The sequence below is a fragment of the Pseudomonas sp. BP6 genome, assembly GCF_017875935.1.
In the GTDB taxonomy this organism is placed as follows: domain Bacteria; phylum Pseudomonadota; class Gammaproteobacteria; order Pseudomonadales; family Pseudomonadaceae; genus Aquipseudomonas; species Aquipseudomonas putida_Y.
In genome coordinates, this window is the sequence record NZ_JAGINI010000001.1 from 4,827,501 (window position 1) to 4,941,762 (window position 114,262).

General features: G+C 61.5%; 108 protein-coding genes, 1 tRNA gene and 1 rRNA gene (2 of these 110 only partly in view). 72 read left to right on the top strand and 38 right to left on the bottom strand.

All coding sequences use genetic code 11. From position 1 onward, the window contains the following. Both J3A98_RS21960 and tyrS read right to left on the bottom strand, forming a co-directional pair. Positions 1-765 (bottom strand): 16S ribosomal RNA (locus J3A98_RS21960) (it extends 772 nt beyond the left edge of the window). 763 nt (positions 766-1,528) lie between these two features. Continuing rightward, positions 1,529-2,728: a tyrosine--tRNA ligase gene (tyrS, locus tag J3A98_RS21965; protein WP_209968322.1), complete on the bottom strand. Its 1,200-nt coding sequence runs from the start codon at positions 2,726-2,728 to the stop codon at positions 1,529-1,531. A gap of 212 nt (positions 2,729-2,940) precedes the next feature. Here tyrS and J3A98_RS21970 point away from each other — a divergent pair, with 212 nt between their 5' ends. Together J3A98_RS21970 and J3A98_RS21975 are read left to right on the top strand one after the other, a co-directional pair. Continuing rightward, entirely contained in the window at positions 2,941-4,350 is a 1,410-nt protein-coding gene (locus tag J3A98_RS21970) for a peptidoglycan DD-metalloendopeptidase family protein (protein WP_209968324.1), read from the top strand. A 3-nt stretch (positions 4,351-4,353) separates the two neighbouring features. Further along, on the top strand, positions 4,354-5,445 hold the full coding sequence (locus J3A98_RS21975) for an anhydro-N-acetylmuramic acid kinase (RefSeq protein ID WP_209968327.1): 1,092 nt from the start codon (positions 4,354-4,356) through the stop codon (positions 5,443-5,445). 61 nt (positions 5,446-5,506) lie between these two features. On the opposite strand, the gene erpA is transcribed toward J3A98_RS21975, so the two are convergent. Together erpA and argC are read right to left on the bottom strand one after the other, a co-directional pair. After that, the gene (erpA, locus tag J3A98_RS21980; protein WP_003255511.1) at positions 5,507-5,857 is read right to left on the bottom strand and encodes an iron-sulfur cluster insertion protein ErpA; all 351 of its coding nucleotides are present in this window, start codon (positions 5,855-5,857) and stop codon (positions 5,507-5,509) included. A gap of 146 nt (positions 5,858-6,003) precedes the next feature. Further along, positions 6,004-7,038, bottom strand: a complete 1,035-nt coding sequence (argC, locus tag J3A98_RS21985) for an N-acetyl-gamma-glutamyl-phosphate reductase (RefSeq protein ID WP_209968330.1) — start codon at positions 7,036-7,038, stop codon at positions 6,004-6,006. Between the two features lie 142 nt (positions 7,039-7,180). On the opposite strand from argC, the gene hemJ reads away from it, so the two are divergent. The 6 genes from hemJ to J3A98_RS22015 all read left to right on the top strand — a co-directional run bounded on the left by hemJ (position 7,181) and on the right by J3A98_RS22015 (position 11,607). Next, positions 7,181-7,606: a protoporphyrinogen oxidase HemJ gene (hemJ, locus tag J3A98_RS21990; RefSeq protein WP_176683479.1), complete on the top strand. Its 426-nt coding sequence runs from the start codon at positions 7,181-7,183 to the stop codon at positions 7,604-7,606. A gap of 28 nt (positions 7,607-7,634) precedes the next feature. Next, positions 7,635-8,591, top strand: coding sequence for a nitronate monooxygenase family protein (locus tag J3A98_RS21995; RefSeq protein WP_209968333.1), 957 nt, complete (start codon positions 7,635-7,637; stop codon positions 8,589-8,591). Positions 8,592-8,658: 67 nt separating this feature from the next. Beyond that, positions 8,659-9,441: an SDR family oxidoreductase gene (locus J3A98_RS22000; protein ID WP_176683481.1), complete on the top strand. Its 783-nt coding sequence runs from the start codon at positions 8,659-8,661 to the stop codon at positions 9,439-9,441. 63 nt (positions 9,442-9,504) lie between these two features. After that, on the top strand, positions 9,505-9,843 hold the full coding sequence (locus J3A98_RS22005; protein ID WP_003255518.1) for a histidine triad nucleotide-binding protein: 339 nt from the start codon (positions 9,505-9,507) through the stop codon (positions 9,841-9,843). Positions 9,844-9,908: 65 nt separating this feature from the next. Then, on the top strand, positions 9,909-10,556 hold the full coding sequence (coq7, locus tag J3A98_RS22010) for a 2-polyprenyl-3-methyl-6-methoxy-1,4-benzoquinone monooxygenase (protein WP_209968337.1): 648 nt from the start codon (positions 9,909-9,911) through the stop codon (positions 10,554-10,556). Between the two features lie 10 nt (positions 10,557-10,566). After that, positions 10,567-11,607, top strand: coding sequence for a DUF2157 domain-containing protein (locus J3A98_RS22015; RefSeq protein WP_209968342.1), 1,041 nt, complete (start codon positions 10,567-10,569; stop codon positions 11,605-11,607). Between the two features lie 77 nt (positions 11,608-11,684). Here the strand turns inward: J3A98_RS22015 and J3A98_RS22020 are convergent, their stop codons facing one another. Beyond that, positions 11,685-12,107, bottom strand: coding sequence for an OsmC family protein (locus tag J3A98_RS22020; RefSeq protein ID WP_039602515.1), 423 nt, complete (start codon positions 12,105-12,107; stop codon positions 11,685-11,687). Between the two features lie 191 nt (positions 12,108-12,298). On the opposite strand from J3A98_RS22020, the gene crp reads away from it, so the two are divergent. Beyond that, on the top strand, positions 12,299-12,943 hold the full coding sequence (gene crp / locus J3A98_RS22025; protein WP_176683485.1) for a cAMP-activated global transcriptional regulator CRP: 645 nt from the start codon (positions 12,299-12,301) through the stop codon (positions 12,941-12,943). Here crp and J3A98_RS22030 read toward each other — a convergent pair. The 4 genes from J3A98_RS22030 to J3A98_RS22045 all read right to left on the bottom strand — a co-directional run bounded on the left by J3A98_RS22030 (position 12,940) and on the right by J3A98_RS22045 (position 16,263). Then, positions 12,940-13,644: a lipoate--protein ligase family protein gene (locus tag J3A98_RS22030; protein ID WP_209968346.1), complete on the bottom strand. Its 705-nt coding sequence runs from the start codon at positions 13,642-13,644 to the stop codon at positions 12,940-12,942. The genes crp and J3A98_RS22030 overlap by 4 nt on opposite strands. 136 nt (positions 13,645-13,780) lie before the next feature. Beyond that, positions 13,781-14,614, bottom strand: a complete 834-nt coding sequence (trpC, locus tag J3A98_RS22035) for an indole-3-glycerol phosphate synthase TrpC (RefSeq protein WP_176683487.1) — start codon at positions 14,612-14,614, stop codon at positions 13,781-13,783. Beyond that, entirely contained in the window at positions 14,611-15,660 is a 1,050-nt protein-coding gene (gene trpD, locus J3A98_RS22040) for an anthranilate phosphoribosyltransferase (protein WP_176683488.1), read from the bottom strand. The genes trpC and trpD overlap by 4 nt, the downstream gene beginning before the upstream one ends. Positions 15,661-15,669: 9 nt before the next feature. Next, positions 15,670-16,263, bottom strand: coding sequence for an aminodeoxychorismate/anthranilate synthase component II (locus J3A98_RS22045; protein ID WP_209968350.1), 594 nt, complete (start codon positions 16,261-16,263; stop codon positions 15,670-15,672). A gap of 367 nt (positions 16,264-16,630) precedes the next feature. Between J3A98_RS22045 and estP the strand changes: the two genes are divergently transcribed. Further along, positions 16,631-18,520, top strand: coding sequence for an esterase EstP (estP, locus tag J3A98_RS22050; protein WP_209968353.1), 1,890 nt, complete (start codon positions 16,631-16,633; stop codon positions 18,518-18,520). A gap of 688 nt (positions 18,521-19,208) precedes the next feature. Here estP and trpE read toward each other — a convergent pair. The 9 genes from trpE to J3A98_RS22095 form a co-directional block, all read right to left on the bottom strand. Beyond that, a complete protein-coding gene (trpE, locus tag J3A98_RS22055) occupies positions 19,209-20,690 on the bottom strand; it encodes an anthranilate synthase component I (RefSeq protein ID WP_176683490.1) in 1,482 nt (493 codons plus the stop codon). Positions 20,691-20,759: 69 nt separating this feature from the next. Further along, entirely contained in the window at positions 20,760-21,578 is an 819-nt protein-coding gene (locus J3A98_RS22060) for a phosphoglycolate phosphatase (RefSeq protein ID WP_021782724.1), read from the bottom strand. After that, entirely contained in the window at positions 21,575-22,249 is a 675-nt protein-coding gene (gene rpe, locus J3A98_RS22065; protein ID WP_209968358.1) for a ribulose-phosphate 3-epimerase, read from the bottom strand. The genes J3A98_RS22060 and rpe overlap by 4 nt, the downstream gene beginning before the upstream one ends. Before the next feature lie 195 nt (positions 22,250-22,444). Then, complete coding sequence (locus J3A98_RS22070) at positions 22,445-23,272, bottom strand: ABC transporter permease (protein WP_209968361.1); 828 nt, start codon at positions 23,270-23,272, stop codon at positions 22,445-22,447. A gap of 10 nt (positions 23,273-23,282) precedes the next feature. Further along, positions 23,283-24,530, bottom strand: coding sequence for an ABC transporter permease (locus J3A98_RS22075; RefSeq protein ID WP_209968364.1), 1,248 nt, complete (start codon positions 24,528-24,530; stop codon positions 23,283-23,285). A gap of 60 nt (positions 24,531-24,590) precedes the next feature. Next, on the bottom strand, positions 24,591-25,625 hold the full coding sequence (locus J3A98_RS22080; RefSeq protein ID WP_176683495.1) for an ABC transporter substrate-binding protein: 1,035 nt from the start codon (positions 25,623-25,625) through the stop codon (positions 24,591-24,593). Between the two features lie 40 nt (positions 25,626-25,665). Next, positions 25,666-26,790, bottom strand: a complete 1,125-nt coding sequence (locus tag J3A98_RS22085) for an ABC transporter ATP-binding protein (RefSeq protein WP_003255547.1) — start codon at positions 26,788-26,790, stop codon at positions 25,666-25,668. 295 nt (positions 26,791-27,085) lie between these two features. Next, entirely contained in the window at positions 27,086-27,718 is a 633-nt protein-coding gene (locus J3A98_RS22090) for a response regulator transcription factor (protein ID WP_176683647.1), read from the bottom strand. A gap of 7 nt (positions 27,719-27,725) precedes the next feature. Further along, positions 27,726-30,113, bottom strand: coding sequence for a sensor histidine kinase (locus J3A98_RS22095; RefSeq protein ID WP_209968367.1), 2,388 nt, complete (start codon positions 30,111-30,113; stop codon positions 27,726-27,728). Between the two features lie 95 nt (positions 30,114-30,208). Between J3A98_RS22095 and J3A98_RS22100 the strand changes: the two genes are divergently transcribed. Next, complete coding sequence (locus J3A98_RS22100; protein ID WP_176683497.1) at positions 30,209-31,207, top strand: alpha/beta hydrolase family protein; 999 nt, start codon at positions 30,209-30,211, stop codon at positions 31,205-31,207. Positions 31,208-31,235: 28 nt separating this feature from the next. Here the strand turns inward: J3A98_RS22100 and J3A98_RS22105 are convergent, their stop codons facing one another. From J3A98_RS22105 to J3A98_RS22115, 3 genes are read right to left on the bottom strand one after another with little or no spacing between them, the layout of a single operon-like run. Next, positions 31,236-32,003: a TerB family tellurite resistance protein gene (locus J3A98_RS22105; protein ID WP_209969927.1), complete on the bottom strand. Its 768-nt coding sequence runs from the start codon at positions 32,001-32,003 to the stop codon at positions 31,236-31,238. A 1-nt stretch (position 32,004) separates the two neighbouring features. After that, on the bottom strand, positions 32,005-32,676 hold the full coding sequence (gene murU, locus J3A98_RS22110) for an N-acetylmuramate alpha-1-phosphate uridylyltransferase MurU (RefSeq protein WP_209968370.1): 672 nt from the start codon (positions 32,674-32,676) through the stop codon (positions 32,005-32,007). Next, the gene (locus J3A98_RS22115) at positions 32,673-33,692 is read right to left on the bottom strand and encodes a phosphotransferase (protein WP_209968373.1); all 1,020 of its coding nucleotides are present in this window, start codon (positions 33,690-33,692) and stop codon (positions 32,673-32,675) included. The genes murU and J3A98_RS22115 overlap by 4 nt, the downstream gene beginning before the upstream one ends. Before the next feature lie 130 nt (positions 33,693-33,822). Between J3A98_RS22115 and J3A98_RS22120 the strand changes: the two genes are divergently transcribed. The 11 genes from J3A98_RS22120 (at position 33,823) to J3A98_RS22170 (ending at position 47,860) form a co-directional block, all read left to right on the top strand. Continuing rightward, the gene (locus tag J3A98_RS22120; RefSeq protein WP_209968376.1) at positions 33,823-36,630 is read left to right on the top strand and encodes an LPS-assembly protein LptD; all 2,808 of its coding nucleotides are present in this window, start codon (positions 33,823-33,825) and stop codon (positions 36,628-36,630) included. After that, positions 36,605-37,930 (top strand): peptidylprolyl isomerase SurA, encoded by a 1,326-nt coding sequence (gene surA / locus J3A98_RS22125; protein ID WP_209968379.1) that lies wholly within the window; start codon positions 36,605-36,607, stop codon positions 37,928-37,930. The genes J3A98_RS22120 and surA overlap by 26 nt, the downstream gene beginning before the upstream one ends. Next, entirely contained in the window at positions 37,927-38,916 is a 990-nt protein-coding gene (gene pdxA / locus J3A98_RS22130) for a 4-hydroxythreonine-4-phosphate dehydrogenase PdxA (RefSeq protein WP_176683502.1), read from the top strand. Before surA ends, pdxA begins: the two co-directional genes overlap by 4 nt. After that, complete coding sequence (gene rsmA / locus J3A98_RS22135) at positions 38,913-39,716, top strand: 16S rRNA (adenine(1518)-N(6)/adenine(1519)-N(6))-dimethyltransferase RsmA (RefSeq protein WP_209968383.1); 804 nt, start codon at positions 38,913-38,915, stop codon at positions 39,714-39,716. Before pdxA ends, rsmA begins: the two co-directional genes overlap by 4 nt. A gap of 191 nt (positions 39,717-39,907) precedes the next feature. Next, a complete protein-coding gene (gene apaG / locus J3A98_RS22140; protein ID WP_021782712.1) occupies positions 39,908-40,288 on the top strand; it encodes a Co2+/Mg2+ efflux protein ApaG in 381 nt (126 codons plus the stop codon). Further along, entirely contained in the window at positions 40,288-41,154 is an 867-nt protein-coding gene (locus J3A98_RS22145; RefSeq protein ID WP_209968386.1) for a symmetrical bis(5'-nucleosyl)-tetraphosphatase, read from the top strand. Before apaG ends, J3A98_RS22145 begins: the two co-directional genes overlap by 1 nt. Positions 41,155-41,168: 14 nt before the next feature. Beyond that, entirely contained in the window at positions 41,169-41,501 is a 333-nt protein-coding gene (gene glpE / locus J3A98_RS22150) for a thiosulfate sulfurtransferase GlpE (protein WP_103443390.1), read from the top strand. 282 nt (positions 41,502-41,783) lie between these two features. Continuing rightward, on the top strand, positions 41,784-43,706 hold the full coding sequence (locus tag J3A98_RS22155) for a PrkA family serine protein kinase (RefSeq protein WP_021782710.1): 1,923 nt from the start codon (positions 41,784-41,786) through the stop codon (positions 43,704-43,706). A 155-nt stretch (positions 43,707-43,861) separates the two neighbouring features. After that, on the top strand, positions 43,862-45,133 hold the full coding sequence (locus J3A98_RS22160) for a YeaH/YhbH family protein (protein WP_176683504.1): 1,272 nt from the start codon (positions 43,862-43,864) through the stop codon (positions 45,131-45,133). Next, on the top strand, positions 45,130-46,698 hold the full coding sequence (locus J3A98_RS22165) for a SpoVR family protein (RefSeq protein ID WP_209968390.1): 1,569 nt from the start codon (positions 45,130-45,132) through the stop codon (positions 46,696-46,698). Before J3A98_RS22160 ends, J3A98_RS22165 begins: the two co-directional genes overlap by 4 nt. Before the next feature lie 55 nt (positions 46,699-46,753). Next, positions 46,754-47,860 (top strand): multifunctional CCA addition/repair protein, encoded by a 1,107-nt coding sequence (locus tag J3A98_RS22170; RefSeq protein WP_209968395.1) that lies wholly within the window; start codon positions 46,754-46,756, stop codon positions 47,858-47,860. A 487-nt stretch (positions 47,861-48,347) separates the two neighbouring features. Here the strand turns inward: J3A98_RS22170 and folK are convergent, their stop codons facing one another. Together folK and folB are read right to left on the bottom strand one after the other, a co-directional pair. Then, a complete protein-coding gene (gene folK / locus J3A98_RS22175) occupies positions 48,348-48,857 on the bottom strand; it encodes a 2-amino-4-hydroxy-6-hydroxymethyldihydropteridine diphosphokinase (protein WP_209968398.1) in 510 nt (169 codons plus the stop codon). After that, positions 48,848-49,204 (bottom strand): dihydroneopterin aldolase, encoded by a 357-nt coding sequence (gene folB / locus J3A98_RS22180; RefSeq protein ID WP_176683508.1) that lies wholly within the window; start codon positions 49,202-49,204, stop codon positions 48,848-48,850. Before folB ends, folK begins: the two co-directional genes overlap by 10 nt. A 74-nt stretch (positions 49,205-49,278) precedes the next feature. Here folB and plsY point away from each other — a divergent pair, with 74 nt between their 5' ends. Continuing rightward, positions 49,279-49,848, top strand: coding sequence for a glycerol-3-phosphate 1-O-acyltransferase PlsY (gene plsY / locus J3A98_RS22185; RefSeq protein WP_014589441.1), 570 nt, complete (start codon positions 49,279-49,281; stop codon positions 49,846-49,848). A 17-nt stretch (positions 49,849-49,865) separates the two neighbouring features. Here the strand turns inward: plsY and tsaD are convergent, their stop codons facing one another. Then, positions 49,866-50,891, bottom strand: a complete 1,026-nt coding sequence (gene tsaD / locus J3A98_RS22190) for a tRNA (adenosine(37)-N6)-threonylcarbamoyltransferase complex transferase subunit TsaD (RefSeq protein ID WP_209968401.1) — start codon at positions 50,889-50,891, stop codon at positions 49,866-49,868. 204 nt (positions 50,892-51,095) lie between these two features. On the opposite strand from tsaD, the gene rpsU reads away from it, so the two are divergent. The 5 genes from rpsU to J3A98_RS22215 all read left to right on the top strand — a co-directional run bounded on the left by rpsU (position 51,096) and on the right by J3A98_RS22215 (position 59,477). Next, the gene (gene rpsU, locus J3A98_RS22195; RefSeq protein ID WP_003255575.1) at positions 51,096-51,311 is read left to right on the top strand and encodes a 30S ribosomal protein S21; all 216 of its coding nucleotides are present in this window, start codon (positions 51,096-51,098) and stop codon (positions 51,309-51,311) included. A 301-nt stretch (positions 51,312-51,612) separates the two neighbouring features. After that, on the top strand, positions 51,613-53,595 hold the full coding sequence (dnaG, locus tag J3A98_RS22200; protein WP_209968404.1) for a DNA primase: 1,983 nt from the start codon (positions 51,613-51,615) through the stop codon (positions 53,593-53,595). Positions 53,596-53,662: 67 nt separating this feature from the next. Beyond that, entirely contained in the window at positions 53,663-55,513 is a 1,851-nt protein-coding gene (gene rpoD / locus J3A98_RS22205; RefSeq protein WP_021782703.1) for an RNA polymerase sigma factor RpoD, read from the top strand. A gap of 127 nt (positions 55,514-55,640) precedes the next feature. After that, a complete protein-coding gene (locus J3A98_RS22210) occupies positions 55,641-59,384 on the top strand; it encodes a bifunctional diguanylate cyclase/phosphodiesterase (protein ID WP_209968407.1) in 3,744 nt (1,247 codons plus the stop codon). 16 nt (positions 59,385-59,400) lie between these two features. Further along, a tRNA-Ile gene (locus tag J3A98_RS22215) sits at positions 59,401-59,477 on the top strand. Positions 59,478-59,567: 90 nt separating this feature from the next. Here the strand turns inward: J3A98_RS22215 and J3A98_RS22220 are convergent. From J3A98_RS22220 to J3A98_RS22235, 4 genes are read right to left on the bottom strand one after another with little or no spacing between them, the layout of a single operon-like run. Next, positions 59,568-59,771: a hypothetical protein gene (locus J3A98_RS22220; RefSeq protein WP_209968411.1), complete on the bottom strand. Its 204-nt coding sequence runs from the start codon at positions 59,769-59,771 to the stop codon at positions 59,568-59,570. Then, a complete protein-coding gene (locus J3A98_RS22225; RefSeq protein ID WP_209968414.1) occupies positions 59,768-60,820 on the bottom strand; it encodes a tyrosine-type recombinase/integrase in 1,053 nt (350 codons plus the stop codon). Before J3A98_RS22225 ends, J3A98_RS22220 begins: the two co-directional genes overlap by 4 nt. Positions 60,821-60,825: 5 nt before the next feature. Beyond that, the gene (locus J3A98_RS22230; protein ID WP_209968417.1) at positions 60,826-61,344 is read right to left on the bottom strand and encodes a WYL domain-containing protein; all 519 of its coding nucleotides are present in this window, start codon (positions 61,342-61,344) and stop codon (positions 60,826-60,828) included. 21 nt (positions 61,345-61,365) lie between these two features. Next, a complete protein-coding gene (locus J3A98_RS22235) occupies positions 61,366-61,602 on the bottom strand; it encodes a helix-turn-helix transcriptional regulator (protein ID WP_209968419.1) in 237 nt (78 codons plus the stop codon). Between the two features lie 88 nt (positions 61,603-61,690). On the opposite strand from J3A98_RS22235, the gene J3A98_RS22240 reads away from it, so the two are divergent. The 6 genes from J3A98_RS22240 (at position 61,691) to J3A98_RS22265 (ending at position 66,241) form a co-directional block, all read left to right on the top strand. Beyond that, complete coding sequence (locus J3A98_RS22240; RefSeq protein WP_209968424.1) at positions 61,691-61,909, top strand: hypothetical protein; 219 nt, start codon at positions 61,691-61,693, stop codon at positions 61,907-61,909. A gap of 9 nt (positions 61,910-61,918) precedes the next feature. After that, the gene (locus tag J3A98_RS22245; RefSeq protein ID WP_209968427.1) at positions 61,919-64,612 is read left to right on the top strand and encodes a toprim domain-containing protein; all 2,694 of its coding nucleotides are present in this window, start codon (positions 61,919-61,921) and stop codon (positions 64,610-64,612) included. A gap of 453 nt (positions 64,613-65,065) precedes the next feature. Continuing rightward, positions 65,066-65,431, top strand: a complete 366-nt coding sequence (locus J3A98_RS22250; protein ID WP_245354975.1) for a hypothetical protein — start codon at positions 65,066-65,068, stop codon at positions 65,429-65,431. Continuing rightward, entirely contained in the window at positions 65,428-65,667 is a 240-nt protein-coding gene (locus tag J3A98_RS22255; protein ID WP_054830754.1) for a hypothetical protein, read from the top strand. Before J3A98_RS22250 ends, J3A98_RS22255 begins: the two co-directional genes overlap by 4 nt. 66 nt (positions 65,668-65,733) lie before the next feature. Continuing rightward, positions 65,734-65,973 (top strand): hypothetical protein, encoded by a 240-nt coding sequence (locus tag J3A98_RS22260; protein ID WP_209968432.1) that lies wholly within the window; start codon positions 65,734-65,736, stop codon positions 65,971-65,973. 10 nt (positions 65,974-65,983) lie between these two features. After that, positions 65,984-66,241, top strand: coding sequence for an Arc family DNA-binding protein (locus J3A98_RS22265; protein ID WP_209968436.1), 258 nt, complete (start codon positions 65,984-65,986; stop codon positions 66,239-66,241). Between the two features lie 618 nt (positions 66,242-66,859). Here the strand turns inward: J3A98_RS22265 and J3A98_RS22270 are convergent. The 3 genes from J3A98_RS22270 to J3A98_RS22280 all read right to left on the bottom strand — a co-directional run bounded on the left by J3A98_RS22270 (position 66,860) and on the right by J3A98_RS22280 (position 70,002). Further along, positions 66,860-67,114, bottom strand: a complete 255-nt coding sequence (locus J3A98_RS22270; protein ID WP_209968440.1) for an ogr/Delta-like zinc finger family protein — start codon at positions 67,112-67,114, stop codon at positions 66,860-66,862. Between the two features lie 73 nt (positions 67,115-67,187). Continuing rightward, entirely contained in the window at positions 67,188-68,048 is an 861-nt protein-coding gene (locus tag J3A98_RS22275; RefSeq protein WP_348635639.1) for a phage portal protein, read from the bottom strand. Then, the gene (locus J3A98_RS22280; RefSeq protein ID WP_245354974.1) at positions 67,960-70,002 is read right to left on the bottom strand and encodes a terminase family protein; all 2,043 of its coding nucleotides are present in this window, start codon (positions 70,000-70,002) and stop codon (positions 67,960-67,962) included. The genes J3A98_RS22275 and J3A98_RS22280 overlap by 89 nt, the downstream gene beginning before the upstream one ends. Before the next feature lie 160 nt (positions 70,003-70,162). Between J3A98_RS22280 and J3A98_RS22285 the strand changes: the two genes are divergently transcribed. From J3A98_RS22285 to J3A98_RS22410, 26 genes are all read left to right on the top strand, one after another. Then, the gene (locus J3A98_RS22285) at positions 70,163-71,137 is read left to right on the top strand and encodes a GPO family capsid scaffolding protein (RefSeq protein ID WP_209968448.1); all 975 of its coding nucleotides are present in this window, start codon (positions 70,163-70,165) and stop codon (positions 71,135-71,137) included. After that, complete coding sequence (locus tag J3A98_RS22290; RefSeq protein ID WP_209968451.1) at positions 71,137-72,156, top strand: phage major capsid protein, P2 family; 1,020 nt, start codon at positions 71,137-71,139, stop codon at positions 72,154-72,156. The genes J3A98_RS22285 and J3A98_RS22290 overlap by 1 nt, the downstream gene beginning before the upstream one ends. Further along, positions 72,153-72,878, top strand: a complete 726-nt coding sequence (gpM, locus tag J3A98_RS22295; RefSeq protein WP_209968453.1) for a phage terminase small subunit — start codon at positions 72,153-72,155, stop codon at positions 72,876-72,878. Before J3A98_RS22290 ends, gpM begins: the two co-directional genes overlap by 4 nt. 98 nt (positions 72,879-72,976) lie before the next feature. Further along, positions 72,977-73,438, top strand: a complete 462-nt coding sequence (locus J3A98_RS22300) for a head completion/stabilization protein (RefSeq protein ID WP_209968457.1) — start codon at positions 72,977-72,979, stop codon at positions 73,436-73,438. After that, complete coding sequence (locus tag J3A98_RS22305; RefSeq protein WP_209968460.1) at positions 73,435-73,881, top strand: phage tail protein; 447 nt, start codon at positions 73,435-73,437, stop codon at positions 73,879-73,881. Before J3A98_RS22300 ends, J3A98_RS22305 begins: the two co-directional genes overlap by 4 nt. Continuing rightward, positions 73,874-74,554 (top strand): phage virion morphogenesis protein, encoded by a 681-nt coding sequence (locus J3A98_RS22310; RefSeq protein ID WP_209968462.1) that lies wholly within the window; start codon positions 73,874-73,876, stop codon positions 74,552-74,554. Before J3A98_RS22305 ends, J3A98_RS22310 begins: the two co-directional genes overlap by 8 nt. Positions 74,555-74,564: 10 nt before the next feature. After that, the gene (locus J3A98_RS22315) at positions 74,565-75,674 is read left to right on the top strand and encodes a DUF2586 domain-containing protein (RefSeq protein WP_209968466.1); all 1,110 of its coding nucleotides are present in this window, start codon (positions 74,565-74,567) and stop codon (positions 75,672-75,674) included. Between the two features lie 4 nt (positions 75,675-75,678). Continuing rightward, entirely contained in the window at positions 75,679-76,128 is a 450-nt protein-coding gene (locus J3A98_RS22320) for a DUF2597 family protein (protein WP_027617319.1), read from the top strand. Beyond that, positions 76,128-76,340 (top strand): TraR/DksA C4-type zinc finger protein, encoded by a 213-nt coding sequence (locus tag J3A98_RS22325; RefSeq protein WP_209968470.1) that lies wholly within the window; start codon positions 76,128-76,130, stop codon positions 76,338-76,340. Before J3A98_RS22320 ends, J3A98_RS22325 begins: the two co-directional genes overlap by 1 nt. Next, positions 76,337-76,540, top strand: coding sequence for a hypothetical protein (locus J3A98_RS22330; RefSeq protein ID WP_209968474.1), 204 nt, complete (start codon positions 76,337-76,339; stop codon positions 76,538-76,540). The genes J3A98_RS22325 and J3A98_RS22330 overlap by 4 nt, the downstream gene beginning before the upstream one ends. Then, positions 76,540-77,070 carry a lysozyme gene (locus tag J3A98_RS22335; RefSeq protein WP_209968477.1) on the top strand — a complete coding sequence of 177 codons (531 nt, stop codon included), beginning with the start codon at positions 76,540-76,542 and terminating at the stop codon, positions 77,068-77,070. The genes J3A98_RS22330 and J3A98_RS22335 overlap by 1 nt, the downstream gene beginning before the upstream one ends. Continuing rightward, positions 77,058-77,552 (top strand): lysis system i-spanin subunit Rz, encoded by a 495-nt coding sequence (locus J3A98_RS22340; RefSeq protein WP_209968480.1) that lies wholly within the window; start codon positions 77,058-77,060, stop codon positions 77,550-77,552. The genes J3A98_RS22335 and J3A98_RS22340 overlap by 13 nt, the downstream gene beginning before the upstream one ends. Continuing rightward, a complete protein-coding gene (locus J3A98_RS22345) occupies positions 77,549-77,836 on the top strand; it encodes a putative phage tail assembly chaperone (protein ID WP_209968483.1) in 288 nt (95 codons plus the stop codon). The genes J3A98_RS22340 and J3A98_RS22345 overlap by 4 nt, the downstream gene beginning before the upstream one ends. Positions 77,837-78,007: 171 nt before the next feature. Then, a complete protein-coding gene (locus J3A98_RS22350; protein ID WP_209968487.1) occupies positions 78,008-79,945 on the top strand; it encodes a phage tail tape measure protein in 1,938 nt (645 codons plus the stop codon). Next, positions 79,945-80,262: a DUF2590 family protein gene (locus tag J3A98_RS22355; RefSeq protein ID WP_209968490.1), complete on the top strand. Its 318-nt coding sequence runs from the start codon at positions 79,945-79,947 to the stop codon at positions 80,260-80,262. The genes J3A98_RS22350 and J3A98_RS22355 overlap by 1 nt, the downstream gene beginning before the upstream one ends. Further along, positions 80,259-81,434 carry a baseplate J/gp47 family protein gene (locus J3A98_RS22360; protein ID WP_209968493.1) on the top strand — a complete coding sequence of 392 codons (1,176 nt, stop codon included), beginning with the start codon at positions 80,259-80,261 and terminating at the stop codon, positions 81,432-81,434. The genes J3A98_RS22355 and J3A98_RS22360 overlap by 4 nt, the downstream gene beginning before the upstream one ends. Next, positions 81,427-82,014, top strand: coding sequence for a phage tail protein (locus J3A98_RS22365; RefSeq protein ID WP_209968497.1), 588 nt, complete (start codon positions 81,427-81,429; stop codon positions 82,012-82,014). The genes J3A98_RS22360 and J3A98_RS22365 overlap by 8 nt, the downstream gene beginning before the upstream one ends. Before the next feature lie 9 nt (positions 82,015-82,023). Then, positions 82,024-83,628 (top strand): phage tail protein, encoded by a 1,605-nt coding sequence (locus J3A98_RS22370; protein ID WP_209968500.1) that lies wholly within the window; start codon positions 82,024-82,026, stop codon positions 83,626-83,628. A gap of 9 nt (positions 83,629-83,637) precedes the next feature. Further along, positions 83,638-84,348, top strand: coding sequence for a phage tail protein (locus tag J3A98_RS22375; protein WP_209968503.1), 711 nt, complete (start codon positions 83,638-83,640; stop codon positions 84,346-84,348). Beyond that, the gene (locus tag J3A98_RS22380; protein WP_209968508.1) at positions 84,345-85,265 is read left to right on the top strand and encodes a hypothetical protein; all 921 of its coding nucleotides are present in this window, start codon (positions 84,345-84,347) and stop codon (positions 85,263-85,265) included. The genes J3A98_RS22375 and J3A98_RS22380 overlap by 4 nt, the downstream gene beginning before the upstream one ends. Beyond that, complete coding sequence (locus J3A98_RS22385; RefSeq protein WP_209968512.1) at positions 85,262-85,819, top strand: DNA-binding protein; 558 nt, start codon at positions 85,262-85,264, stop codon at positions 85,817-85,819. Before J3A98_RS22380 ends, J3A98_RS22385 begins: the two co-directional genes overlap by 4 nt. Continuing rightward, on the top strand, positions 85,816-86,520 hold the full coding sequence (locus J3A98_RS22390) for a hypothetical protein (RefSeq protein WP_209968515.1): 705 nt from the start codon (positions 85,816-85,818) through the stop codon (positions 86,518-86,520). The genes J3A98_RS22385 and J3A98_RS22390 overlap by 4 nt, the downstream gene beginning before the upstream one ends. Further along, a complete protein-coding gene (locus J3A98_RS22395) occupies positions 86,493-87,446 on the top strand; it encodes a phage baseplate assembly protein V (RefSeq protein ID WP_209968518.1) in 954 nt (317 codons plus the stop codon). The genes J3A98_RS22390 and J3A98_RS22395 overlap by 28 nt, the downstream gene beginning before the upstream one ends. A 9-nt stretch (positions 87,447-87,455) precedes the next feature. Beyond that, positions 87,456-89,387, top strand: a complete 1,932-nt coding sequence (locus J3A98_RS22400) for a hypothetical protein (RefSeq protein ID WP_209968521.1) — start codon at positions 87,456-87,458, stop codon at positions 89,385-89,387. A gap of 16 nt (positions 89,388-89,403) precedes the next feature. Then, on the top strand, positions 89,404-90,168 hold the full coding sequence (locus J3A98_RS22405; RefSeq protein WP_209968524.1) for a hypothetical protein: 765 nt from the start codon (positions 89,404-89,406) through the stop codon (positions 90,166-90,168). 90 nt (positions 90,169-90,258) lie between these two features. After that, the gene (locus J3A98_RS22410) at positions 90,259-90,999 is read left to right on the top strand and encodes a hypothetical protein (RefSeq protein WP_209968528.1); all 741 of its coding nucleotides are present in this window, start codon (positions 90,259-90,261) and stop codon (positions 90,997-90,999) included. 37 nt (positions 91,000-91,036) lie between these two features. On the opposite strand, the gene J3A98_RS22415 is transcribed toward J3A98_RS22410, so the two are convergent. Further along, positions 91,037-92,413 carry a hypothetical protein gene (locus J3A98_RS22415; protein ID WP_209968531.1) on the bottom strand — a complete coding sequence of 459 codons (1,377 nt, stop codon included), beginning with the start codon at positions 92,411-92,413 and terminating at the stop codon, positions 91,037-91,039. 833 nt (positions 92,414-93,246) lie between these two features. Between J3A98_RS22415 and J3A98_RS22420 the strand changes: the two genes are divergently transcribed. Next, the gene (locus J3A98_RS22420) at positions 93,247-94,407 is read left to right on the top strand and encodes a Fic family protein (protein ID WP_209968534.1); all 1,161 of its coding nucleotides are present in this window, start codon (positions 93,247-93,249) and stop codon (positions 94,405-94,407) included. A gap of 85 nt (positions 94,408-94,492) precedes the next feature. On the opposite strand, the gene J3A98_RS22425 is transcribed toward J3A98_RS22420, so the two are convergent. Beyond that, positions 94,493-95,047, bottom strand: a complete 555-nt coding sequence (locus J3A98_RS22425) for a serine acetyltransferase (protein WP_209968537.1) — start codon at positions 95,045-95,047, stop codon at positions 94,493-94,495. A 187-nt stretch (positions 95,048-95,234) separates the two neighbouring features. Here J3A98_RS22425 and J3A98_RS22430 point away from each other — a divergent pair, with 187 nt between their 5' ends. From J3A98_RS22430 to J3A98_RS22475, 10 genes are all read left to right on the top strand, one after another. Further along, the gene (locus J3A98_RS22430) at positions 95,235-95,696 is read left to right on the top strand and encodes an Lrp/AsnC family transcriptional regulator (RefSeq protein WP_003255583.1); all 462 of its coding nucleotides are present in this window, start codon (positions 95,235-95,237) and stop codon (positions 95,694-95,696) included. Between the two features lie 312 nt (positions 95,697-96,008). Next, a complete protein-coding gene (locus J3A98_RS22435; protein WP_209968540.1) occupies positions 96,009-97,691 on the top strand; it encodes an NAD(P)/FAD-dependent oxidoreductase in 1,683 nt (560 codons plus the stop codon). Between the two features lie 14 nt (positions 97,692-97,705). After that, the gene (locus J3A98_RS22440; RefSeq protein ID WP_176683518.1) at positions 97,706-98,500 is read left to right on the top strand and encodes a carbon-nitrogen hydrolase family protein; all 795 of its coding nucleotides are present in this window, start codon (positions 97,706-97,708) and stop codon (positions 98,498-98,500) included. Positions 98,501-98,641: 141 nt separating this feature from the next. After that, complete coding sequence (pqqF, locus tag J3A98_RS22445) at positions 98,642-100,942, top strand: pyrroloquinoline quinone biosynthesis protein PqqF (protein ID WP_209968544.1); 2,301 nt, start codon at positions 98,642-98,644, stop codon at positions 100,940-100,942. Positions 100,943-101,101: 159 nt separating this feature from the next. Next, the gene (gene pqqA, locus J3A98_RS22450) at positions 101,102-101,173 is read left to right on the top strand and encodes a pyrroloquinoline quinone precursor peptide PqqA (protein ID WP_003243383.1); all 72 of its coding nucleotides are present in this window, start codon (positions 101,102-101,104) and stop codon (positions 101,171-101,173) included. 79 nt (positions 101,174-101,252) lie between these two features. Continuing rightward, on the top strand, positions 101,253-102,164 hold the full coding sequence (gene pqqB / locus J3A98_RS22455) for a pyrroloquinoline quinone biosynthesis protein PqqB (RefSeq protein WP_209968548.1): 912 nt from the start codon (positions 101,253-101,255) through the stop codon (positions 102,162-102,164). 159 nt (positions 102,165-102,323) lie between these two features. Next, entirely contained in the window at positions 102,324-103,079 is a 756-nt protein-coding gene (pqqC, locus tag J3A98_RS22460) for a pyrroloquinoline-quinone synthase PqqC (protein ID WP_003255592.1), read from the top strand. Next, positions 103,076-103,351 carry a pyrroloquinoline quinone biosynthesis peptide chaperone PqqD gene (gene pqqD / locus J3A98_RS22465; RefSeq protein ID WP_176683521.1) on the top strand — a complete coding sequence of 92 codons (276 nt, stop codon included), beginning with the start codon at positions 103,076-103,078 and terminating at the stop codon, positions 103,349-103,351. Before pqqC ends, pqqD begins: the two co-directional genes overlap by 4 nt. A 1-nt stretch (position 103,352) precedes the next feature. Beyond that, positions 103,353-104,483 carry a pyrroloquinoline quinone biosynthesis protein PqqE gene (pqqE, locus tag J3A98_RS22470; protein WP_209969932.1) on the top strand — a complete coding sequence of 377 codons (1,131 nt, stop codon included), beginning with the start codon at positions 103,353-103,355 and terminating at the stop codon, positions 104,481-104,483. After that, on the top strand, positions 104,449-106,272 hold the full coding sequence (locus tag J3A98_RS22475; RefSeq protein WP_209968551.1) for a S9 family peptidase: 1,824 nt from the start codon (positions 104,449-104,451) through the stop codon (positions 106,270-106,272). Before pqqE ends, J3A98_RS22475 begins: the two co-directional genes overlap by 35 nt. A gap of 63 nt (positions 106,273-106,335) precedes the next feature. Here J3A98_RS22475 and J3A98_RS22480 read toward each other — a convergent pair whose 3' ends face one another. Both J3A98_RS22480 and J3A98_RS22485 read right to left on the bottom strand, forming a co-directional pair. Beyond that, positions 106,336-106,494 carry a YqaE/Pmp3 family membrane protein gene (locus tag J3A98_RS22480; protein WP_003177654.1) on the bottom strand — a complete coding sequence of 53 codons (159 nt, stop codon included), beginning with the start codon at positions 106,492-106,494 and terminating at the stop codon, positions 106,336-106,338. A 147-nt stretch (positions 106,495-106,641) separates the two neighbouring features. Beyond that, entirely contained in the window at positions 106,642-107,922 is a 1,281-nt protein-coding gene (locus J3A98_RS22485; RefSeq protein ID WP_176683523.1) for an aminotransferase class III-fold pyridoxal phosphate-dependent enzyme, read from the bottom strand. A gap of 210 nt (positions 107,923-108,132) precedes the next feature. On the opposite strand from J3A98_RS22485, the gene J3A98_RS22490 reads away from it, so the two are divergent. Beyond that, the gene (locus tag J3A98_RS22490) at positions 108,133-109,056 is read left to right on the top strand and encodes a LysR family transcriptional regulator (protein WP_176683524.1); all 924 of its coding nucleotides are present in this window, start codon (positions 108,133-108,135) and stop codon (positions 109,054-109,056) included. Between the two features lie 278 nt (positions 109,057-109,334). On the opposite strand, the gene J3A98_RS22495 is transcribed toward J3A98_RS22490, so the two are convergent. The 3 genes from J3A98_RS22495 to J3A98_RS22505 form a co-directional block, all read right to left on the bottom strand. After that, positions 109,335-111,113 carry an acyl-CoA dehydrogenase C-terminal domain-containing protein gene (locus tag J3A98_RS22495; protein ID WP_209968555.1) on the bottom strand — a complete coding sequence of 593 codons (1,779 nt, stop codon included), beginning with the start codon at positions 111,111-111,113 and terminating at the stop codon, positions 109,335-109,337. Between the two features lie 124 nt (positions 111,114-111,237). Further along, the gene (locus J3A98_RS22500) at positions 111,238-112,521 is read right to left on the bottom strand and encodes a GGDEF domain-containing protein (protein WP_021782689.1); all 1,284 of its coding nucleotides are present in this window, start codon (positions 112,519-112,521) and stop codon (positions 111,238-111,240) included. Positions 112,522-113,943: 1,422 nt separating this feature from the next. Beyond that, positions 113,944-114,262 carry the end of an acyl-CoA dehydrogenase C-terminal domain-containing protein gene (locus J3A98_RS22505; protein WP_209968558.1) on the bottom strand. The gene runs 1,487 nt beyond the window's last position, so the window shows 319 of its 1,806 coding nt (coding positions 1,488-1,806); the start codon falls outside the window, past its right edge — the gene reads right to left on this strand; it ends in the stop codon at positions 113,944-113,946.

Consider the following 114,262-nt stretch of genomic DNA (forward strand, 5'->3'; position numbering starts at 1 on the left):
CGCTTTCGCACCTCAGTGTCAGTATCAGTCCAGGTGGTCGCCTTCGCCACTGGTGTTCCTTCCTATATCTACGCATTTCACCGCTACACAGGAAATTCCACCACCCTCTACCGTACTCTAGCTTGCCAGTTTTGGATGCAGTTCCCAGGTTGAGCCCGGGGCTTTCACATCCAACTTAACAAACCACCTACGCGCGCTTTACGCCCAGTAATTCCGATTAACGCTTGCACCCTCTGTATTACCGCGGCTGCTGGCACAGAGTTAGCCGGTGCTTATTCTGTCGGTAACGTCAAAACAGCAAGGTATTAACTTACTGCCCTTCCTCCCAACTTAAAGTGCTTTACAATCCGAAGACCTTCTTCACACACGCGGCATGGCTGGATCAGGCTTTCGCCCATTGTCCAATATTCCCCACTGCTGCCTCCCGTAGGAGTCTGGACCGTGTCTCAGTTCCAGTGTGACTGATCATCCTCTCAGACCAGTTACGGATCGTCGCCTTGGTGAGCCATTACCCCACCAACTAGCTAATCCGACCTAGGCTCATCTGATAGCGCAAGGCCCGAAGGTCCCCTGCTTTCTCCCGTAGGACGTATGCGGTATTAGCGTTCCTTTCGAAACGTTGTCCCCCACTACCAGGCAGATTCCTAGGCATTACTCACCCGTCCGCCGCTGAATCAAGGAGCAAGCTCCCGTCATCCGCTCGACTTGCATGTGTTAGGCCTGCCGCCAGCGTTCAATCTGAGCCATGATCAAACTCTTCAGTTCAATACTGCTTGGGTTTTTAAGAAACCCTAAACTTGGCTCAGCAATCTCAAATGACTATGTGATTTCTCGCATGGCCACTTGTGATGCTGATAATCTTTTTGACTATCAGTCCGTACTCACAAGCACCCACACGAATTGCTTGATTCGATTTGTTAAAGAGCGTTTGGTTAAGAGCTTTTCGTCTCAACCGAGGCGCGCATTCTACGCTTTCCTCAGAGCCTGTCAAGCGTTTATTTTGAAGTTTTTTGCGAGAAACTCGTTTAGCTTCAAACACTTGGCTCGCTGCGATCTCTCGTAGCGGGAGGCGAATCATACAGCACTTGGAAGCACTGTCAACCACCTTTTCAACCGCTTTCGATCATTTGATCGTAGCCCTTACAGCACCTTCAGAATTGTCTAACTCATTGAATCTCAAGGAGTTTGTCGTTCCGTTGTCGCTGGAAGTGGGGCGCATTATAAGGGGATTCGCGAGGGCGTCAACCTTTAATTTCAAGAAAGTGAAATATAAGGGGAAAGACCGTATCGGGGCTGCCAAGTGTTCGCCACAACAGTTTCAGCGCCTGTGAGACCGAGCGCCGCGCGGGCGGCGCTCGATCTCACAGGCGCTGCAGGGGTTATGGCAGACACATCTCACCGCCAAAACCACCTCAAGACATACCCCCCCTACAACAACAACAACAACAACAACAACAACCAAACCCCAAAAACAAAACGGGGAGGCCTACCGGCCTCCCCGCTTCTATATAGCTACACCACCAGCCAATCACTCAGCCTTGAGGGTAACCCGGCCAAACGACTTCTTACCCGCCTGGCATACATGAGTAGCGCCAAGGACAAACATGAAGTCCTTGTCGACCACGGCACCATCAACCTTCACCGCGCCGCCACTAAGCAAATCACGAGCCTGTGCCGAGTTCTTCACCAACCCGGCCCGGTTCAGCACGGCAGCGATCGGCAGGTCCTCTGTCGCAGCCACTTCGATCTCCGGCAAGTCCTCCGGCAGCTCGCCTTCCTTCATACGGTTACCGGCAGCACGGTGAGCACTGGCCGCAGCCTCCTCACCATGGAAGCGCGCCACAATTTCTTCCGCCAACTTGATCTTGATGTCACGCGGGTTGGCGCCGTTGGCGACGTCGGTACGGAACTGCTCGATTTCTTCCATCGAACGGAAGCTCAGCAGCTCGAAGTAACGCCACATCAGGGTATCCGGGATAGACACAAGCTTGCTGTACATCACCCCCGGCGCTTCCTGGATGCCGACATAGTTACCCAGCGACTTGGACATCTTCTTCACGCCGTCGAGCCCTTCGAGCAGTGGCATGGTCACGATGTTCTGCGCTTCCTGACCATAGGCGCGCTGCAGCTCGCGCCCCATCAGCAGGTTGAACTTCTGATCGGTACCACCCAGCTCTACATCCGCCTTCAGCGCCACCGAGTCGTAGCCTTGCACCAGCGGGTAGAGGAACTCGTGGATGGCAATCGGCTGATTGGTGGTGTAGCGCTTGTCGAAGTCATCACGCTCCAGCATGCGCGCCACAGTGTACTGCGACGCCAGACGAATGAAGTCGGCGGGGGTCAGCTTGTCCATCCAGGTGGAGTTGAACGCGACTTCGGTCTTGGCAGGATCGAGGATCTTGAACACCTGCTGCTTGTAAGTCTCGGCGTTATCCAGCACCTGCTCACGCGTCAGCGGCGGGCGGGTGGCACTTTTGCCACTGGGGTCGCCGATCATGCCGGTGAAATCACCGATAAGGAAGATGACCTGATGACCCAGCTCCTGGAACTGACGCAGCTTGTTGATCAGCACCGTGTGACCAAGGTGCAGGTCAGGTGCAGTCGGGTCGAAGCCAGCCTTGATGCGCAGAGGCTGGCCGCGCTTGAGCTTCTCCACCAGTTCCGACTCGACCAGTACTTCTTCCGCACCGCGCTTGATAAGCGCCAGCTGCTCTTCAACCGACTTCATAGACAAACCCGCAAGGCTCAGATTCAGGGGGAGCCAACCATACAAGATCGGCTGTCAAATACAAGTTTCGCAAAGGAATGTGACCCGGGGACAGGCTTGCGGCGTCTACGCGCCCTTGCGTGAAAATGGATTTGGTTATATTTTATACAGTTATTTCATCTTCATCATGTCATTCATCTTTTCCATTTCACTTTTTCAAAGTCACCTTGCCTATGACCAACGAACCGCCTAAAGCGCCCCCGCTTTATCCGAAAAGCCATCTGTTGGCCGCCAGCGGCATTGCCGCCCTGCTCAGCTTGGCTCTACTGGTATTTCCATCCAGCGAAGTGGAAGCCAAGAAAACCACCCTCAACCTCGAGCTGGAAAGCCCTGCCGAGCAGTTGAAAGACGAGACCCGTGCTGCGCCACTGGTGCAGGCAGAACGCGGGCAAACCTCGCCTTTCGTCCAGATCGAAGACGCAGCCCCCGAGACTCAGAAGGCCGAACAGAAAGCCCCGGCCGCCGAAGCTACCAAAGAACCAGGCCACCGCGAGATCACCGTGGCCCGTGGCGATACACTGTCAACCCTGTTCGCCAAGGTTGGCCTGCCGGCCAATGCAGTGCATGACCTGCTGGCAAGTAACAAGCAGGCCAAGCAATTCAGCCAGCTCAAGCACGGCCAAGTGCTGCAGTTCGAACTCGACAAGGATGGCCAACTGGTCAGCCTGCACAGCAAGGTCAGTAACCTCGAAACCATTCACCTGACCAAGACCGCCAAGGGCTACACCTTCAATCGTGAAATCAGCAAACCAGTGGTGCGTACCGCCTATGCCCGCGGTGTGATCAAGAGTTCGCTGTCGGCATCGGCCCAGCGCGCAGGCCTGCCCCACAGCATGACCATGAGCCTGGCCCGCGTGCTGGGTTACGACATCGACTTCGCTCAGGATATTCGCCCGGGCGACGAATTCGACGTGGTCTATGAGCAGAAAGTGATAGACGGCAAGGTTGTCGGTACCGGCAATATCCTGTCCGCCCGCTTCACCAACCGCGGCAAGACCTATACCGCCGTGCGCTATACCAACAAGCAGGGCAACACTAGCTACTACACCGCCGACGGCAACAGCCTGCGCAAGGCCTTCATCCGTACCCCGGTCGACTTCGCCCGCATCAGCTCGCGCTTTTCCGCCGGCCGCAAGCACCCGATCCTGAACAAGATCCGCGCCCACAAGGGCGTCGACTACGCAGCTCCCCGCGGCACACCGATCAAGGCAGCTGGTGACGGCCGTATCGAACTGGCCGGTCGCCGAGGCGGCTACGGCAATACCGTGATTATCCAGCACGGTAACCGTTACAAGACGCTGTATGGCCATATGCAAGGCTTCGCCAAGGGCATCAAGACCGGCAGCACGGTCAAGCAGGGCCAGATCATTGGCTATATTGGCACCACTGGCCTGTCTACCGGCCCACACCTGCACTACGAGTTTCAGGTCAACGGCGTGCACGTCGATCCGCTGAGTCAGAAAGTGCCGATGGCCGACCCGATCGCCAGAAACGAGCGCCAGCGCTTCTTGCAGCAGAGCCAACCACTGATTGCCCGTATGGACCAGGAAAAGGCAACTCTGCTCGCAGCGAACAAGCGCTAAGCCATGGCGCTCTATCTGGGGGTGATGTCCGGCACCAGCCTTGATGGCCTGGACATTGCCCTGATCGAACAAGGCGAGCAGCTTGAGCTGCTCGCCACCCATTACCTGCCAATGCCCAACGACTTGCGTCAGGAGCTGCTTGCCCTGTGCAGCAGCGGCCCTGACGAGATCGCACGTGCGGCGCTGGCAGAAAACCGCTGGGCTAGCCTGGCAGGCGAAGGTATCCACCAATTGCTGGCTCGCCAAGGCCTGAAGGCGGAAGCCATCCGCGCCATTGGCAGCCACGGCCAGACCATCCGCCACGAGCCGGCACGTGGTTTTACCGTGCAGATCGGCAACCCGGCGCTGCTCGCCGAGCTTACTGGCATCAGTGTGGTCGCCGACTTCCGCCGCCGCGATGTGGCAGCCGGCGGCCAAGGCGCGCCGCTGGTGCCTGCCTTCCACGAAACCCTGTTCAGCCACCTTGGCCAGCGACTGGCAATCCTGAACGTGGGCGGCTTCAGCAACCTGAGCCTGATCGAACACGATAAACCGGTCCACGGCTTCGACTGTGGCCCGGGTAATGTGCTGCTGGACGCCTGGATCGAGCGAAAACTTGGCCAGGCCTACGATACCGATGGTGCCTGGGCTGCCTCAGGGGTTGTGCAAGCCAGCTTGCTCAACGCGTTGCTCAGCGACCCGTTCTTCGCCGACAGCGGCCCGAAGAGCACCGGCCGCGAGGTATTCAACCTGCCTTGGCTGGATGCTCACCTGGCCCGCCTACCCGTTTACCGCGACGAAGACGTACAGGCAACACTGCTGGAGCTGACCGCTCGCAGCATCATCGAGTCGTTGAGCAACGCCCAGCAAGCCACCGAAGCGCTTCTTGTATGTGGTGGTGGCGCACGTAACGGTGCGCTGATGGCCCGCCTCGGTCAGTTGTTACCCGAAGCCCATGTCGCCAGCACTGACGCCCATGGTGTGGACCCGGATTGGGTCGAGGCCATGGCCTTTGCCTGGCTGGCCCATTGCTGCCTGGAAGGCATCGCTGCCAACCGCCCCACCGTTACTGCCGCCAAAGGGTTGCGCATACTGGGCGCGATCTACCCGGCATGACCGCTTCGCCAGAAAGCAAAACGCCGCGCAATTGCGCGGCGTTTTGCTTTCTGGCGAAGTCTCAGATCGAGAACGACGAGCCGCAACCACAGGTGGTGGCGGCATTCGGATTCTTGATAACGAAACGCGAACCTTCCAGGCCTTCCTGGTAGTCCACTTCGGCGCCGGCCAGGTACTGGAAGCTCATCGGGTCGACCACCAGGGAAACGCCCTCGCGCTCGACGATGGTGTCATCTTCGGCCACATCTTCATCAAACGTAAAGCCATACTGGAAGCCCGAGCAACCACCACCGGTCACGAACACCCGCAGTTTCAGACGTTCATTGCCTTCCTCATTGACCAGGTTTTTCACCTTCTGGGCTGCCCCATGGGTGAACTCCAGGCCGGTAGGGGTGAAGGTTTCGACACTCATGTTGATTCTCCCGGCGCGGTAGCCGCCATAAAACTCGATGACGCGCATTATCCGCTTTCCCGAGAAAATCGGTCAAGAATTGTGCGGCTTTAGTCGCGACATACAAAAAGGCCCGCACGACGCGGGCCTTTTCGAACGCTGGCTGCTTACGGCAGCAAGCCGGCATGGGCCAGGCCCATGCGCTCATCCAGGCCGAACAGAATGTTGAGGTTCTGTACCGCCTGGCCGGAGGCGCCCTTGACCAGGTTGTCGATCACCGACAGCACCACCACCAGGTCACCACCCTGCGGACGATGAACCGCAATGCGACAAACGTTGGCGCCGCGCACGCTGCGGGTTTCCGGATGGCTGCCAGCTGGCATCACGTCGACGAACGGTTCGTCGGCGTAGCGCTTCTCGTACAGCGCCTGCAGGTCGACCGAGGTATCGACCACATTCGCGTACAGGGTGGCATGGATGCCGCGGATCATCGGCGTCAGATGCGGCACGAAAGTCAGCCCGATGTCCTTGCCCGCGGCCAGGCGCAAGCCTTGGCTGATCTCCGGCAGGTGGCGATGGCCCTTTACCGCGTATGCCTTCATGCTTTCGCCGGCTTCGCAGAACAGCGAGCCCACTGCCGCACCACGGCCTGCACCGCTGACGCCCGACTTGCAGTCGGCGATCAGGCGCGACGGGTCAGCCAGCCCTGCTTCCAGCAGCGGCAGGAAGCCCAGCTGGGTGGCGGTCGGATAGCAACCCGGCACAGCGATCAGGCGAGCCTGGCGGATCTTCTCGCGGTTGACTTCAGGCAGGCCATACACAGCGTCCTTGAGCAACTCTGGCGCGCCATGGGGCTGACCGTACCACTTGCCCCACTCGGCCGCATCCTGCAGGCGGAAGTCGGCCGACAGGTCGATCACCTTGGTGCCGGCCACCAGCAACTCACCAGCCAGGGCGTGGGCAACACCATGCGGCGTGGCGAAGAACACCACATCGCAGGCAGCCAAAGCCTTGCTGTCCGGTACGCTGAACGCCAGCCCGTCATAGTGGCCGCGCAGGTTCGGGTACATGTCCGCCACCGCCACGCCCGCCTCGGAGCGCGAAGTGATGACCGCCACTTCGGCCTGTGGATGCTGTGCCAGCAGACGCAACAGTTCGACGCCGGTGTAACCCGTGCCGCCGACGATACCGACCTTGATCATAACGCTTGCCCCTTATCAACGAGCCGTCTGGAAAGCGCACGATAATAGGGGCGCGGGGCGCCTGTAACAACTCTTCGGGTGACCCTTCGGGCGCTTGACCACTACTATCTGACGACCGTGATTACCTGAAGGAACTCCCTCCATGCTTTACCTATGGATCAAAGCGCTGCATATCGTCAGCGTGGTCTGCTGGTTCGCCGGCCTGTTCTACCTGCCCAGGCTGTTCGTCTACCACGCCCAGAGCCAGGACAGCATCAGCCAGGATCGCTTCGTGACCATGGAGCGCAAGCTGTACCGCGGCATCATGAACCCGGCGATGATCGCCACCTACGTTTTTGGCATCTGGATGCTGTACCTCACCCCCGGCTGGCTGAGCCAGGGATGGCTGCATGCCAAGCTCACCCTGGTCATCCTGCTGACCGGCTACCATCACGTGTGCGGTGCCCAGCGCAAACGCTTCGCCAACGGCACCAACACCCGCAGCCATGTCTACTATCGCTGGTTCAACGAAGTGCCCGTGCTGATCCTGCTGGCTATCGTAATTCTGGTGGTGGTGAAACCGTTCTGACATAGCCACCCGCTCAAGGAGCCTTGCCATGTCGCTACCTGCCTCGCTCGAACAACGCCTGCGGCTGCCCGTGGTTGCTGCGCCGATGTTCCTCATCTCCAACCCCCAACTGGTGCTGGCCTGCTGCGCCAACGGCGTGGTTGGCAGTTTCCCGGCCCTGAACCAACGCGACAGCGCTGGCTTCAAGGCCTGGCTGGAAGAGATCGAGGCTGGCCTGGCTCAACTGCAGGCGCCAGCGCCCTACGCCGTCAACCTGATCGTCCACCCGACCAACCCGCGCCTGCAGGCCGACCTAGCCTTGTGCGTGGAGCACCGGGTGCCGATCGTCATCACCAGCCTGGGCGCGGTGAAGGAAGTGGTCGATGCCGTACACAGCTACGGCGGCCTGGTGTTTCATGATGTCACCACCCGCCGGCATGCCGAAAAGGCCGCCGAAGCTGGTGTCGATGGCCTTATCGCCGTCGCCGCAGGCGCGGGCGGCCATGCCGGCACCTGGAGCCCGTTCGCCCTGGCCGCAGAAATTCGCCAGTTCTTCGACAAGACCCTGCTGCTGGCTGGCTGCATCAACCACGGCCACGAAATCCTGGCCGCACAACTGCTGGGGGCGGACCTGGCGTACATGGGCACGCGCTTCATCACCACCACAGAAAGCCAGGCTCAGGGCGCCTACAAACAGATGCTGCTGGATGCCCATGCCGCCGACATCATCCACACACCCGTGGTGTCCGGTATCCCCGCCAGCTTCCTGCGTCAGAGCCTGGAGCAGGCCGGCTACGACATGAACGCCCTCAAGGGGGGGCACGTGCAAGGCAAGCTCAAGCCGATCGATGACGAAGCCAAGGCCTGGAAGACCGTATGGTCAGCGGGCCAGGGCGTCGGAGCCATCCATGACCTGCCCAGCGCCAGCGCATTGATCGAGCGCCTGCATGGCGAGTACCGACAAGCCCTGGAACGCTGCCAGGTTTTGCGGGACCGCGCCCTGTAGCAAAAGGCAACACCTTGCACGGGCAAGTTGTACACTAGGCGCCCTCTTCCGCCCCCAGGAGCCTTGCATGACCCGTTACGCCATGATCACTGGTGCTTCCAGCGGCCTGGGCCTGGCCTTGGCGGAAGCGCTGGCACGGCGCGGGCGCAACCTGATCCTGGTGGCACGCCAACGAGAAACGCTGGAGCCTGTCGCCATGGAGCTGACCCAGCGTTTCGGTGTCGAGGTGCTGTTCCGCGCCTGCGACCTCAGCCAGCCGTTGCGCCTTTCAGGCTTCGTGCTAGAGCTGGAAGAAGGTGAGCGGCGTATCGATTTGCTGGTCAACTGCGCGGGCTTGCGCACCTATGGGCCGTTCCTGGCCCATGAATGGGCCGACGAACAAGACCTGCTGGAGGTCAACGTGCTGGCCCTGAGCCGCCTGTGCCACGCCATCGGTAACCTGATGGCTGTGCAGGGTGGCGGGCAGATTCTCAACGTCGCCGGCCTGGCCGGGGTGGCGCCTGGCCCATGGATGGCCGCCTATGCCGCTAGCAAGGCCTACGTGTTGAGCTTTTCCCAGGCCCTGCGCGAAGAACTCAAGCGCACCGGCATCAAGGTCTCTGTACTGTGCCCTGGCCCAGTACGTTCCGCACGCCGGCGCATTGCGCGGCTAGATGGCAAGCCGCGCTGTCTCAGCGCCGAGGAAGTGGCGCTGTACACCGTGCGGGCGCTGGACAAGAACCGCGCACTGATCATGCCCGGCCGGCGCAACCGCTGGCTGGCGTTCGCCCCGCGTTTGCTGCCGCGCTGGCTGGTGCGCAAGCTGGCTGGGGCCATCCACCGCCGCTATTGCCCCATCGGTATGGAATAGCCACTGGGCGAGCGGCGCCCGGCTGAGTACACTCGGCCCGACCCTCACCATGGAGCAAGTGCTGTGGACGATCTATTCCTCAAAATCATCAACCGGGAAATCCCGGCAGATATCATCTATGAAGACGACCAGATCCTGGCCTTCAAGGACATTGCACCCGCGGCACCGGTACATTTTCTGGTCATCCCGAAAAAGCACATTCGCACCCTCAATGACCTGACCGAAGAAGACAAGGCCCTGGCTGGCCACATCTTGTTCACCGCCCAACGCCTGGCTGTCGAACAAGGCTGCGAGGAAGGTTTCCGCGTGGTCATGAACTGCAACCCCAAAGGCGGCCAGACCGTCTACCACATCCATATGCACGTGCTTGGCCAGCGCCAGATGAACTGGCCGCCGGGCTGACCCACGGCAAGCGACCCCGCCGCTATTGCGGTAAACTGTCGGGCACATTCTTGCGGAGGTGCCCGATGGCTACCGAACGTCACTACTCGCCGCTCGACCGCTTGTTGCTGCAGGCCGATACTGCCATGCGCACCTTGCTGCCATTCAGCGGCCAACCCGCCCGGCCATCGCCGGCCATCGTCCAGCCAGATGCCGACATGGACGAGCAACAGGCCCGTCATATTGCCGGGCTGATGCGCATCAACCATACCGGTGAAGTCTGCGCCCAGGCGCTGTACCAAGGCCAGGCCCTGACCGCCAAGCTCCCGGAAGTGCGCAAGGCCATGGAGCATGCCGCCGAGGAAGAAGTGGATCACCTGGCCTGGTGCGAACAGCGCATTCGCCAGTTGAACAGCCACCCGAGCGTGCTCAACCCGCTGTTCTACGGCATGTCGTTCGGCATCGGCGCACTCGCCGGGCTGGTCAGCGACAAGGTCAGCCTGGGCTTCGTCGCCGCTACCGAACATCAGGTGTGCAAGCACCTCGACGAGCACCTGGAGCAGTTGCCGCACGAAGATGAAAAATCCCGGGCCATTCTCGAGCAAATGCGCATTGACGAAGAGCAACACGCCGAGTCTGCACTGGAAGCCGGTGGTTATCGCTTTCCGGCCCCCGTCCGCTTTGGCATGAGCTTGCTGGCCAAGGTCATGACCAAGAGCACATACCGCATCTGAAGGTATCACCATGACGGATCGATTCGACGCCAAGGACCTGGCGCGCGCCGTGCAAGCAGGCATTCTCCAGCCGGGTCAGGATCAAAGCCTGCTGGCATTCCTGCGCCAGCAACCCGCACCTCGTGGCAGCTTCCAGCTGGCCCATGTTGCCTTCTACTTTGGCGCCATGCTGATCATGGCGGCCATGGGCTGGTTGCTCACCGAGGCCTGGATGAGCCTCGGTGACGGCGCGCTGTTGATCATCGCCAGCCTCTACATCCTGCTGATCACCTTGCTCGCCCTCAATCTGCAGCGCCGCGCCCAACCCGTCGCTGCTGGCGTACTGGCTGCCGTTGCAGTCAGCATCGTGCCGCTGGCGGTATTCGCTATCGAACGCATGTTTGGCTGGTGGCCACTGGACGATGCGCAGGCCGACTACCACCAGTACTACACCTACGTGCAGGGCGGCTGGCTGGCGATGGAAGCAGCCACGGTGCTTGCCGGCCTGCTAATGCTGCGGTTGATCCCCTACCCGTTCGTCGTCATGCCTGTAGCCGTGGCCTTGTGGTTCATGTCGATGGACCTTAGCGAGTGGTTCTTCGGCTCCCCGTTCAGCTGGGAGCAGCGCCGCCACGTATCACTGTGGTTTGGGTTGGGCTTGCTGGTGGTTTTCGTCGTGATAGACGGCCGCACGCGTGAAGACTACGCCCGTTGGGGTTATCTGGCCGGGCTGGCAGCATTCTGGGGCGGGTTGACGCTGCTGGACAGCGGCAGTGAGTTGGGCAAGGCCCTGTACTGCCTGATCAACATTGCGCTGATGGGCATGGCGGTGCTGCTGCGCCGGCCGGTGTTCATGGTGTTTGGTGCGCTGGGAGTGGCCGCTTACCTGGGGTACCTAGCGTATGAGGTGTTTGCCCAGTCGCTACTGTTCCCAGTGGTGGTGACCTTTATCGGGCTGGGGGTTATCTGGCTTGGGCTGATTTACCAGAAGCACCGGGAGCGGATGAGCCAGGCGCTAAGAAGCAGTCTTCCGCAATGGCTGCGGATGGCCCTTCCGGCCCTGCGCAACTGAAGGCCGCCCTGGGCCAGATGTGGGAGCGGGTTCACCCGCTCCCACAAGGGCTGCAAAGCGGCGCCGGAATCTCAGCCTTAACCCAGCTCCACGATTTCATACCCATGGGTAATCTCAACCCCGGCACGCTCAAGCATGATCGAAGCCGAGCAGTACTTTTCCGCTGACAGCTCCACCGCCCGCTTGACCTGCGCTTCTTTCAGCCCACGCCCCTTCACCACGAAGTTCATGTGAATCTTGGTGAACACCTTCGGGTCTTCGCTGGCGCGCTCCGCGTCCAGAAACGCCTCGCAGCTTTCCACTGCCTGGCGCGACTTCTTCAGAATGCTCACCACGTCAAAGCTGCTGCAGCCACCCAGGCCCAGCAACAGCATTTCCATCGGTCGCACGCCCAGGTTGCGGCCACCGGCCTCGGGCGGGCCGTCCATTACGACGACATGGCCGCTCCCCGATTCGCCGAGGAACATTGCCTCACCGGCCCACTGGATACGTGCCTTCATCTACCCGGACTCCTGATTTTCGGAAAAGGGTGTCAGCTTAGACCTTGTGCGGCTGTGGGAAAAGCACGAGATGTGTCGGTTTAGTACCGAAACATCCTGTAGTGTCTGATAAGCTGGCGCCAAATGACTGGCGCTTTCCGTCAGCCAACCTCTATAAAAAGCCTATGCGTCGTATCGAACAGGATTTCGTGATGGTTGCCTCCGCCCTACCCGCCAAGATAAAGAACATCGACAAGCTGCTGGTACACTGCCAGCGCCGCCGCTACACCGCCAAAAGCAACATCATCTGCGCCGGCGACCGGGCCGAGACACTGTCGTTCATCATCAAGGGTTCGGTCACCATCCTCATCGAGGACGACGACGGCCATGAAATGATCATTGCCTACCTCAACAATGGCGATTTCTTTGGCGAGCTAGGCCTGTTCGAGCCCATTGATGGCGAACAGCAGCGCAGTGCCTGGGTACGCGCCAAGACCGAATGCGAAGTGGCCGAAATCAGCTACGAGAAGTTTCGCGAACTGGCGCGCCAGGACCCTGAAATCCTCTACGCCCTGGGTAGCCAGATGGCCCAGCGCCTGCGCAACACTACCCGCAAGGTTGGCGACTTGGCATTTTTCGACGTGACCGGGCGAGTTGCCCGTTGCCTGCTGGAACTGTGCAAGCAGCCGGACGCCATGACCCATCCCGATGGCATGCAAATCAAGATCACCCGTCAGGAAATAGGCCGAATCGTCGGTTGCTCTCGGGAAATGGTCGGCCGCGTTCTAAAGGACTTGGAGGAACGCAGCCTGGTGCAGGTCAAGGGCAAGACCATGGTGGTCTACGGTACCCGCTAGTCCTTGGGCAACTCGGCCAGCACCTTGGCGTAGGCCTGCGAAAGGCGCTCGAACCAGGGTGCTGCCGGCGCGACTTCGTGCAAGGCGATGTGCGCATCAGCGCGACAGCGTTGCTCCAGCTCGCAGCACTCGTTGAAGCGGTTGACCGCCGCCACCATCGACTCACGCTCGTTGTCCAGCAACAGCGCACCGTGTACCAGCACCACCGGGCGCTTGCCACCCAGGCCCTGACGCCAGCGCTGGGCAGTACCCACCAGTTTGCGGCCATTGAGGTTGACGTTGTAGCGGCCATCGCAGAAGGCCCCGTCGATTTCCCCGACGGACGCTACCCCGCCCCACTCGCGCAGCACATCGCACAGCGGCAGACACAGGCGCTCGTAGGCATTTTCGATACGGCCGTGGTCACCTTCACTGCGCGGCGCGGCGTAGACCAGTGCAACGTTCACCGTCGAATGCGACTGAGGTACCGGCTCACCGCCGGTTTCTCGCAGCAGCACCGGCCAGCCAGCAATAGCCAATTCCGCGCAGGCGACTTCAAAGTTGCCCAGCCGGCTCATGCGCCGAGGCATGACCAGAGCGTGGTCGGTCGGACGCCAGAACAGCACACCACTCTCGCGTTCGCCGCGGCAGACGGCGGCCAGCAGTTCCTGCTCCGCGTGCAGGCCCTGTTCGACAGTCAGGGCCAGGGGTTGATCGGTCATTGATCCACCTATGATGTTGATTTAACCGGTCTCTTCGCGGGTAAACCCGCTCCTACAACAGCGCGTGTAGCGGGCTTGCCCGCGAAGAGGCCATTACAGGTACAAAAAAGCCGGCAAAAACGCCGGCTTCATTTGATCAGTCCAGGTGCTGAACAGTCTTCTTCACCTGCTCGGGGAAGAACAGCCGCTGTAATTCCAGGCCAGGGTGCTCGGCGCGCATGAACGCCTCCCCCACCAGGAACGAGTAAACTTCGTTGATTGCCATCAGCTCCACATCGGCCCGGTTGAGAATACCGCTTTCGGTAATCGCCAGACGGTCACGCGGAATGCGCGGCAGCAGATCAAGGGTGGTTTCCAGGCTGACCTCGAAGGTGTGCAGATTGCGGTTGTTCACCCCCACCAGCGGCGTATCCAGGGTTTTCAGCGCGCGCTCCAGTTCATCGCCATCGTGCACTTCCACCAGCACGTCGAGGCCGACGTCCTTGGCAGTGGCGGCCAGTTCAGCCATCTTCACGTCGTCCAGCGCCGACACGATCAGCAGTACGCAATCTGCCCCCAGGGCCCGGGCTTCGACGATCTGGTAAGGGTCGACCATGAAGTCCTTGCGGATCACCGGCAGCGAAACCGCTGCGCGGGCCTGCTGCAAGTACTCATCGGCACCCTGGAAATAATCGACATCGGTCAGCACCGACAGGCAGGTGGCCCCGCCCTTCTCGTAGCTGACCGCGATTTCCGCCGGCACGAAATGCTCACGGATCACGCCCTTGCTTGGCGAAGCCTTCTTGATTTCGGCAATCACCGCTGGCTGCTTGCGCTTGGCCTGCTCGATCAGCGCGTTGGCGAAGCCACGCGGGGCGTCGGCGGCCTTGGCCAGGCTCTCCAGCTCGGCGAAGCTGACGCGTGCACTGCGCTCGGCCACTTCCTGAAATTTGCGGGCAATGATCCTTTCCAGCACCGTCGGCACACTCATGCTTCGTTCTCCACCTTGAATACTGCAGTAAAGGCGCCCAATTCCTGCAACTTCTCCCAGGCCAGGCCGGTGTGCAGTACATCATGGGCCAGTTCTACACCGGCTTTCAGGCTCATGGCATGGTCAGCGGCATACAGTGCCGCGCCAGCATTAAGCACGATCATCTCGGCGGCCTTCTGGCCGTTCTCGGTCTTGCGCCGACCCAGCGCATCGCGAATCAGCTCCAGCGAAGCCTGCGGGCTCTCGACTGCCAAGCCATGAAGGCTCTGACTCTTAATGCCGAGGTCTTCCGGCTCGACCCAATATTCAGTGATCTCGTCGTTTTTCAGTTCGGCGACGAAGGTGGGTGCCGCCAGGCTGAACTCGTCCAGTCCATCCTTCGAGTGCACTACCAGCACATGCTTGCTACCCAGGCGCTGCAGCACCTCAGCCAGCGGGCGGCAAAGGGTTTGCGCGAACACACCGACCACCTGGTGCTTCACTCCGGCCGGATTCGTAAGCGGGCCGAGCATATTGAACAGGGTGCGCAACCCCAGTTCTCGACGCGGGCCTGCGGCGTGTTTCATGGCCGAGTGGTGACTTTGCGCGAACATGAAGCCGATGCCCAGGCTGTCGATGCAGCGCGCCACTTGAGTTGGCGTCAGGTTCAGGTAGATGCCGGCAGCTTCCAGCAGGTCGGCACTGCCGCTCTTGCCCGATACTGCGCGGTTACCATGCTTGGCCACCGGGCAGCCCGCCGCCGCCAGGACGAAGGACGAAGCGGTGGATACGTTGAAGATGTTAGCGCCGTCACCGCCGGTACCGACAATGTCGACGACACCATCAAGGCTTTGCAGCTCGACCTTTTCGGCCAGTTCACGCATCACCGACACCGCACCGACGATTTCGTCGATGCTTTCGCTTTTCATGCGCATGCCCATCAGGAAGGCACCTATCTGCGCCTCGCTGCACTGACCGGTCATGATCTGGCGCATGACCTGGCGCATTTCTTCGGTAGTAAGGTCCAGTTGGCCGACGATACGGCTCAACGCACTCTTGATATCCATGTTCGATCCTTAACGGCGGCCGCCGGTCTGCTTGAGGAAATTGGCGAACAGTTCGTGGCCCTGCTCGGTCAGGATCGACTCAGGGTGGAATTGCACCCCTTCGATATTCAGCGTCTTGTGGCGCAGGCCCATGATCTCATCGACCGAACCGTCAGCATGGGAGGTCCAGGCGGTAACTTCCAGGCAGTCGGGCAAGGTTTCACGCTTTACCACCAGCGAGTGGTAACGGGTCACGGTCAGCGGGTTGTTAAGGCTGGCGAACACGCCCAGGTCGCGGTGATATACCGGGCTGGTCTTGCCATGCATGACCTGGCGTGCACGAACAACGTCGCCGCCAAAGGCCTGCCCGATTGACTGCTGGCCCAGGCATACGCCAAGGATTGGCAACTTCCCGGCGAAATGCAGGATGGCCTCGATAGACACGCCTGCCTCACTTGGAGTGCACGGCCCCGGGGATACGACGATGCGCTCAGGGTTGAGGGCCTCGATCTGGGCGATTGTCATTTCGTCATTGCGAATGACCTTCACCTCGGCACCCAGCTCGCCAAGGTACTGAACGACGTTGTAAGTGAATGAGTCGTAATTGTCGATCATCAGTAACATGGTGTTAAACCTCTTGAATCTACTGACTTCATGATTCGAACCTTCCAGCACCAGCCACAGGCGCGGCTTTGCCACAACGGGCGGTAAACGAGAAGGCAAACGGGGACGGGCCGGGCGGGCCGGCAGGAGATAAAGTCAGGCGCGCCAACGCCAACGGGCGTGGGCCTTGATTACGCGCATCAAGAGTTTGCTGACGATCAACACAGGATAGGTCTCGCTCATACGTCCCGGCACAGTAGCCTACCGGGACGACGGGCGCAATATGCCTGTAAACACGGGGAAACGAATGGACTTGGGAGGGAAGCACGACGATTTGCTAAGGTCGATGGGGTTGTCCTGATAAAAACAAAGAAAAGGATGTTCCCTGATGCGAAAAGCCCCGTTATTGCGCTTTACCCTCGCTTCACTGGCCCTGGCCTGTAGCCAGGCGTTGGCCGGCCCTTCGCCCTATTCAACCCTCATCGTGTTTGGCGACAGCCTCGCCGATGCAGGGCAGTTTCCCGACCTGAGCGGCGGTACCCCAGGCGCGCGTTTCACCAACCGCGATGCCAACGGTAACTTCGCTCCGGTGTCACCGATGATCCTCGGTGGCCGCCTGGGCGTCGCGCCAGACGACCTTAACCCGTCGACATCCATAGGCATCCAGCCCGATGGTAATAACTGGGCAGTTGGTGGGTACACCACCCAACAGATCCTGGACTCGATCACGACAACGTCCGAGACCGTCATCCCACCAGGAAACCCCAATGCCGGGTTGGTGCTGCGCGAGCGCCCCGGCTACCTGGCCAACGGCCTGCGCGCCGACCCAAATGCCTTGTATTACCTGACAGGTGGCGGTAACGACTTCCTGCAGGGCCTGGTGAATAGCCCGGCCGACGCCGTAGTCGCCGGCGCCCGCCTGGCTGCCAGCGCCCAAGCCCTTCAGCAAGGAGGCGCGCGCTACATCATGGTCTGGCTGCTACCTGACCTCGGCCAAACGCCCAATTTCAGCGGCACGCCACAGCAAAACCCACTGTCACTGCTCTCCGCTGCGTTCAACCAGTCACTGATCAGCCAGCTAGGGCAGATCGATGCCCAGATCATTCCACTGAACATTCCTACGCTGTTGAGCGAGGCGCTGGCCAGCCCCAGTCAGTTCGGCCTGGCCAGCGACCAGAACCTGGTCGGCACCTGCTACAGCGGCGATAGCTGCGTGGAAAACCCGGTGTACGGGATCAACGGCACAACGCCAGACCCGACCAAACTGCTGTTCAACGACTCGGTCCACCCGACCATCGCGGGTCAGCAGCTGATTGCCGATTACGCCTACTCGATCCTCGCGGCACCCTGGGAACTGACCCTGCTACCGGAAATGGCCCACGCCAGCCTGCGGGCTCACCAGGATGAGTTGCGTAATCAGTGGCAGACGCCTTGGCAAGCAGTTGGCCAATGGCAAGCCTTTGTCGCCAGCGGCGCTCAGGACCTGGACTTCGACGGCCAGCACAGCGCGGCCAGCGGTGACGGCCGCGGCTACAACCTGACCGTGGGCGGCAGCTATCGCCTGAACGACGCCTGGCGCCTGGGCCTGGCCGGCGGTGCGTACCGGCAGAAGCTGGAAGCCGGTGAACAGGACTCGGACTACAAGCTGAACAGCTATATGGCCAGTGCCTTTGCCCAGTACCGCCAGGACCGCTGGTGGGCCGACGCGGCGCTAACCGCCGGGCACCTGGACTACAGCGACCTCAAGCGTACGTTCGCCCTGGGCGTGAATGACCGCAGTGAAAAAGGCGACACCGACGGCGAGGCCTGGGCATTGTCCGGGCGGCTGGGCTACAACCTGGCGGCCGACACCAGCAACTGGCAGTTGGCACCGTTCATCAGTGCCGACTATGCGCGGGTGAAGGTGGATGGCTACGACGAGAAGAGCGGGCGCTCGACGGCGCTTGGCTTCGATGACCAGGAGCGCACGTCACGCCGCCTGGGCGTGGGGCTGCTGGGCAGTGTGCAGGTACTGCCAGGTACCCGGCTTTTCGCCGAGGTGGCTCAGGAGCATGAGTTCGAGGACGACGAGCAGGATGTGACGATGCACCTGACCAGCTTGCCGGCAAATGACTTCACCCTGACCGGGTATACACCGCACAGCGACCTGACCCGGGCGAGCCTGGGCGTAACCCATGAACTGGTGGCGGGGGTGCATTTGCGCGGGAACTACAACTGGCGCAAGAGTGATGAGTTGACGCAGCAGGGCATTAGCGTGGGGGTTAGCGTGGACTTCTAAATTGCTGGGGGCCGCTTTGCGGCCCATTCGCGGGTAAACCCGCTCCTACGCCAGCCTCGTATGCCTGAGGCTTGCGCAACCCTTGTAGGAGCGGGTTTACCCGCGAATACGGTGGCGGCGGCAACGGTGAACGGCCGGTAGAAATTGGCCAGCAGGCCCGGCCCATTCGCGGGTGAACCCGCTCCTACGCCAGCCTCGTATGCCTGAGGCTTGCGCACCCTTGTAGGAGCGGGTTTACCCGCGAATACGGTGGCGGCGGCAACGGTGAACGGCAGGTAGAAATTGGCCAGCAGGCCCGGCCCATTCGCGGGTGAACCCGCTCCTACGACGGCCTCGTATGCCTGAGGCTTGCGCACCCTTGTAGGAGCGGGTTTACCCGCGAATACGGTGGCGGCGGCAACGGTGAACGGCCGGTAGAAATTGGCCAGCAGGGCCGGCCCTTTCGCGGGTAAACCCGCTCCTACGCCAGCCTCGTATGCCTGAGGCTTGCGCAACCCTTGTAGGAGCGGGTTTACCCGCGAATACGCTGGCGGCGACAACGGTGAACGGCCGGTAGAAATTGGCCAGCAGGGCCGGCCCTTTCGCGGGTAAACCCGCTCCTACGACGGCCTGGTATGCCTGAGGCTTGCGCAACCCTTGTAGGAGCGGGGTTGAACCGCGAATGGGCTGCGCAGCAGCCCCAATAAATTTATCTGGCAGAAGTCTGCTCGGCCAACGCCACCGCACGGAACATCGCCCGGCGCTTGTTGATGGTTTCTTCCCATTCCAGCGCCGGCACCGAGTCGGCAACGATGCCGCCACCGGCCTGCACATGCAACTCGCCGTCCTTGATCACTGCAGTACGAATGGCAATTGCGGTATCCATATTGCCGTTCCAGGCAAAATAGCCGACGGCGCCGCCGTAAACACCACGCTTGACCGGCTCCAGCTCGTCGATGATTTCCATCGCGCGGATCTTCGGCGCACCCGACAAGGTGCCAGCCGGCAGAATCGCCCGCAGTGCATCCATCGCCGTGAGGCCTTCACGCAACTGGCCAGTAACGTTGGAGACAATGTGCATCACGTTGGAGTAACGCTCGATCACCATCTTCTCGGTCAGGCGCACACTGCCGGTCGAAGACACACGGCCCACATCGTTGCGACCCAGATCGATCAGCATCAGGTGCTCGGCAATTTCCTTGTCGTCCGACAGCAGGTCGTCTTCCAGCGCCCGGTCCGCCTCCTCGGTCGCACCACGCGGGCGGGTACCGGCAATCGGGCGCACGGTGACCAGGTTGTCCTCGACACGTACCAACACCTCGGGCGAGCTGCCGACCACATGGAAGTCACCGAAGTTGAAGAAGTACATGTACGGCGTCGGGTTGAAACAGCGTAGCGCGCGGTACAGGTCGATAGGCGCAGCCTTGAAGTCGATCGACATGCGCTGCGACGGCACCACCTGCATACAGTCCCCGGCCAGGATGTATTCCTTGATACGACCGACGGCGTTTTCGTAATCCTCGCGGGTGTAGCTGGAGCGGAACTCCGGCTCGGTTGCCTGCGGGCCGCTAAGGTCCAGACCGCGGCGCGGGGTGATTGGCTGGCGCAAGGTTTCCAGCAAGCCTTGCAGGCGTGCCTGGCCCTGTTCGAAAGCCTGATCTTCAGCTGGGTCGACCAACACGATGGCGTGCATCTTGCCCGCCAGGTTGTCGAACACCACCACCGCGTCGGACACCATCAGCAGGATATCCGGTACGCCCAGCGGGTCCGGATTGGGACTGGCACCCAGGCGCTTTTCTACATAGCGCACACAGTCGTAGCCAAAGTAGCCGACCAGGCCGCCATTGAAGCGCGGCAGGCCGGGGATATCGGCAACTTTGTAGCGGTCCTTGAAGGTTTCAACGAATGCCAGCGGGTCTTCGACCTCACAGCTTTCCACCTCGACGCCATCCTGCAGGATGCTGACATGGTAGCCATGCACACGCATCACCGTGCGCGATGGTAAGCCGATCATCGAGTAACGGCCCCACTTCTCGCCGCCCTGCACCGATTCGAGCAGGTACGAGTTGGGCTGGTCAGCCAGTTTCAGGTAGATCGACAGCGGCGTGTCGAAGTCGGCCAAGGTTTCACAGGCCAAGGGAATACGGTTGTAGCCGGCAGCAGCCAGGCGCAGGAATTCTTCGCGGTTCATGAGTAGTCTCGTGGCAAGCAGCAATAGGTCAGGCAAACGGACGGGCCGGCACACGCCGGCAGGCTGAAGTCAGGCGCGCCAACGCCAACGGGCCAAGGCCTTGATGACTTTCATCCAGAATTTGCCAGTAACCGCCACGGTGGACTCTCTGTCTTGTGAGGCTTGAAGGTCCGCCAACGTTATCCCAGTGGCCGGGTCTGCGCAACCGGGCAGCAATGCGCGCAAGTCGTCGATTACCAGGCTGGGGGATTCATCGTCGATCGGCCTGCCATGGTTATAGCCGTAGGTCAGGCCCACGCATTGCACGCCAGCCGCCTTGGCCGCCTGCACGTCACTGCGCGAATCACCCACGAACAGGGATTGCTGCGGGGTAACACCGGCCATCTGCATGACGAACAGCAACGCCGCCGGGTCGGGCTTTTTCTGCGGCAAGGTGTCGCCACCAATGATCCAGCGGAAGAAATTGCCGATCTTCATCTGGTCCAGCAGCGGGCCAACGAAACGCTCAGGCTTGTTGGTAATCAGCGCCATTTCCACGCCCTGCTTGCGCAGCCAGCGCAGGGTGTCCCGTACGCCGGGGTAGACCACGGTCAGATCATGGCTTTCGGCATAAGCGTCCATGAACAACGCCAGCGCCTGTTCTGCCAGCGCATCGTCCACTTCGGCATGGTCGATGCCACCCGCCAACGCGCGGCGCACCAGCACCTGGGCGCCATTGCCAACCCAGTGGCGCACTGCCTCAAGGCCAGCAGGCGGGCGCCCCAGTTCGAGCAGCATACGGTCCACAGCCGCGGCCAGGTCAGGCACGGAATCGATCAGGGTACCGTCCAGATCGAACATTACCAACCTGGGCAGCGTCCCCGGGAACAGCTGCTCGAAGCCACTCATGAGCGGGCCAGGGCCAGTTCGGCACGCATCTTGGCGATGACTTCCCGGTAGTCCGGGGCGTTGAAGATCGCCGAGCCGGCCACGAAAGTGTCGGCGCCAGCGGCAGCGATCTCGCGGATGTTGTTGACGTTCACGCCACCATCGATCTCCAGACGGATATCACGGCCACTGGCGTCGATCAGCGCACGCGCTTCGCGCAGCTTGTCGAGAGTGCCGGGAATGAACTTCTGCCCGCCAAAGCCTGGGTTGACGCTCATCAGCAGCACCATGTCGATCTTGTCCATCACGTACTTCAGGGCGTCCAGGCTGGTGGCCGGGTTGAACACCAGGCCGGCCTTGCAGCCACCATCCTTGATCAGCTGAAGCGAACGGTCGATGTGCTGTGTGGCTTCAGGATGGAAGGTGATGTAGGTAGCACCCGCTTCGATAAAGTCGCCAATGATGCGGTCAACCGGGCTGACCATCAGGTGTACGTCGATCGGCGCAGTGACGCCGTACTTGCGCAGAGCGGTACAGACCATCGGACCGATGGTCAGGTTGGGGACATAATGATTGTCCATGACATCGAAGTGGACGATGTCTGCACCCGCAGCCAATACCTTGTCGACGTCCTCACCCAGGCGGGCAAAATCGGCAGAGAGAATGGAGGGGGCAATAGCGTAGGGCTGCATGGCGCACCTGTTGGCAGAGTCACGGTGGCGCGCATTGTAACTCAGGGAAAGCGATGAAGGCTGATTGGTATCAATTGGTGTCGACCAGCGCAACCTGTACCGGCCTCTTCGCGGCTTGAAGCCGGTCCTACCGGGCCCCCAGTACCCTGTAGGAGCGGCTCTAGCCGCGAAGAGGCCGGCACAGGCAACCCATCATCAAGCCGGCTGTTGAGTCCTCAACTTCTCACTACGCCCACGCAACCATTCCAGGGTGAGCAGCAACACCACCGAGAACGCAATCAGCAAGGTCGCCGCTGCGGCAATGGTTGGGCTCAGGTTCTCGCGGATACCGCTGAACATCTGCCGCGGCAGGGTTGCCTGCTCCGGCCCGGCGAGGAACAGCGTCACCACCACCTCGTCAAACGAGGTAGCGAAGGCAAACAGCGCTCCCGAGATGACACCGGGCGCGATCAGCGGCAGGGTCACCCGGCGGAAAGCCAGCAAAGGCGAGGCTCCCAGGCTGGCCGCTGCGCGCACCAGATTGTAGTTGAAGCCCTGCAGCGTCGCCGACACGGTAATGATGACGAACGGCACACCCAGTACCGCATGCACAAGAATCAGCGAGATGAAGCTGTTGCCCATGCCCAAAGGGGCGAAGAACAGGTAACTGGCCACCCCGATGATCACTACCGGCACCACCATCGGCGAGATCACCAACGCCATCACCAGCGACTTGCCGGGGAAATCGCCACGGGTCAGGCCGATGGCCGCCAAGGTGCCGAACACCATGGCCAGTACCGTGGCCGCCGGGGCAACGATGATGCTGTTCTTCAACGCCCGCATCCACTCGGCCGAGCCGAAGAAATCCTGATACCACTGCAGCGAGAAGCCCTGCAGCGGGTACACCAGGAAGCTGCCACTGTTGAACGACAGCGGCACGATCACCAGCACCGGCAAGATCAGGAACAGCAGGATCAAGCCACAGAGAATGCGCAGGCTGTAGTACCAGACCCGCTCCACGGGCGACATGTATGGGCTCAGCATGACAGGCTCCTCAGCTCAGGCGCAGGCGGCTGGCGCCGACCAGCCAGCTATAGATCAGGTACAACAGCACGGTCGCCAGCAGCAACAGCCCGCCCAGTGCGGTGGCCATGCCCCAGTTGATGCTGGTGTTGGTGTAGAAGGCGACGAAGTAGCTGACCATCTGGTCGTTGGGGCTACCCAGCAGCGCCGGGGTGATGTAGTAACCGATGGCCAGGATGAACACCAGCAGGCAACCGGCGCCAACACCGGCGTAGGTCTGCGGGAAATACACCCGCCAGAAACTGGCGAACGGGTGGCAGCCCAGCGAGATCGCCGCACGCATGTAGCTCGGGGAAATACCCTTCATCACGCTGTACAGCGGCAGGATCATGAACGGCAGCAGGATGTGCACCATCGAGATGTAAACGCCTGTGCGGTTGAACACCAGCTCCAGCGGCTGGTCGATGATGCCCATGGCCATCAGCGCGCCGTTGATCAGGCCGCCCGACTGCAGTAGCACGATCCAGGCCGCCACCCGCACCAGGATCGATGTCCAGAATGGCAACAGCACCAGAATCATCAGCAGGTTACTCTGCCGGGTCGGCAGGTTGGCCAGCAAGTAGGCCAGTGGGTAGGCCAGTACCAGGCAGATAGTGGTAATCACCACCCCCATCCACAGGGTACGTACAAAGATGTCCAGGTAAATGGCCTGGTCCGGAGTGGCCTTGGCCAGTTCTCCAAGGTCATCGATGCGGTGGTCCACCGAGGCCAGCAGGTAGAAAGAAGTCACCGAACTGGTATTGCGGCGTATCGCCTGCCAATAAGCCGGGTCGCCCCAACGCTCGTCGACAGCCTGCAACGCGTCTTTATAAGAGGCAGGCTCAGCCTTGAATGGCAGTGCACGGGCGGTCTTGGTCAACAAGCTGCGGTAGCCGGCCAGTTCCATGTTCAAGCGTTTGGAAAGGTCACCAAGGGTATGGTTCTTGCGCGCCACAGCCAAATCCTGGCTGAGCGCCTTGTAAACGTCCTCGCCAGGCAGGCTCTTGCCATCCCACTGGCTGACGACTTCCACCGTGCGCGGCAGGCCGCCGACCACTTCCGGGTTGCCGACGCTCTTGTACAGCAGCGCCGCAATCGGCACCAGAAACACCAGCAAAAGAAACAGCGCCAGCGGCGCGATCAACGCCTGCGCCTTCCAGCGGTTAACCCGCTCGGCGTGTTTGAGGCGCTGCTTGAGACTTGGATCTGCGCCTTCTTTGAGGGGCACTGCAATGGCCATGGCGAACTCCGCAATACAGGCTGAAATGGGGGCCGCTTTGCGGCCCCACACACTGGACGTTTACTTCTTCGCCGCCCAGGCGTTGAAGCGTTGCTCCAGCTGTTCGCTGTTGTCGGCCCAGAACGCCACGTCGATCTGCACCTGGTTGGCAATGTTCTCAGGCGTGGTCGGCATGTCTTTCTTCACTTCGTCCGACAGCAGGCTCACGGCCTTGGAGTTGGCCGGGCCATAGGCGATGTTCTCGGAGTAGATCTTCTGCTGCTCAGGCTTGACGCTGTAGGCGATGAACTTCTTCGCCTCTTCGACGTTCTTGGCACCCTTAGGGATCGCCCATGCATCAAAGTCGTAGATGCCGCCGTTCCACACCACCTTAAGGTTGCTCTCTTTCTGCACAGCGGCAATACGCCCGTTGTAGGCAGAACTCATGACCACGTCGCCAGAGGCCAGGAACTGTGGCGGCTGTGCACCCGCTTCCCACCACTGGATGCTGGGCTTGAGTTCGTCGAGTTTCTTGAAGGCGCGGTCCACACCCTCTTTGGTGCTTAGCACCTGATACACGTCCTTCGGTGCCACACCGTCGGCCATCAGGGCGAACTCCAGGGTGTACTTGGCGCCCTTGCGCAGGCCGCGCTTGCCAGGGAATTTCTTGGTGTCCCAGAAATCCGCCCAGCTGGTGGGTGCGGCCTTCAGCTTGTCAGCGTTGTAGGCCATGACCGTGGACCAAACGAAGAAACCTACGCCGCACGGCTGGATGGCGCCCTTCACATAATCAGACTCGTTACCGAACAGGGCCGGGTCAAGCTCTTCGAACATGCCCTCGTCGCAACCGCGCGCCAGCTCTGGCGACTCAACCTCGACCAGGTTCCACGACACACTCTTGGTGTCGACCATCGCCTTGACCTTGGCCATTTCGCCGTTGTATTCACCAGCGATAATCTTGCCATTACCCGCTTTTTCCCAGGGTTCGTAGAAGGCTTTGACCTGGGCAGCCTTGTTGGCGCCCCCGAACGAGATCACGGTGAGGTCTGCGGCCATGGCCTGGCCAGCGGTGAACAGCCCCAAAGCCAGGGCGGTCAGTTTCAACGGCTTGCGCATTATTATTCTCTCCACAGTACAGGGTTGGTGAAGCAATCCATCAATGGGCTTCGGCAATCGGATCGAGCGCGCGGGCGTGCTCCACCTCCCAGCCCAGCGGTACCACATCGCCCACGGCCAACGCCGGGTCGAGCTCGGCAATAGGCTGCTTCACGAAGAAGTCGCCTTTGCCGCAAACCTCCAGACGCACCCGCACGTGGTCGCCCAGGTAAATGAATTCGGCCACCCGGCCAGAGAACCGGTTGACGCAGCTTTCACTGTGGCCGTTCAGCCGCACGCGCTCCGGGCGTATCGACAGGGTCACCGGCTCGCCGGCCTGGCCGACATTCACCGCCAGCGCCTCGACCCGCTCGCCGCGAGGCAACTGCACCTGGCAACGTTTGCCATCGCTGGCCAGCAGCGTGCCGCTAATGCGGTTGTTCTCGCCGATGAAGTTGGCGACGAAGGTGTTGCAGGGCTCTTCGTACAGCGTGCGCGGGTCGGCGATCTGCTGGATTTCGCCCTGGTGGAACACCGCCACGCGGTCGGACATGGTCAGCGCTTCGCCCTGGTCGTGGGTCACGTACACCACGGTCACACCGAGGCGTTGGTGAATGTGCTTGATCTCCATCTGCATGTGTTCGCGCAGTTGCTTGTCCAGCGCGCCGAGTGGCTCGTCCATCAGCACCAGCTGCGGCTCGAACACCAGTGCCCGGGCCAGCGCCACACGCTGCTGCTGGCCGCCGGACAGCTGGCCCGGGTAGCGCTTGGCGAAAGCGTCGAGCTGGACCATGTTCAGCACACGCTTGACCCGCTCACTGATGTCGGTCTTGCTCAGGTTGCGCACGGTCAGCGGAAAAGCCAGGTTCTCGGCCACGGTCATGTGCGGAAATAGCGCGTAGTTCTGGAACACCATGCCGATATCACGCTTGTGCGGCGGCACGTTGTTGATCGAGCGCCCGCCAAGCTGGATTTCACCAGCGGTGGGGGTTTCGAAGCCCGCCAGCATCATCAGGCTGGTGGTTTTGCCGGAACCGGACGGGCCAAGCAGGGTGAGGAACTCGCCCTTGCGAATATCCAGGTTGAGGTCTTTGACGATCAGCGACTCGCCGTCGTAGCTCTTCTGCACACCACGGAAGCTGACCAGCGTTTCGCCGGTTGCAGCGTTCGACTTCGCCTCGCTCATGCCTGCACCTTCTTGTTGGATGACTGCGTAGGCAGAAGAGTAGAAGAGACGCAAGCGCCCGAAAATCGGGGGTACTGAGAGAATGCCATCATCCGGGTGGAAGATTTGTTGTAGGGATCGCCCTACAACGATGGCGGGATTGGAATGCCCTCCAAAGCAGTCCACCGAACCTGTGGGAGCGGGCATGCCCGCGAAGAGGCCGGTGCAACCATAGAAATCAACCGGCAAGGCCCTTTCGCGGGCACGCCCGCCCCCACAAGGGCCTCGACAGGTTCACCGATTGCGTATGTCGCAATCAGATCAGCTTGTGCTCCATGGCGTACTTCACCAGCTCCGCCAGCGAGTTCACTTTCAACTTCTGCATCAGGCGCGCCTTGTGAGTGCTGATGGTCTTGCTCGACAGCGCCAACTGCTGGGCAATGTCGTTGACGTTGGCGCCCTGGGCCAGGCGCTCGAACACCGAAAACTCCCGCTCCGAGAGCAGTGTGTGCAACGGCCGGGATTCGGTCAGGCCCACTTCGAACACCATGCGGTCGGCCAGCGACGGGTCGATATAACGCCCACCACCCGCCACCCGCCGAATCGCCGTCAGTAACAGCGCCGGATCACTGTCTTTGGTGGCATAGCCTGCCGCTCCGGCCTTCAGCGCCCGCGCCGCCATCTGTGCCTCATCGTGCATCGACAACATCAGGATCGCCGGCGCATCCTGCAACGCCCGGATACGCGGGATCGCCTCCAGACCGTTGACACCTGGCATCGAGATGTCCAGCAGTACCACCTCGCACGGTGTGTGGCGCAGGGTTTCGAGCAACTGCTCGCCGTTACCGGCCTCCCCCGCCACTTGCATGTCCTTGGCCAGGCCAATCAACTGTTTGATGCCTTCACGGACAATGGTGTGGTCTTCGGCCACCAGTACTCGAATCACGATTGCTCTCCTACTCCAACGGAATGGCCACGCTCAGGCTGGTGCCTTCACCCGGCTCACTGTCCAGCGCCATGTTCCCCCCCAGCATCAGCACCCGCTCGCGCACACCCACCAGGCCAAACGAGGTGGGCCGGGTCTGCTCGCGGCAAAAGCCTTGACCATCATCACTGACCGTCATGCGCAACTGTCCGCCCTCACGTACCAGTTCAATCTCCACGCTGTGCGCCTGGGCGTGACGCATCACATTGGTCAGCGCCTCCTGGAGGATACGAAACAGCCCGGTGGCCTTGGCATCACTCAATGCTGGCAGATTGTCGGGTACTTGCACCAGACAGGGGATTTGCGTACGTGCCTCGAAGCGCCGCGCCTGCCATTCGATGGCCGAGGCAATGCCGGCATCGAGGATCGGCGGACGCAAGGCAGTGGCGACATCGCGCACCAGCTGGAACAACTGGGCGATCAGGCGTTTCATGCTCGCCAGGCGTTCATTCAGTCCCGGGTCCAGTTCGGCATAGGCCAGCTCGCACATCGACACTTCCAGCTTGAGCACGGTCAGCATCTGCCCCAATTCATCATGCACTTCCCGGGCGATACGGGCTTTTTCTTCTTCACGCACGCTCTCCAGGTGGGCCGAGAGTTCGCGCAGCTGCTCCTGGGACTTCGCCAGCGCCAGCTCGGCCCGCTTGCCCTGTGTGATGTCCCAGACTACACCGTCCCACACCACCTGGCCGTTGCCCAGGCGCCGGGCGCTGGCCTTGATGTCGGCCCAGCGCTGTTCGCCCTGCCGGGTGAGAATGCGCCCCTGCCAGGACCAGTCCTGGTCGCTGACCAAAGCCAGGTCCTGCACCCGGTGGTAATCCGCACGGTCCTCGGGGTGTACCAGGTTGCGCAGCCCCATCTGTGGGTGCTGGATCTCGCTGGGTGCATAACCCACCAACGCCTCGCTACCCTCGCTGATATAGGGGAACTCCAGATCGCCCTCGGCCGGGTCACGCTCCAGGCGAAACACCAAACCAGGTACGTTGCCAGCAATGCCCTTCAACCGCGCCTCGCTTTCGCGCAGGGCCGCCAGGGCGCGGTGCCGTTCGGTGACATCGGCGAGGTAGACCACCAGATATTCGGAATCACGAAAGCGCAGAAAGCTCAGCGACAGCTCCACGGGTAGCAAGCTCTCATCAGCCCGCCGGCACTGCGTCTCAAACTGACCGACACCGCCCGCCCCCGTACGCGCGCCCTTCCACAGCTCTAGCCAGCGGTCCATGTTCAGGCTTGGCTCGAAGTCGCTCAGCGGCCGCTCCAGCAGTTCACCCTCGGTGTAGCCCAACATGCGCTCGGCGGCATGGTTGGCGTAACGCACATGGCTGTCCCAATTGACCCAGAGGATACCCACGGTGCTCTGATCGATGGCGAACTGGCTCAGGCGCAACGCCTCTTCACGCACCTGGCGCTCCACAAGGCTTTCCCGCGCGGCCAGCAGGCTGCGCTCCAGCTGGCGCTGCTGCCGGCGTTGCCACACCAGCGTGGCCAAGGCACACAGCAGCAACATACCGAACAGCAAGGCGATGTTCTGCCAGAAGCCAGGCGACTCGCTCAGGCGAGGGGTTTTCGGCTGCAACCAACGCTGATGCAGTTGTTCCAGCTCCTTGGCCGGCAGTGCCTGCAGGCCGCGTTCAAGTACATCGGCCAGCAGCGGCCAGTCGCGCCGCGAACCGATACGCAACAGCTGCGGCAGGCCAATATCGCCAACCACAGCCAGCTCACCGAACTCGCTCTCGCGCGACAGGCGGCTGAGCTGCGCTTCATCCAGCACGGCGAAGCTGGCCTGGCCACCGACCACCAGTTGCAAGGCCTCGCGCTCGTCGGGCACCCCCTGCAGGTTGAGGTTGCCGTAGTTGCCGCGCAGGTAATCCGCCAGGGGGCTGGGCATGCGCACCGCCACGCGTTGCTCGGCGTCAAGCTTTTCCAGCTCCACGGCCATGGCCCCGGTGCGCGGCCCCACCAGCAGTTGTGGCACGCGCATGTACGGGTCGCTGAATAGCCACAGGCGCAGACTGGCCGGCGTCTGGGTAAGGCCAGGGGCGAAGTCGATTTCGCCGCTCTGCAGGGCATGTTCCAAACCGGCCTGGTCACTGAAGTTACGCCAGGTGAGGTCCAGCCGCAGCGCCTGTGCCAGGCTGTTCACCAGTTCCACATTGGCCCCGTACAGTTGCTGCAGACGCCGGTCGAACTGGGCGTAGGGCGCCTGCAACACCAGGCCGACACGCAGGCTGCGGTGGGTGTCCAGCCACTGCTGCTGGTCAGGCTCCAGCGCCACAGAGGGCTGCGCCTCAGGCCTGGCCCAGACAATCAAGGGCAGCCACAAGCAGCCGATAACCAACAGGCGACGCACTCGCTTCATCTATACGCTCGACTTGGCAAAGACGGCCATGCAGCATGGCCGTCACGGGCAAATACTATTAGGCTGCCGGTTTCATTCTGGCCCTGGGTTGACTCATGTCCACACTTTATCGCACGACGCTGGCAGTGTGCTGCCTGGCCTCGGTCCTTCCACTCGGTGCCCTGGCCGCCGATGCCGAAAAATCACCTGCAAATACCGTGGCACCGGCGGCCGAGGCCCCACGGCCACCCTTGCTGGAACGCAGCCAGGAGGATGCCCTGGCGCTGGAACGGCTGCTGCCCAAGGCTGAGCAGCAGACCCTGCAGGCCGGTGCCGACAGCTTCCTGGCCCTGTGGAAGCCGGCCAACGACAACGATCCGCAAGGGGCAGTGATCATCGTCCCCGGTGCTGGCGAAACGGCCGACTGGCCAAATGCAGTCGGCCCACTGCGGCAAAAATTCCCTGATATCGGCTGGCACAGCCTGAGCGTCAGCCTGCCCGACCTGCTCGCAGACAGCCCGCAAGCGCGGGTCGAAGCCACACCACCTGTAGCGCCTGCACAAGACAAAGGCGAAAGCGCACCGGTCAAGGACGTACCGGCCGACGCCAACGCCAACGTGGCCCAAGCCACGGCAGCAGATGCCGACACGGCAGAAAGCACCGATGCCGAACAAGCCAGCGAGCAGTCCGACCCGGCAGATGCCGAACGCATCTTCGCCCGCCTGGATGCCGCCGTGGCGTTCGCCCAGCAACACAACGCCCGCAGCATCGTACTGATCGGCCATGGTAGCGGTGCATATTGGGCGGCGCGCTACCTGAGCGAGAAGCAGCCACCGCAGGTACAAAAACTGGTGATGGTCGCTGCTCAGACACCTGCACGGGTGGAGCATGACCTGGAAAGCCTGGCCCCAACCTTGAAGGTACCGACAGCCGATATCTACTACGCCACCCGCAGCGCTGACCGCAATGCAGCCCAGCAACGCCTGCAGGCCAGCAAGCGGCAGAAGGATAGCCAGTACCGCCAGTTGTCATTGATCGCCATGCCGGGAAACAAAGCGGCGGCACAAGAGCAATTGTTCCGCCGGGTGCGGGGGTGGATGAGCCCTCAGGGTTGAGCCCGGCTTGATCCTGGTGGGGGGGCCATCAAAGACCGCGCCGCTTGCGGATCATGGCATAGGCCTGGTGCAACTCACGGGTACGCGCGGTCGCTTCACGCACCTGTGCCTCGCTGGCACCGGTACCCGCCAGCTTGTCCGGGTGATGCCGGCTGACAAGCCGACGATAGGCCTGCTTGACCTTATCAGTGTCGGTATCTGTCTCCACCGCCAGCAAGCGCAACGCTGCCGCATAGGTCATGGGCGCGCTTTCTGCTCCCGTGGCCTTGCGCGGCTCGTACTCCAGCGACATGGCCTGCACCTGGCGTCGGCTCATGCCCAGCTTCTGCCCCCAGTCCAGCAGCAGCTCACGCTCCTTGTTGCCCATCTTGCCGTCAGCCCAGACCATGCGCCAACAGGCCCGCAAGGTGCCTTCCGCCGCGTGGGGCTGCTGACTGATGCGCCGCAGGTGCCCGCCAAGCCGGTCCTTGCCCGCCTTGCCGCGGTTGAACGCTTTGATGGCGCGCAGCCGAGCTGCCTCGGCCAAGTCCAGGCGCATCATCTCCTGACGCGCCTGCTGGATGTGCTGCTCAGCTACCCGGCCATCGCACTTGGCCAGGCGCCCGAGCATCACGAACAACAACTCGTCGTCACGTAATGCAGGGCGCCCACCCAGGCGCTCACGCATGTCTTCCCAGCCTTGCAAGCGCAGCCGGCGGTCAACGGCCTGCCCAAGCAACGCACCGAGCAAGGCACCCGGTATGCTCGCAACGGCAAAGCCGGCACCCACACCAATCACTGTGCCTGGCCACCACATGTCAGACACGCTCGCCAATCAGAGACTCAGCCTCGGCCAGGCGCTCAAGCGTGCCAACATCCACCCAGTGCCCACGGTAGTGTTCGCCAGATACCCTGCCGGCCGCCATCGCCTGGCGCAGCAACGGTGCCAGCTTGAAGGCGCCCGCCTGGCAACCTTCGAACAGCGCCGGGTGCAGCACCGAAATGCCGCTGAAGGTCAGCGTGCCTGGCGCGTCATCGCCGTCAACGACCTGCTCGCCCACCAGGCGGAAGTCACCGCGGCCGTGATGGCCAGGGTTGTCGACCAGCACCAGGTGAGCCAGGCCTTGCAGGGGAGCCTGCAGACGCGCGAAGTCGTAGTCGGTCCAGACATCGCCATTCACCAGCAGGAACGGCGCATCACCCAGCAAAGGCAGGGCCTTGAAGATGCCGCCACCGGTTTCCAGCGGTTCACCTTCAGGTGAATAGCGGATGCTCAGGCCAAAGCGGCTACCGTCCCCCAAGTGCTCTTCGATCTGCTGGCCAAGCCACGCATGGTTGATCACCACTTCGGTCACGCCCGCTGCCGCCAGGGCGCGCAGGTGGTACTCGATCAGCGGCTGGCCGGCGACCGGGACCAACGGTTTTGGGGTGTGCAGGGTCAGCGGGCGCATACGCTCGCCCTTCCCCGCAGCCAGGATCATGGCCTTCATGCACGCGCTCCGGCCTGCAACTCGGCAATCAGCTCACCCAGCTCCGCCAATTCGGGCCGACGACCGATCACTTCATTTATATAGGCGAAGAAACGCGGCACGTCGCCCAGGTAACGCGGCTTGCCGTCGCGGTGGCAGATACGGGCGAAGATGCCGATCACCTTCAGGTGGCGCTGCACGCCCATCAGGTCACTGGCGCGGTGGAAGGCTTCGAACTCAGCGTGCACCGGGATGCCGGCCGCCTGCGCCTGCTGCCAGTAATCGCTCAGCCAGCCTTCGACCCGCGCCTGCGGCCAGCTGACAAAGGCGTCCTTGAACAGGCAGGTAATGTCGTAGGTGACCGGGCCGTATACCGCATCCTGAAAGTCCAGCACACCAGGGTTGGGGGTGCTCTGCATCAGGTTGCGCGGCATGTAGTCACGGTGTACCAGCACCTTGGGTTGCGCCAGGGCGCTGTCGATCAGCAACTGGCTGACGCGCTGCCAGATGGCCTTCTGTGCATCGGTGAGGGTCAGGCCCAGCTCACGCCCCACGTACCATTCGGGGAACAGTTCCACTTCACGGCGCAGCAGGGCGTCGTCGTAGCTGGGTAGCGGCGCGTCCATCGGCAAACGCTGGAACTTCAGAAGGGCATCGATGGCGTCGGCGAACAGGCCATCGGCGTTGTCGGCACTGATGATGTCAAGGTATGTCCGAGTGCCCAGATCCCCAAGCAGCAGAAAGCCGCGTTCCAGGTCCTGGGCGTGGATCAGCGGCACATGCACGTCAGCGCTGGCCAGCAGGTGGTCGATGGCGACGAACGGTCGGCAGTTCTCCTGCGGGGGGGGCGCATCCATGATCACGAAACTGTGGCCAGCGCCCTGCCAGCGGAAATAACGGCGGAAGCTGGCGTCGCTGCTGGCAGCGGTCAAGCTGCCTGCAGGCACCTCGCCCCAGGCGTTGTCACGGAAAAGATCATTGAGCTGCTCATCGAGCCAGACCGTCAGTTGTTGCAGGCGTACATCGTGTTCAGGCATTGCAAGGGTCTCCGACGGCCCTAGCCGTCAAGCGGGTCATGCTTTATTATCCAGCATCTTTTTCAGACCATCGAGAGGCGTGCGGCCCCACACGCGGGCAGATGGCACGCAGGAAGCCCGGACTAATAAGATGGCATTGAAATCCCCCGCGTTTCGTAGAAAGTTTCCGTTGCTGGTAACCGGCGGTCTGCTGGCCCTGCAACCTCTGGCCACCTCATACGTAGTGGCAGCCGAACAATTCGACTGCCAAGTGTCCGCCGCCGGTGGTTGGGACTGCAAGCCCAAAACCCCAGTCAACAACTTGCCACCGCGCCCGGTGCACGAAGGTGCAGCCGTCAGCTCCGGTACCGAAGCTGCGGGCGAAGCCGAAACTGCGGACCGGCCCATGCTGGTCACCGAGGCCAAGGGCCGTGGCCTGAAGTCGCGCAGCGAAGACTACAGCCACCTGGACTGGGTTCCGCGTGAAAAGCTCACCGCCGCACAGCTGGCTGAAACCGGCCCCTACTGCGGTGGCGCGTATATCGAGCCAACCCGCCCGGGCATGGCCGACACCACGCCGAAGGACGAGTCGCCGACCTACATCAATGCCAAGGTATCCAAGTACCAGCAGGAGCAGCAGATCGCCACCCTCGCCGGTGACGTGGTGATGCGCCAGGGCAGCATGCAGGCCGAAGCCGACGAGGCCAACCTCTACCAGGCCGAAAACCGTGGCGAGCTCAAGGGCAACGTCAAGATCCGTGACAACGGTTCGCTGGTGGTCGGTGACGAGGCTCAGATCCAGCTCGATACTGGCGAAGCCCAGGTCGACAACGCCGAATACGTGATGCACAAGTCGCACATCCGCGGCAATGCCCTGTACGCCAAGCGCAGCGAAAACGCCATCATCCGCCTCAAGGACGGTACGTACACCACCTGCGAACCGGGCAGCAACGCCTGGCAGCTGAAGGGCAACAACATCACCCTGAACCCGGCAACCGGTTTCGGTACCGCGACCAACGTCACGCTGCGGGTCAAGGATTTCCCGGTGTTCTACACACCGTACATCTACTTCCCGATTGACGACCGTCGCCAGTCCGGATTCCTGCCGCCATCGTTCAGCACCAGCAGCGACACCGGCTTCATGCTGGTCACGCCGTACTACTTCAACCTGGCGCCCAACTACGACGCCACGTTGTATCCGCGCTACATGGCCAAGCGCGGCCTGCTGATGGAAGGCGAGTTCCGTTACCTGACGCCTTCCAGCGAAGGCCAGTTCGGCGGCGCCTACCTGAACGACAAGAACGACGACCGCAAAGATCAGACGGATTACAAAGATCAGCGCTGGATGGTCAACTGGCAGCACAAGGGTGGCCTGGACGAACGCCTGATGACTGAGGTGGACTACACCGACATCAGCGATCCGTTCTACTTCCAGGACCTGGAGTCCGACCAGATTGGCGTGGAAAGCCGCGATTTCCTGAATCAGCAGGGTGCATTGACCTACCGGGGCGATAGCTACACCGCGCGGTTGAATGTACATGCCTACGAGATGGCTACGATCTCGCAGATCACGCCGTATGACCGCCTGCCGCAGCTGACCCTGAACGGTACGCTGCCGTTCCAGCCAGGCGGTTTGAACCTTGGGTACGAGACTGAGGCTGTTCGTTTTGATCGTGACCTGAAGGACGATTTCGTTCTGGACGAAGATGGCAATCCAGACGCCAGCGCCGGCATAGCCGGTCGCCGCCTTGACGAAAATATCTTCGGCGTAGCCCGTGCCAACGGCACCCGCCTGAACGTCGCCCCGTCCATCAGCCTGCCGATGCAGGCCAGCTACGGCTACATCACGCCGAAGCTGAAGTACATGTATACGCACTACGACCTTGACCTGGATAGCAAGGGCAAGAGCGACATTGCTGCCGCGAACGCAGACACACTGGACGTGTTCGGCGACTACAAAAGCAACCTGAACCGCGATATCCCGATTTTCAGCGTCGACAGCGGCCTGTATTTCGATCGCAACACCTCGTTGTTCGGCACCAACTACCGCCAGACCCTCGAACCGCGCATGTTCTACCTCTATGTCCCGCACAAGGACCAGATGGACATCCCGCTGTTCGATACCGGCGAAACCCTGTTCAGCTACGATTCGCTGTTCCGCGACAACCGCTTCAGCGGCACTGACCGTATCGGCGACGAAAACAAACTGTCGCTGGGCGTGACCACCCGCTGGATTGAGGAGAACGGCTTCGAGCGCCAGAACTTCAGCATCGGCCAGGCCTACTACTTCAAGGACCGCAAGGTCCAGCTGCCAGGCATCGACTACCGCACCCGCAAGGACGCGCAATCCGATGTATCGCCGTACGCGCTGGTGTACAACTACTACTTCAACCGCGACTGGCGCTTCAATTCGGACTTCAACTGGGACCCGGACAGCCGCAGCACCCGCTCGGGCAGTGCGATGTTCCACTATCAGCCTGAAGACAACCCGAACAAAATCGTCAACCTCGGTTATCGCTATCGTAACGACACCATTGCCTACGACTCGACCACGGGTACCTGGAAAGTGGGCGGCGGTGACTATGGCACCCCGGGCGATCCGAACTACATCAAGGATTACTACAAGATCCAGCAGCACGACTTCTCGGTCATCTGGCCGATCGTGCCGCAGTGGAACGTTATCGCTCGCTGGCAGCATGACTACAACCGTAACCGTACCCTGGAAGCCATGGGTGGTTTCGAATACGACAACTGCTGCTGGAAGCTGCGCCTGATCAACCGTTACTGGATCGACTACGACGATTTCAGCCAGGCCCTTCCACAGAACGAAAAAGGCGACCACGGTGTCTTCCTTCAGATCGTCCTGAAAGGCCTCGGCGGCGTAGTTGGCAACAAGGTCGAGTCTTTCCTCGACCAAGGCATTCAAGGTTACCGTGAACGTGAAGACCAAGCTTATTGATCGTCTGCGCCCAGTGTTGCTGGGCGCCGCTTTACTGAGTGGCGCGGTGCATGCCGCGGTGCAACCTCTTGATCGCGTGGTGGCTATCGTCGACAACGACGTGGTCATGCAAAGCCAGCTGGAACAGCGTGTCCATGAGGTGCAGCAAACCATCGCCAAGCGCGGCGGCGGCGTACCGCCGACCAGCGCCCTGGAACCGCAGGTACTGGAACGCCTGATCGTCGAGAACCTGCAACTGCAGATCGGCGAGCGCTCCGGCATCCGCATCACCGACGAAGAGCTGAACCAGGCCATTGGCACCATTGCCCAGCGCAATGGCATGTCGCTGGACCAGTTCCGCGCGGCGCTGGCCCAGGACGGCCTGTCGTTCGACGACGCTCGCGAGCAGGTCAAGCGCGAGATGATCATCAGCCGCGTGCGCCAGCGCCGCGTTGCCGAACGCATTCAGGTGTCCGAGCAGGAAGTGAAGAACTTCCTGGCCTCGGACCTGGGCAAGATGCAGATGTCGGAAGAGTACCGCCTGGCCAACATCCTCATTCCGACCCCGGAAGCCGCCAACTCGGCCGACATCCAGAAGGCTGCGCGCAAGGTTGGTGACGTGTACCAGCAACTGCGCCAGGGCGCCGACTTCGGCCAGATGGCGATTGCCAACTCGGCCAGCGAAAACGCCCTGGAAGGCGGCGAGATGGGCTGGCGTAAAGCCGGTCAGCTGCCACCCGACTTCGCCAAGATGCTCAGCAGCATGCCGGTGGGCGAAATTACCCAGCCTATTCGCATCCCCAACGGCTTCATCATCCTCAAGCTCGAGGAAAAGCGCGGTGGCAGCGAGAACGTGCTGCGTGACGAAGTGCATGTACGCCACATCCTGATCAAGCCAAGCGAGATCCGCAGCGAGGCGGCCACCAAGCAGCTGGCCGAGCGCCTGTACGAGCGGATCAAGAGCGGCGAAGACTTCGGCGAACTGGCCAAGAGCTTCTCTGAAGACCCGGGTTCGGCACTCAATGGCGGCGACCTCAACTGGGTCGATCCGAACAGCCTGGTACCGGAGTTCCGTGAACAGATGGCCAATGCCCAGCAAGGCGTAGTGACCAAACCGTTCAAGACCCAGTACGGCTGGCACGTTCTGGAAGTGCTGGGCCGCCGCGCCACCGACAGCACCGAGCAGGCCCGCGAACAGCAGGCCCTGAGCGTACTGCGCAATCGCAAGTACGACGAAGAGCTGCAAACCTGGCTGCGCCAGATCCGCGACGAAGCCTACGTTGAAATCAAGCTGCCTGGCGCCGACCAGGCTGCCCAGTGAAGCCCCTGCGCTTCGCCGTCACCCCCGGCGAGCCGGCCGGCATAGGCCCCGACCTGTGCCTGCTGCTCGCCGCAGACGCCCAGCCCCACCCCCTGATCGCCATCACCAGCCGTGACCTGCTCGCCGAGCGGGCCACGCAGCTGGGGCTGGCCGTCAGCCTGCTGCCGGTAGCCCCGGGCCAATGGCCTGACCGCCCTGCCCCCGCGGGGAGCCTGTACGTCTGGGATACCCCTCTGGCGGCCCCGGTGGTGCCAGGCCAGCTCGACAAGGCCAACGCAGCGTTCGTGCTGGAAACCCTGACCCGCGCCGGGCAAGGCTGCCTGGACGGGCACTTCGCCGGGATGATCACTGCCCCGGTACACAAGGGTGTGATCAACGAAAGCGGTATCGCCTTTTCCGGGCATACCGAATTCCTTGCCGAACTGACCCGCACCGCACAAGTGGTAATGATGCTGGCTACCCGCGGCCTGCGCGTGGCCCTGGTGACTACGCACCTGCCACTGCGTGATATTGCCGACGCTATCACTGCCGAGCGCGTCGAACGTGTAACCCGTATCCTGCATGCCGATATGCGCGACAAGTTCGGCATTGCCAACCCGCGTATCCTGGTGTGTGGCCTCAACCCGCACGCGGGCGAGGGCGGCCACCTGGGCCGCGAAGAAATCGACATCATCGAGCCGACCCTGGCCCGCCTGCGCACCGAAGGCATGGACCTGCGCGGGCCGCTGCCGGCCGATACCCTGTTTACCCCCAAATATCTGGAGCACTGCGATGCGGTGCTGGCGATGTACCACGACCAGGGCCTCCCCGTACTCAAGTACAAAGGCTTCGGCGCTGCAGTGAACGTGACCTTGGGCCTGCCAATCATCCGCACGTCGGTTGACCACGGCACCGCCCTGGACCTGGCCGGCACTGGCAAAGTCGACACCGGCAGCCTGCGCGTCGCTCTGGAAACCGCCTACCAGATGGCCGAGAACCGACCATGAACGAGCAATACCAACACCGGGCGCGCAAGCGCTTCGGCCAGAACTTCCTGCACGACGCCGGTATCATCGACCGCATCCTGCGTGCCATCAACGCCAAGGCCGGCGAACACCTGCTGGAAATCGGCCCGGGCCAGGGCGCCCTGACCGAAGGCCTGCTGGGCAGCGGTGCACAGTTGGACGTGGTGGAGCTGGACAAAGACCTGGTGCCGATCCTGCAGCACAAGTTCGCCGATCGCAGCAACTTCCGCCTGCACCAGGGTGACGCCCTGAAGTTCGACTTCAACCAGCTGGGCGTACCGCCGCGCAGCCTCAAGGTGGTTGGCAACCTGCCCTACAACATCTCCACCCCGCTGATCTTCCACCTGCTAAGCCACGCCGGGCTGATCCGCGACATGCATTTCATGCTGCAGAAGGAAGTGGTCGAGCGCATGGCCGCCGGCCCTGGCGGCGGTGACTGGGGGCGCTTGTCGATCATGGTGCAGTACCACTGCCGCGTGGAGCACCTGTTCAATGTCGGCCCTGGTGCCTTCAACCCGCCCCCGAAAGTGGATTCGGCGATCGTCCGCCTGGTGCCGCACGAAGTGCTGCCGTTCCCGGCCAAGGACCACCTGCTGCTGGAGCGTGTCGTTCGCGAAGCGTTCAACCAGCGCCGCAAGACCCTGCGCAACACCATGAAGGGCCTGCTGGACAGCGCCGCCATCGAGGCTGCCGGCGTTGATAGCAGCCTGCGCCCTGAACAGCTCGACCTGGCAGCCTTCGTGCGCCTGGCTGACCAACTGGCGGATCAGCAACAAGCCTGATTTAGCCCGTACCGGCCTCTTCGCGGGCCACAAGGGATCGCACAACCCTCAAATCCTGTGCGAACCCTTGTAGGAGCGGGTTTACCCGCGAAGAGGCCGGCACAGCCCCCCCAAAGCCCGATCACCGCTGGCCCTCCCCCCTTCCAATGGCCTAGACTGCATTATTGCGTCAGTTCGCCCAAGGCCCTTGCATGTCCGACCCCCGCTATCAAATCGACGTCAGCGTCGTGACCCGCTACCTGAAAGAACAATCCGACCCCGAAAACAGTCGTTTCGCGTTCGCCTACACCATTACCGTGCAGAACAACGGTTCGCTCACGGCCAAGTTGCTGTCGCGCCACTGGCTGATCACCAACGGTGACGGCGAGGTAGAGGAAGTACGCGGCGCCGGCGTGGTCGGCCAGCAACCCAACATAGACCCTGGCCAAAGCCATACTTACAGCAGTGGTGCCGTCATCAGCACCCGCGTTGGCACCATGCAGGGCAGCTACCAGATGTTCGCCGAAGACGGTAAGCGCTTCGACGCCGAAATTGCCCCCTTCCGCCTGGCAGTGCCCGGGGCGCTGCACTGATGGCAACCTACGCCGTCGGTGACCTGCAGGGCTGCCTGCAGCCACTCAAATGCCTGCTCGATCGCGTCAGTTTCAACCCCGCCGTCGACCGCCTGTGGCTGGTCGGCGACCTGGTCAACCGCGGCCCCGAGTCACTGGAAACCCTGCGCTTCCTGTACTCGATCCGTCATTCACTGGTCTGCGTGCTGGGCAACCATGACCTGCACCTGCTGGCCGCCTGGCATAACGTCGAGCGCCTCAAGAAAAGCGACACACTGCGCGAGATCATCGAAGCGCCGGACGCCGACCAGTTGTTCGACTGGCTGCGCCAGCAAAAGCTGCTGCATTACGACGAGCCCCGCGGCATCGCCCTGGTTCACGCCGGCATACCGCCACAATGGACCCTTGGCAAAGCCCTGGAACTCGCCGCCGAGGTCGAGGAAGTGCTGCGTGACGACACCCGCCTGCAGCTGTATCTCGACGGCATGTACGGCAACGAGCCGAACAAGTGGCGCAAGAACCTCGCCGGCGTCGAACGCCTGCGGGTCATCACCAACTACTTCACCCGCATGCGCTTCTGCACTGCCGATGGCAAACTCGACCTCAAGAGCAAGGAAGGCCTGGGTAGCGCGCCCAAAGGCTACAAAGCCTGGTACGCGCACAAGGACCGTCGCTCACGCCACGTGAAGATCATCTTTGGCCATTGGGCCGCTCTGCAGGGTGAGGTCACCGAGCCCGACGTCATCGCCCTGGACACTGGCTGCGTGTGGGGCGGCGCCATGACCCTGTACAACGTCGACAGCGGCGAATATCACCGCTGCGACTGTGCCGACGGCGGCACCCTGCGCCAGCCGGCACAACCCACTACACTCAACGACCACACCTGAAGGAAGCAGTACCCATGAGCGAATTCAAGCGCATCCCTCCTGAGCAGGCCTTGGAGCTTCGCAAGAAAGACGGAGCGGTCGTGGTCGACATTCGCGACCCGCAGGCCTTCGCCGCCGGCCACATCACCGGCGCCCGGCATCTGGATAACCACTCGGTCGCCGATTTCATCCGCAACGCCGACCTCGATGCGCCGACCCTGGTGGTCTGCTATCACGGCAATTCCAGCCAAAGCGCTGCCGCCTATCTGGTCGGCCAGGGCTTCTCCGACGTGTACAGCGTGGACGGCGGCTTCGAACTGTGGCGCGCGACCTATCCGGCCGAGACCGCCCAGGGCAACGCTGAATAATTTTTTATTTTCCCCTGCAGCCCGTGCCCCGCGCGGGCTTGCGGCTTATCTGACGAACGGTCGTTCGTAACTTCTGCGTTTCTCGCCCCTTGACCTTGCAGATAACCAACTACGCTTAAGCTCAGGCCATCCAAAAAGGGGAGAGCCGGTACACCGGCGTGCGGGTCATCGGTAGCGTTACAGGGTGTTCTGGGGGGTATACAGCAATCGGCCAACCCGGTTGCATGCCAGCATCAGCTGACTGATCCGGCGTCGTCTCCACGTATCGAGCGAGGTGACGTCATGAGTATTTTTAGCCACTTCCAACAACGTTTCGAGTCAACGCGCCAGGAAGAACTCTCGCTGCAGGAGTACCTCGAGCTGTGCAAAGAGGATCGCAGTGCCTACGCATCGGCGGCCGAACGGCTGTTGCTGGCCATCGGTGAGCCAGAGCTGATCGACACCTCAACCAACTCCAGGCTGTCGCGAATCTTCTCCAACAAGGTTATCCGCCGCTATCCGGCCTTTGCCGACTTCCATGGCATGGAAGAGTGCATCGACCAGATCGTGTCGTACTTCCGCCACGCCGCCCAAGGCCTGGAAGAGAAGAAACAGATCCTCTATCTGCTGGGCCCGGTAGGCGGCGGCAAGTCCTCGCTGGCGGAAAAACTCAAGCAGCTGATGGAAAAGGTGCCGTTCTACGCCATCAAGGGCTCGCCGGTATTCGAGTCACCTCTGGGCTTGTTCAATGCCACCGAAGATGGGGCCATTCTCGAGGAAGAGTTCGGCATCCCACGGCGCTACCTCAACACCATCATGTCGCCTTGGGCCACCAAGCGCCTGCAGGAATTTGGCGGTGACATCTCCAAGTTCAAGGTGGTGAAGCTGTACCCGTCGATTCTTAACCAGATCGCCATTGCCAAGACCGAACCCGGCGATGAAAACAACCAGGACATCTCTGCCCTGGTCGGCAAGGTCGATATCCGCAAACTTGAGGAATACCCACAGAACGACGCTGATGCTTATAGCTACTCGGGCGCGCTGTGCCGGGCCAACCAGGGCCTGATGGAATTCGTCGAAATGTTCAAGGCGCCGATCAAGGTCCTGCACCCCTTGCTCACCGCCACCCAGGAAGGCAACTACAACAGTACCGAAGGCCTTGGGGCGATTCCCTATACCGGTATTCTGCTGGCGCACTCGAACGAATCGGAGTGGCACACCTTCCGTAACAACAAGAACAACGAAGCGTTCATCGACAGGATCTATATCGTCAAGGTGCCGTACTGCCTGCGGGTCAGCGATGAAATCAAGATCTACGACAAGTTACTGATCAACAGCTCGCTGTCCAAGGCCCACTGCGCGCCAGATACGCTCAAGATGCTGGCTCAGTTCACCGTGCTTTCACGCCTGAAAGAGCCAGAGAATTCCAATATCTATTCCAAGATGCGCGTTTACGACGGGGAAAACCTCAAGGACACCGATCCAAAGGCCAAGTCGATCCAGGAATACCGGGACGCCGCAGGTGTCGACGAAGGCATGAACGGCCTGTCGACTCGCTTCGCCTTCAAGATCCTGTCCAAGGTGTTCAACTTCGACCCACACGAAATTGCCGCCAACCCGGTGCACCTGCTGTATGTGCTCGAACAGCAGATCGAACAGGAACAGTTCCCGGCTGAGGTGCGCGAACGCTATCTGCGCTACCTGAAGGAATACCTGGCGCCGCGCTACATCGAGTTTATCGGCAAGGAAATCCAGACCGCCTACCTGGAGTCCTACAGCGAATACGGCCAGAACATCTTCGACCGCTACGTGCTGTATGCAGACTTCTGGATCCAGGATCAGGAATACCGCGACCCGGAAACCGGCGAAATTCTCAACCGCATTGCGCTCAACGAAGAACTGGAGAAGATCGAGAAACCGGCTGGCATCAGCAACCCGAAAGACTTCCGCAACGAGATCGTCAACTTCGTACTGCGCGCACGCGCCAACAACAATGGCAAGAATCCAAGCTGGCTGAGTTATGAAAAGCTGCGGGTCGTGATCGAGAAGAAAATGTTCTCCAACACCGAAGACCTGCTGCCTGTCATCAGCTTCAACGCCAAGGCCAGCAAAGAGGACCAGAAGAAACACAACGACTTCGTCACCCGGATGGTGGAGCGTGGCTATACCGACAAACAGGTGCGCCTGCTGTCGGAATGGTACCTGCGGGTCAGGAAATCGCAATAAAGCGGCAAGCTACTAGCCGCAAGCTGCAAGCTGCCTAGCGCGGGCATTACGGCCCGCGTCACAGCTTGCGGCGGCGGTGGCTGCTCTTTCTTGCAGCTTGAAGCTTGTGGCTTGCAGCTTGTGGGTTGCAGCTGCATCCAGTCACCGGAGGGACCATGAGCTACGTTATAGACCGACGCCTGAACGGCAAGAACAAGAGCACGGTCAACCGCCAACGCTTTCTGCGGCGGTACCGCGAACATATCAAGAAGGCCGTCGAAGAGGCGGTGAGCCGCCGTTCCATCATGGATATGGAACACGGCGAGCAGATCAGTATTCCCGGGCGCGACATCGACGAACCGGTCTTGCATCATGGTCGTGGGGGCAAACAGACCATCGTGCACCCTGGCAACAAAGAATTCACTGCCGGTGAACACATCCCACGGCCGCAAGGCGGTGGAGGTGGTGGCGGTCGCGGCAAGGCCGGCAATTCCGGCGAAGGCATGGACGAGTTCGTCTTCCAGATCACCCAGGAAGAATTTCTCGAATTCATGTTCGAAGACCTTGAGCTACCCAACCTGGTCAAACGTCACCTGACTGGCGCCGACACCTTCAAGACTGTTCGCGCCGGCATCGCCAACGAAGGCAACCCGTCACGCATCAACATCGTGCGCACCCTGCGCTCGGCCCATGCCCGCCGTATCGCCCTGACCGGCAGCAGCCGCGCGCTGCTGCGCGAAGCACAAAAGGAACTCAACCGCCTGCGGGTCGAAGAGCCGGACAATTTCACCGATATCCAGGAAATCGAACAGGAAATCGAGCGCCTGAAAGCGCGTATCAACCGCCTGCCCTTCCTCGACACCTTCGACCTCAAGTACAACCTGCTGGTCAAGCAACCCAACCCAAGCTCGAAGGCAGTGATGTTCTGCCTGATGGACGTATCCGGCTCGATGACCCAGGCCACCAAGGACATCGCAAAGCGCTTCTTCATCCTGCTGTACCTGTTCCTCAAGCGTAACTACGAGCGCATCGAAGTCGTGTTCATTCGCCATCACACCAGCGCCCGGGAAGTCGACGAAGAAGAATTCTTCTATTCGCGGGAAACCGGCGGCACCATCGTCTCCAGTGCCCTCAAGCTGATGCAGGAAATCATGGCCGAGCGCTACCCGGCCAGCGACTGGAACATTTATGCCGCGCAGGCTTCTGATGGTGACAACTGGAACGACGACTCGCCCATCTGCCGCGACATCCTCTCCAAACAGATCATGCCGCATGTGCAGTACTACACTTACGTTGAGATCACCCCCCGTGAACACCAGGCGCTGTGGTATGAGTACGAGCGTATTGGCGATGCTTTCCCCGACACGTTCGCCCAACAGCAGCTGGTATCGGCCGGCGACATCTACCCGGTCTTCCGTGAACTCTTCCAGCGCAGGTTAGCCACATGACCGCCAGAGCACAGAGACGCCAACCCATTTCCACCGGGTCCGAGTGGACGTTCGAGCTGATCCAGACCTACGACCGGGAAATCAGCCGTCTGGCCGAGCGTTACGCCCTGGACACCTACCCCAACCAGATCGAGGTAATCACTGCCGAGCAGATGATGGACGCCTACGCCTCGGTCGGCATGCCGCTGGGCTACCACCACTGGTCCTACGGCAAGCAGTTCCTCAGCACGGAAAAGTCCTATAGCCGCGGCCAAATGGGTCTGGCCTACGAGATCGTGATCAACTCCGACCCTTGTATCGCCTACCTGATGGAAGAAAACACCATGTGCATGCAGGCACTGGTGATTGCCCACGCCTGCTACGGCCATAACAGTTTTTTCAAAGGCAATTATCTGTTCCGCACCTGGACTGACGCGAGCTCGATCATCGACTATCTGGTGTTCGCCAAGCAGTACATCGCCCAGTGCGAAGAGCGCCACGGTATCGATGCAGTGGAGGACTTGATCGACTCCTGCCATGCCCTGATGAACTACGGTGTCGACCGCTACAAGCGGCCCTATCCTATTTCTGCCGAAGAAGAGCGGCGCCGGCAACAGGAGCGCGAAGAGCATCTTCAGCGTCAGATCAACGATCTTTGGCGGACAATTCCGAAAAACGCCGAAAAGGGTAACGACCGCGATGAGGGGCGCTTCCCCGCCGAACCGCAGGAAAACATCCTGTATTTCATCGAGAAGAACGCCCCGCTGCTTGAACCCTGGCAACGTGAGGTCGTGCGCATCGTGCGCAAGATCGCCCAGTACTTCTACCCGCAGCGCCAGACCCAGGTCATGAATGAAGGTTGGGCAACCTTCTGGCACTACACCCTGATGAACGACCTGTACGATGAGGGGCTGATTACCGAAGGCTTCATGATGGAGTTCTTGCAGTCGCACACCAGCGTGGTGTTCCAGCCCGGCTTCGACAGCCCGTACTACAGCGGCATCAACCCCTACGCGCTGGGCTTTGCGATGTACACCGACATCCGCCGCATGTGCGAAAACCCCACCGAGGAAGATCGCCACTGGTTCCCCGACATTGCCGGCAGCGACTGGCTTTCTACCATCAAGTTCGCCATGAGCAGCTTCAAGGACGAGAGCTTCATCCTGCAGTACCTGTCGCCCAAAGTGATGCGCGACCTCAAGCTGTTCAGCATCCTCGATGACGACCAACGCGACGACCTGCTGGTGCCCGCCATCCATGATGAAGCCGGTTACCGGGTGATTCGGGAGCAGTTGGCAGCGCAGTACAACCTCGGCAACCGTGAACCGAACGTGCAGATCTGGAGCGTCGACCGCCGCGGAGACCGCTCGCTGACCCTGCGACACCAGCAACACAACCGCAAACCGCTGGGCGACTCGACCGACGAAGTGCTCAAGCACCTGCATCGTCTGTGGGGTTTCGATATCCACCTGGAGACCGTGCAGGGCGAGCAAGTGATGAATACTCACCACATGCCGCCGCGCGGCGAGCATAGCGAAAGCGCCGACTACGGCCGCATGGACCTGGCCGTTATCCACCACCTCTGATGCAACCCCATGACCGCCGACGGGTTATCCTGTCGGCAGTTATGGAGAGCTGCACATGCACATTTACAAAGTTGGCGGCGCCGTGCGCGACCGCCTGCTCGGCCGCCCTGTCAGCGATATCGACTGGCTGGTGGTGGGCGCCACCGTCGAAGAAATGCTCGCCAAGGGCTATCGGCCGGTAGGTGCCGATTTCCCGGTGTTCCTGCACCCGAAAACCGGCGAGGAATACGCCCTGGCGCGCACCGAGCGCAAGAGCGGGCGAGGCTACGGCGGGTTCACTTTTCACGCCAGCCCCGACGTAACCCTGGAAGAAGACCTGATCCGTCGCGACCTCACCATCAATGCGATGGCCGAGGATGAGGCGGGCACGGTCTACGACCCCTACCAAGGCAAGAAAGATCTGGATCAACGCCTGCTACGCCATGTTTCCCCGGCATTCTCCGAGGATCCATTGCGCGTGCTGCGTGTTGCACGCTTTGCTGCCCGCTACGCACCCTTGGGGTTCCGGGTTGCCGATGACACCTTGGCGCTGATGCGCCAGATCAGCGCCTCGGGAGAACTACAGGCACTCACTGCCGAGCGCAGCTGGAAGGAAATCGAGCGCGCGCTGATGGAAGCGCAACCGCAGGTGTTCTTCAAGATAATGAGCGCGTGCGGGGCCCTGCAGGAGCTGCTGCCTGAGCTTGATGACGGCTCCCGGACACTGTCGGCGCTGGAGCAGGCAGCGGCGCACGAACAACCGCTGCACGTGCGCTGGGCCTGCCTGTTGCGCGGGTTGGCACCGACATCGATCAAAACCGTCAATCAGCGCCTGAAGGCACCGCGTGAGTGCCAGGAACTGGCCATGCTGACAGGGGAATGCCTGGCGCAGGGCAATCAGGCGCTCGAACTGCCTGCCACGATACTGCTGGATCTGTTGCAGAAGTTCGATGTTTACCGACGGCCGCAGCGGTTCGAGGATTTTGTGGTCGTTTGCGAGATGGCGGCGTTGGGCGATGGCGAGCAGGATTACCCACAGGCCGATTACCTGCGAGGCGCAGCAGCGGCGGCGCGAGCGGTGGATGTGAAGCCGTTGGTGCAAGCCGGGTTCACGGGCAAGGCCCTGGGCGAAGCACTCAAAGGTGAGCGGCTGAAAGCGCTCGAGGCTTACCAGCGCGGCTAGACATACCCGCCTCTTCGCGGCTGAAGCCGCTGTAGGAGCGGGGTCACCCGCGAAAGGGCCGGGCCTGCTGGCCAATTTCCACCCGCTGTTCAGCGTCGCAGCCGCCACCGTATTCGCGGGTAAACCCGCTCCTACAGGGGGCACACATCAAGGGCTGGGCACAGGCCGTTGTAGGAGCGGGTTCACCCGCGAAAGGGCCGGGCCTGCTGGCCAATTTCCACCCGCTGTTCACCGTCGCAGCCGCCACCGTATTCGCGGGTAAACCCGCTCCTACAGGGGGCACACATCAAGGGCTGGGCACAGGCCGTTGTAGGAGCGGGTTCACCCGCGAAAGGGCCGGGCCCTGCTGGCCAATGTCCACCCGCTGTTCACCGTCGCAGCCACCACCGTATTCGCGGGTAAACCCGCTCCTACAAGGGGCACACATCAAGGGCTGGGCACAGGCCGTTGTAGGAGCGGGTTTACCCGCGAAGAGGCCGATACAGGCTTAAGCGGGCGTCAACTGCAACCCGCGCCACTCAAAGGCGACCGGGGCGAGTACCTGATCGATCTGCGCTTCCTGCCACAGTTGCGCCATCCGTTTGCCCACCCCCGGATGCACCAGGTCGGGCGCCAGCAACGACAGCGGCCACAGCACAAAGGCGTTCTTCAGGATCTCGGCCCGGGGCAGCACCAGCCCATCGAAGGTACCGTGCAAATCGCCATACATCAGCACGTCGATATCCAGCGGCAACCCCTTGCGGTCCGGTGCATAGCGGCCATTGTCGGCCTCGATGAACTTCAGCCGGCGGTCCAGCTCGATCAACGGCAACGCGGTTTGCCCGGTCACCACGAAGTTGATGAACGGCCCGCTCTTGATGCCCACCGCCTGGCTTTCGAAGGCCGGCGAACAGCGCATGTCAGTCAGGATGCCAGCCAACGCATCGAGCCCGGCGCACAAATGCGCCTCACGGTCGATGTTGCTGCCCAGTCCCAGGTAAACCGTGCTCAGAGACATCCGCGCTCGATCTCCACGCCTACACCACCAAGGGCCGCCGGCACCGCGCCCGGCTTGGTCAGCTTCAACCGCACCCAGGGGATGTGGAACTCGTCCATCAGGGTTGCCACCAGGCGCTCGGCAAATGTCTCAACCAGCTCGAAACGGGCCTGTTCGGCAAACGCCTGGATGCGCGCCGACACACTGGCATAGTCCAGCGCCAGGTTCAGGTCGTCTCCGGCGGCAGCCGGGCGGTTGTCCCAGGCAAAGCTCAGGTCCAGGCGCAAGCACTGGCGAATATCCCGCTCCCAGTCATAGGCACCGATGACGGTATCGACTTCCAGGCCTTCGATGAACACTCTGTCCAAGCACTTCTCTCCACAGCACGACAAGGGCGACTGGCGCCGTTAGAATCAGGGCGTCCTCGCCCGGAATAGTTAGCATGTTTTGGTTACTGGCGTTGCTCGCCTACCTGCTCGGCTCGCTGTCCTTCGCCATTGTTCTCAGCCGCCTCTCGGGCAGCCCGGACCCGCGTTCCAGCGGTTCAGGCAATGCCGGCGCCACCAACATGCTACGCCTGGCAGGCCGTAAACTGGCGATCCTGACCCTGCTAGGCGACCTGTGCAAGGGCCTTTTGCCGGTATTGCTCGCCCGCGCTGCCGGGCTGGACCTGCACGCGCAGGCCTGGGTGGGCATATGCGCGGTGCTGGGCCATCTGTTCCCCCTGTACTTCCGTTTCAAGGGCGGCAAGGGCGTGGCGACAGCAGCCGGCATGCTCATGGGCCTGTATTTCCCGGCAGCGCTGCTGGCCATCGGCGCCTGGCTGCTGACCTTCTACCTCACGCGCACCAGCTCACTGGCGGCACTGATTGCCACGCCACTCACCTTGCCGTTGCTGGCCTGGCGCGAGCCGGAGGCCCTGCTACCGATCAGCGTACTGACAGTGATGATCGTGTGGCGCCACCGCAACAACCTGCGCGACTTGTTTGCAGGGCGCGAACGCCACTTCTGAACCTTCGACGCCCTACCTTACAGCGGCGGCAACTGCTCCATCGGCCAGCGTGCCTGCACGCTGATCCCCAGGTCTTGCTGCTGCCCGGCCAACAGGCGCTGGCAACCGGCATAGGCGATCATCGCACCATTGTCGGTACAGAATTGCGGGCGCGCGTAGTACACGTTGCCCTTGATGCTACCGAGCATGTCCTCCAGGGACGCGCGCAGGGCCTTGTTGGCACTCACGCCACCCGCGATGACCAGGCGCTTTAGGCCGGTCTGCTTGAGCGCCCGCTTGCACTTGATGGTCAAAGTCTCCACCACCGCCTGCTGGAATGCCAGAGACAGGTCGCAACGGGTTTGCTCACTGTCGTCGCCAGCATTCTTGCATTGCTGCCAGGTGTTCAGGGCGAAGGTCTTGAGGCCACTGAAGCTGAATTCCAGGCCTGGCCGATCGGTCATTGGCCGTGGGAACACGAAGCGCCCGGCCACACCTTGTTCGGCCAGACGCGCGATTTCCGGACCACCGGGATAATTGAGGCCGATCAGCTTGGCGGTCTTGTCGAACGCTTCACCGGCAGCATCGTCCAGGCTCTCGCCCAACAGTTCGTATTGACCGATGCCATCGACCCGGACCAGCTGGGTATGGCCACCGGAAACCAACAAAGCGACGAACGGAAACTCCGGCGGGTTTTCTTCCAGCATGGGCGCCAGCAGGTGGCCTTCCATGTGGTGCACACCGATCGCCGGGATGTCCCAGGCAAAGGCCAGCGCCTGGGCGCAGGAAGCGCCCACCAGCAAGGCGCCGACCAGGCCGGGGCCCGCGGTGTAGGCGATGGCGTCGATTTCGGTGGCAACGCAACCTGCCTCGTCCAGCACCTGGCGGATGAGCGGCAGCATGCGCTTGACGTGATCACGCGAGGCAAGCTCAGGCACCACGCCACCGAAGGCGCGGTGCAGGTCGATCTGGCTGAACAGTGCGTCGGCCAACAAACCGCGTTCACTGTCGTATAATGCGACGCCAGTTTCGTCGCAGGATGTTTCCAATCCCAGTACTAGCATGGGCTCGTCCCTTGTGGGGGCTGAATTCGAAGCCGCGCATGATAGTCCCCGTGTCGGGTGCCGACCAGCGGTTTTCGATCAGAGGCTTTGCATTCCGGCTTGCTAAGGGTTAACATCCGCAACCCTTGAAAACCGACGTTCTCCAGCACACCTTTGTTTTGCCAGGAGCACGTCTACCCCGGTAATGAATTAAGGTAGCCCTGGATGCCAGCCGTCAAAGTTAAAGAGAACGAACCCTTCGACGTAGCTCTGCGTCGTTTCAAGCGCTCCTGCGAAAAAGCCGGTGTACTGGCTGAAGTTCGTAGCCGCGAGTTTTACGAGAAGCCGACCGCAGAGCGTAAGCGCAAAGCAGCTGCTGCTGTTAAGCGTCACGCCAAGAAAGTTCAGCGCGAACAGCGCCGCGCCGTTCGTCTGTACTAATACAGGCGTTCAACGCAAAGCTTCTGCCCTGCCCGGCTAACCCCCGGGCGATGGCAGTGGTCGCTTCAAACTTGAGCAGCTAGCTCAAGGCCCTGCACAAGCTTCATGCGGACTGCACATGGGCAACCTGCCTGAAACGTCAGAGCTGGTCCTCCTTGCTGTATGACCAGACGTGCACGTCCGACTGACGAGCCCTTAGGGGCTGGCGACGAGCACATTCCCTCGCACTTCCCCAAGCAGCACTCGCCCCATTCGGCGCGTGAGCGATTAGACTTGCCAGTTGCCAGATGACGAGACTGCCATGGCCGGGCTGATTCCCCAGAGTTTCATTGACGACCTGATCAACCGCCTCGACATCGTCGACGTGGTGAGTTCGCGCGTCCAGCTGAAAAAAACCGGCAAGAACTACTCCGCCTGCTGCCCGTTCCACAAAGAAAAAACCCCGTCCTTCACGGTCAGCCCCGACAAGCAGTTCTACTACTGCTTCGGTTGTGGCGCCGGTGGCAACGCCTTGGGCTTTGTCATGGACCACGACAACCTGGACTTCCCCCAGGCCGTCGAGGAACTGGCCCGCGCCGCGGGCATGGAAGTGCCCCGCGAGCAAGGCCGCCGCGACCAGAAGCCGCGCCAGCCGACGGACTCGCCGCTGTATCCGCTACTGGACGCCGCCTCGGAGTTCTACCGCCAGGCCCTGCGCAGCCACCCGTCCCGCAAGGCAGCGGTGGACTACCTCAAGGGCCGCGGCCTGTCCGGGGAAATTGCCCGCGACTTCGGCCTGGGCTTTGCCCCGCCCGGCTGGGACAACCTGCTCAAGCACCTGGGTGCCGACACCTTGCAGCAGAAGGTGATGATCGATGCCGGCCTGCTGATCGAAAACGCCGAGAGCGGCAAGCGCTACGACCGCTTCCGCGACCGGGTGATGTTCCCGATACGTGACAGCCGCGGGCGCATCATCGCCTTCGGTGGCCGGGTGCTCGGCGACGACAAGCCCAAGTACCTGAACTCCCCGGAAACCCCGGTGTTCCACAAGGGGCAGGAGCTGTACGGGCTGTACGAGGCACGCAAGCACAACCGCAACCTCGACGAGATCATCGTCGTCGAGGGCTACATGGACGTCATTGCCCTGGCCCAGCAAGGCCTGCGCAATGCCGTGGCCACCCTTGGCACCGCCACCAGCGAAGAGCACCTGAAGCGCCTGTTCCGCGTGGTGCCCAGCGTGCTGTTCTGTTTTGACGGCGACCAGGCCGGGCGCAAGGCCGCCTGGCGCGCACTGGAATCGACATTGTCGAACCTGCAGGACGGCCGTCGCGCGCGCTTCCTGTTCCTGCCCGAAGGCGAAGACCCGGACAGCCTGGTGCGCGCCGAAGGTACCGACGCCTTCATGGCCCGCATCAACCAGCACGCCCAACCGCTGGCCGACTACTTCTTCGAGCAACTTGGCGTCGAAGCCGACCCGCGCTCACTGGAAGGCAAGGCGCATATGGCGACCTTGGCCGCACCGCTGATCGAAAAAATCCCCGGCGCCAACCTGCGCCAGCTAATGCGCAACCGCCTGAGGGAAATCACCGGCCTCGACCCGCAGCAGGTCGAGCAGTTGGCGCAACACGCCCCGACGGGCAGCAGCGTGCCGGACTACGACCCTGGCTACGACTACGATGCCATGGCCAGCTACACCCCCGACTACGGCGACATGCCGCAGCACGACTTTGCCCCCGTTCATCAGGAGCAGGCGTGGAAACCCAACAAGGGTGGCAGCAAGAAGCCGTGGAGCGACAAGCCCTGGGACAAGAACCGCAAGGGCGGCAAGCCCTGGCAGCAACGCGACGAAGCACCTCCCCGCGTGCCAGCACCGGTCGAGCCGCCCACCCTGGCCGCCCTGCGAACCCTGCTGCACCATCCGCTGCTGGCCGGCAAGGTGGAGGATGCCAGCCACTTCGCCGACGAAGAACACCTGTACAGCCAGCTGCTGGTTGCACTGATCGAAGCCGCGCAGAAAAATCCTGGGCTAAGCTCAATGCAGTTGATCGCACGCTGGCATGGCACCGAACAGGGCCGCCTGCTGCGGGCCCTGGCGGAAAAGGAATGGCTTATCGTGGCCGACAACCTTGAACAACAGTTTTTCGACACCATAACTAGCTTGTCCGCCCGCCAACGCGAGCGCAGCTTGGAACAATTGCTCAGGAAATCACGTCAAAGCGAATTGACCAGCGAGGAAAAAACCCAGCTCCTCGCCCTGCTGAGCCGAAATGTTCCCGCACAAACGCCGACCTCATCTGGCGCGTGAGGCCCATGCTCGGGTATAATCCTCGGCTTGTTTTTTGCCCGCCAAGACCTTCAGTGGATAGGGTGTTATGTCCGGAAAAGCGCAACAGCAGTCTCGTATCAAAGAGTTGATCACCCGCGGTCGTGAGCAGGGCTACCTGACTTACGCGGAGGTCAACGACCACCTGCCTGAGGATATTTCAGATCCGGAACAGGTGGAAGACATCATCCGCATGATCAACGACATGGGGATCAACGTATTCGAGAGTGCTCCGGATGCGGATGCCCTTCTGTTGGCGGAAGCCGACACCGATGAAGCCGCGGCCGAAGAAGCCGCTGCTGCGTTGGCGGCAGTTGAAACCGATATCGGCCGCACGACCGACCCGGTGCGCATGTATATGCGCGAAATGGGTACTGTCGAGCTGCTGACCCGCGAAGGCGAGATCGAAATCGCCAAGCGTATCGAGGAAGGCATTCGTGAAGTCATGGGCGCCATCGCCCACTTCCCGGGCACTGTCGACTACATTCTCGGCGAATATGACCGCGTCACCACCGAGGGTGGCCGCCTGTCGGACGTTCTCAGCGGTTACATCGACCCTGACGACAACATTGCCGCGCCAACCGAAGAAGTGCCGATCCCGGGCGCCAAGGCCGCTGCGGCGAAGGAAGAGTCCGACGACGACGAAGAAGAATCCGAAAGCGGTGACGACGAGGAAGAGGCCGAGAGCGGCCCGGACCCGGTAGTCGCGGCCCAGCGCTTCGGTGCGGTATCCGATCAGCTTCAGGTAACCTCCAAGGTCCTGAAGAAAAATGGTCGTAGCCACAAGGAAAGCATCGAGGCCCTGCAGGCCCTGGCCGACCTGTTCATGCCGATCAAGCTGGTACCGAAGCAGTTCGAGGTACTGGTCGAGCGTGTACGTGACGCCCTGAGCCGTCTGCGACAGCAAGAACGCGCCATCATGCAGCTGTGCGTACGTGACGCCCGCATGCCGCGAGCCGACTTCCTGCGCATGTTCCCGAGCAACGAAACCGACCAGACCTGGAGCGGTGACCTGGCCAAGCGTAACACCAAGTGGGCAGCCGCCCTGGGTGAAAAGAACGCTGCCATCGTCGCTTGCCAGCAGAAGCTGATCGACCTTGAGACCGAAACCGGCCTGACCGTTGCCGAGATCAAGGAAATCAACCGTCGCATGTCGATCGGTGAAGCCAAGGCCCGCCGCGCCAAGAAAGAAATGGTCGAGGCGAACCTGCGTCTGGTGATTTCCATCGCCAAGAAGTACACCAACCGTGGCCTGCAGTTCCTCGACCTGATCCAGGAAGGCAACATCGGCTTGATGAAAGCGGTGGACAAGTTCGAATACCGTCGCGGCTACAAGTTCTCGACCTATGCCACCTGGTGGATCCGTCAGGCGATCACCCGTTCGATCGCCGACCAGGCACGCACCATCCGGATTCCGGTGCACATGATCGAGACGATCAACAAGCTCAACCGTATTTCCCGCCAGATGCTGCAGGAAATGGGTCGTGAACCGACGCCGGAAGAGCTGGGCGAGCGCATGGAAATGCCTGAGGACAAGATCCGCAAGGTACTGAAGATCGCCAAAGAGCCGATCTCCATGGAAACCCCGATCGGTGACGACGAAGATTCGCACCTGGGCGACTTCATCGAGGACTCCACCATGCAGTCCCCGATCGATGTAGCCACGGTCGAAAGCCTCAAGGAAGCCACCCGTGACGTGCTCTCGGGCCTGACTGCACGCGAAGCCAAGGTGCTGCGCATGCGTTTCGGTATCGACATGAACACCGACCACACCCTCGAAGAGGTGGGCAAGCAGTTTGACGTAACGCGTGAGCGGATCCGTCAGATCGAAGCGAAGGCGTTGCGCAAACTGCGCCACCCGACTCGCAGCGAGCACCTGCGCTCCTTCCTCGACGAGTGATGACAAAACCCCGGCCCAGGCCGGGGTTTTTCTTTAGTGGCCCGCCACATAAAGCCCCCCTTCCGTTGCACGCCTGCAGCAATGCCCGTCTACACTCGACTTCAGACCACCTGAGTGCGAGGCTGCCATGTCCCTGAAGCCGGCCATTCTGTTGCTGATCCTGATTCTGTGGAACACAACGGCCGGCGCCCTGACCCTGACAGATGAGGAGAAAACCTGGCTGGCTGCCCACCCGCAGCTCAACCTGGGCGTAGACGCCTCTTGGCCACCGTTCGAGTTTCGCGACCAGGAGGGCCGTTACCAGGGATTGGCCGCCGACTACATCGCCATGATCCAGCAGCGCCTGGGTGTGACGTTCAAACCGGTCGAACCCAGCAGCTGGACCGAGGTGCTGGCGCAGGCGCGGGAAAGCCGTATCGACCTGCTGCCCGGCATCATGTCCACCCCGGAACGCCAGGGCTTCCTGGCCTTCACTCGCCCGTACCTCGACTTCCCCATTGTCATCCTCGCGCACAAAGGCGGCGCACAACCGCGAAAGCTGGCTGACCTGTACGGCCTGAAAATCGCCGTGGTAGAAAACTACGCCCCGCACGAGTTGCTGCGCACCCACCACCCGGACCTCAACCTGGTTGCCCTGCCAAACGTCAGCTCCACGCTGCAAGCCCTGGCCACCGACCAGGTGGATGCCGTGGTCGGCGACCTCGCTTCCAGTATCTGGAGCCTGCGCCAACTCAAGCTCGAAGGCCTCTACGTCAGCGGCGAAACGCCCTACCGTTATCAGCTGGCGATGGCCGTCCCCCGCGACAAGAGCGTGCTGGTCGGCATTCTCGATAAAGTGATGGCCGACATGAGCAGCAGCGAAATCAGCCAGATCCAGCAGCACTGGGTAGGCAATGTGGTCGACCAGCGGATGTTCTGGTCCGACATGCTGGTGTATGGCCTGCCAGCGGTGCTGTTGCTGATGGCTGTACTGGCAGCGGTCATTCGCATCAACCGCCGGCTCAGCTCGGAAATTTCCCGGCGCATCGCCCTGGAGCAAGAGCTGCGCAGCAGCGAATACCACTATCGCGGCCTAGTCGAGAGCCTGTCAGCCATCGCCTGGGAAGCCGATGCCAACGACTTCACCTACAGCTACGTTTCCCCCCATGCCGAGGACCTGCTCGGCTACCCATTGAGTGACTGGCTCAGGCCCGGTTTCTGGCGCAGCATCCTGCACCCGGAGGACGCGCTCTGGGCCCAGGCCTACTGCGACAGCGAGACCGCAGCGGGGCGGGACCACAGCCTGGACTACCGGGTGATCCGGGCTGATGGCCAGCCCCTCTGGGTACGCAACATCGTCAGCATGATCGAACACGGCCACCAGCCCGTGATGCGCGGGCTGATGATCGACATCAGCGAAACCAAGCGCACTGAGGACGCCCTGCGCCTGTCCGAACAGAAGTTCGCCTCGGTATTCCAGCAGTGCCCCGATATCTTGCTGATCGCGCGCCACAGCGATGGCTGCCTGCTGGAGGTGAACGAGGCGTTTGAAGAGCAGATCGGCCTGCCGCCAGACCAGGTCATTGGCCGCTCCGCCACCGACCTTGGCCTTTGGGGCGTAGAGGGCAGTGGCCCGCTCCTGCTTGAAAGGTTGCACCAAGGTGGTATCCGCAACCTGGAAATGAGCTTCCGCCGCAGCAACGGCCAACTGTTCACCGGCCTGACTTCGGCCGAAACCTTCGAACTGGACGGCACGCCCGCGCTGGTTGTGGCAGTACGCGACATCAGCCAGCTGAAGGAGACCCAGCAGCAGCTGCAAACTTCAGAAGAAAAGTTCGCAAAGGCCTTCCACGCCTCGCCCGACGGCCTGCTGCTGTCGCGCCAGAGCGACGGGTTGCTGCTGGAGGTGAACGAGGGCTTCTGCCGCCTCACCGGCTACGCCCTCAACCCAACCATCGACCAGACCTCGCTGGACCTGGGCATCTGGGTCGACCTCAACGAGCGCAAACGCCTGGTCGACCAGCTCAACCGCGACGGCTTCGTGCGCGACTTCACCTGCCATATCCGCCGCAGCGACGGGCAGATCCGCCTTTGCGAGCTGTCCGCCCGGCCCCTGCCGATTACCGGCGTTGACTGCATGCTGACCATCGCCCGCGACATCACCGAGCGTCACCTGATGCAAGAAAAGCTGCAACTGGCCGCCACCGTGTTCGAGAACACTGCCGAAGGCGTGCTGATCACCGACATTGACCAGCGCATCAGTGCCGTCAACCGCGCCTTCAGTGAAATCACCGGCTACAGCGAGATTGAAGCCCTCGGCCAGACCCCGCGCCTGCTCGCCTCTGGCCAGCACGACAGCGCTTTCTATCTGGCCATGTGGCACCAGCTTACCGACGAGGGCCACTGGCAGGGCGAAATCTACAACAAGCGCAAGAACGGCGAACTTTACCCAAGCTGGCTGACCATCAGTGCCGTGCGCAACAGCGACCGCGAGATCACTCACTTCGTGGCGGTTTTTGCAGACATCTCCAGCATCAAGCACGCCCAGGCCAAACTCGACTATCAGGCCCACCACGACCCGCTGACCGGCCTGCCCAACCGCACCTTGTTCGAAAACCGGCTGCAGGGCGTACTCACCTGCGCGCAGGTCTCCAACCGCCAGGGCGCAGTGCTGTTCCTGGACCTCGACCGCTTCAAGCACATCAACGACAGCCTTGGCCACCCGGTCGGCGACCTGCTGCTCAAGGGCATCGCCCAGCGCCTGAAAGAGCAGGTACGCGACGTTGACACCGTAGCCCGCCTGGGTGGCGACGAATTCATCATTCTGCTGCCCGGCCTGCACAAGCCCAGTGACGCCAGCACTATCGCCAACAAGCTACTGGCCTGCTTCAACGCACCGTTCCAGGCCGGCGAGCACGAGTTTTTCACCAGCGCCAGCATCGGCATCAGTCTTTACCCACAGGATGGCACCGACGTCTCCACACTGATCCGCAACGCCGACGCCGCCATGTACCGCTCCAAGGCCAAAGGCCGTAACCGCGTCGAAGCCTACACCCGCGACCTCACCGCCCAGGCCAGCGAGCGCATCGCCCTGGAGCATGAACTGCGCCGGGCCGTCGAACGCAACGAAATGAGCCTGTGCTTCCAGCCCAAGCTCAGCCTGAAGACCCAGAGCCTGGTGGGTGCCGAAGCGCTGATCCGCTGGAGCCACCCGACCTTTGGTGAGGTACCGCCGGAACACTTCATCCACCTGGCGGAAGAGAACGGCACCATCCTGCAGCTCGGCGACTGGGTACTGGAGCAAGCCTGCCGGCAGATGCAGGCCTGGAAGCAGCACTACGAACCCTTCGGCCCGCTGTCGATCAACCTTGCCGGCGCCCAGCTGCGCCACCCACACCTGGCACGGCGCATCGAACAACTGCTCAAGCACCATCAGCTGAAGGCCGGTGACCTGCAGTTGGAAATCACCGAAAACTTCATCATGAGCCAGGCAGAAGAGGCCCTGGCCGTGCTGTACCAACTGAAGAAACTCGGCGTACAGCTAGCCATCGATGACTTCGGCACCGGCTATTCCTCGCTCAGCTACCTCAAGCGCCTGCCGCTGGACATCCTCAAGATCGACAAGTCGTTCATCCGCGGCCTGCCCGACGACCCACACGACGCCGCCATCGCCCGGGCGATCATTGCCTTGGGCCGCAGCATGCAGTTGACCATCATTGCCGAAGGCGTGGAAAACCAGGCCCAGCAGCGTTTTCTGGCGGCCGAGGGCTGCGAGCAGATCCAGGGCTACATCGTCAGCCTCCCGCTACCACCAGAGGAATTCGCAGCCGCGTTTCTTCGCATAGCACTATCGGATCTTTCAGATGGCACAGGTGCGAAACCCTCGTTATAATCCGCCCACTTACTGAGGGCCTATAGCTCAGTTGGTTAGAGCAGAGGACTCATAATCCTTTGGTCCACGGTTCGAGTCCGTGTGGGCCCACCATCTTGAAAGCCGCGCATTGCGCGGCTTTCGTCGTTTTAAGCATCCAGTTTTAAGACGTCTCAGGACCTGCAAACGTCCACAAAACGTCCACTACAGGCTGAGCAGCCACGTTTCAACTCGATTTGCCTCCTCCTCAACCAGCAGCATTTTCCCTCGTGCCCCCTCACTATTGGCCTGGGCAACAAGCAGCGTCGCCCCGTTGTCCCGTCGGTCGAACTGCAAAGCGACTACATAATTCGCGTTGACCACGGTTTCCTTGCCGGCGTGATCGGTTATGCGTAGAAACTTACTCATTGCGTATTTTTCCCGTTTGATAAATTGGCTAATGGATTCAACTTCACCACCTCCGCCAGGTGTCCTGGGCTGAAATGGGCGTACTTCTGCGTCATGGCCAACGTAGCGTGACCAAGTACCCGCTGCAGAGTAAGGATGTCGCCGCCATTCATCATGTAGTGGCTGGCGAAGGTATGTCGAAGAACGTGCGTCAATTGACCATCTGGTAGCGCCAGGTCAATTTCTTTCACCACATCACCAAATCTGGAATAGCTAGGTTTGAAGGGCAGCGTAGCGTTTAGGCGCTTCTCCAGTTCGTCGGAGATCGGAACCGAGCGATTTTTACTCGACTTCGTCTTGCTGTAATGGACCAAGCCGTGGCGCACCTGGCGAGGCTGCAATGACTCTGCCTCGCCCCAGCGTGCTCCGGTAGCCAGACATACTTCAGCGATCAGCCGTGCATCTGCAGTCTCGTCACCCAGCCCACACAGCAACTCCGGGATCTGCTCGACGCTTAAATATGCCATTTCAGCTTCGTCGAACTTCAGCTTACGGATCTTCGACAATGGGTTCGCTGCACTCCACTCGCCCAAGCGCTCCAATTCGTTAAACACAGCCCGCAGGTAGGCCAACTCATGGTTCAACATGTTGGCACTTATAGGTTTCGGATTTTCATCAGTCTTGCTACGACCACGCCCAGGATTAGCTCTCGTGTGCTTACCCTCAGCCCTTTCAGCTCTGTAGATGGCAAAGTGGTTCGCAGTGAACTTATGGGCTTTCGGATCGCCCATGCGTTCCGCCATGGCCTGCAATAGAGCCAATCGCTGCCCACCCGTCTTCAAGGTCTGGCCATGCAGCTTGTACCAGAGATCAATCAACTGGCTTAGGCGACGCTCGTCCAGCTTGGGAGTTTTCTCGAACTCGCCTCGGGAACCATCACCCATGATGCGACGCTCGACGTGCATGGCCTCTTGCTTCGTCTTGACCAACCGGCGGATACGAGGTCCGGCCCGTCCCTCGGGGCGGCAGTCAACAAGCCACTGTCCATCGTCCTGTTTCTTGATAGACATAGGGACTACCGAGCACTCAGCTCAAACAGTTGCCGGAACGTGGCCATCTCACCGGTAGAGGTATCCGTGACTTTCCCCTGGATGCGATCAACCCTGAAGGTACGCGGCTCCCGTCGCATGTGGCAGTAGCCCTTGAAATAGGTACTGCTGTTCCCACGCCCCTTTGAGACGACCCGTTGAACAGTGACCTCACGATCTGAATCACCGGTGTCTGAGCTTTGGTAGGCAAATCTAATCTGACGCTGCCCCTGCCACAGAACCTGCCCGCCATCCGTCACGTCATCATTTTCTAAGACCGACGAAACGTCGCTTGGCGAGCTATAACGGGACGAGCCTGGCGACTGCACCTCCCCTTCGCGGTGAACCGCCAGAGCCTCCTTAAACCACCCCATCAAAACCATCACGGCTAGCACTGCCGCTGCAACCCATGCCCATCCAGCCCAATCGAAGTACCACAGCATCATCAGGTCAATGATTGCTACACCGAGCATCGGCTTTGCGAACGACGGATATTCCTTGCTCATAGAACGTTCCTTGTAGATGCCTCAGTTCGGGCTGACTTGGCCGCCTTCTGGTGCCGTATCACCGGTCATAAGCCACAGCGTGTATTTCTTGAAGCGTGGGTGGTTGGAGATTTTGATCAACGCCGGTGCCCCCAGCTCGATGATGCCGGCCTCGTACTTGCGGAAGGTGCTTTCGCTGAACTCAAGCACCTCGCAGAACTCACGTTGCGTCAGCCCTTCAGCTTTTCGGATTGCTTTCAGCTTGGTTGGAAAATCCATCGCGTCCTCTTGACTTGTTCCTTGCACGGAACAACAATGTTCCTCGCAAGGAACATTTAGCCCCAATATTTGCCAAGAGGTTAACAGAATGCAGATCACCATCGACACGCCCTACGTCACTGTCGGCGAGTACGCCAAGCGCTCTGGTCAGTCTGATTCAGCGATCCGCCGTGAGATCGAGTTGGGCCGGTATGTCATCCGTCCCAAAGTCGAGGGCTCTAAATCCGCCGTGCTGATCAACATGGTCCACCTCGCAATGGAAGCAGCTGAGCAAGCGGAACGCCTTCGCGACGCAGCCAAGTATTAAGGATTTGGCATGAACGCACGGATCACACCGGAACACTTCGACCGGATCTACCTCGAGGACGTCATTCCGGCGCTCGAGCGCGATCCAGAGCTGGGTTTCCAGGCCAAGGACGAGACGAAGGAATACCTGAACAAGGGCGTGTGCCCGAGTTGCGGTAAGCGCTCAGTGTTCGTCAAGAAAGAGAAGCCCTACCAGCTCAAGTGCAACAGGCTGAACAACTGCGGCTATGAGGAACGCACCCGCGACCGCTACCAGCACTTGTTCGAAAACCTGAGCGAGCGCTTTCCGTCGACGGCGGAAAATCCCAACGCGACTGCAGACGCATACCTGGGCCGGGCCCGCGGCTTCGACATCAGCAAGCTGCAGGGCTGGTATACCCAGGGGCGTCGGCAGATGAAGCCATCCGGCAATTGGGCTGACACTGTCCGTTTCTCGCTCTGCGACGGCTACTGGGAGCGCATCATCGACGCCCGAGCCATCGCCGGTAACGAGGACCAGAAGGCCGGCATCAAGGCAGGCATGAAGTACACCAACTCCGGATGGGTGCCGCCTGGGCAGACGATCGAGAAGCACGATCGGGTGTACATCGTCGAAGGGATTTTCCACGCTATCGCTCTCCACCTGGCCGGCTTCAAGGCAATCGCCGCGATCAGCTGCGTGAACTTCCCTTGGGACATCGTCGAGGCCAATGAGGGCAAGATGGTCACCTGGGTAGTCGCCCTGGACGACGACAAGGCAGGTCGCACCTACATCCCTAAGTACCTCAAGCAACTGCGTTCGATGAAAGAAATCGGGTGGGTTGCACTGGCCGGCAAGCTGGACTGGGACGACGTCTATCGCGACGGCAAGCTTGACCAGGTCTTCATCGATGACGCCTGTTACCGGGGGCGCCTGTTCACCGCTGAGAGTGCGCGCAAACTGGCCTACCTGGTGTACCTGCGCCGACCCGCTGGTTTCTACCTGATCGAGTTCAAGAACCAGTTGTTCTCTGTCCGGGTCAACCAGGCCGAGCTGACTAAGGCTCTGGACGACCAGAAACTGGAAGGCAACCGCGACATCTTCTACGGCGCGTCACGGGTCGAGCAGGTGTCCAACTGTGTACCGGACCTGGACTACCTGGAGAAGGACGTCATCACCGGCGAGCAGCGCTATCACTTCAGCTTTGCCTTCCCGGACCAAAGCCGCAACTGCCAGGCAGCGCTTTCGTCCGGATCGATCGCTGATCCTCGAGGCTTCGTGAAGGGCATGCTCGACTTCACGCCTGGCGGTAACTTCGAAGGCGGTGCACGTGAGCTGGCCTGGCTCAAAGCCAAGTGGCTGAATGACGAGTACCGACCTGTTCGCACGGTGCGTAGCCTTCCGTTCCTGGGCTACGACGAGGAGACGGGCACCTACTGCTTCCCAGACTTCGGTTTCCAGGGCGGACGCGAGCTGCAGGTGAACAGCCACGGCTTCATCGAGGTGAAGGGCCGGGGCATCAAAACTGCGCTGGCCACCGTCAAGTTCGAGCGTGGCGAAGATTTCGATCCGTCCTGGTTCCGCGATTTCGTGGACGTCACCGGCATGAACGGCCTTGGCGCACTGGCGTGGTGGACCGCTTCGCTCTTTGTGCAGCAGATCGCCAGCCAGCAAGCGTCATTCGGCTTCCTTGAGCTGAGTGGTGAACCAGGATCTGGTAAATCCATGTTGCTCCGCCTGCTCTGGCGCCTGCTCGGCCGGGAAAATACCGAGGGCATCAAGCCAAGCGGATCGGGGGCAAGTGCTGTCGGCCTGCTCCGCTCGTTCGCCGAGGTCAGCAACCTGCCGCTGGTACTGATCGAGTCCGATCGGACTTACATCGATGCTCAGGGGCGCACGGTCACCATCCAGTTCACTTGGGATGACGTGAAACCGATGTTCGACTACCACGCCCAGCTGCGTGTGACAGGTGCGAAGACCACCGGCAACGAGAAGCGCGTGGACCTCTGGCGTGGCGCGCTGGCCATCGCACAGAACGCGAGTGTTACCGGCGACGAGGCGACTCTGTCCCGGATCGTCCACTTCCACTTCACGAAAGATGGCCACAGCCTCGCTCTGAAGCCGAAGGCCGAACGCCTCAAGGCTCTGCGAGCCAAGCAGCTGGGCGGCTACCTCCGTCGCTGCCTGTCCAATGAAAAGGTGTGGTTGGATCGCTACTTCGAAGCCTTTGCTCGCTACGAGAACAAGCTGATGGAAAACCCAGCCATCACCGAAATGCGCATCTACCAATCACACGCCCAGGTAATGGCAGCGGCCTATGCCACACAGATGTTCTTCCCTGACTGGAGCAGCTACGACCTGGAGCAGCTCGCCGCCCATGTCGAATCCCGGGCCATCGATCGGCAGCAGCGGTGCAAGTCGGAAGACCCAACCGCCGCGAAGTTCTGGCAGATCTACCACTACCTGAACGAGGACGTTGTGACGACGATCGACGGCGACGGTGAGCGTGAGGAGATCCGGGAAACGCTGAACCACAGCGTCGACAAAGAGCTGATCGCCATCAACATCGAACACTTCCAGCAGCGCTGCAGGATGGCCGGCCAGGAGGTCATTCCCGACGTCCAGCTGCGCCGCGCCCTTTACAGCAGCACCACGCACAAATTCATCGAGATTCGCAAAGCCCGTTCCCGCATCGAGAAACGGTCCCTGAACCTCTGGTTCTTCAGCAAACGTGGAGGGGCCTAAAACGTATGGCATCAACCTGGTGAGGGGGTAATCCATGGAGGTAGAGGGATTTGTGCGAAGTCCCCTCTTCTATCTGGAATATCCGGAACATCAGTAAATAAATAATAAAAATATCAATAAATACAGGTAGTTGAGAGACCAAAACCTGTTCCGGCAGTACCAGAACTTACCAGAACAGACCGGAACAAATTCCGTTCCACCATGTTCCGGCAATGTTCCGGCCTTGACCTTTGGGTCAAATACCGCTGCAGCCCAGTAACCACGCGGCCTACAGCAAACTTTAGTGAAAACCATGTTCCGGCATGTTCCGGTAGTACCGGAACATCTTTGCAAGGCTGGAGGCCACGTAAATCAGGGGCTCCAGATTTTCGCTCCACAGATGTTCCGGACATTCCGGACAAAACGGGGGGCACCACACATTTGTTCCGCCACATGGCGGTTTTAGGAGAAGCAATGGAAATGAACAACGGGCTTCGCACCATGGCGTCAGCACTGGCAGCCATCCAGGCTCACCAGGCGCAGATGCCAGCCATCCGCATCGCTGGCACTCAAGCTCTCAATCGATTGGTTCCGATCGCCTTACGTGACAGCGGGCAGAGCCGTGTTCTGGGCCGCTTTCTGCTGAGCGTTTACAACGGCGAAGACTTCCCCTTTGTCATGAGCGACCTGCGCAGCCTGGACCTGCCGCTGTTCGAGGACTGCCTGAAGGTGCTGATGATGGATTACACGCCCGACCTGGAGGTGCATGAGCGGATCGCGAATGGCAGCCAGATCTGGCAGCGCCTGATCGAGCAGTGGGCACCGGAGACGTTGGAATGAATGTGCTCTACACCATCGATGGTCAGGCTGGCTCGATGCTGATGCCCGCGACCTATCTGCTGGTCGCTCGGCCAGAGGACTTGGCCGAGCTGGTGACAAGCGACTTCTGGCGCAATCACCAGACCCCACCCGAGTGCTGCGTAGTGCATCTGCACAGCGTGGACAACACGGACCTGGGGAGCTTTGAGGTTCGAAGTGTGACGCGCCCGGTGTTCACGGCCAAGGCCATGAACTAGGGCTGAAAGGACGGTGCCAAGGAGTTGCAGCTCCCTGGCACCAACCACCACTAGGAGGAGAAGCGCATGCAAGCACCCAACCCAAGCAGTAGCGGCGTGAAGGCTATCACAACGCCCCGCCACCTGCAGGCTACCGCCATCGTCGGCGGGGCTCTGATCGGTTTCCTGGTTAGCAAAACACCGGAGGCCCGATCGCAACTGGAAAACGTGACCGACATGGCCTGCCGCCTGGGCGATCTGAGCGCCCAGGACACCGCCATCGTTCGCCAGCTACTCGCACAACATCCACGTACCGCATTCAACTGAGGGAAAGGCCATGCAACAGCAATACACCACCACCAACTCCCGCACTGCCGATAAGTTCGTCATCCGCCTGCCAGACGGGCTGCGCGCCGACATCGCTGTGCTGGCAGAAGACAACGACCGCAGCATGAACTCGGAAATCGTCAATCGACTGAAACGGTCGATCATCCAGGACCAGGTGAGCGAGGAACAAACCAAGCTGATAGGCATGCTGCTGCAGCGCATCGGTGAACTGGAGGCGCAATTACAGCCTGAAGCGGAGGCCGCGTGATGTTAATAGATGGACGTCTGGTAGCCCTATGTGAACGAGATGTGGGGCTGGCCAGGCAGCAACTGGAACTCACCTCTGAGTGGCTCATGGTGGAGCTTACACAGCGCCTCTACCACGAAACAGGTAATGGCACGGTGATAATCCCGCTCCCTCCCGAAATTTTTGTGGCCGCATTCGAAAACGCTTTCGGCGATCGAAAATACGGCGTCGTAAGAATGGCCCCACTTATTTAGAGAAAATAAAAATTATGGGCGCCACGGCGCCCATAGTTATACTTATAAAAAGGATATCCAAATAATACCAATTTAATACCAAACAAAAGCTACTGATAACCTCTCAATTTCTTCAGGAAAATCGCACGCTTAAAACTCTTGACGCCACAGTACAAGGCTTACAGAATATTAGCCATGTGCCATCATGCAAACGGAGTTACACCATGACACACCCAGCACCTTGCCTTTGGGAATTGGCTGAAAAACTAGAGAGCAATGGAAACTTACTTGCTCTCATAACAGAATTGCCCACCACTCAGCTCTCAGAACGTGGGAAAATTGGCTTGGTACAACTATCGACCAAAGTCATGAAAGACTTTCAGAAAATAGAAAGTCAGTTTAGAGATTACCGCGCATCGATAGCACCGAGCTGCTGAAAAATTTCCTGCTGACGTGCCCTGGGCAAAGCCCGCAATTGATCGAACACCAGACGATCCATCATCTGAGCGGAGGGCGTCAGGGTATGCGAGAAAGTCAGATGTGCAACCCAACGGTGTCCACAATCTAGACATGTGCAGTAGAGGGAGGAGAATTCCTTAGAGATATCATTTCTCGATGAAATTCGGCCTTTCCCGTTACATTCCTTGCAGTAAACTCGCATATGCCCTCCCCAGGGTTCCGTTTAAGGAACTATTGTGCCATACAACATTGGGTACTGCCCTCTAGCCTTTGCTTCAAAACTCGGCCTTGGCAGGCTCTCGCCAACTGACCCGTCGGTCCTCCCGCAATACTTCGTTGACCTGATCAAACAACTGACAGATCGGTAGGATTTCGTTGCTGGTATAAACACGGTCGATTTTCTCGATATCCCCGAACCCTCCGCTGTTCTCCGGGATGATGCCCGCCAATGCGGGGTTCATGCGCCAGGCCGCGATGATGTCGTTCCTGGTGATGTTCTTCACCTTCTCCAGCTCATCCTTCGCCTGAAAGTCCCCCACCGGGATGATCTTGATCGCGTTCTCGTGACCTCCGGGGATGTTCACGAACATCGAGCGGAAGTTGCCCACACCCTTACTTGCGCTGATTTGCGAGCGCAGGTTGTCTTCGTCTTCCTCGGACAAGTTCGGGTCATTGGTATAAAAGATGTAGCCCGCATGGGCGCCGTTGCTGTAGTAGCGCCGGCGGAACAGCGTGGCCGCTTCATTCAGCAACAGAGCCTGCAGCCCGCCCAAGTAGTCCGGTATTCCGTAGATGTTCTGCTCTACGTCGTAGTCCTTGATGTGAATGATCTCCTCCTGGTCGTACTCCTCCTCCTCACCGTTCTGCAGCAACTGGACAAAGCCACCATCCACCTTTACCCGCATGTTGATCGCCGGCAGGTGCTCCAGCTCCAGGACTTGCCCCAGGAAGTTTTCGTGAGCCAGGAAATAGGCCTCGCCAAACACCATGTAGTCCAGAGCGGCGCAGCTCATCGTGTGCGCGCTGCAGCCTTCCGACGCGATGAACTCACGCAGAAGCAAGTTGCGCTTGAACTTGGGAATGGCGCCGTGGTGCGCGTTGGCCCGCAGCAGCTTGGCCAGACCGGCGCGGGACACCGGCGGCTTGTACAGGCGCCCGTCGTCGGTTGGAAAGATGCCCAGGTACTCGCCGATGTTGGACGTCAGCACCTGTTCCGGCTCCCCGAACGTGAACACCCGCGTGGGCTGCTGTGCCTGTGGCTGTCTGGCGTGGTGTTTTCTCTGTCGTTTGGGCATGGCTTCCGCTCGTGAGGTAACGGCTCTTGCGCCGCTTGTTGGTGTTCAGGGGTTCGTTGTGCAGGGCGTGCATCACCGCCCAAGCGATGTCGGCGTGGCCAGTGGCCTCGGTCCTGGAGGCGCTGAATGTGATCTGTCCGCCGTTGGTGGTCCCGCGCTTGATCGTCAGGAAGGCCTGCGCGATGTCGGTCCATCCCGCGTCCCACTCGATCCGGCCCGCACGGATCACGTCCTGGGCCTTGAGTACCAGGGTCGTCTTCGTTTCCAGGCTGTAGTGGATCCGCTGCGCACGCGGGTAGAAGTCGCAAACCACGTCGTACACCCCGATGCCGACGCCGGTGGTGTCGATGCCGATGTGCTGGACGTTGAAGCGTTCGGTCAGCTTCTTGATCTGGGTCGCCTGGTAGGTGAACGACTGCCCACGCCAGCTGTATTTCTCCAGGATCCGGAAGTTGCCGCCCGGCTCGGCCGGCGGCGCGACCACAACACAAGTGGCATCGTCGCGTGTACGGCTTGGGTCGTAGCCAATCCAGACCGGGTTGTTGCCGAAAGGTCGATCGGCATCCGGGTCGAAGTCGTCCCACAGCATCAGGTCGGAGTAGCAACCCTCCAGATCCTTGAGGCCGAAGGCGCTCTGTGTGCTGTCGATGAACTTGCAGTAGAACAGCTGCTGGAACTTGTCTTCGTCGTACTCCAGCTCCAGCTGGGCCACGTCGAACAGATCGCAACCGCCGGCAATGGCATCGTCCAGGGTGATCGTCTTGCGCCACTGCCCGTCCGGGCATAGCGCACCCTGGGTGTATGCAGCCTCAGAAGGCCATTCACCTGCAGCTTTCTTGCGGCGTTTGTCATTACGGAAGGTCTCGCCCGTCCAGAACGGGTACGCCTGGTGACTGACAGCGCTGGGCGTGGAGAAATAGGTCTTGCGCCATTTCTTGTGCGTGCCCATGGCGCTGGCCACGGTGCTCAGCTTCTCGAAGTCGCGGATCCAGAAGTATTCGTCCACATAGACATGGCCGTGGTAACCCTGGGCCGTGCTGCTATTGGTCGAGAGGAAGCGCAGCTCGGCGCCGTTGCTGAGGACGACCGGGTTGCCTGTCAGCTCGATGCCGAACCACTTCTGGGCAAACTGAATGATGTAGCTACGGAAGATCTCGGACTGCGCGCGACTGGCTGAGAGGAACACCTGGTTATCCCCTGTCAGCACGGCATCCATGAAGGCCTCGCCGGCGAAGTAGTAGGTCAGACCGACCTGCCGACTTTTGAGGATGTTGCGCAGCCTGCAGGTCAGCGGGTTCTGTTTCGCCGCGAACAACTCCTGCTGGTACCGGTACATTTTGGAAATGAAATGGTCGAGGAAGTCCACCTCGGTCAGGCCACTGACGTCATTCTTCGCGAGCTTCTCCCGCTTCTTCCCGCCGCCACCGCGCCGCTCCCGGCGCTGGCCCTGGTCGCGATCGCCCTGCTCCCGTGCTGGCTCGCTTGCCGCCGGCGCCGGTGCTGCGGGCTTGCTGGCCTGCTTAATCAGCTTTTCCCGCACAGCGGTGAGCCGGTCCAGCTCGTCCAGGTCGCCCTTTGTCAGCGTGTCCTGCTTTTCACAGATGAGCGTGATCCTCCGGCTGATCGCGGTCAGCGGCTCCTCATCGGTCAGCATCTCGTCCCAACCGCCCTGCCGGATCCAGTAGTAGATGATCCGCACGTTCGGCAGCTTCAACTGAGCCTGGATTTCCTTCACCGAGGCACGGCGCAGGTACAGCCGCTTGGCGGCCTCTTTGACTTCGATCGAGTAGTTCATGGGGCGGAGTCTATGCGCCGAAACAGCCCCAAACTCGACGTAAAAGTGAGCGAAATTCCTAGAATTGGCGAATAGGAATTTCGCTCAAACAAACCGATTGGCCGGTGCCAATCGGCTCCCTATCGTGGCGCTCATCGACCACCACCGAGCGCTTCAACCGATGCCCAGATCCCTTGTCTCCTACTGGAAGCGCGTAGCTGTCAGCGGTCCGACCGCCGACAACCGCGAGATTACCGTGCAGGAGCTGGTCGACTGCGCCGAAACCTACAAGCTGTCCCGCTACACCGCAGTGATCTGGAGTGAACACGAACGCTGGCCAGGCTCCCACGGCACCGTCTTTGCCGTACGCCTTCTGGACGAGAACGACGATCCAGAGCTGGAGCCTGGCCAGGTGGCCCTGGAAGCCCAGTTGAAGCCCAACGACAAGCTGCTGAGCCTCAACGACCAAGGCGAGAAGCTTTTCTCCAGCGTCGAGATCACCCCGAACTTCGCCAACAGCGGGCGCTTTTACCTCACCGGCCTGGCTGTCACCGACTCCCCTGCCAGCCTCGGCACTCAGGAGCTGTATTTCTCCAGGGGCGGCCGCAAGGGCCATCGCTACCACAAGACCTCCTACTTCTGCTCTGCCGTTGAACTGGGTGGGTTGCGCGATGGTGGCCAGCAACAAAGCGAGCTGCGCCGTGTGTTCTCCGCTTTCGCCGGCCTGTTCAAGAGCTTCGCCGACACCACCACCCCTACCTCCTCCGATGAGACCAAACCGATGGATGAAGCAACAGCCAAGGCGCTCAAGGCGCTGTATGACCAATTCGTGATCCTGCTGGCCGGCCTGCAGGCCGTGCTGGAGCCCGTCGTTGAAGGTGTCGATGACGCCGACAACAAGGACCAGGTCGACGCCGTGGGCGCCGCCGTCCAGGACGTGGTGGACGAAGCGGACGAAAACCGCGAGTTCAACCGCAAGGACGGCAAGGCCGGGAAAAACGGCAAGGGCAAGGACGAGGTCAAGGAACTCAGCGCCCGCGTCGAGGAACTGACCGAGACCATGACCCAGATGTTCAACTCGACCCAAAACCGCCGCCAGGTCAAGCGCAACACCGGCCCTGCTGATACCAAAAAACGCGGCGGGGGCCTGCGCTAATGGGCGCCCTGTCGCAACGTGCTGCAGCGGAGTATCTGCAGCTCCAGGACGACCTGGCCGAAGCGTACAGCGTTGATGACGCCACTCGTACCTTTGCCGTGGAGCCGACCCACGCCCAGGAACTGAACGACCAGATCACCGAGCGCGTGGACTTCCTGGGCCGTATCAACGTGATCGGCGTGACTGAGATCAAGGGCGAGAAGGTCCTGCTGGGCCTGAGCGGTCCTGCGACCAGCCGCACCGACACCGATCTGAACGACCGCGAGCCGCGTCACCTGCTCGATCTGCAGAACAACTTCTACGAGCTGTTCGCCACCGAAACCGACGTGGCGTTGAAGTTTGCCACCATCGATGCCTGGGCCAAGTTCCCCGAGTTCGCCCGCAAGTACCTGGAGGCAGTGCAGAAGCGCATCGCGCTGGACCGCATCCTGATCGGCTGGAACGGCACCCACGTCGCCAAGCAGACCAACATCACCAACTACCCGCTGCTCCAGGACGTGAACAAGGGTTGGCTGCAGCAGGCACGTGAGCTGATTCCCGAGCAGGTCCTGAAGCCAACCGACCCGGCGGTCAAAATCAAGATCGGCAAGGGCGGCGACTATGAAAACCTCGACGCTGCGGTGCATGACGTCAAGCAGATGATCGACCCGGTGTTCCGCGACGAGGGCGACCTGATCGCCATCATCGGCTCGGACCTGCTGGCCCACGACAAGGGCAAGCTGTACGCGGCCCAAGGGCAGACCCCGACCGAGAAAGAGCGCATCGAGAATTCCCAAGTGATCGAGACCTACGGCGGCCTGCCCTCTTTCGTGGTCCCGTTCTTCCCGGCCAAGGGCATTCTGGTCACCTCCTGGTCCAACCTGTCGATCTACTTCCAGGACACCAGCTGGCGTCGCCACCTGCTCGAAAACCCGAAGCGCTCCCGCGTCGAGGACTACAACGGCCGTAACGAGGGTTACGTGATCGAGCAGCTGGGCAAGTTCGCCTACCTGGAATCTGACGGGGTGGAAACCGTATGAGCCTCGCACTAGCGCACAAGCGCCGTGTGCTGGAGCTAGGCACCGCTGCAGTGGCCCAGGTGGCTGCTGCAGCGGCCATACCCTACTCCCCAGGCGAGGCCCTGAGCAGCCCAGCGAATGCTCGCAAACACCTGAAGCTGATGGAGGCCAGCCTGGACGCGGATCTGGTCCGTTTGAAGGCGATCCCGAACCTAGCCGGCAAGCAGGATCTCAAGCGAATCGAGCTGCTGCCCAAGTACCAGGAGTACATCCAGCGCTATCTGGAGTCTGGCCTGCAGCTGCAGAACCGCGTCCTGGTGCAGGTGATGGTCTGGCTGTTCGACACCACCCAGTTCGATGACGCCCTGGAGCTGGCCGACATCGCGATGGAGCAAGGCCAACGACTGCCGGCGACGTTCAAGCGCAAGGACATCCAGACCTTTGTCGCTGATGCCGTGGGCGACTGGGCCTATGCCGAGTATGAAGCCGGCCGCAGCCCCGAGCCCTACCTGTCGGACTTGCTGCCGCGAGTAGATGGCGAGTGGACCCTGCCGGAGCAGATCCCGAGCAAGTTCCACAAGCTGATCGGCATCCGAGCCATGGACGACCAGCAATGGGCGGTCGCGCTCAAACACCTGGAGCGAGCCACCGAGCTGTACCCGCAGGCGGGCTGCGGTACGCGTATCAAGAAGTGCCGCCGTGTTCTGGCGCGCTTGGAAGCCCCCGCCGGCGAATCCGAATAACCGACTACCCCCCCAGCGGGAACCCGTGAAGCGGAGCCAGCCATTTATGGCCAGCCCCCGCCGAAACGGTGTCTCCCGCCCTTTTCGAGTGACCAGCGATGAGCTTTTCAGGCAAAACCGCAACCGTGGTGGACCAGACCATCGAGAACAACGGCTTCTGGCCGGACCTCTCCCTGGCTGAGTACCAGAAGGCTTACCGCCTGCCCGGGGAGTACCTGAGCGACACGCTGGTCACTCACCTCAACATCGCCATGGGCGAAGTGAACCAGGACCTGGCCAAGCTGATGGCCAGCTGGCGTGACCTCGGCATCACCGAGGTGGCCACCGCCGATTCTCTGCTGCTGCAGGAGCGCACCTTCAAGGTGGCGCTGTACAAGCGCGCCGTGTACTGCCGGGCCAAGGCCACTGCCCTGACCGACTTTGCGACTGTGACCCGCCGCGAGGTGGCCGAGAACACTGGCAAGGAAGCGCCCGAACGCGCTGAAACCTACCTGGCATTCAGCCAAGCCGCTGTGCGCGCCCTGCAGGGCCGCAGCCGCATCACGGCGGCCCTGGCATGAACAAGATCAAGGCCCTGACCGCGTACCTGCTCGAACGCCAGCTGGTGATGCCCGAGCAGCTGCAGAGCTGGGTCGAGCAGATGGACACCGAACTGCTCTGGAAGGAAACCACCCAGGGCCTGCACATGGGCGATATGACCTATCGCGCAGTCTTCGACCTGGAGCGCTTCACCGGCTCCCCACCGCGCCTGCTGGCCCTGGTGGGCACCTGGCTGGAAGCCAATGATCCAGACCGCGAGGACCTGCCGGCGCCGGCGTTCGTGATCGAGCCTATCGACCTGGACAACGACCTGTTCGACGTCGAGCTGACCGTCCAGTTCGTGGAGCCCCAGTACCTGGCCGAAGACGACAACGGCGAGTTTGAGGCGTTCGGCAAGACCTGGGCATTCGTTCCGTACGACCTTTGGGTCGCGGAGGAAGGCGAGGTAACGGCCCATGGCTAGCCCTTTCGTCGGCATCGATGCCCGGGGCGTCCTGGGCGTGCGCGAGCAACTGGCGCTCCTGCGCCTTGAGCCGCGGCTGCGCCGACGCCTGCTGAACAACGTGACGAAGCGCCTGCGGACGATGAGCCGCAAGCGCATCCGCAGCCAGCAGAACCTGGACGGCTCGCCCTTTGCCGCCCGGAAAAACCCTGAGCCAGGCCAGAAGAAGATGGAGGCCGGCCTGGGCAAGTTGCTGCAGGTCACCAGCCTGACCCCTGACCAGGCCGTCCTGGGCTGGAAGAACAACCTGACCTCCTGGGTAGCCGCCCAGCAGCACAACGGCGCTACCGAGCGCCGAACAGCCCAGCAGATGCGTCGCTGGAACAAGGTCGACGAGGGCTCGATGTCGACGCCCAAGCAGGCCAAGCGGCTGCGTCGGCTGGGTTTCAAGGTGCGCCAGGCGGGCAAAAATCGGCTCTCCCGGCCAGCCGTGGCTTGGATCCTGGAGCACGTCAGCTACATGCAGGCCGGCCTGCTGATTCGCATCCTGGACGAAGAACAGGGCGAGTCCACTGGCGCCGACAGCTGGGAAATCAAGCTGCCCAAGCGCCAGTTCCTGGGCGCAAACAGCAACCGCGACACCAGCGAGCTGGTGAACCTGGTGCTGGAACAAATCCTCAACTCACCCCGCTAAGAGGCATTCCATGGCACTTGGATCCGCCAACGTAAACAACCTCAACCTCGGCCAGGGCGCTGTGACCGAGATCGAGCGCTACTTCCTGTTCATCGGCCCTGCCGGCAAGAACGTCGGCAAGCTGCTGGCCCTCAATACCCAGAGCGACTTGGACACCGACCTGGGCGCCACGGAATCCGATTTGAAAACCCAAGTCCTGGCCGCACGCCAGAACGGCGGGGACAAGTGGGCGTGCATGGCCGCGCCGATCGCCGCCAACGGCGACTGGGCTGCCGCCCTGGACAAGGCCCAGCAGGACAACGTCTCGGTCGAGGCAGTGGTCATCACCCCCCCTGTCGCGGACAAGGCCACGTTCGACGTCATGCACGCCAAAGCCCTGGAGCTGAGTGCCAAGTACGGGCGTCGGGTGTTCATCATGTCGGCGGTCGCCGGCATCACCGCTGCCCAGGACTGGGCTACTTACCTTTCCGAAGCCAAGGCCAAGGTGGCCGACGTGGCCGCAGCCCGCGTGCTGGTCGTGCCGCAGTTGCACGGCAACAACCTCGGCGTGCTCGCCGGGCGCTTGGCCCGGGCAGATGTCAGCATCGCCGACAGTCCGATGCGGGTGGCCACCGGCGCCCTGGTCGGCCTCGGTACTGTCCCGGTCGACAAGGACAGCATTCCGCTCCCATCCGCAATCGTCGCCGAGCTGGATAAGGCGCGCTTTTCGGTACCGCAGACCTATCCCGACTACCCGGGCACCTTCTGGGGCGACGGCAACATGCTCGATGCCCCGGGCTCGGACTACCAGGTGGTCGAGTACCTGCGCATCGCTGACAAGGCCGCCCGTCGCGTCCGGATCCTGCTGATCCAGCGTATCGCCGATCGGAAGCTGAACAACACGGCGACCTCGATGGCGCAGAACAAGACCGCCTTGATGAAGCCGCTGCGCGACATGTCCCGCTCGGTCGTGTTCGCCGGCGTGCAGTTCCCGGGCGACATCGAGGCGCCGTCGGACGACGCCATCACCCTGGTCTGGACCAGCAAAACCGCCGTCGAGGCGTACCTGAAGCTGCGCCCCTACAACTGCCCCAAAGACCTTACCGCAAACATCGCTCTCGACCTGAGCGACGAGGAGTAACCCCATGTCCAAGATCGGCGGCAAGAACTTTGACATCACCGTGGGCGACCTGCAGATCCACGTTGAGACCGTCACCCTCGATATCACTGACAACAGCGCGGTGGCCCAGACCGGCGGCGTGCCGGATGGCTACGTCGACGGTGACGTTGCCGCGAGCGGCGAGCTGGAGCTGGACACCACCAACTTCAACCTGCTGATCGATGCCGCCCGCGCTGCCGGCAGCTTCCGCCAGCTGGAGCCGTTCGACTCGCTGTTCTACGCGAAAACCCCCACCGACGAGTTCCGCGTGGAGGCTTTTGGCTGCAAGCCGAAGATCTCCAGCCTGCTGAACATCGACGCCAAGGGCGGCGAGAAGCACAAGCACAAGGTGCCGTTCGACGTCACCAGTCCGGACTTCATCCGCATCAACGGTGTGCCGTACCTGGCTGCAGCCGAGATCGAGGGCCTGCGCTGATGACCTGCCCGTTCGATCGCGCCCAGGCCCTGGAACAGCGTCAGCGTGACCAGGCGATCACTGCCGCCCTGGCCCGTGCGCGTTCGACCGGGCCGAGCCTGACCCATTGCGAGGACTGCGACGAGGAGATCCCCGAAGCGCGCCGCGCCCTGGGCGGCATGACTCGCTGCGTCCCTTGCCAGTCCACTTTTGAGAAAAGGGGTCATCGATGAGCGCGAATCAGGCCGCTCAAGACACTGCTGTTGCCCTGGCCAAGGCCGCGCCCGCGATCGGCGTCGCCGCCACCGGCGTAACGGGCACCGTCGACTGGTCGGCGGTCGCCTACATGCTGACCGCCCTCTACATGGTGCTGCAGATCCTGCTGCTGATCCCCAAGTATCGCCAAATGCTGCGCGACTGGAGGGGCAACTGATGAGCCTGCGCAACAAGATCCTGACGGGTGCCATCGCCCTGGTGCTGAGCAGCAGCACCCTGATGGCGTTCCTGGGCAAGTGGGAAGGCGACGGGCAGAACGTCGTCTATGCCGATCAGCTGGCCAGGGGCCTGCCGACTGTGTGTAAGGGCATCACCCGCTACACCAGCCCCTACCCGGTAGTGGTCGGCGACTACTGGTCGCCGGCGCGCTGTGCCGAGGTGGAGCAACTGGTGGTCACGAAGGGCCAACTGGCCCTGGCGGACTGCCTGACCAACGACAAGATCAGCCAGAACACATTCGACGCCCTGTCCAGCCACGGGCACAACTTTGGCGAGCCAAGCACCTGCGCAAGCCGCGCCGTGGTGCTCATCAACGCCGGCCGCATTGCCGAAGGCTGCCGTGCGCTGGCCTGGGGCGCAGATGGCCGCCCGGTCTGGGCCTTTGTCACTGACGCCAAGGGCAACAAGGTGTTCGTGCCTGGGCTGCATGCACGTCGGCTGGCGGAGGCGAAGTTATGCGCCTCGTAGTCACGCAACTGCTTGCAGCTCTGCTGATCGCCGGGGCCACCTGGCTTCTGTTCGACCGCGTGCTGCAGCAACGCGACACCGCCCGATCGGAGCGCGACAGCGCGCAGGAAGAAGCATCTGGCCTGCGCGAGGCCGCCAGGATCACTGGCGAACGCCTGGCTAAGGCCGCAGCAAATGACGCCAAACACACACAGGAACTGAGCAATGACCTCAAGGCAAACCAGGATCTGCGCACTTCTGTCGGCACTGGCGATCAGCGGCTGCTCATCCAAGCCAGCTGCCCCACCACCTCTGTGCACACCGATACCCCCGGCGCCGGCGTGGCTGATGCAGGCACCGCCGAACTCGCAGCAAACGCTCGACCGGATTATTTCGCCCTCCGCGACCAGCTCGCCCTCAGCAAGCGAATGATTCTGGGGCTGCAGGACCACATCCGCAGCTTCTGCACCACCTACCCCGCTACCACTGGAACCGAGAAATGACTGAACGCACCGAAATCACCTTGGAAGTAGGCACCCAGGAGTTCGACTTCACCGTCGATCCGGCCCTGATGACCAAGTACATCAACAGCATGACCCAGTCCAACAAGGTCGCGCCCTCCCACAACCTGCTGATGAACGCAGTGAACCAGGAGCAGAAAGCGGCCCTGAAGCCGCTCCTGGTCAACCCAGTGACCGCGATCCAGATCGCCGGTGCACTGATGGAGGAGTACTCCCCGACCATTGAAGTCACCGTAAAAAAGCGCTCGACCACGCCGAGCGCCTGACCGAGGACGGCATGGGCCAGCTGCTGGCCCTCGCCGATCGGTGGCTACCTGGTGCAGATCGGTCGCCCGAGACCCTGGGCACAGCCAAATGGCTGGAAGACGAGTACTGGCGGCGAACGGAACTCGCCATAGCCAACGGCATATCACGAGCTTGGAAAGGTAACTGACCCCATGAGTGCGAGCACATCCAGCCGCCTGGACTTCATCCTGAGCCTGACCGACAAGGTCTCGGCGCCCTTGGCCAAGGTGACCAAGGGCTTCGACAATCTGGCCTCCCAGGGCGAAGCCAACATCAAGCAGATCGGTACCGGTGTCGCCGGCGTCTGGGGCGCCCTGACCGGGATCGAGGCGTCGATGGCCCCCGCGCTGGATGTGAACCGCGCCCTGGGCGACGTCCGTTCGCTCGGCGTGGCCGAGGACGCGCTGTCCGCCCTCAACGCCCAAGCCCTCGACTTTTCGGTCTCCTACGGCGAGAACGCCGAATCCTTCGTCGCCTCGGCGTACAAGATCCAAGGGGCCATCAAGGGCCTGGCCGGCTCCCAGCTGGCCACCTTTACCAACACCAGTGCCGTGCTGGCCAAGGCCACCAAGTCCGACCAGGACGTGATGAGCGAATACGTCGGCACGCTCTACAACCTGCAGAAGCAGCAGGCAGACGCCATGGGCAAAAGCCAGTGGGTCGAGAAGCTGGGCGGCCAGACCGCTCTGGCGGTGCAGCTGTTCCGCACCAGTGGCGAGCAGATGAAGGAAGGCTTCAAGGAAGCCGGGGCGATCGCCTCGGCGTCCGGCATCGACCTGGCCGAACAGATGGCAGTGATCGGCACCCTGTCCAGCACCATGGAAGGCGGCGACGCCGGCGGACGCTACAAGGCGTTCTTCGAGAACATCGGCAACGCCTCGGACAAGCTGGGGATGAAGTTCACCGACACCAACGGCAAGGTCCTGCCGATGCTGGACATCATGGCCAAGCTGCAGGGCAAGTTCGGCGACCTGCGCAACGCTGCAGCTGATAGCAAGCTGGTCGAGGCGTTCGGCGGTGAAGGCGCCCAGGTGATCGGCGCACTGGCTCAGGACACCGACCGGCTGCGCAGCGGTATCGACCAACTGGGCAAGGTCCGTGGCCTGGAGCAGGCCGAGAAGATGGCAGCGGCCATGGTCGACCCGTGGCAGCAGTTCGGGGCGGCAGTCCAGGCGCTGCGTATTGCCTTTGGCCAGGCACTGATCCCGATGCTGCAGCCGCTGATGGACAAGCTGGTTGGCATCGGCAAGACCATGACCAGGTGGACCCAACTTTTCCCGAATATTACCCGCGTTATGGGCATTGCAACGCTTGTCGTGCTGGCCATTACCGCTGCAATCAGCGCACTGACCGTGGTCGTCGGCCTGAGCAAGATGGCCTGGCTTGGCCTGAACGTGGTCTGGACCCTGCTCACCTGGACCGGCTGGAAGAGCATCGCCATGTTCATCGCCCACACCGTCCAGGGCGCGCTGTTCATCGCCCGGATCCTCGGCATGATCGCAGCGATCGGCCTGGCCAAAGCCTCGATGCTGATCTGGCAGGGCGCGATCTGGCTGGTGAACGCGGCGCTGGCGGCCAACCCGGTCGGCCTGGTGGTCCTGGGCATCGTCGCCCTGGTCGCAGTGATCGTCGCGGCCGTGGCGTACTGGGACCAGTGGACCACCGCCCTGATGAACACCGCAGCCTTCCAGTGGGTGAGCGAGCAACTGAGCGCGCTCAGCACCTGGTTCAACAGCATGGGCGGCTGGTCGAGCATGGCCAAAGCCGCCTGGGACGGGATTGTGGGCGTGTTCCGGTCTGCCCTGAACTCGCTGATCTCGATGCTGAACAAGATCCCTGGCGTCGATATCGACCTGAAGCTGGGCAGCATCCCTGATCTGCCCAGCGTGGGCGCCAATGCCGAGTATCAGCCCACGGGCAGCCTGAGCCCGACCAAGGCTGACGCCGTGCCCGCCGGCGGCCTCCTGACCAGCATCCAGAACACCCAGAACCAGAACCGTGGCAACCACATTGAGAAGGTGGAGATCAACACCGCCAAGCCAATGAGCCCGCTGGAGCTTGAAAACATGATGGCGATGGCGACCGGCTGATGAGTCTCTATATCGATCTCCTCATCACCAACAACGACCTGACCCTGGACCCTTCGAACCAGCCCGTGCTGGTGGACGATCGGGCCAGCATCGCCCAGGACATCGCCCACATGATCCGCGAGAGCGGACTGCTCATCACGCTCATGGCCGAGCGCGACCGCTTCCGCCAGGCCGACTGCATCCAGCAGCTGGAGCTGCTGGTAGAGACCGATGAACGCCTGGTACCGGGCACCGTACAGATCACCGAGACCGGCAGTGGCCAGTATCTGGTTACCGCCACCACCGTTGCATTTGGAACCACTGAGGTAGTCCTGTGAGTGACGTCGACTTCAAGAAAGCCCTGCAGGACGCCGGCGTCCCGACGACCGAGGCAGGCCTGCGTGCCGCCTGGGAGAAAGAGGTAGCTGCCCAGGGCAGCAAGCTGAGCAACACCAGCGCCTGGTCGCCGTTCTGGCGCCTGGTCACGGCTCTGGTGACCAAGCCCGTGCTGTGGCTGATCGAGTTCATGGTCAACACCGTGCTGCCGAACTTCTTCGTGAAGACGGCCACCGGTACCTGGTTGGACATGCTGGCCTGGGCGGTCGACGTCACTCGCAAGGCCTCAACCAAGGCCCAAGGGCAACTACTGTTCACCCGCAGCGGTGTCGCCGGCGTGCTGGAGATCCCCGCCGGCGTGCGCGTGCAGTCGGTGGCCATCAACGGCAACGTCTACGTCCTGGTCACCACCGCCGCCACCCAGTTCCTGGACGGCGACTCTCAGGTCTTGGTACCGGTCGAGGCGAGTGAAGCAGGCAGCGGCTACAACCTCGCCCCGGGCTACTACTCGATCCTGCCCGAGCCGATCCCCGGCGTGATCCAGGTGGTCAACGCCGATGGCTGGCTGACCCAGCCCGGGGCAGACCAGGAACACGACGACGATCTACGCCTGCGCACACGCAACCAGTTCAGCGCGGTTAACCAGTGGCACACCGACGCCGTGTACCGGGCCATGATCGCCTCTTTCCCGGGCGTCGAGCCTGATGGCGTGTACTTCGAACATGACGCTCCTCGAGGACCTGGCAGCGCCAATGCCTTCGTCCTGTTCGAAGCGGGCTCGCCGGCGGCCAGCTACCTGGAAAGGATCAACAGCTACGTCCGCGACCAGGGCAACCACGGGCACGGCGACGACATGCTGGTTCAGGAGATGCCTGCCACCCAGCACACCGTGCGCGTCGCGATCTGGCCAGACGCCCAGGTCGGTACCGAGCGCGAGGAGGCGCTGCTGGGCGACATCGAGCTGTTCATTCGGGCCGCGTTCCGCGAGAGCACGGCCATCGACTACCAGCCCACCCTGACCTACCCACAGTCGCGTTTCTCGTTCAGCCGCCTGGGCGAGGAGCTGCACGAGACCTTCAGCGGCATCGAGTCGCTGAAGTTCGACAACGTCGACATCGTCTCGCAGCTGACCATCCCGCGCCTCGACAACGTCCAGGTGGTGCTCGGTGCTTAAGCTGAAACTCCCTTTCTGGCTGGAAGGCGTCGAGCTTTCCAAGCTGCGCGACGCTGCGCAGGCCTGGTGGGCTCGTGTAGAGACCTGGATCAACTGGCCGCTGCTGCAGCTCGACGCCGAGACCTGTCACTTGACCGTCCTCGACCTGCTGGCTTGGCAGCGCGACATCCAGCGCTTCCAGGGCGAGCCGGAGAGCCTTTACCGGAAAAGGGTGAAGTACGCCTTCATCAACGCCGTGGACGCTGGCAGCAGCGCCGGCACCGTGCGGATCTTCCAGCGCCTGGGCGTGGGCTACGTCGAGATCGAGGAGCGCTTCGACAGCGTGAACTGGGACGTGGTGCGCCTGTACCTCACCGACAGCCAGCTGAGCGCCAATCCGGTGCTGCTGCGCGTGCTGATGCAGCAGTACGGGCGCACCTGCCGACGCTATGAGTTCGCCACGATCACGCCGGTGGCCCTCGCCATGCCCGTCGCCCACTTCCACGACGACCAGGAAACCCTGCACGCCGCTTGGGACGACAGCTTCGACCGCCTGGTTGTCATCAACGAACTGGCGTTCGTGACCACCGAGAACACCTAGGAGCCCCCCATGGGAGCAAGTATTACCCGCGCCGGTCAGTCGCTGATGGCGCAAAAACAGGCAGCTCAGCAGGTCCTCAAAGTGGACCGCTTCGTGTTCGCCAACGTTCCAGGGCTCGACCCAACGACGCCGGTAGACCGCAGTGCTGGCACGCCGCCTGCCGCCCAGGTGGTTTACACCACCGCCGTAGACCGGGCCGGCTACGTGAACCCGAACCAGGTGATCTACAGCGTGGTGGTGGACTCCAGCGTGGGCGACTGGGATTTCAACTGGATCGGCTTGCTCACCGAGGAAAACGTGCTGCTGGCTGTGGCGTATGTGCCGCTGCAGCAGAAGCGCAAGAACATCCCGCCGCTGCAGATCGGCAACAACCTGACCCGCAACTTCCTGGTGGAGTACGACGGAGCGCAGGAGATCACCGGCATCACGGTCGACGCCAACACCTGGCAACACGACTACACCGTGCGCTTGGCCGGGATCGACACCCGCGAGCGCTTGAGCAACCGCGATGTCTACGGGCACACCTGCTTCCTTGGCGACGGCCTGAAAATGGAACTGAGCTTCGGGCTGTATCAGCTCAAGGCCGGGGTGGCCTACATCGGTGGGATCCGCTTGGAGCTGGCAGAGCCGGTCAAAGTGCAATTGCCAGCGTTGCCGGCACAGGCCTGGCTCGACATCACGCTGCGACGCCAAGGCAGTGACGTGAGCGCTCAGTGGTCCGTGGTTTTCGGCAGTAACAAGGTCGACTACCTGGACGGCACCGGCAATCAACATTACCTGGTCGAGCTGGCCAACGTATCGGGGATCGGCGACATCACCGACATGCGCCTATGGCAACCCATCAACGGCGCCCTGGTCGACCACTTCGCCGCCCGCATCGGCGACTACCAATACCTGCGCGCCCGGGCTACGACCAAGGACGACGTGGGACTGGGCAACCTTCCGAACGCCAAAAGCGATGATCCGAACAGCGACAGCAGCGAGATCCTGGCCACCACCAAGGCGCTCAAAGCGGCGATCGCGCTACTGGAAGACAACGACGTCGGCCAAATTGTCCTCTACGACCTCGACGTACCACCACCGCGCTGCATGCGCGCCAACGGCGCCGCTGTATCCCGCACGGTGTATTCCAGGCTGTTCGCAAAGATCGGCACCCGCCACGGCGCCGGCGACGGCGTAAACACTTTCAACCTGCCAGACGTTCGAGGCCTGTTCATCCGCGCTCTGGATGACGGCCGCAACCTTGATCCCGGACGCGTCCTGGGCAGCATCCAGGCAGATGAAATCCGCTCCCACAGCCACGTTGCCAGCTCCGCCGGTGCCGGCGGGCACACCCACTCGGCCAGCAGCGATGCCCAGGGCGAACACACCCACGGCGTCAAAGAGGGTCAGGAAGTTGGGATTGTCGACCCAGGCGGCGAGGTGCTCAGTTCGGGCGATGACATGACGACCCGCGTGAACAACTACTCGACCTCGACCAGTGCCGGCAACCACACCCACAACATCTCCGTGATCGGCGTCGCTGACCACACCCACCCGATCACGGTTAACGCCACCGGCGGCAGCGAAACGCGCCCGCAGAACATCGCGTTCAACGCTTTCATCAAGTACTGAGGCCCAGCCATGCAATCCAAAGTTGTCTACCAAACGGATCACCTGGGCATCTACACCGGCCAGACCTATGCCGACCCGTCGCCGCTCGAGCAGGACGTCTGGCTGATCCCCCGCGGCTGCGTCGAGATCGCACCGCCGGCGGTACCGGACTTCAAGGCCGCGCACTGGGATGGCCGCCGCTGGCAACTGATCGACTCGTACCTGGGCCTGACCGCCTACAACATCAACACTGGCGAGCCCACGTCGATCGACCGGCTTGGACAATTGCCGGCGGGCTACACCCTCGATCCGCCGGGGCCTGGTCAAGTGTGGCAGAACGGTCAGTGGGTGGACGACATCCCGGCTACGGTAGAGCGGCGCTACCAGGAACGTATCCAGGAGATCGATGCCACCTGCAGCCAGCAGATTACCGGCGGCTTCTGGTCCAAGGTCCTGGGCGATCGTTACTGCTACAGCACTTCGCTGGACGACCAGGTCAACCTGAGCGGTGCTGCAGCGCTGGGCGTTGACCTGACTTACCCCTGCGCCGATCAGGCCGGGGCCAAGGCCTACCGGCTTCACACCGCTGCGCAACTGCGCCAGGTGGCTGACGACTTCACCCGCCTGAAGCTGCAGCTGCTGCAGCAGGCCTACAGTCTCAAGGAGCGTCTGCAGCAAGCCCGCGACGCCAAGGATCTGGCCGGTCTCGAAGCAGTGACCTGGGAGGCCGTCCCCGTATGACCTGGAATCCAGTCACCATGCGCTGGCCGAGCCAGGCCACCAGCTGGCTGGCCGACCTGGAGCAGGCGAAAGCCATGGCCGGCAGCGAGCTGGCCAGCGCTGGCGATCGCGTGGCCGCGCTGCAGGACCTGGCCACCACTAATCCTGGGCCGGTCGGCGAAGCAGCTGCAGCAGCAGTCGCCGCTGGACGCAGCGCCTTGGGCGAAGCCCTGGGCGAAGTCCCCGCTGCGCTGGTGGTCACCCCTTTCCAAAGTGGGGTTGGCCAAGGCCGAGGCCTGCAGCGCTACCTGTCGGCGCCGAATCTGCTGCAGCACCTGGCCACCAAACTGGAAGACGTGACAGACGCCAATCGCCCGGGCGGCGAACAGTACGCCCTGATCGTGATGTTCGTCGGGACCCGTTACGACCACTTTGCTACCACCCTGAGCCGCTTCAATGCCGTGCTGCCGCTGCCGGACCTCAAGCGTGCCCAGAACCGCGCTGGTCGCCTGTCCGAGCTGGAAACCGCCAAGTGGGAGCTACCGACTGCTGGCACCTTACCGCGCTGGGGCGCACTTCCCCTGGAGCAATCGACCATCACCCGCGCCGCGAGCCAAGCAATGTCCGGCCAACTGGCCGCTTTGGAAAGCTTCGCGTCCAGCTCTCCACTGGCCGACCTGCAGGCGCTTGCCAGCCGCAAGGCACAACGCAGCTCAGCCAAAGACCAAGAGCTGGCCAGCCTCAAGGCGATGTTCGACGGTGCTACCGCTGACGTCACCATGACGGCACGCCTGATCGGCCCGGGTAATGCCGCCGAGCTGCGCCGTGACCTGTTGACCGGGCAAGCACCAAGTCACGAATGGCCGCTGTCCGCCGGCGTCATGCTGGTTGGATCGCTGATTGGCCTTAGCTTCGTCCGCGAACTGGTGGGCCTATGACTCTGCTCCTGGACGGCGAACGGATCCGAGGCCGGGGTATGAAGGTCACCGGTGACCTGCGCATCGAAAGTGGCGACATGTCGGGACAGACCAGCAACACCGACACCGCGCACAAGGGCTTCAAGCCCAAAACGCTGACCGTCAACTTGCTGATTCGCTTTATCGACTCGTCGGATCTGCGCACGCTGATGCGCCTGGCCGAGGCTACCGAGGGCGGTGGCCAGCTCAAGACGTACCGGATCGTCAACGACACAGCAGCCTCGATCGGCATGCGCCAGGTCCAGTTCTCGGACGGTGTCAGCGCCCGCGAGGACGACAGCCTGCGCGGATGGCGGATCCAGTTCACCCTGACCGAAAAGCTCTCGAACCCCGAGCGTGTGGAGAAACGCCGCGCCGCCAACGCGGTGGGCACCCAAAGCGCGCCCGGGCAAGCAGTCAGCGGTAGCAACACGGGTGCCGGCACCGGCGCCGACGGGACCACGGGTGGCCAGGAGCTTAGCGGCTTTGAAGCGACCCTGAAAAAGCTCGATGACTACCTGGGGGGCAAATCGTGAATCTCCACAAGGTATTGCGCATCGCCGGCATCGAGCACGTCCTCGTCAAAGATGATGTCCGCCTGGAGCTGGCCACCCCGGGGCGTGCCCAGTTCACCATCACGGCCAGCGCGCCCGTATCTGGCCTTGTCACACTCGACATTGGCTACAACGAGGCGACCCTGCAGCGCCACTTTATCGGCTACGTCGAACGCAGCACGGCGGTGAACCAGCTGGAGCAGGTGCTGTATTGCCGCGAGCTGGCCGCGATCCTGGCCAAGCCCCTGCCACTGAACCTGCGCCATGCCGATCTGCGCACCGTGCTGGCCGCTGTCAGCGATGAGACCGGCCTGCGCTTCCGTGTGCCGGCGCAGCCCTACGCCACAACCAAGGCGCCGTATTTCTACAGCCTGGCGTCCGGTTTCCAGGCCATGGACAGCCTGGCCCGGGTTTTCACCATCCCCGACCTGGTCTGGCAGCAGCAGGGCGACGGCGAAGTGTTCGTCGGCAGCTGGGCGCACAGCTTCTTCGGCGATCGATCGCCACTGCAGCTGCCGGTCCAGCTGTTCAACAACTACCAGGGCAACCAGAGCGCCGTGATCGCGGCCCTTCCCGGGCTGCGTCCTGGTGCAACCATCAACCAGGGCGAGCGGGTCACTTCCGTGGCACTCGTCGGTACCGAAATGGCGATCAAATGGAAGACGCAATCCGGCGCTGTGTAGAGCGCATGTTTCCCGAGCTGAGCGGGGGCTACCACCTGCCGCGTTTCGCCCAGGTTGTTGGCGTGGCTGACGCGCCCGCCGGCGCCGGCATCTGCGACGAGTTCCGTCCGCGCTTTGCCGTGGACCTGCAGGTCCTGGACCAGGACAACGAACCGGACGAGTCCATGCCGCTGCTGGCCGGCGTGCCGGTACCGGTACCGACCGGTGGTGATGAGATGGGGTTCTACAGCTTCCCCGAGGAAGGCACCAAGGTCGTCGTGTCGTTCGCCCAGGGCTTGCCCCACAAGCCTTTTATCCAGTGCATCCTGCCGCACGGCCTGTCCCTGCCCAGCCTGCCCAAAGGTGACCAGGTCTGGCAGCACAGCGAGGCTTCCCAGCAGCGCGTCGAGGCCAATGGCGACTGGACCCGGCAGACCGATGGCCGGATCCGCGACAAGTCGACCGATCGGGTGGTGGAAAGCCTTACCAACGCCGAGCAGTACCAGAGCCACAGCAGCACCGTGGATGACCACTCCACCGAGTCCGTGGGCGGCATCAAGACGATCGAGGCCCTGGGCGCGCTCAAGCTGCTTTCCGCCGGCGCCGCCTCGCTTGCCGCGATTGATGACCTTGGCCTTTCCACGGGGCGCGATCTCAACCAGGTGGTGGGCCAGAAGCTCAACCTGACCGTGGGTGGCGACCTGCTGGAGCGTGTCCAGAAGGCACGCCGCAGCATCGCGGCCACCACTTGGCTCGGCTCTGACTCCGTGAACGTCCTGCAGGTGCTCTGCGACCTGATCGACCTGGTGCAGCAACTGGCTACCCAGCTGGCCACCCACACCCATGTTCCCGGGCCTGCGCCCAGCTCAGGCGATGCAGCCGATTTTACGGCCAAGGCGGCCAACGCCTCGCTGTTGGCTCAACAGCTCAAACCGATTACAGCGTAAGGACCACTCATGGAACTCAAAACCTACATCGCCACAGACAAGAACGGCGACGCGCTGCCGGGGGCTCTTTGCTACGTCTACCAGCGCGGCACCGAGAACATCGCACCGAGCCTGCAGAAGGCCAACGGCGTGTCGCTGACCAACCCATTCCCCGCCAATGAGCTGGGGTACATACAGTTTGCGGCGCCGAACGGTCTGTATGACCTGCGCGTGGTCAAAGGTGCCCGTGACTACCGGATACCGGTCCAGCTGAACGACGTGGACGAGGGTATTGCTGCAGCGAACACGGCGGCCAACCGAGCAGAGGCCGCCCGCGATGTGGCCCTGGCCGAGGCCAACTCGGTCGATAGCATCGAAGAAGGCATGCTGGTCACCCCTGTGGGTGGCACCTTCCAGGTGCTCAGCCCAGACAATGGCGATTACCTGGTCACCTACGAGAACGTTGCTGGTGTGGCCGTGGAAGTTCGCCGCTACCCGACTGCAGACGCCATCGACGCATTGCGCCGGCTGGTGAAGCCCTCGGACACCCCGAACACCCACCTGGAAGTCCACGATGCCGAGGACGCCCAGATGGTGAACATCACCGATGACACTCTGGAAATCCCGGGCTTCATCATTTCATCCAAAGATGGAGCCACGTGGATCGAGGACGCCGAGGGCGGGCAGATCCTGTATGCCGATGGAAATCGCATCCTCCTGGGGGGCTTGGAGATTGAGCCAAATGACAGCCCGGGAATCCTGGTGGTGGATGCCGAGGATGCGATCCTGCAGGACCTCTGCGAGGTTGCGCCTCATCAGACCGAGGTGGCCACCACCTCGCCGCTCGATGGTGGGCTTCTGTTCGCACCGGTCATCGCCACCTCAGCGCTGGCCGATGCACTGATCTACCCACAGAACCTGCTGATTCGCCGAGAACTCGGTCCGGACATTGTGGCCACGGTGTCGAGCACCACCACTGCCTTGGCCGCCACTGGCAGCCCGCTGGCCCTCAATGCCCAGACCTATGGTCCTGGTGCAGTGCTCAACGTTCGGGCCAGGTCGAACGCCAACGACCGCAGGTTCATGGCGCTGTCGCTCAAGCATGTGCCGGTCCAGTCCCCTGCAGTGCCCGTGCGGATCCTGTTCATCGGTGACAGCATCGGCAACCGCCAGGGCGGTTACCTGCTCAAGCAGTTCCTGACGGCCCTGGGCATCGACGCCACGTTCATCGGCACGTTGGAGGGCTCTGCAGAGCCGGCAAACGCGAACGCCACCAATGGTGAATGGGGAGAATGCCGCGAGGGCTGGGAAACCGGCGACTTCACCTACTCCATCACCGATCGGGTGAGCGTGGTGGCACCAGGTGGGGAGGACGACTACAGAAACCTGTCAAAGACGGCGCGGTGGCCGATCAACCCTTTCCTGCGCGCAGCGACAAGCAGCGACAGCGCCGAGATCGTGCGCAACGGGTATGTGTTCGATCCGGCCTTCTACCTGTCCCGCTTTGGCCTCAGTGCGCCTGACATCGTGATCCAGGCCTTGGGCACCAACAACGTGCGTGACCGTACGGATGCCAGCATTTACGCCAACGTGTACGCCGACGACCTCATCATCAATGGCCAGCTGCGCAAGGCTTTCCCGTCGGCAAAGATCATCCGCACCCTTCCTGGTACTGCCTACAACGACGAGCGCAACACGCTCTGGACCAACCGCTACGTCCCCCTGATCCGGGCGATCCAGCAGTGTGCCAAGGACCGGGCAGACCCCAAAACCATCATCGCGCCACTGTGGGCAATGGGTAACCCCGACGCAGCCTACAGCTACTCATCCACAGGCGCTGCAAACGACGGCTTCATCTACGGGGATTGGACCGACGCTATCCATCCCGCCGGCGCATCCCGAGTTGCCCTCTACCAAGCTATGGCGCCCTTCGTGGCCGCTGCTGCTTTGAACCTCATCTGACCAAAGGAAAAACACAATGGGCATCACTTTCAAAACCCAGCAAATCGGCCCTTGGCACACCAAGATCAACGCCCCTGTGAAGCAGGGCCTGGAAGGGTGGTTCACCTTTGACACCGACGCTAAGCGGTTCTTCTTCAACCGCGCCAAGGACAAACCGGACGGTGTTATCGTCGGGGCGCCGGTGGCATACCCAACCCACGGTCGGTTCAAGGGCTTGGCCAACTTCATCAAGACCGCGATTCATGAGACTGATGGCCAGACACTGGTTGTGGTAGGCCGGGCAGTCGGCCAGATCCCAGTGGACGCGTCCACGATCGGGGATGCCAATACCCCGTTCTATGTCGGCAACTACCGGGGGAACTCGGCAACTGAAGGGGTTGCCGGCATTGCCTACGGCACCTCGCTGTATCACGTGCGGCCCAACTCGGTCACCGGTGGCGCGACTCGCCTGGGCACCAATGGAACCGCCACCTCATCGGTGAATACCCTGAGCGCCGGCGAGGTGGCCACCGACTGGGGCATCCGCTGCTTGCGCTCCAGCAGCTCAATGTTCACCAAGGTGCAGAACCTCACAAAGAACATCATGACCCAGGGCACTGACCCCGCATCGCGGGTGCTGGCTGACTCGCTGTTCCAGATCGGTAGCGGCTCCGCTGCGTTTGGGGGAGAGGTGGATATTTCAGCGGTGGCCATCTACTCCAGGCCGCTGAATGAGGATGAACTGGGGGCCGTTGCAGCATCGATGCGCAAGCGCATGCTTCGGCTAGGGATCGTAGTGTAAAAACCCCCGAAAAGGGCCCGCAATGATGCGGGCCTTTTGCTAGCATCACCACTCCACAGGAATCGATTCGTACTGAAAAGGAGTGGCTCCATGGACTTTCCGTTGATCGTCAAACCTGGCTCTTATGCAAGAAACGGCTTGGTTATGAATCTTGAGGGATATTATCAGGACGCGTGCTACGCGTTGATCTCGTTTGAAAAAGCTGGGTTAGAAGATATCGAAGAAAGAGCTAATCGAGAGTTCGCAGACGAGCAACTCAAGTGGAACATAATTAGCGAGATGGTAGGACAGCCTACTAGGAAGGCACCAAATATCGATATTGAGCTTCAAGCAACAGCCACAGCGTACTCGCAGATCATCGAACAAGGTCGCTTCCCAAAAAGTATCGAACTTCGTATCCGGACAACATACGCCAAAGCATTTCTTTACGCTCTCGATGGCTATGCAAAAATGGTAGATGCACTTGCCAAAGATCTGAACTCACAAGATCTCAAGAACATTTACGACGACTTCACCACGGTAAAATTCCCCAACCTGATTCAAGTAAGGAATTCTGCACACCATGTTGAAGACCGCGCACGAATGCTGAAAGCAGGTAATAAACCAATCGTGCCTCAGCCATTCAATGGCGGTGGTATTTTCGGAGGAATGCAGGGCGTAAATGTGTATGTAGTGGACAGCCTGTTTGGAAACAAATACACAGCGTCTCTTGCTGATGGCACTGTAGGTGAGGTAGAGGTGAGTCCGAAGTCCCTGCACCTCTTTGCTGAAAGCCTGCACACTGCCCTGTTGACCTTCCAATGGGAAGGCGATCCGAAAGTTCTACCATAAGCTATCCCTCAATAGAGCCCGCCTTGAGCGGGCTTTTTTAGGGCTTCTTACTTTCCAACACCTTCAAGACCAATTCGATAGGGCTTGAGAATGAGGTTTCGGCCAAGCCTCCTAATTGGGAGTTCCTAAACAGATTTTCTAGTACCAATCGTCTATCTTCATCAGACTTCAACTTCCCTTCATTTAACAAGGCCAGATAAGTCTTAGTAAATGTAATGCGCTCATATGCATCTAGAGCACAAAAGGAATGGGTATTAAACTGGCGTAGAGCGATTTTCAAAAGTACAGAAAGCAGAGCGACTAACAATGCGGCACCAACCAGATCGGTGACAACACCCGAAACCTCCGACATTTTGAGATCTGAATCGACCTGTTTGATATCAGAGTTTTGACCCGCAGCGCCTACCGCATCGTTGTCCACACCCTTTTTTATGGTTTCGACTTGCTGGACCGCAACTTGGCCTTTTATAAGTGCAGAAATCCCCGTCGCTCCGCCAAAACCGTAATAACCCATTACAGAAGCGAACATAAGAACCATGCAGAGCATTACGCCTATCAACCATACACCTTTGTAAAAAGCATGCTCTTCTCTCCTCTTAGACCAGTATTCGACAGAGGCCTCAAGGTCTACTTGATCATGATAGGCTTTTTTCGCTGACTCAAACGTACTATTGGCGCTTTTTAATGCGTCCGCAGCCTGATTGATTGAAGATCTGGATGTACTCACAGCCATGCTGACATATTTTCGATACACGGTAGCGCGGCGCTTTAATCGACCCGAAATATAGTTTGCCCTGCGAGCAATTTTCTTTTGGGCATCCGCTACCATATCGTCAACTTTCGCCTGTCGCTCTTTCATGTCTGCTAGGTGTCTAGACAATGAGTTTTGACCATCCTTCAAAAGTATATCGAGCCTGGCTATTCGACTACCTTCAGTCAGGCTGTGTAGATCGCTCTGATCAACTACAACTTGCATACCTACAAAACGTTCAAAGCCAATATCTGGACTGCCCTTGAGTCTGGGGTAATCTCCCGAAGTATATATGTCGCGACTCATCGCATTTCTATGTGCGAGATAGAACAAAGCCGCGAAGCACCCGTAAACGTCAAATAGCTCCTGCGCAATTTTCCCTTCGGGGCTTGTGCTTTCTATGTAATTACTGAGCGAGGCTACGACTTCAATATCATCAGATTCCATGTGGACCGGTGCATCAAATGCCGCCGTATTTAGCTCTCCCAGCAAAAGCATCTGACCTAATTGCGACACCTCTTGATTATATGGCTCGGGAGCCTCTGCCAACCACGACCAGAATCTTATCTCGGCTTCTAGAAATTTAATTAAATTCCCGGGGTTCTGGAAGTACCTTTTTATTCCGTTAATAGATATCGCATATTTTCTGTTTGTGTCATTCATTTACGCAGGGTCCTTGCCTATAAAGCTGTTCAGTAGCGCAATGATGGCACCTAGCGAATCATTCGACTAGATCGGGAGCAGAGGGAGGGTGAAAAGGTTCTCCACGAAAAAAAACGAGTCAAAAAATCACTTATCCCCCTCCCGCCGACGCGCTTTGCCTCGCGAAATAGTGCAAAGGCGGGCCTTGGTGCAAGCTAGCCCCGGGGCAGGCCCAGCGCGGCCCGCGTAGGGCACCAGGGGATTGCACACTGTGCAAAGAATTGAAGGCCTACGCAGCCCGGTACAGTCGTATGTGTCCACAATGTGTCCACACTGAATTCTAAAACCCTTCCCCAATAAAATCGGATATTCAATAAAATCAGGCACATCAAGGGTTTTCCCAATGGGCATGGGTGATTTTTTCGGGCTCATAATCCTTTGGTCCACGGTTCGAGTCCGTGTGGGCCCACCAGCTTAGAAGCCGCGCACTGCGCGGCTTTTTCATGCCCGCAAGAAATAAATGGTCGGGGCGTGTACATCCCTTACAGCGGCGCCGAGCGCATGACCTTGGAAGTGGCGCTGAAACACCATCTCAGCGAAATCAGCCCCCCGAGAAGCCGACCACCCAGCGCGCCGAAGCCACCAAAGCCAGCAGCTAATCAGCCATTTGGGCAAATACAACAATCTATCCCGAACCACTGCAAATTCTCGCCCAACCGGCAACCCTGACCAGGCGCACTCTTCCAGCCAAACACCCTAGCGTGAGGATTAGACAATGAGCCGAATAGCCAGCATTATCAGCTCATAGAATGAGCCGAATAGGCTCGCTAATCGGCTCACAAATGAGCAAGCCTATGAATGAACCCTACTGGATCTGGCAGCAGTCCAACTGGCCACACTTCACCTGGCAAGCCGAACCGCTTGCCCAGCTGCTGCGCGCCTGCAATCAGGCCCAGGGGCGCTTGCTTGGCATGCTCGGCGCTGTCGGTAGCGATACCGAGGCGCAGAGCAGCCTGGATGCCCTGCTACAGAACATCGTCACCTCATCAGCTATCGAGGGTGAGCAGCTGAATGTCGGCTCAGTGCGTTCATCACTGGCGCGGCGCCTGGGGATAAACGAAGAAGGCCGCACCACTGCACGCTCGGAAGGCTTGGCAGCGTTACTGCTCGATGCCATCCGCGCGCACCAGCAACCTTTGGATCTGGAGCGACTGTACGGCTGGCACTGCTGGCTGTTCCCCAGTGGCGACCACCTGCTGGCACGCCCGCTACGCATTGGCACACTGCGGGGCGAGGAGCCCATGCAGGTTGTTTCAGGCCGCGTCGACCGTCCTACAGTGCATTTCGAAGCTCCACCCCGCGCCGGGCTGGAAACTCAATTGGCCGAATTCCTCGCCTGGTTCGAGAGCAGCCGCAGCGATGCCAGCCTCGACCCATTGCTACGCGCCGGCATCGCCCACTTCTGGTTTGTCACCCTGCACCCCTTCGATGACGGCAACGGCCGTCTTACTCGCGCCATCACAGACCTAGCGCTGGCCCAAGGCGAACAGCAAGCCATCCGTTTTTACGCCATGTCCGCAAGCATCCTCAACGACCGAGCCGGCTATTACCGCATCCTCGAAGCGAGCCAGAAAAGCACGTTGGATATCACTGCCTGGCTGCAGTGGTTTCTCGGCACATTGCTCAAAAGTCTGGAGCAGGCACTTGCCCGTATCGACCGCGTACTGGCCAAAGCGCGCTTTTGGCAGGCACATCGCACAGACTCACTTTCCCCCGATCAGATCAAAGTACTCAATCGGCTGCTTGACGGCGGCGAGAAAGGCTTTGAGGCAGGCATAAGCGCTGCGCAGTACCAATCTGTGGCACAGGTCTCCAAGGCCACCGCAACTCGGCACTTAAGCGACCTGCTGGAGAAAGGCTGCTTGCGGCGACTGGCTGGCGGAGGGCGCAGTACCCGTTATCAGATCAACCAGCCCGAACGTCCCTACCAGGCCACGAACCCGAGTACGTCATGATCAACAACGATATCGTCCAGAGGGTAGCGGCCGAAAAGGTATCAATAAGCCATCGCCAGCGTCCGCAAAAATGTAACTCTGTTGGTTAACCCCCTCCCGGACGCATCTCGACCTGTCGCGGGTTGTAGAAGGTCATGCCAGGCGGAATGTCCCGCGTAACCAACGACATCGCGCCAATCACCACGTCATCGCCAATGTCGATACGATCAGCAACGATGCAACTGTTGGCGCCCATGCTGACGTTGTCGCCAATGCGCAGGGCGTACTCATCCAGCCCCAGGGTCTTGATGCCGATCGAGCAGTTCTGCCGGACGAAGAAATTGCGCCCGATGCTGACGTACCGGGTAATCACCACCCCAGGCAGGTGCGCGATGCGCAGGCCGGGGGCGATCTGGGCGCAGATGTCGATGTCTACGGCGTACTTTAGGTTGAGCCGCTGCTGCATGCGCCTGGCGTGGCGCCGGGCCAGGCCGCCGCGGGCGTCGAGGTACTGGGCCAGGCGATAGGCGAAGAGAAAACGTAGTTTGTTGTCCTTGCGTGCGCGGCGCAGCACGTTGAACAGTAGGCTGATACGGCGTCCGGGCCTTTTCTTGCTGGCGACTTCCAGTCGCCAGCATTCGAGCAGGTGGTCGAGGTTCACGCTGAGGTTCCCGTTGGACTACCGCTTCATCATGCCGAATTAGTGCCGAAGACGCAGCCTTCAGAGATACGCGGCCGTTCTCACAGAAAGTGCCAAACCGACGCCATCAACGGTGATCGACTGCACCTGGCCTTGCCCTGATTGGCACAGGCTGGCTAGGCTAGCGGGCCAACCATAGAGACTCGCCATGTCGGATTCCCGCTCCATCACGCTGGATGAAATCGATCGCCAGCTGATCGCCCTGCTGCAAATCAACGCCCGCGAAAGCGTCGCCACCCTCGCCCGCCAGTTGGGCATCGCCCGCACCACCGTCAATTCGCGCCTGGAGCGGCTGGAGAAAAACAAGGTTATCTCCGGCTATGGCGTACGCCTGGGCCAGAGTGTGATAGGCGGCGGGTTGCAGGCGTATGTCGGGATCAAGGTACAGCCGCGTTCCGGCAAGGACGTGGTGCGGCGCCTGAGTGCCATGGGCCAGGTGCAGCAGCTGTGTGCGGTAAGCGGCGAATTCGACTATGTGGCCTGGCTGCGTACGGACTCGCCCGAGCAGCTGGATCAGTTGCTCGACCAGATTGGCAGTGTCGACGGGGTGGAGAAAACCACCACGTCGATCATTCTCAGCAGCAAGGTGGACCGTGGACAGCCGCTTTGAACGGACTGGCGCTCGGGTGGGGTTATCGATGAGGCCGGTTGTAGGAGCGGGTTTACCCGCGAATGGGGCAGAGAATCTACCGACGCATTCGCGGGTAAACCCGCTCCTACAAAGGGCCAGGGCGGTTTTTGAATTGCCTCGACCGCCTGCCTCGTCTTAATGAACATTAACCTAATCATTACGACGAAACTAACTACATTCAGACAACACTCTGCACCTTAATTACGAACACCCCACTCCCTAAAATGACAGCCAGGCATCTCCTATACTCAGGCTCCGCTCCTCGCGCAGCCTCTCTGGCAAGGTCATTTCATGAACAAGAAGAACCGCCACCCCGCCGACGGCAAGAAGCCAATCACCATTTTCGGCCCGGACTTCCCTTTTGCTTTCGACGACTGGCTGGAACACCCGGCAGGCCTGGGCAGCATTCCGGCTGAGCGCCATGGGGAAGAGGTGGCCATTGTCGGTGCCGGTATCGCCGGCCTGGTAGCGGCCTACGAGCTAATGAAGCTGGGCCTCAAGCCGGTGGTGTACGAGGCGTCCAGGCTGGGCGGCCGGCTGCGCTCGCAAGCCTTCAATGGCACTGACGGGATCGTTGCCGAGCTGGGTGGCATGCGCTTCCCGGTGTCGTCCACCGCCTTCTACCACTACGTCGACAAGCTGGGCCTGGAAACCAAACCCTTCCCCAACCCGCTGACCCCGGCTTCGGGCAGCACAGTAATCGACCTGGAAGGCCAGACCTACTACGCCGAGAAGCCCACCGACCTGCCGCAACTGTTTCATGAGGTCGCCGACGCCTGGGCCGATGCGCTGGAGAGCGGTGCGCAGTTCGCCGATATCCAGCAGGCCATCCGCGACCGTGATGTACCGCGCCTGAAGGAACTCTGGAACAAGCTGGTGCCGCTGTGGGACGACCGCACCTTCTACGACTTCGTCGCCACCTCGCGCTCTTTTGCCAAGCTGAGCTTCCAGCACCGAGAAGTGTTCGGCCAGGTCGGTTTCGGCACCGGCGGTTGGGACTCGGACTTCCCCAACTCGATGCTGGAAATCTTCCGCGTGGTGATGACCAACTGCGACGACCACCAGCACCTGGTGGTCGGGGGCGTGGAACAAGTGCCACAGGGCATCTGGCGCCACGTACCGGAACGCTGCGTGCATTGGCCAGAGGGCACCAGCCTGAGCACGCTGCATGGCGGCGCACCACGTACCGGGGTCAAGCGCATTGCCCGCGCCGCCGATGGCCGCCTGGCGGTCACCGACAACTGGGGCGATACCCGCCACTACAGCGCAGTACTCGCCACCTGCCAGACCTGGTTGCTGACCACCCAGATCGACTGCGAGGAATCGCTGTTCTCGCAAAAGATGTGGATGGCCCTGGACCGTACCCGCTACATGCAGTCGTCGAAAACCTTCGTCATGGTCGACCGCCCGTTCTGGAAGGACAAGGACCCGGAAACCGGCCGTGACTTGCTGAGCATGACCCTCACCGATCGACTCACCCGCGGCACTTACCTGTTCGACAACGGCAACGACAAGCCCGGGGTGATCTGCCTGTCGTACTCGTGGATGAGCGACGCACTGAAGATGCTGCCGCACCCGGTGGAAAAGCGCGTGCAACTGGCCTTGGATGCGCTGAAGAAGATCTACCCGAAGACCGATATCGCCGGCCATATCATCGGCGACCCGATCACGGTTTCCTGGGAGGCCGACCCGTACTTCCTCGGCGCCTTCAAAGGCGCGCTTCCCGGCCATTACCGCTACAACCAGCGCATGTACGCGCACTTCATGCAGCAGGACATGCCAGCGGAGCAGCGCGGTATCTTCATTGCCGGGGACGACGTGTCATGGACCCCCGCCTGGGTTGAAGGCGCGGTGCAGACGTCGCTGAATGCGGTGTGGGGTATCATGAACCACTTGGGTGGCCACACCCACCCCGACAACCCAGGCCCAGGCGATGTGTTCAACGAAATCGGCCCGATCGCCCTGGCGGATTGAGACAAGGAGGCACCATGCGCATCGCTCTGTACCAAGGTGCACCCAAGCCACTGGACGTGCCCGGCAACCTGCAACGGCTGCGCCACCAGGCGCAGCTGGCGGCCGCACAAGGCGCCCGGTTGCTGGTCTGCCCGGAGATGTTCCTGACCGGCTACAACATCGGCCTGGCCCAGGTCGAGCGCCTGGCCGAGGCCGCCGATGGCCCGGCAGCCATGACCGTGGTGGAAATCGCCCAGGCGCATCGCATCGCCATTGTCTATGGCTACCCGGAGCGCGGCGATGACGGGGCGATCTACAACAGCGTGCAGTTGATCGATGCGCATGGCCGCAGCCTGAGCAATTACCGCAAGACCCACCTGTTCGGTGAACTGGACCGCTCAATGTTCAGCCCAGGCGCCGACCACTTCCCGGTAGTGGAACTGGAAGGCTGGAAGGTTGGCCTGCTGATCTGCTACGACATCGAGTTCCCGGAGAACGCCCGGCGCCTGGCGCTGGATGGCGCCGAGCTGATCCTGGTGCCGACGGCGAACATGACGCCGTACGACTTTACCTGCCAGGTGACCGTGAGGGCACGGGCGCAGGAAAACCAGTGCTACCTGGTATATGCCAACTACTGCGGCGCGGAAGACGAGATCCAGTATTGCGGGCAGAGCAGCATCATCGGCCCGGATGGCAGTTTACTTGCCATGGCTGGGCGGGATGAGTGCCAGTTGTTGGCAGAGCTGGAACATGAACGGGTGGTGCAGGGGCGCATGGCGTTTCCCTACCTGATCGACTTGCGCCAGGAACTGCACCTGCGTAAAGGCTGACAGGGGCCGCTATGCGGCCCATTCGCGGGCACGCCCGCTCCCACGGGATCTGCGCTGCCTTTCATACCGGCGCCATACCCCGCGAATAGGCCGAGCCTGCAAACAAATCGGTTAGCATGGAAAGCCGCCACCGGAGCCCCCATGCCTGACGCCACTCGCCAACTCACCCTCGTCAACGGCTTGCAGTTGACCCTGCGCCACGCCCCGCGCCTCAAACGCTCGGCCGCCGCATTGCGGGTGCATGCGGGCAGCCACGACGCACCTGCCAAATGGCCCGGTCTGGCGCACTTCCTCGAACACCTGTTCTTCCTCGGTACCCCGCGCTTCCCGCTGGAAGACGGCCTGATGCGCTACGTACAAGCCCTGGGCGGACAGGTCAACGCCAGCACCCGTGAACGCGCCACCGACTTTTTCTTCGAGGTGCCACCCAACGCGCTAGGCGGCGGTCTCGAGCGCCTGTGCCAAATGCTGGCAGAACCGGATCTGGGCATCGAACGCCAACGCCGTGAACGCGAAGTGATCCACGCCGAATTCATCGCCTGGTCGCGCAATCCATCGGCCCAACAACAGTTCGCCCTGCTGCAGTCAGTGTCAGACAAGCATCCACTGGGCGCTTTTCATGCTGGCAATCGATACACCCTGGCCTTGCACGATGCGGCCTTCCAGCAAGCGCTTGCGGGCTTTCATCAGCGCTTCTACCAAGGCGGCCAGATCTGCTTGAGCCTTTGCGGGCCGCAGCCGCTGGATGAACTTGAACGCCTTGCCCGGCAGCATGCCGAACTGTTCGCCGCAGGTGAGCGCGGGCCGCAAATGCCGCCGCCGCCACTGCCAGCAATCGCTAGCTCCCTGACCTTCACTCACCAAGGCCTCCCCAGCGGCGCCGAGCAAGCCTTGGAACTGCTGTTCGCTTACCTGGAGGACAGCCGCCCAGGTACCTGGCTGGGCGCGCTTCGCGAGCGTGGCTGGCTACAAAGCTTCACGGCCGAAAAGCTGTACGCGTTTGCCGGTCAGCTGCTGTGGCACCTTGACCTGAAGCTAAGTACCGACGCTTGCCCGGACGAAACCTGCGCCCTGCTGCAAGGTTGGTTCAGGTTCATCCGCCAGGCCGACCGCGAACAGTTGAACCACCAATTCGGCTTGCTGCAGCGCAGCCGTGCGCACAGTGCCAGCGCGCTCGAGCTGGCCCGCCGGGACAGCACAGGCCAGCCGTTCGCCAAGCTGGATACCCAAGGGTTGCAGGCGCTTGGCGCCCTGCTGGAAAGCCTGCCAGGTAGCGACCATGGCAATTGGCAGCACTTGCCAGTCGACCCATTGCTGATGGCAGACCTGCCCCATGCCAAGGCGCAGCCGCTGCCGGCAGCGCTGAAGATCAGTGACCAGCTCCCGCCCGCGCGCCAATACGCTGCGCTGTACCTGCGCTGGCATGTACCTTCACCTTTGCGCCAGCCCTTGCAGCGTGTGCTGGAACAGGCCCTGGCACCACTGCAGGAACGTTGTGACCGCGCCTCCGTGCAACTGCAGTACAGCAGCGCCGGAGAATACTGGCAGTTGCGCTGCGCCGGCCTGCCAGCAGCAGTGCTGCGCGCAGTGGAACAAGCATTGGCCTTGATGCTCAAGCCACCTGCCAGTTGCTGGCTGCCCTGCACGGCGCAGCCCCCGGCCCTGATCCCCATCAGGGCCCTGCTCAAGCAACTGCCAGACGCGGTACGGGGTAGCCTGCCCGCAGCGGTGCCCGCCGACACGCTGAACCAGCAGCAACTCGACAGCCTGTGGCTGCACACCGAGTGGCATGGCATGGCTGCAGGCTTCGAGGATACCGCGCTAAACGCCTTGGGCACTGCGCTGCAGCAGTGCCCTGGGCAAGGCTCGCGGCCTGGTCCCCTGCCAACATGGGCAAACCACCGCTGGCAGCATGCCCAAGTGCCAGGCAGCGAACATGCCCTGCTGCTGTTCTGCCCGTTGCCTGCGGCCAAAGAAGCCGCAGGCCGTCTGTTAGCCCAGTTGCTGCAAGGGCCGGTTTACCAACGCCTGCGGGTGGAATTGCAACTCGGTTATGCGGTGTTCAGCGCCTTTCGTCAGGTCGAGGGGGTCGGTGGGCTGCTGTTCGGCGTGCAGTCCCCCCACACCGGCCAGGCACAGGTGCTCGGCCACCTGCTCGACCTGCTGCGCCATGGCGTCACCCTTGACCCGGCCGCTCGCCAGGCATTGGCTGGGCAATTCGACGAGCCCGCCATGGCCAACGCCGATGTCGCCGAATGGGCGTGGCAGACATACTTGGCCACACAACCCAATAGGCTGGATGTGCTGCGCAGGTCTATTCTGACTACGCGGCAGACGGATCTGGACCACCTGCTGAGCAACCTGCTCGACACAGGTTCCGCTTGGCTATGCTTGGCCAACGCTGCCGCGCCAGACACTTCCTGGCAGGGCGAAAATCGATGATTATTACGCGAACTGCAACGGCGCTTCTCGAATAATTAACCTTCCGGTTCAAATTTTTCTTGTAAGATAGCGCAATCCCGGTTTCAGGGAACTGCCAACGCATGGCGGTACCCAAGTAGTAGCTGAACAACCCAACCCTCATTCGGAAGGAGTAATTCCATGTGGACCAAACCTGCATACACTGACCTGCGTATCGGCTTCGAAGTTACTATGTACTTCGCTAACCGCTAAGCCAGGCTTAGGGTTTCACGCCTCGGCCTGCCGGGGCGTTTTCGTTTTTTCCGATCCGGTTTCTGCATAGAGAGTGGCCATGTACATCCAGGTTCTCGGCTCCGCCGCCGGTGGCGGGTTCCCGCAGTGGAACTGCAACTGCGTCAACTGCAAGGGCTACCGTGATGGCACCCTGCAAGCCACGGCGCGCACCCAGTCATCCATCGCCCTGTCCGACGACGGTGTGCACTGGATACTGTGCAATGCCTCGCCCGACATCCGCGCCCAACTGCAGGCCTTTGCGCCGATGCAGCCGGCCCGGGCCCTGCGCGACACCGGCATCAACGCCATCGTCCTGCTGGACAGCCAGATCGACCACACCACCGGCCTGCTCAGCCTGCGCGAAGGCTGCCCGCATCAGGTATGGTGCACGGACATGGTCCACCAGGACCTGACCACCGGTTTCCCGCTGTTCAACATGCTCAGCCACTGGAACGGTGGCCTGCAGTGGAACCGTATCGAGCTGGAAGGCAGCTTCGTGATCGACGCCTGCCCCAACCTCAAGTTCACCCCCTTCCCCCTGCGCAGCGCCGCGCCGCCATATTCGCCGCACCGCTTCGACCCGCACCCGGGCGACAACCTTGGCCTGCTGGTAGAGGACACCCGCACCGGCGGCAAGCTGTTCTACGCCCCGGGCCTGGGCCAGGTCGATGACAATCTGCTGGCGATGATGCACGGTGCCGACTGCCTGCTGGTCGACGGCACCCTGTGGGAAGACGACGAAATGCAGCGCCGTGGCGTGGGCACCCGCACCGGCCGCGAGATGGGTCACCTGGCCCAGAACGGCCCTGGCGGCATGCTGGAAGTGCTCGACGGCTTCCCGCGCCAGCGCAAAGTGCTTATCCACATCAACAACACCAACCCGATTCTCGATGAAAACTCCCCCGAGCGCGCCGAAGTCCTGCGCCGGGGCGTCGAAGTTGCCTTCGATGGCATGAGCATCGCGTTGTAAAACAGTTCGTGATGCGACACAGGCCCTGTGGGAGCGGGCATGCCCGCGAAGCATCCAACACGGTGTATGGCACCGGCTTCGCCGGTGTTCGCGGGCATGCCCGCTCCCACAGGGTGAATATGTGTCAGCCCTGACAATCGCTTTACAGGAGCCAGCCGAATGAGCGACGCACTGCCAATGTCCCCTGCCGAATTCGAGCAGGCCTTGCGCGCCAAGGGCGCCTATTATCACATCCATCACCCGTACCACGTGGCGATGTACCAAGGTCGCGCCACCCGCGAGCAGATCCAGGGCTGGGTGGCCAACCGCTTTTATTACCAAGTCAACATCCCGATGAAAGATGCCGCGATCCTGGCCAACTGCCCGGACCGCGAAGTGCGCCGCGAGTGGATCCAGCGCCTGCTCGACCACGATGGTGCGCCCGGCGAGGATGGCGGTATCGAAGCCTGGCTGCGCCTGGGCCAGGCTGTCGGGCTGGACCCGGACCAATTGCGCTCGCAAGAACTGGTATTGCCCGGCGTGCGCTTTGCTGTGGACGCCTACGTCAACTTCGCCCGCCGCGCCAGCTGGCAGGAAGCCGCCAGCAGCTCGCTGACCGAGCTGTTCGCCCCGCAAATCCACCAATCGCGCCTGGACAGCTGGCCACAGCACTACCCGTGGATCGATCCCGCCGGCTACGAGTACTTCCGTACCCGCCTGGGCCAGGCTCGGCGCGATGTGGAACACGGCCTGGCGATTACCCTGCAGCACTACACCACCCGCGCGGGCCAGGAGCGTATGCTGGAGATATTGCAGTTCAAGCTGGATATCCTCTGGAGCATGCTCGATGCCATGAGCATGGCCTACGAACTGAACCGCCCGCCCTATCACTCCGTCACCCAGGAACGGGTGTGGCACAAGGGAATCACCCTATGAGTTTCGACCGTAAGCAGGTACCGAACTGGCGCCCCGGCTATCGTTTCCAGTACGAGCCGGCGCAAAAGGGCCATGTGTTGCTGTACCCTGAAGGCATGATCAAGCTCAACGACAGCGCGAGCCTGATCGGTGGCCTGATCGACGGCCAGCGTGACGTGGCAGCGATTATCAGCGAACTCGAACAGCAATTCCCCGGTGTCCCGGAAGTGGCGGACGACATCGAGCAGTTCATGGAGGTGGCCCGTGCCGAACACTGGATCGTCCTCGCCTGAGTTGCCGCCCACGCCCGAGGTCGGCCTGCCGCTGTGGCTGCTGGCCGAGCTCACCTACCGCTGCCCGCTGCAGTGCCCTTACTGCTCCAACCCGCTGGACTTCGCCGCCCAGGGCCAGGAGCTGAGCACCGAACAGTGGTTCAAGGTCATGGCTGAAGCGCGGGAAATGGGTGCCGCACAAATCGGCTTTTCCGGCGGTGAACCGCTGGTACGCCAGGACCTTGCTCAACTGATCGCAGAGGCCCGCCGCCTGGGTTACTACACCAACCTGATCACCTCGGGCATTGGCCTGACCGAGGCGCGCATCGCCGAATTCAAGAAGGCTGGCCTGGACCATATCCAGATCAGCTTCCAGGCCAGCGACGAGCAGGTGAACAACCTGCTGGCCGGCTCGAAAAAGGCTTTTGCACAGAAGCTGGAAATGGCCCGCGCGGTGAAAGCCCATGGCTACCCGATGGTGCTCAACTTCGTCACCCATCGGCACAACATCGACAAGATCGACCGCATCATCGAGTTGTGCATTGCCCTGGAGGCCGACTTTGTCGAGCTCGCCACTTGCCAGTTCTATGGCTGGGCGCACCTCAACCGCCTGGGGCTGCTGCCAACCCGCGCGCAGCTCGAGCGGGCCGAACGTATCACCAACGAATACCGGGACAAGCTCAAGGCCGAGGGCAACCCGTGCAAGCTTATTTTCGTAACCCCTGACTACTACGAAGAGCGCCCCAAGGCCTGCATGAACGGCTGGGGCAACCTGTTCCTCACCATCACCCCGGACGGCACCGCATTGCCCTGCCACGGCGCCCGCCAGCTGCCCGTGCAGTTCCCGAATGTACGCGACCACGACTTGCACCATATCTGGTATGACTCGTTCGGTTTCAACCGCTTCCGTGGCTATGAGTGGATGCGCGAACCTTGCCGCTCCTGCGACGAGAAAGAAAAGGACTTCGGCGGCTGTCGCTGCCAGGCCTTCATGCTGACCGGCGATGCCAGCAATGCCGACCCGGTGTGCGCCAAGTCGACCGAGCACGGCATCATCCTCAAAGCCCGCGAGGAGGCAGAAACCGCCCAGCTCGCGATCGAACAGATGACCTTCCGCAATGATCGAAACTCCCGTGTCATCGCCCGCGGCTGAATTCAGCGCGGCCCAGGCAGTGGCCGCCGGTACCGACTTCGCCGAACTCAAGGTCAGTGCTGACGGGCTGTTCTGGAACGAATTCCGCCCGGCCGATGGGGCATGCCGTATCTGGCACTGGCTGCACTACCAGGCCCGCTGCCTGACCCCGGACGGCTTCAGCGTACGCAGCCGGGTCTATGAGTACGGCGGTGGCAGCTTCTGCCTCGGTGGCGACGGGCTGGTATTCGTCAACGAAAAGGACCAGCAGGTCTACACCCAGCCGCTGGACGATCTGTTACCACGTGCACTGACCCAGGATGCCAGCTGCCGCTATGGCGATGTGCAGTGGCACGACGGCCACGTACTGGCCGTCGAAGAGCGCCATGCCGAGCAGGTAGAGCACCGCCTGGTCGCTTTGGGTGACAGCCGCCGCGAGGTGCTCGCCGAGGGCGCCGACTTCTACGCCTCGCCTGCCGTCAGTGCCGATGGCCAGCGCCTGGCGTGGATCGAATGGGACCGCCCGGCACAGCCCTGGACCGTCACCCGGCTGATGTGCCGCGCGCGCGATGCCAGCGGCCACTGGGGGCCGGCGCAATGTGTAGCCGCCGCAGAAGAATCGTTGCAACAACCACGCTTCGATGCCGAAGGTCGGCTCTACTGCCTGTCCGACCGCAATGGCTTCTGGCAACCCTGGGGTGAGGTCGATGGCCAATGGCAGGCGTTGCCTGCCGCACCGGCGGACCATGCTGCTGCGCCTTGGCAATTGGGGACCTGTACCTGGTTGGCACTGAGCCCGCAAAGCTACCTGGCCAGCTGGTTCGAAGACGGCTTCGGGCAATTGGGGCTGCGTGGCGAAGATGGCCGTATGGAGCATTTCGCCAGTGCCTACACACGCTTTCGCAGCCTGGCCATGGACAGCGAACACCTGTATGCCATTGCCGCCTCGCCCATCAGCCCACCAGCAGTCATTGCCATTGACCGCAGCAACCACGACGTACGTGTGCTGGCCGGCGGTGCCGAAATGCTGCCGGCAGGGCAAATCAGCCTGCCACAGTCGATCCACTACGGCAGTGGCGGCGAGCAGGCCCATGGTTTCTTCTACCCGCCAGCGCAGTCGCAAGGCGCCGCGCCGCTGGTGGTGTTCATCCACGGCGGGCCAACCTCAGCCTGCTATCCCGTGCTCGACCCGCGCATCCAGTACTGGACCCAGCGTGGCTTTGCCGTGGCCGACCTCAACTACCGGGGCAGCACCGGCTATGGTCGGGAATACCGCCAGGCCCTGCACCAGCGCTGGGGCGAGAGCGATGTGGCCGATGCCTGCGCGGCGGTCGAATACCTGGCTGCTCAAGGCCTGGTCGACAAGCACAAGGCGTTTATCCGCGGCGGTAGCGCCGGTGGCTACACCACCTTGTGCGCCTTGGCGTTCCATGACGTGTTCCGCGCTGGCGCCAGCCTCTATGGGGTCAGCGACCCGCTAGCCCTTGGCCGTGCCACGCACAAGTTCGAAGGGGATTACCTGGACTGGCTGATCGGCGACCCGCAGCGCGACGCTGAACGCTATCGCCAGCGCACCCCGCTGCTGCATGCGCAGCGCATCAAGGTGCCGGTGATTTTCTTCCAGGGTGAGCTGGATGCGGTGGTGGTGCCGGAGCAGACACGCGCCATGTTGGCGGCGCTACAGGCCAACGGGATCGACGCTGAAGGGCATTTTTATGCGGAGGAGCGGCACGGGTTCCGCAAGGCGGAGAACCTGGCGCATGCCTTGGAAGAAGAGTGGAAATTCTATTGCCGGGTGTTGGCGCAATAGTTCCAGGCGCCCCGAGCAGGAGCGACCTTGCGCTGCTCCTGCAGGGGCCAATCTCTGCCTGTATCAACGCTTGGCGATGATATACACCGCATGCACGATCCCCGGAATGTATCCCAGCAAGGTCAGCAGAATATTCAGCCAGAACGCCCCGCCAAACCCCACCTGCAGAAACACGCCCAGAGGTGGCAGAAGAATGGCGATGATGATGCGAATAAAGTCCATGCGAGTCTCTCCTGAAGGGTTACATCAAAGACTAGCTGCCAGTCGAAGAGGTTCCACAGGCAAAAAAAAACGCCCCGGGCCGAATGAAACAGGCCAGGGGCGATGCGCAGGAACGCCAGACGGTTCGTTGAATTCTTTGGCAGGCCGCTACGCTGGCACTTCGCGACGGGCCTGCTGCTGGGCATGCAGGCGGGCGAAAGCGCGCGCCAGGCGCAGCAGCATTTCGTCGATGTTGCCTTTGCTCACAGTCAGCGCCGGAGAAAAGCGCACCACATCCGTTTGCGGCGCGTTGAGCAGCAGGCCCTCGTGCAGGGCCGCAGCCACCAGCTCGCGGGCCAGGTTTTCTTTCAGTTGCAGGGCCCATAGCAGCCCGTGACCGCGCACTTCACCCTGACCATAGCGCCCGGTCAGGCGGCTCAGGCCTTCACGCAGGTGACGACCGTTATCCTGAACCTGGGCCAGAAAGCCAGGCTCCAGCACGCTGTCCAGCACCGCCAGGCCGGCGGCGCACATCAGCGCGTTGCCATGGTGGCTGCCGTCCAGCTCACCAGGCTCGGCGCAGCATGCCTTGCCCCTGGCCAGCAAGGCGGCCAGCGGCACGCCGCCCCCCAGGCCCTTGCCCAAGGTAATGATGTCGGCACGCACGCCATAGAGCTCCTCGGCCAACAGCGCACCACAGCGACCAATACCGGTCTGCACCTCATCTAGGATCAGCAGGATGCCCAGTTCGCGGCAGAGCGTTTCCACGCCTTTGAGGTATTCCTGAGTAGCGGGAATAACGCCCGCCTCACCCTGTATCGGCTCGAGCATGATCGCCACGGTGCGTGAGTCCACCTCGGCGTGCAGCGCCGCCAGGTCGTTGAACGGCACCTTGCTGAAACCTGGCAGGCCAGGTTCGCAGCGATTGCATGGCAGCGGATCGGACGCCGACAGCGCGCCCAGGCTACGGCCATGGCAGGCTTGGCTGGCAGTAATGATGTGATAGGCGCCATTGCGGTGCAGCTGGCCCCACTTCCGCGCCAGCTTGATCGCCCCTTCACAGGCCTCGGCACCGCTATTGAGCAGGTAGGCCTGGTCACTGCCGGTACTCTGACACAGCCGGTTGACCAGCCCCAGCAGGCCACGGTTGTGGAAGCCCGAGCCCGGGTTGATCAAGGCCTGAGCCTGATTGCCCAATGCTTTGACCAGCACGCTGGGGCTGTGGCCCAAGCTGTTGACCGCACCGCCCTGGGTGAAGTCCAGGTAGGCATGCCCCTCGTTGTCCCACAACCAGGAGCCCTGGCCACGCACGAATACCTGCGCTGCACGTTCGGCGCCGGGCATCAGGCGCTCAGGTGACAGCTCAGAAGCTTGCGGCACGATCACCGGCGCACGCTTGGGCTCGGCGGCGGCGGCAGAAGCCGAGCGGCGCAGGTTGAACAGGTTCATCAGGGCTCCAACCAATCACGGTAAAGGGCAGCCACGGTGCGGTCTTGATGCCGACACTCGATATTTTGCCTTGCCTATCAAAAGTGTTTTTCATCCGGGGTAACAATCGACCGAATCATCGCTGTAACCCTTTGGAATACGGCGATAGACTAGGCTTCAACAGGGTTTTCGACCATTTCGTTTTTCCAGCATTTTCGATAAGTGTTTCTTATGGATTTCCGTCAACTGCGTTATTTCGTCGCGGTGTACGAAGAAGGCCACGTCGGCCGTGCCGCCGAACGCCTGTCGCTGTCACAGCCAGCGCTTTCCCAGCAAATCCGCCAGTTGGAGCACAGCCTCGATCTCAGCCTGTTCGAGCGCAGCAACAAACGCTTGCTGCCGACCCTGGCCGCCCACACGTTGTACAACCATGCCCTGCCGTTGCTCGACGGCCTGCAGCGTGCCCACGAGGCCATGCGCAACTTCAAGGGCCAGTCGCTGCGCACCTTGGCTATCGGTGTATTGCAGACCGTGCGGCCAAGCCTGGTACCGCAACTGCTTGAACGGCTGCGCAAGGCTCAACCTCACCTGGTCGTGCAGATTTACGAGTTGTCGGGGCTGGAGATCGAACGCCGCCTGCTCAACGGCAGTCTGGACATCGGCATCAGCTACCTGCCGCCGCGCCAGCCAGGGCTGCATGGCCTGCTGTTGTACGAAGATGAGCTGCAACTGGTCATACCCGATACCCACCCGCTGAAGGACTTCAAGAAGGTGTCCATCCGCCAGGCCGCCGAGTTGCCCATGCTGATGCTGGGCGAGGAGTTCCAGATCCGCCAGATCTGGCAGGCGCAGTTGGCCAGCCAGGGCCGACGGCCGCAGGTGCAGGCAGAGATGAACAATATGGCAGGGATTCTCGATAGCCTCGCGCACACGGCGCTGGCCACTATTCTTCCAGGGCGCGCCAAGGAGGCCGCCGAAGATGACCAAGGGCTGCTGTGGAAACCGTTGAGCGAGCCGCGCGTGCCGTTGAAGGTTGGCCTGGTATTTCGCGATGCCCAGCGCCAGCAGGCCTCTGTAGAGCTGCTGCGCACGTTGCTGGAGGAAGAGACGGACGCCCGCCTGTTGGGGGCATCACCGCGGGATGTGCTGGCCTAAAAACACGCACGCAAAGAAAACCCCGCCGAAGCGGGGTTTTCCAGACTGTTTCCCTGTGACATCCGTATCGCCCCGCCATCCTGGCAGGTGGTCCTTCGTCGTCGTCCTTGATCTGTCCTTTGCGCTTCCTGCGCAACGTCCATGTGGTAAAGATTAACCGTGGATCCAATCTTAGAACAGTGGTGAAAAGTCACCACGTCGTGTAGGAAAAAGCTTACACAGGAGATTCATTCACAGATATGTCATGGCTGGGGCCGCTTCGCGGCCCCAGAAAACGATCAGAACTGCTCGGCATCCAGCAGGTAAAGCGACTCACTTCCCGCCTTCACCGAAGCCACCAGCGAATCCACCCGTGGCAGCAACCGCGCAAAGTAGAACCGCGCCGTACCCAGCTTGCCCGAATAGAACGCCGCATCTCCCTCACCCGCCTGCGCCGCCCGCGCCATCAGTGCCCACATATAGCCATAGGCAACATAGCCGAAGGCATGCAGGTACTCGACCGAAGCCGCACCAATTTCATTCGGGTTGCCCTTGGCCTGCTGCAATACCCACTCGGTCAGCCCATCGAGCTGATCGAGCGAAGCACCCAGTGGCGTGGTGAATTCGTCCAGTTCGCTGCCTGCACGGGTAATGAACTGGCGGATCTCATCAGAGAACAGCTTGTAGTATGCCCCGCCGCTGGCCACCACTTTACGCCCCATCAGATCGAGGGCCTGGATGCCATTGGTACCCTCGTAGATCTGGGTAATGCGCACATCGCGCACCAACTGCTCCTGCCCCCATTCACGAATGTAGCCATGCCCGCCAAATACTTGCTGGCCGTGCACTGCGCACTCCAGGCCCAGGTCGGTGAGGAAGGCCTTGGCCACCGGCGTCAGCAGTGCCACCAACTCTTCGCTGCGTTTGCGCACGCTGGCGTCTTCGCTGTACTTGGCACTGTCCAGTTGCATGGCCACGTAAGTGGAGAAGGCGCGGCCACCCTCGATCAGCGCCTTCATGGTCAACAGCATGCGACGCACGTCCGGGTGGACGATGATCGGGTCGGCAGCCTTGTCCTTGGCTTGCGGGCCAGTCGGGGCACGGCTTTGCAGGCGATCGCGGGCGTACTCCACGGCGTTCTGGTAGGAGCGCTCGGCCGACGCCAGGCCTTGAATGCCGACGCCCAGGCGCTCGTAGTTCATCATGGTGAACATGGCCGCCAGGCCTTTGTTCGGCTCACCGACGATGTAGCCGACAGCTTCGTCGAAGTTCATCACACAGGTAGCCGAGGCCTGGATGCCCATTTTGTGCTCGATCGAGCCGCAATTGGCCGGGTTCCGCGCACCGAGGCTACCGTCTTCATTGACCAGGAACTTCGGCACCAGGAACAGCGAAATCCCTTTCGGCCCCGCCGGTGCATCCGGCAACTTGGCCAAAACCAGATGGATGATGTTCTCGGTCAGGTCGTGTTCACCGCCGGTGATGAAGATCTTGGTGCCGCTGACCTTGTAGCTGCCGTCAGCCTGGGGCTCGGCCTTGGTGCGGATGATGCCCAAGTCGGTGCCGGCATGTGGCTCGGTCAGGCACATGGAACCGGCCCAAACGCCGGCATACATGTTCGGAAGGTATTTTGCCTTCAAGGCCTCGCTGGCGTGGGCGTTGATCGACAGGCAGGCGCCGGCGGTCAGCATCGGGTACAGGCCGAAGGCCAGGCTGGACGCGTTGACCATTTCCTCGACCTGGGCCGAGATGGCCTTGGGCATACCCATACCGCCGAACAGCGGGTCACCGCCCACGCCCACCCAGCCGCCTTCGGCGTAGGTGTTGTAGGCCTCGATGAAACCGGCTGGGGTGCGCACCACACCGTTGTCCCAGTGGCAGCCCTCTTCGTCGGCGGCGCGGCTGAGCGGCGCAATGGTCTTGGCGGTGACCTTGCCGGCTTCTTCCAGCACGGCCATGGCCGTGTCGGCATCGACAACCTCGGCCAGACCGGGCAACTGCGTCCACTGCTCGGCCACGTTGAAGACTTCATTCAGTACGAAGCGCATGTCGCGCAGGGGCGCTTTATAGTCAGCCATGACAACCTCTCGCTAGTCGGGTCGGGGCGGTCTCGGGGAACCGCGACACTGGGGTTACTGGCAGTGTAACCGAACAACTTTTGCGAGACATAGGGTCATCAATCGACTGTATAGTCTCACTCGGTCACGCCGTACGCACTGCCCCACGCGGTGATTGTCGCCCATGCACCATGACACAATTGCGCCCCGCACCTTTGGCGCTGTAAAGCGCCTGGTCGGCGGATTTCAGTACCGCCTCGGGGTTGCGATGATCCGCCTGGCGCTCGGCCACACCAATGCTGATGGTGACCGAAACCGTGCCGCCGCCGCTGCCAGCGCGGCGCTGGCGGCCGGCGGTATCGTCCTGCGGGCGGTTGTGCTGGTCGCGCAGGTGCATCACGTAATTAGCGATTACTTCACGCACAGCCTCCACATGCGGCACGCATTCCTCGGCGGTCTTGCCGGCGAACACCAGGGCGAACTCTTCCCCACCATAACGGTAGGCGCGGCCACCGCCGGTGACCTTGGACAAGCGGCTGGCGACCAACCGCAGCACCTGATCACCGACATCGTGGCCGTGGGTGTCGTTGAATTTCTTGAAGTGGTCGACATCGGTCATGGCGATGACATAGTTACGCCCCAGGCGCTGCATGCGCTCGTTCAGCGCACGGCGCCCCGGCAGGCCAGTCAGCTCGTCACGGAAAGCCATCTGATAAGCCTCGTGCGCCACTGCTGCGGCGATCATCAGCATTACCTGGCTGCACATGATGTTCAGGGTAAACGGCAGGATGAAGGTTTGCGGCAGCATCCAGAAAATGCCCAGCAGGCCGATCAACTGCGCGGCGTGCAGCGGCCGGGGTGCACGCAGGTACTGCACCACCAGCAGAATGAACACACCAAGGAACAGTGGGTAGACCATCTGGATCAGGCTCATCCAGTGGCCATGCAAAGCCGGCCAGCGGATCTCCGCCAACCAGGTCAGCAACGCCTCGGGGTAGCTTTGCTGGAGGGCCACCGCCACACTGCCCACGGCAAACAGCACGGCACCGCGGGCGACCAGGTCCTGCAGCAGGTGCGTACGCTCCTGCCAGGCGCCATACAGCCCGAACAGCGCCGGCAGCAGCAGGCAGACCAGGTGGAAGATCACCGCTGCGTCCTCACGCACGCGGCCATGGTCACGGTAGAAGTCGGTCTGGGTATCGAGCAGGAAGTAGGCAATGTACACCGTCAGCATCAGAAACAGCTCACGCTGGCGGCGGTAAACCGCGCAGTAGGCGCCGCCCAGCAGTAGAACCAAGGTAGGCAGGACATTGAACAGCGATGTGAAAAAGACGCTGAGGTCTCTCACATAGGCTGCGGCGAGCCCTGCCAGCAACAAGAACAGCGACGGCAGGAAGTGGCTAGCGCGAACAGCGTTAAGACGAAACAAGGGTAATCTCCAACCCGGCAGATCAATAATGGCATTGTGCCCTCACTTCATCGGCAGTGCACTGGAACAGTTGAATTTGCGGTTGAATGAACGAACTTCCCATGCACCGTGTTGCATCCTTCGCGGGTAAACCCGCTCCTACGACGGCCTGTGGCCAACCCCTGGTGTGTGGCCACCACCGATCAGTGTGGTAGGAGCGGGTTTACCCGCGAATACGGTGGCGGCGGCAACGGTGAACGGCGGGTGGATATTGGCCAGCAGGGCCGGCCTCTTCGCGGGTGAACCCGCTCCTACGCGACGGCCTGTGTCCAACCCCAGATGTGTGTCCACCACTGATCTGTGTAGGAGCGGGTTTACCCGCGAATACGGTAGTGGCGGCAACGGTGAACGGCTGATGGAGATTGGCCAGCAGGTCCGGCCTCTTCGCGGGTGAACCCGCTCCTACACGACGGCCTGTGGCCAACCCCTGGTATGTGGCCACCACCGATCAGTGTGGTAGGAGCGGGTTTACCCGCGAATACGGTGGCGGCGGCAACGGTGAACGGCTGATGGAGATTGGCCAGCAGGGCCGGCCTCTTCGCGGGTGAACCCGCTCCTACACGACGGCCTGTGGCCAACCCCTGATGTGTGGCCACCACCGATCAGTGTGGTAGGAGCGGGTTTACCCGCGAATACGGTAGTGGCGGCAACGGTGAACGGCGGGTGGAGATTGGCCAGCAGGGCCGGCCTCTTCGCGGGTGAACCCGCTCCTACACGACGGCCTGTGGCCAACCCCCGATGTGTGTCCATCACCGATCAGTGTGGTAGGAGCGGGTTTACCCGCGAATACGGTGGCGGCGGCAACGGTGAACGGCGGGTGGAGATTGGCCAGCAGGCCCGGCCTCTTCGCGGGTGAACCCGCTCCTACACGACGGCCTGTGGCCAACCCCTGATGTGTGGCCACCACCGATCAGTGTGGTAGGAGCGGGTTTACCCGCGAATACGGTAGCGGCGTCAACGGTGAACGGCGGGTGGATATTGGCCAGCAGGGCCGGCCTCTTCGCGGGTGAACCCGCTCCTACACGACGGCCTGTGGCCAACCCCTGATGTGTGGCCACCACCGATCAGTGTGGTAGGAGCGGGTTTACCCGCGAATACGGTGGCGGCGGCAACGGTGAACGGCGGGTGGAGATTGGCCAGCAGGGCCGGCCTCTTCGCGGGTGAACCCGCTCCTACACGACGGCCTGTGGCCAACCCCTGGTATGTGGCCACCACCGATCAGTGTGGTAGGAGCGGGTTTACCCGCGAATACGGTAGTGGCGGCAACGGTGAACGGCGGGTGGAGATTGGCCAGCAGACCCGGCCCTTTCGCGGGTGAACCTGAAGACGTAAAAAACCCGCCTGCCGGTCAGGGCAGGCGGGTTTTTGGGTACAGCGCCAGTATCAGTACGACAGACCGAAGTGCTCTTCGTCCATCGCCATCAGGTTGTTGGCGCCCGACAGCATGGTCGCCACATGGGTACGGGTACGTGGCAGGATGCGCTGGAAGTAGAAGCGGGCAGTCTGCAGCTTGGCGGTGTAGAACGCCTCCTCGCTGGTGCCGGCTGCCAGTTTCTCGGCGGCCAGGCGGGCGATGTCGGCCCAGAAGTAGGCCAGGCAGGCATAGCCGGAGTACATCAGGTAATCGACCGAAGCCGCACCCACTTCTTCACGGTCCTTCATGGCAGCCATGCCCACTTTCATGGTCAGCTCGCCCCACTCC

Bases quoted from the DNA above. Each gene is read 5' to 3' on its own strand.
- J3A98_RS21995 (WP_209968333.1), top strand. From the start codon at position 7,635: ATGTCGCTACCTGCCTCGCTCGAACAACGCCTGCGGCTGCCCGTGGTT.
- apaG (WP_021782712.1), top strand. From the start codon at position 39,908: ATGTCCGACCCCCGCTATCAAATCGACGTCAGCGTCGTGACCCGCTAC.
- J3A98_RS22070 (WP_209968361.1), bottom strand. From the start codon at position 23,272: ATGCTGAGCCCATACATGTCGCCCGTGGAGCGGGTCTGGTACTACAGC.
- J3A98_RS22105 (WP_209969927.1), bottom strand. From the start codon at position 32,003: ATGTGGTGGCCAGGCACAGTGATTGGTGTGGGTGCCGGCTTTGCCGTT.
- J3A98_RS22260 (WP_209968432.1), top strand. From the start codon at position 65,734: ATGCAAGCACCCAACCCAAGCAGTAGCGGCGTGAAGGCTATCACAACG.
- J3A98_RS22400 (WP_209968521.1), top strand. From the start codon at position 87,456: ATGGAACTCAAAACCTACATCGCCACAGACAAGAACGGCGACGCGCTG.
- estP (WP_209968353.1), top strand. From the start codon at position 16,631: ATGCGAAAAGCCCCGTTATTGCGCTTTACCCTCGCTTCACTGGCCCTG.
- trpE (WP_176683490.1), bottom strand. From the start codon at position 20,690: ATGAACCGCGAAGAATTCCTGCGCCTGGCTGCTGCCGGCTACAACCGT.
- J3A98_RS22020 (WP_039602515.1), bottom strand. From the start codon at position 12,107: ATGAAGGCACGTATCCAGTGGGCCGGTGAGGCAATGTTCCTCGGCGAA.
- hemJ (WP_176683479.1), top strand. From the start codon at position 7,181: ATGCTTTACCTATGGATCAAAGCGCTGCATATCGTCAGCGTGGTCTGC.
- J3A98_RS22335 (WP_209968477.1), top strand. From the start codon at position 76,540: ATGAGCCTGCGCAACAAGATCCTGACGGGTGCCATCGCCCTGGTGCTG.
- J3A98_RS22015 (WP_209968342.1), top strand. From the start codon at position 10,567: ATGACGGATCGATTCGACGCCAAGGACCTGGCGCGCGCCGTGCAAGCA.
- pqqC (WP_003255592.1), top strand. From the start codon at position 102,324: ATGAGCGACGCACTGCCAATGTCCCCTGCCGAATTCGAGCAGGCCTTG.
- J3A98_RS22270 (WP_209968440.1), bottom strand. From the start codon at position 67,114: ATGCGAGTTTACTGCAAGGAATGTAACGGGAAAGGCCGAATTTCATCG.
- J3A98_RS22480 (WP_003177654.1), bottom strand. From the start codon at position 106,494: ATGGACTTTATTCGCATCATCATCGCCATTCTTCTGCCACCTCTGGGC.
- J3A98_RS22075 (WP_209968364.1), bottom strand. From the start codon at position 24,530: ATGGCCATTGCAGTGCCCCTCAAAGAAGGCGCAGATCCAAGTCTCAAG.
- J3A98_RS22115 (WP_209968373.1), bottom strand. From the start codon at position 33,692: ATGCCTGAACACGATGTACGCCTGCAACAACTGACGGTCTGGCTCGAT.
- J3A98_RS22080 (WP_176683495.1), bottom strand. From the start codon at position 25,625: ATGCGCAAGCCGTTGAAACTGACCGCCCTGGCTTTGGGGCTGTTCACC.
- coq7 (WP_209968337.1), top strand. From the start codon at position 9,909: ATGGCTACCGAACGTCACTACTCGCCGCTCGACCGCTTGTTGCTGCAG.
- pqqF (WP_209968544.1), top strand. From the start codon at position 98,642: ATGCCTGACGCCACTCGCCAACTCACCCTCGTCAACGGCTTGCAGTTG.
- J3A98_RS22045 (WP_209968350.1), bottom strand. From the start codon at position 16,263: ATGTTACTGATGATCGACAATTACGACTCATTCACTTACAACGTCGTT.
- J3A98_RS22030 (WP_209968346.1), bottom strand. From the start codon at position 13,644: ATGACCGATCAACCCCTGGCCCTGACTGTCGAACAGGGCCTGCACGCG.
- J3A98_RS22235 (WP_209968419.1), bottom strand. From the start codon at position 61,602: ATGGATTTTCCAACCAAGCTGAAAGCAATCCGAAAAGCTGAAGGGCTG.
- J3A98_RS22250 (WP_245354975.1), top strand. From the start codon at position 65,066: ATGGAAATGAACAACGGGCTTCGCACCATGGCGTCAGCACTGGCAGCC.
- murU (WP_209968370.1), bottom strand. From the start codon at position 32,676: ATGAAGGCCATGATCCTGGCTGCGGGGAAGGGCGAGCGTATGCGCCCG.
- glpE (WP_103443390.1), top strand. From the start codon at position 41,169: ATGAGCGAATTCAAGCGCATCCCTCCTGAGCAGGCCTTGGAGCTTCGC.
- J3A98_RS22305 (WP_209968460.1), top strand. From the start codon at position 73,435: ATGAACAAGATCAAGGCCCTGACCGCGTACCTGCTCGAACGCCAGCTG.
- gpM (WP_209968453.1), top strand. From the start codon at position 72,153: ATGAGCCTCGCACTAGCGCACAAGCGCCGTGTGCTGGAGCTAGGCACC.
- J3A98_RS22220 (WP_209968411.1), bottom strand. From the start codon at position 59,771: ATGAGTAAGTTTCTACGCATAACCGATCACGCCGGCAAGGAAACCGTG.
- J3A98_RS21975 (WP_209968327.1), top strand. From the start codon at position 4,354: ATGGCGCTCTATCTGGGGGTGATGTCCGGCACCAGCCTTGATGGCCTG.
- J3A98_RS22155 (WP_021782710.1), top strand. From the start codon at position 41,784: ATGAGTATTTTTAGCCACTTCCAACAACGTTTCGAGTCAACGCGCCAG.
- J3A98_RS22265 (WP_209968436.1), top strand. From the start codon at position 65,984: ATGCAACAGCAATACACCACCACCAACTCCCGCACTGCCGATAAGTTC.
- J3A98_RS22330 (WP_209968474.1), top strand. From the start codon at position 76,337: ATGAGCGCGAATCAGGCCGCTCAAGACACTGCTGTTGCCCTGGCCAAG.
- pqqD (WP_176683521.1), top strand. From the start codon at position 103,076: ATGAGTTTCGACCGTAAGCAGGTACCGAACTGGCGCCCCGGCTATCGT.
- J3A98_RS22000 (WP_176683481.1), top strand. From the start codon at position 8,659: ATGACCCGTTACGCCATGATCACTGGTGCTTCCAGCGGCCTGGGCCTG.
- J3A98_RS22085 (WP_003255547.1), bottom strand. From the start codon at position 26,790: ATGAGCGAGGCGAAGTCGAACGCTGCAACCGGCGAAACGCTGGTCAGC.
- J3A98_RS22485 (WP_176683523.1), bottom strand. From the start codon at position 107,922: ATGAACCTGTTCAACCTGCGCCGCTCGGCTTCTGCCGCCGCCGCCGAG.
- J3A98_RS22440 (WP_176683518.1), top strand. From the start codon at position 97,706: ATGCGCATCGCTCTGTACCAAGGTGCACCCAAGCCACTGGACGTGCCC.
- J3A98_RS22170 (WP_209968395.1), top strand. From the start codon at position 46,754: ATGCACATTTACAAAGTTGGCGGCGCCGTGCGCGACCGCCTGCTCGGC.
- J3A98_RS22225 (WP_209968414.1), bottom strand. From the start codon at position 60,820: ATGTCTATCAAGAAACAGGACGATGGACAGTGGCTTGTTGACTGCCGC.
- rpsU (WP_003255575.1), top strand. From the start codon at position 51,096: ATGCCAGCCGTCAAAGTTAAAGAGAACGAACCCTTCGACGTAGCTCTG.
- J3A98_RS22245 (WP_209968427.1), top strand. From the start codon at position 61,919: ATGAACGCACGGATCACACCGGAACACTTCGACCGGATCTACCTCGAG.
- plsY (WP_014589441.1), top strand. From the start codon at position 49,279: ATGTTTTGGTTACTGGCGTTGCTCGCCTACCTGCTCGGCTCGCTGTCC.
- argC (WP_209968330.1), bottom strand. From the start codon at position 7,038: ATGATCAAGGTCGGTATCGTCGGCGGCACGGGTTACACCGGCGTCGAA.
- J3A98_RS22350 (WP_209968487.1), top strand. From the start codon at position 78,008: ATGAGTGCGAGCACATCCAGCCGCCTGGACTTCATCCTGAGCCTGACC.
- J3A98_RS21970 (WP_209968324.1), top strand. From the start codon at position 2,941: ATGACCAACGAACCGCCTAAAGCGCCCCCGCTTTATCCGAAAAGCCAT.
- J3A98_RS22380 (WP_209968508.1), top strand. From the start codon at position 84,345: ATGACCTGGAATCCAGTCACCATGCGCTGGCCGAGCCAGGCCACCAGC.
- J3A98_RS22255 (WP_054830754.1), top strand. From the start codon at position 65,428: ATGAATGTGCTCTACACCATCGATGGTCAGGCTGGCTCGATGCTGATG.
- J3A98_RS22240 (WP_209968424.1), top strand. From the start codon at position 61,691: ATGCAGATCACCATCGACACGCCCTACGTCACTGTCGGCGAGTACGCC.
- J3A98_RS22475 (WP_209968551.1), top strand. From the start codon at position 104,449: ATGATCGAAACTCCCGTGTCATCGCCCGCGGCTGAATTCAGCGCGGCC.
- J3A98_RS22375 (WP_209968503.1), top strand. From the start codon at position 83,638: ATGCAATCCAAAGTTGTCTACCAAACGGATCACCTGGGCATCTACACC.
- J3A98_RS22120 (WP_209968376.1), top strand. From the start codon at position 33,823: ATGGCATTGAAATCCCCCGCGTTTCGTAGAAAGTTTCCGTTGCTGGTA.
- J3A98_RS22370 (WP_209968500.1), top strand. From the start codon at position 82,024: ATGGGAGCAAGTATTACCCGCGCCGGTCAGTCGCTGATGGCGCAAAAA.
- J3A98_RS22100 (WP_176683497.1), top strand. From the start codon at position 30,209: ATGTCCACACTTTATCGCACGACGCTGGCAGTGTGCTGCCTGGCCTCG.
- J3A98_RS22165 (WP_209968390.1), top strand. From the start codon at position 45,130: ATGACCGCCAGAGCACAGAGACGCCAACCCATTTCCACCGGGTCCGAG.
- J3A98_RS22405 (WP_209968524.1), top strand. From the start codon at position 89,404: ATGGGCATCACTTTCAAAACCCAGCAAATCGGCCCTTGGCACACCAAG.
- tsaD (WP_209968401.1), bottom strand. From the start codon at position 50,891: ATGCTAGTACTGGGATTGGAAACATCCTGCGACGAAACTGGCGTCGCA.
- J3A98_RS22495 (WP_209968555.1), bottom strand. From the start codon at position 111,113: ATGGCTGACTATAAAGCGCCCCTGCGCGACATGCGCTTCGTACTGAAT.
- J3A98_RS22320 (WP_027617319.1), top strand. From the start codon at position 75,679: ATGTCCAAGATCGGCGGCAAGAACTTTGACATCACCGTGGGCGACCTG.
- rsmA (WP_209968383.1), top strand. From the start codon at position 38,913: ATGAACGAGCAATACCAACACCGGGCGCGCAAGCGCTTCGGCCAGAAC.
- J3A98_RS22410 (WP_209968528.1), top strand. From the start codon at position 90,259: ATGGACTTTCCGTTGATCGTCAAACCTGGCTCTTATGCAAGAAACGGC.
- J3A98_RS22430 (WP_003255583.1), top strand. From the start codon at position 95,235: ATGTCGGATTCCCGCTCCATCACGCTGGATGAAATCGATCGCCAGCTG.
- rpoD (WP_021782703.1), top strand. From the start codon at position 53,663: ATGTCCGGAAAAGCGCAACAGCAGTCTCGTATCAAAGAGTTGATCACC.
- J3A98_RS22095 (WP_209968367.1), bottom strand. From the start codon at position 30,113: ATGAAGCGAGTGCGTCGCCTGTTGGTTATCGGCTGCTTGTGGCTGCCC.
- dnaG (WP_209968404.1), top strand. From the start codon at position 51,613: ATGGCCGGGCTGATTCCCCAGAGTTTCATTGACGACCTGATCAACCGC.
- J3A98_RS22415 (WP_209968531.1), bottom strand. From the start codon at position 92,413: ATGAATGACACAAACAGAAAATATGCGATATCTATTAACGGAATAAAA.
- rpe (WP_209968358.1), bottom strand. From the start codon at position 22,249: ATGCAGCCCTACGCTATTGCCCCCTCCATTCTCTCTGCCGATTTTGCC.
- J3A98_RS22310 (WP_209968462.1), top strand. From the start codon at position 73,874: ATGGCTAGCCCTTTCGTCGGCATCGATGCCCGGGGCGTCCTGGGCGTG.
- J3A98_RS22340 (WP_209968480.1), top strand. From the start codon at position 77,058: ATGCGCCTCGTAGTCACGCAACTGCTTGCAGCTCTGCTGATCGCCGGG.
- J3A98_RS22300 (WP_209968457.1), top strand. From the start codon at position 72,977: ATGAGCTTTTCAGGCAAAACCGCAACCGTGGTGGACCAGACCATCGAG.
- J3A98_RS22345 (WP_209968483.1), top strand. From the start codon at position 77,549: ATGACTGAACGCACCGAAATCACCTTGGAAGTAGGCACCCAGGAGTTC.
- J3A98_RS22280 (WP_245354974.1), bottom strand. From the start codon at position 70,002: ATGAACTACTCGATCGAAGTCAAAGAGGCCGCCAAGCGGCTGTACCTG.
- trpC (WP_176683487.1), bottom strand. From the start codon at position 14,614: ATGAGTGTGCCGACGGTGCTGGAAAGGATCATTGCCCGCAAATTTCAG.
- crp (WP_176683485.1), top strand. From the start codon at position 12,299: ATGGTTGCCTCCGCCCTACCCGCCAAGATAAAGAACATCGACAAGCTG.
- erpA (WP_003255511.1), bottom strand. From the start codon at position 5,857: ATGAGTGTCGAAACCTTCACCCCTACCGGCCTGGAGTTCACCCATGGG.
- folK (WP_209968398.1), bottom strand. From the start codon at position 48,857: ATGTCTCTGAGCACGGTTTACCTGGGACTGGGCAGCAACATCGACCGT.
- J3A98_RS22490 (WP_176683524.1), top strand. From the start codon at position 108,133: ATGGATTTCCGTCAACTGCGTTATTTCGTCGCGGTGTACGAAGAAGGC.
- J3A98_RS22160 (WP_176683504.1), top strand. From the start codon at position 43,862: ATGAGCTACGTTATAGACCGACGCCTGAACGGCAAGAACAAGAGCACG.
- J3A98_RS22145 (WP_209968386.1), top strand. From the start codon at position 40,288: ATGGCAACCTACGCCGTCGGTGACCTGCAGGGCTGCCTGCAGCCACTC.
- J3A98_RS22355 (WP_209968490.1), top strand. From the start codon at position 79,945: ATGAGTCTCTATATCGATCTCCTCATCACCAACAACGACCTGACCCTG.
- tyrS (WP_209968322.1), bottom strand. From the start codon at position 2,728: ATGAAGTCGGTTGAAGAGCAGCTGGCGCTTATCAAGCGCGGTGCGGAA.
- J3A98_RS22230 (WP_209968417.1), bottom strand. From the start codon at position 61,344: ATGAGCAAGGAATATCCGTCGTTCGCAAAGCCGATGCTCGGTGTAGCA.
- J3A98_RS22385 (WP_209968512.1), top strand. From the start codon at position 85,262: ATGACTCTGCTCCTGGACGGCGAACGGATCCGAGGCCGGGGTATGAAG.
- J3A98_RS22435 (WP_209968540.1), top strand. From the start codon at position 96,009: ATGAACAAGAAGAACCGCCACCCCGCCGACGGCAAGAAGCCAATCACC.
- J3A98_RS22315 (WP_209968466.1), top strand. From the start codon at position 74,565: ATGGCACTTGGATCCGCCAACGTAAACAACCTCAACCTCGGCCAGGGC.
- trpD (WP_176683488.1), bottom strand. From the start codon at position 15,660: ATGGATATCAAGAGTGCGTTGAGCCGTATCGTCGGCCAACTGGACCTT.
- J3A98_RS22420 (WP_209968534.1), top strand. From the start codon at position 93,247: ATGAATGAACCCTACTGGATCTGGCAGCAGTCCAACTGGCCACACTTC.
- J3A98_RS22395 (WP_209968518.1), top strand. From the start codon at position 86,493: ATGGAAGACGCAATCCGGCGCTGTGTAGAGCGCATGTTTCCCGAGCTG.
- J3A98_RS22325 (WP_209968470.1), top strand. From the start codon at position 76,128: ATGACCTGCCCGTTCGATCGCGCCCAGGCCCTGGAACAGCGTCAGCGT.
- J3A98_RS22210 (WP_209968407.1), top strand. From the start codon at position 55,641: ATGTCCCTGAAGCCGGCCATTCTGTTGCTGATCCTGATTCTGTGGAAC.
- J3A98_RS22290 (WP_209968451.1), top strand. From the start codon at position 71,137: ATGGGCGCCCTGTCGCAACGTGCTGCAGCGGAGTATCTGCAGCTCCAG.
- J3A98_RS22060 (WP_021782724.1), bottom strand. From the start codon at position 21,578: ATGAGTGGCTTCGAGCAGCTGTTCCCGGGGACGCTGCCCAGGTTGGTA.
- J3A98_RS22285 (WP_209968448.1), top strand. From the start codon at position 70,163: ATGCCCAGATCCCTTGTCTCCTACTGGAAGCGCGTAGCTGTCAGCGGT.
- pqqB (WP_209968548.1), top strand. From the start codon at position 101,253: ATGTACATCCAGGTTCTCGGCTCCGCCGCCGGTGGCGGGTTCCCGCAG.